The sequence below is a fragment of the Sinomicrobium weinanense genome, assembly GCF_018863395.1.
Taxonomy (GTDB): Bacteria; Bacteroidota; Bacteroidia; order Flavobacteriales; family Flavobacteriaceae; genus Sinomicrobium; species Sinomicrobium weinanense.
Genome location: NZ_JAHKRR010000004.1, coordinates 115,344 through 230,686, shown reverse-complemented (window position 1 = coordinate 230,686; position 115,343 = coordinate 115,344). Strand labels below are relative to the sequence as shown.

The window sequence follows — 115,343 nt, the reverse complement described above, 5'->3', positions numbered from 1 at the left end:
ATTTTGCTCGAACGTACAAGGATAAAAGGAATGTTTATAACCACTACCCCCTGTACCTTGTCTGTTCTTCAGCCCGGGTCCATCAGACATAGCCCGAATACGAGTAGATAATCTAATACAATTTTTGTACAAAATAGAATGCCTAACCAAAGTTAAGCATTCTATCTGTACTCATTGCATATAATATTCTTCCTTATTTTGCTTCTTCGATATATTTTATTGCCTGCTCTACCGTAGCGATATTTTCGGCCTGGTCATCAGGGATCTGGATATCGAATTCTTTTTCGAACTCCATGATCAATTCCACAGTGTCTAAGGAGTCTGCGCCGAGATCGTTAGTGAAGCTGGCCTCAGGTACAACCTCATTTTCGTCCACACCTAATTTGTCTACGATAATCGCTTTTACTCTTGATGCAATGTCTGACATAATCTTTAGTTTTTAAATTTAAATTGTTGGCAAAAATAAAAAACTTTGGTTGAAAACAACATCTAAGTTCCAAAATGTGGCTGTAATTTACTAAAAAATAAGATACGCTATTTACTTTTGATTTCTAATTCTTAATAATTATTCTTTCTTTTGCCACAGCAAACAAGCCTTTAAACACAAGGTATAAGGGCGATATCAGAACGCGAAAGGAAACCCTCCTCACCGCTGTTCTGCCGCCCGATCAAAAATTTACACTGGTGAAAAACATTGTCATATTCGCTTCCGGATCCGGCACCAATGCCGAGAACATCGTCCGTTATTTTGAGGGCAACAGTAACGTAAATGTATCCCTGATCCTCTCCAACAAGAGAAATGCCGGGGTACTCGACAGGGCAGACAGGCATAAGATCAATGCCATTTATTTCAACAAAACGGCCCTGTATGGTTCTTCCGTGGTCCTCGATCTACTGAAAACCATCGACCCGGACCTCATTGTCCTGGCCGGTTTTCTTTGGAAGTTTCCGCAAAGCATACTCGACGTCTTCCCCGGGAAGGTCATCAATATACACCCGGCACTGCTTCCCAAATACGGCGGCAAGGGTATGTATGGCATACGTGTACACCAGGCTGTGGTAGAGAACAGGGAAAAGGAAAGTGGTATCACCATACACTATGTCAATGAAAATTATGACGAAGGTGCTGTGATCTTCCAGGCTGCAAGGGCGATCTCACCATCTGACTCCCCCGAAGACGTAGCCCGGAAAGTACACGAACTGGAATACGAGCATTTCCCGAAAGTGATCGGGAAATTGCTTGAGGAGGCGGAGTGACAAGGAGACGAGGTGATGGAGAGATGAGGTGACAAGAGGGGAAGTTCCAATCGTAAAGTCCGCTCAGGAACCGACAGAAACCTCGAACAAACCCGCAACTGGCAACCGGCAACAAAAAACAAACCATAAACAATTTTTTACCCATGAACAATTTTGACGTACATATATACACCGATGGCGCTGCCCGCGGAAATCCGGGGCCCGGGGGGTTCGGCATTGTCATGGAATGGGTAGGAAAAAAGTATGTAAAGGAATTTTCCCAGGGTTTTAAACACACCACCAATAACCGTATGGAACTCCTGGCGGTTATCGTGGCATTGAAAAAGCTGAAACATCCCGGCACCCACGTAAAAGTGTTCACCGACTCTAAATACGTAGCGGATGCCGTGGAAAAGAAATGGGTATTCAATTGGGAACGCAATTATTTTAAAGGAAAGAAAAATGCCGACCTCTGGACAGAATTCCTGAAAGAATACCGCAGGCACCGTGTAAGTTTCCACTGGATAAAAGGGCACAACAACCACCCCCAGAACGAGCGTTGCGACTTTCTGGCGGTAGAGGCCTCTAAAAAAGGGAACCTCGCCACAGATTACGGTTTTGAAAATTCATGATCCGATTGAGAGACTATATACGTGAAACAACTCTTTTTAACATTACTGACCCTGCTCTTTGCAACAAAAGCCATCTCCCAGGAATGGGAGCTCAAAAAAGACAAGAACGGCATCAAGGTCTATACCCGGTCTGTAGACACTTCAAAAATAAACGAATACAGGGCGGTCACCATGATAGAAACAGACCTGCTAAATGTCCTCGATGTCCTTAAGGATGGCGACAACCTCTGGAAATGGAGTTACAGGACCTCGGCAAGCAGGATCATAAAGAAAATCTCAGACCAGGAATTTGTCTTCTGGATAAAGAACGAACTTCCCTGGCCGTTTAAAAACAGGGACCACCTCTCCAGGGTAAAGATCACCCATGCAAAAGACAGCACTGTCCGCATAGAGCTCAACCCTGAAAAAACCTATACCATTCCGGAACACAAGGAAACGATCAGGATAACCCATTTCAAAGGGCACTGGCTGTTAAAACCCAGGGGAAACAAAGTAGAGATCACACAACAGCTTTACGGGGACCTGGAAGGCAGTATTCCTGCCTGGATCGTAAATGCCTTGTTGGTAAAAGCACCTTACCACACCTTTCTGGAACTAAAACAACTTTTAAAACAACCTGTTGCGGAATAACCAAACGCGCTACCCCATTTCTTTATTTTCCGGCAGGCAAGACCCTGACGGTAAATTCCGGCAGGAGGCGATTTTATCGAACCCAATAAAAATATACCCCGTTTCCGGAAAGAAATAAATTTACGTAAGTTTGCAAAAAAATTCAGCATGGGCAAACTGTTAGCGGTGGGTAGTATGGCTTTTGATGCTATCGAAACCCCGTTTGGTAAAACAGATAAAATTCTCGGTGGCGCTGCCCCATACATCGGCCTGGCCGCTTCCCAATTTGACATAGAGATTGCCATAGTTTCTGTTGTTGGCGAAGATTTCCCGAAAAACTATCTATCTTTATTAGAAAGTAAAAACATAGACACCTCAGCCATTGAGATTGTAAAAGGAGGCAAAACCTTTTTCTGGAGTGGCAAATACCACAACGACCTTAATTCGAGAGACACTATTGAGACACAACTCAATGTCCTCGGAGACTTCAATCCCGTTGTCCCGGAAGATTACAAGGATGCCGATGTGGTGATGCTGGGCAACCTGCACCCCGGCACACAACTGAGCGTTATAGACCAGATGGCCAAAAAGCCGCAACTCATTATACTGGACACCATGAATTTCTGGATGGACAACACCTGGGACGAGCTCATACAGGTCATATCTAAAGTAGATGTCATTACCATCAACGACGAAGAAGCCCGCCAGCTTACCAAGGAATATTCGCTGGTAAAAGCAGCAAAGAAAATAAACGAGATGGGCCCGAAATTTGTGGTCATTAAAAAAGGAGAGCACGGTGCACTGCTGTTTCACGGAGACAATGTGTTCTTTGCCCCTGCATTGCCACTGGAAGAGGTTTTCGATCCCACCGGGGCGGGAGACACCTTTGCCGGGGGTTTTGCCGGTTACATCGCAACCACAAAGGACATCTCTTTTGAAAATATGAAAAACGCGGTGATCTACGGCTCCAACCTGGCTTCCTTCTGCGTGGAGAAATTCGGAACGGAACGCGTGGAAAACCTATCGAAAAGCGAAATACACCAACGGCTGTTACAGTTTAAGGAACTGACACAGTTTGAAATAGAATTAACATAACACAGCGCCCTGAAGTTTCGGGGCTTTTTTAATACAGTCCCTCGGCTTCGCTCGGGAACCGAAGGAGATCAATAAATTAATAACAGGCCAACCGGCAACCGGTAACTGGCAACAATTTATACAAACATAACACCGATGAGCGACGCTATTAAACACGAATGCGGGATAGCCGTGATAAGGCTCTTAAAACCCCTGGAATACTACAAGGAAAAATACGGAAGTGCATTCTACGGGGTCAACAAGATGTACCTGATGATGGAAAAACAGCACAACCGGGGACAGGACGGTGCCGGCTTTGCCAGCATTAAAATGGACGTAAGCCCGGGAGAACGGTACATAAGCCGGGCGCGCTCCAACCAGTCGCAACCCATACAGGATATCTTTTCCCAGATCAACAGCCGTATAAACAATACCTTAAAGGAAAATCCCGAATACGAAGACGACGTGCAGCTTCAGAAAAAGCATATCCCCTACCTGGGCGAGCTGTTCCTGGGGCACGTCCGCTACGGTACCTACGGTAAAAACAGCATAGAGAACGTACAGCCCCTGCTGAGACAGAACAACTGGAAGCACCGCAACCTCATTGTAGCAGGAAACTTTAACATGACCAACGTCAACGAGCTTTTCGACAACCTCATCCGGCTGGGACAGCACCCCAAGGAAAAAGCAGACACCATCACCGTCATGGAGAAAATAGGCCATTTTCTGGACGATGCGGTAGCCAAGCTCTACAAGGAAATAAAAAACGAAGGTTACAGCAAGATGGAGGCCTCTCCCCTCATTGCCGAAAGGCTTAACGTAGCCAAAATACTGAAAAAATCGGCCAAGAACTGGGATGGAGGTTATGCCATGGCAGGGCTCCTCGGGCACGGTGATGCCTTTGTGCTCCGCGACCCTGCAGGAATACGCCCCGCATACTATTACCACGATGAAGAAGTGGCTGTGATCGCTTCCGAGCGCCCGGTGATACAAACCGTATTTAATGTACCTATTGAGGAAGTAAAGGAAATATCGCCCGGCCATGCTGTTATCGTAAAGGCCGGCGGACAGATCTCCCACAAAAAGATACTGAATCCACTGGAGCGAAAGGCCTGTTCATTCGAGAGGATATACTTTTCCAGGGGTAGCGATGCCGAAATATACAAAGAACGCAAGGAACTCGGCAGGTTGTTAATGCCCAAGGTCCTGGACGCCATTGACCACGACACTGCCAACACCGTGTTCTCTTATATCCCGAACACCGCGGAAACTTCCTTCTACGGTTTGGTAGAGGCCGCGCAGGATGAACTCAACAGGGAAAAAAACCGTCAGATCCTGGACGAAAAGGAAACTCTTACCGACGACAGGCTGACCGAAATACTTTCCAGGAGGCTCCGCACGGAAAAAATAGCCATCAAAGATGTAAAATTAAGGACCTTTATTACCGAAGACAGCAGCAGGGACGATCTCGTAGCCCACGTATATGATGTTACCTATGGTGTTATTAAACCGGAAGACAGGCTGGTGATCATCGACGACAGTATTGTAAGGGGAACTACCCTGAAAAAAAGTATCATCAAGATGATGGACCGGCTTAACCCGAAAAGCATTGTCGTGGTTTCTTCGGCCCCTCAGATCAGGTATCCGGACTGTTACGGGATCGACATGGCCAGGCTGGAAGACCTTGTAGCCTTCCGGGCAACACTGGAACTGCACAAAGAAAGAGGCACCTATGACACGGTAGAAAAAATTTACCGCCAGTGCAAGGAGCAGGCAGGGTATGCCGATGTGGATGTAAAAAATGCGGTTCAACAGCTCTACGACCCGTTTACCGACGAGGAAATCTCGGCCAAAATATCAGAGCTCCTTTGCACCGAAGACATCAATGCCGATGTAAAGATCATCTTCCAGTCGGTAGAAGACCTGCACAGGGCCTGCCCCAAAAACCTGGGAGACTGGTACTTTACAGGGAACTACCCTACCCCCGGGGGCAACAGGGTGGTGAACCGTGCATTTATCAATTTCTACGAAGGCAATAAAGAACGGGCATATTAGACAGTATTCCGGTATTCAGTATTCGGTGCTGATATTTTTCTTCATATACCTGCAGCTGAACACCGAATACCAAATACTGGATACCAAAAGATATCTTTTTAATAACATTCTCTTAATCGGATATATGTGCATTTTGTCGAATTAATTTCCGGGGTAAAAATTCCCGGCATACTTTTGAGTCACCATAGCATAAGTAGGTTAAGTTCATGGTAAGATTTGGGGCAAAAAAGGTGGAGTTTTACTCCGCCTTTTTTATTTTCACACCATCCGTGCCGCAATGCCCTTTTCCCGAAAAACATATCCATAAAAAAAGCGGAGTAAAACACCCCGCTTCATGTTTTATGAGTTGTCAGTACTATTTATTGGCAGCATACAGTTCCGCTACCTTGTTCCAGTTGATCACATTAAAGAAAGCGGAGATATAATCCGGCCTTCTGTTCTGGTAGTTCAGGTAGTAAGCATGCTCCCATACATCCAGTCCGAGGATAGGGGTTCCTCCGCAGCCGATTCCCGGCATCAGGGGATTGTCCTGGTTGGCTGATGAACACACTTCCACTTTACCGCCTTTATGAACACACAGCCATGCCCATCCTGAACCGAAACGGGTTGCAGCCGCTTTTGAAAATGCATCCTTAAAAGCATCAAAAGAACCGAAAGCCTCGTCTATTGCAGCAGCCAGCTCTCCACCCGGTACACCGCCTCCATTCGGGGACATTACTTCCCAAAACAGACTGTGGTTATAATAGCCTCCACCATTGTTCCTCACCGCCCCGTTGTTCATATCAAGCCCGGTAATGATATCTTCTATGGATTTCCCGTCCAGGTCAGTACCTGCAATGGCATTGTTGAGGTTTGTAGTGTACCCGTTATGGTGTTTTGTATAGTGTATTTCCATTGTACGTGCATCAACATGAGGCTCCAAAGCGTCATAAGCATACGGTAATTTTGGTAATTCAAAAGCCATGATATTAAATTTTAGTTTATTAGTTAATACTTGAGAAGTAACAAATTTAAGTATAAACTTAAACAATCCATAATAATAAATAGTAAAGAACTCATAAAGATTGTTTATTTTGCCCTTCGGATTTGAGATTTACGATGAATTGAACCGTCTTAAAGGGAACACCCCCCCCCCTGCCCCCCTCAAGGGGGGTGTTCCCCACAACAAAGCACTCAGCGACCAAGTAAACCTTGAACCTGTCACCCTGAGCTCGCCTGCACTGAGCGCAGCCGAAGTGTCGAAGGGTTAAACCTTAAACTTTGAACTTTGAACCACAACACAACATTTCAGATATACAACGCATCGGCAGGTTCGGGGAAGACCTTTACGCTGGTCAGGGAATACCTGAAACTACTGCTCGCTTCCGATCATTCCGATACTTTTAAGCAGGTACTGGCTATAACCTTTACCAACAAGGCCGTAAACGAAATGAAGGAACGCGTGGTCTCCGGCCTCCGGGAAATAGCCGACGAGAACATCCTCTCCTCCCCTTCCGACATGTTCCTGCAACTCCGGGAAGAACTCGGCACCGACGACAATACCCTCCATCTCCGGGCAAAAAAGGTGCTGAAAAGAATATTGCACAATTACGCCTTTTTCGACATCTCTACCATAGACAAATTCAACCACCGCCTGCTCCGTACCTTTGCCCACGACCTGCAGCTCCCGGTAAATTTCGAAGTGGCCATAGACACCGTTTCCCTGTTGAACGAGGCCGTAGACCGGCTCATTTACCAAGCCGGCGAGGACAAATTGCTCACGAGGGTACTCGTGGATTTTGCCCTCGAAAAAGCCGACGAGGACAAAAGCTGGGACATAAGCCTGGACCTCAAGAAGATCGCAAGGCTGCTGCTCCAAGAAAATCATTACGAGCACATCCGCGAGATCGAGAACAAAACCCTGGCCGACCTGAAAGCCCTGTCGGCACTGCTCAAAAAACAAATACAGGAAGTGGACGAAAGACTGGCCGGAAATGCCGGTACCTTTTCCACCCTCATGGATATCAACAAGCTGGAAGCAGCCGATTTTACCCGGCGCACTATTCCCAATTTTTTTCTCAAAGCACAGGACAACTCATTTAAAAGCACCGATTTCCAAAATAAAAAATGGCAGGAAGATATCCGTACGGCCACCCTGTATACCAAAGCCACGGAAAAAAGCCATCCGGAAAAAGCAAGCATTATAGACGGATTGCAACCTCAGATAGCAGACCTGTTCGAAGATACTGCCACACTCTTTTTCCACGGCCAGTTCCTCCGGAATTTCCGCAGTAAACTCATCCCGCTCTCCCTGCTCAACGCCATCAACCAGGAACTGAACCACATCAAGGAAACGGAAAACCTGATGCCTATTTCAGAATTCAACCGCATCCTTGCACAGGCCATCACAGACCAGCCCGCCCCGTTCATCTACGAACGGCTGGGCGAGAAATACCGTCATTATTTTATAGACGAGTTCCAGGACACTTCAGAAATGCAGTGGAAAAACCTGCAACCTCTTATCGGCAATGCCTTGGAAGGCGAATCCCTCACCGGAAAGAAGGGCTCCCTGCTCCTGGTGGGCGATGCCAAGCAGGCTATCTACCGTTGGCGGGGCGGAAAGGCCGAACAGTTTATAGCACTCTACAACAGGGACAGCCTCCCTTTCCAGGTAGAGCCCTCGGTAGAACCCCTTCCGGTCAACTACCGCAGCTATGACGAGATCATCCGGTTCAACAACCGTTTTTTCAGGGATATTGCCGAACACCTTACACTTCCGGAATACAAAGACCTCTATCTCAACAAGAGCCACCAGGAGGCCAACTCCAAAAAGGGAGGGCTGGTAAACATCAGCTTCGTGGACAAGGAGAGTGAGGACATCCGGGAAGCGTACTGCAACGCCACCCTCCGGAAAATAGAAACACTCCGGCAACAGGGCCATGCCCTGGGCGACATATGTATCCTTACCCGAAAAAAAGACCAGGGCGCCCTACTCGCAGGTTATTTACAGGAAAACGACATTCCCGTCATATCTTCGGAATCCCTGCTGCTGAAGAACCATCCCAAGGTGAGTTTCCTCATCAACCTGATGCACTACTTCCTTCAGCCGGAAAACCGGGAGGTCCGTTTGCAGCTCCTCGCTTTCCTCGCCGAAAAGGAAAACCGGGAAGACAAACACGGATATTTCAGCGCCGGGCTCAGGGATATGTGCCCGGTATGGGAATCCCATTGTTTTTCACCGGAAATATTTCTCCGGAGGTCGCTGTACGACGGTATTCAGTATGCCATTGCCTGTTTTGGCCTTAATGCCCCGTCTGATGCCTACCTGCAATATTTCCTGGACGAGGTCCTGGAGCAGGTCAACCGCAACCATACAGGCCCGGGAGAATTCCTCGATTATTGGGAAAAGAAAAAAGACACCCTCGGCATTGTAGCCCCCGAAGGCATTGATGCCGTTCAGATCATGACCATACACAAGTCCAAGGGGCTCCAGTTCCCCGTAGTGATCTTCCCTTTTGCCGAGACCAACATCTACGAAGACCGCGACCCGTTGTTGTGGTTTCCTGTAAATGCAGATACCTTCGGTATTCCATACGCCCTGATATCCAAAAACAAAGACCTGGTACACCTCAATAAACAGGGCGAAAATATGGTAGCCGAATACGATGCCAAACTGGAACTGGACAGTTTTAACATCCTGTATGTAGCCCTGACCCGTGCCGTGGAACAACTCCATATCATCGCAAAAACCGATATGGACAAAAACGGAAAAGAAAACACCAAGACTTTTTCCGGGCTCTTTATCCGCTTTTTAAAAGACAATGGCTATTGGGAAGAAGGAAAAACCTCCTACAACTTCCCTGCCGATGCAACTATCTCCCCGGCATCCGGAAAGCAGCAATCCGGTTTGCCGGACACGCTCTACATCCCTTATGTATCTAACATCACGGAAAAACAAAAGTTCCGCATTATCACCAGGTCCGGTGCATTGTGGAGCGCAGGCCTCGATGAGGCCATCGAAACCGGGAACGTATACCACTCCCTGCTCTCCCGGATAGTACATGCCGATGATCTGGAGAACGTGATCCGTGAAGCCATTGCACACGGCACCATTCCTTCGGAAAAGAAAAAAGAATTCCGCGAACGGTTGCTTGCAGTCACCACACATCCGCAGATCGGGAAATACTATACCACGGCCTATACCATATATAACGAAAAGGACATCTTCACCGCACAGGGGGAAGCCCTTCGCCCGGACAGGGTGGCCATAGACGAAAAGGGAACCGCGACAATACTGGACTATAAAACGGGAAGCTACGACAAAAAATACGAACGCCAGTTGCAGCAATACCAGGATGTCCTTACTCAAATGGGATATATGGTCCGGGAAGCCTATCTCGTGTTCATAGACCGGGAGATCCGGATTTTTACAGTTTAACACAAGGCGATTTTGGTGGCCGGTATCCGGTAATCGGTGTGTTGGTATTCAGTATTCGGTGGTCGCAGAAACTCATAGCAATCAACAGGACAAGAACCATACACCTCCACAAGCCTCTACCCATATCCATAAATCTCTCCCGACTGCTGGTATAAGTGCAGAACATCCAAAAAAAACAAAACTTCCTTAGGACCTTTATCACGCTTTAGTGTATAAGTAATAAATCCCGGAAGAAGAAAGTCAGGGATTTTGCATTCTTTTATATTTTGGTTTTTGAAATGCAGGGAAACCTGCGGGCCATGAACAATGGCCTACCCAAACCGAAGGTGCCCGTTTGGAAGGGCGGGCAAACTGTTGTTTATTCTTTGGGGTAGCCAGACTGTAAAAGGTCAGGTGATAAACACAGTGCTCATGGAAGGCCGTTCCGGATTTTTTCCGGGCGGCCTTCTTTTTTTTGACCTTCTCCGGAAAACCGTGCTTTCCCGTTGACAGACATCTATGAACTCCATCCGAATTTATTTACCTTTGCCTTAATTCAAAAAGAAAGATATGTACGGGAAAATACAACAACACCTTCAAAAAGAATTACAGGACATCAAAGACAGTGGCCTTTACAAGAAAGAACGGATCATCACCTCTCCGCAGGATGCCGTGATCAGGATATCTACCGGAGAAGAGGTTATCAACTTCTGCGCCAACAACTACCTGGGGCTGTCTTCCCACCCGGAAGTGATACAGGCAGCCAAGGACTCCCTGGACTCCCATGGTTTCGGGATGTCTTCCGTGAGGTTTATCTGTGGCACCCAGGACATCCACAAGGAGCTGGAAAAGAAGATCGCCGATTTTTACGGTACGGAAGACACCATCCTCTATGCCGCGGCATTCGACGCCAACGGAGGTGTTTTTGAACCTCTTCTCACCGCAGAAGACGCTATTATCTCCGATTCCCTCAATCACGCTTCCATTATAGATGGGGTACGCCTGTGCAAGGCGAAACGCTACCGCTATGCAAACAATAATATGGAAGAGCTCGAAACCCAATTAAAGCAAGCCAATGCCGACGGGGCCCGGTTCAAGGTCATCGTTACGGACGGTGTCTTTTCCATGGACGGCCTGGTAGCCCCGCTGGACAAGATCGCTGCCCTGGCCGACCAATACGACGCCATGGTGATGATCGACGAATGTCACGCCGCCGGGTTTATTGGTGAAACAGGCAGGGGGACCCTCGAAGAAAAAGGGGTTATGGGTAAAATAGACATTATTACAGGAACCCTCGGCAAAGCCCTGGGTGGTGCCATGGGAGGTTACACCACCGGAAAAAAGGAGATCATAGAAATACTGAGGCAGCGATCCAGGCCATACCTGTTCTCCAACTCTCTCGCCCCTTCCATCGTAGGTGCATCCATCAAGGTATTCGACATGCTTTCGGAAAACACCGAACTGAGGGATAAGCTCGAAGAAAATACCCGTTACTTTAAAGAGGGCATGAAAAAAGCCGGTTTTGACATCATAGACGGCGACGCCGCCATTGTCCCCGTAATGCTGTATGATGCCAAGCTGTCCCAGGTCATGGCAGACAAGCTGCTCGAACGCGGAGTTTACGTCATCGGCTTCTTTTATCCGGTTGTTCCTAAGGAAAAAGCAAGAATTAGAGTACAATTGTCCGCAGCACACAAGAAGGAACATTTAGACAAAGCTATTCAGGCTTTTACGGAAGTCGGCAAGGAATTGAATGTGATCTAAACCGGCATATTTTCTTAATAAAATCAAAAAAATTACTATATTTATCTTTGTTAATATACCGTAACGGCTTACATTTGCTCTTAATTAATACTTAAAATTTAAATAATTGAACATGAAACATCTTAGCAAATTATTAGTTGCTGCGCTCTTATTTATAGGGTTTAGTAATGTACAGGCGCAAGACTCCAACAACCCATGGCAGGTGAGTTTTGGTGTAAACGCCGTTGATGTTTACCCAACCAACCAAGCGGGACTGGGAAAGTGGGGCGACGAATATTTTAACGTCAGCGACCACTGGAACATTCTTCCTTCTGTATCTACAATAGCAGTTTCCAGATATGTAGGTACCGGATTCTCTGTTGGTGTTCGGGGATCCCTGAACAAAATTGATAAATGGGGTGACGAAGATGTAGATGATTTGTCATATTATGGTGTGGACGGTACCGTAAAATACAACTTCCTGGAAGGAAAAAAGTTTGATCCTTTCATCGAAGTAGGCGGTGGTTACACCTGGATCGATGAAATTGGTGCCGGAACCCTGAACGGAGGTATTGGTTTTAACTACTGGTTCACAGACAACATTGGTGTAAACCTCCAAACCGGCTATAAACACTCTTTCGAAGATTATCTGGCGCCTCACTTCCAGCACCTTGCCGGTATCGCTATCAAATTCGGAGGAACTGACACCGACGGTGACGGTATCTTCGACAAAGATGACGAATGCCCTGAAGTAGCAGGTCTTCCCGAATTTAACGGATGCCCGGACTCTGACGGTGACGGTATCCCGGACAAAGACGATGCTTGCCCTAACGAAGCTGGTCCTGCCGAGCTTAACGGATGCCCGGACTCTGACGGTGATGGCATAGCTGACAAAGACGATGCCTGCCCGAATGAAGCCGGAACCAAAGAAATGAACGGATGCCCGGACTCCGACGGTGACGGTATTGCCGACAAAGACGACGCCTGTCCTAACGAAGCCGGTCCTGCCGAGCTCAACGGATGCCCGGACAGAGACGGTGACGGTGTTCCGGACAAAGATGACCAATGTCCTGATGTAGCAGGTACTGTGGCCAATAATGGTTGCCCTGAAGTAACTGAAGAGGTTCAGAAAAAACTCAACGAGTTTGCCAAAACTATACTGTTTGACCTTAACAAGGCCACCATTAAGTCTGAATCCGCTACGGTATTAGACCAAATAGTTGATGTTCTTGACGAATATCCCAACTCTAATTTTACCGTAGAAGGTCATACTGACAGTAGTGGTGCCGCTGCCTATAACCAGCAACTGTCTCAGAAAAGAGCAGAATCTGTACAGAAATATCTGGCTGAAAAAGGCATCAATCCTTCCAGGCTGACTGCCAAAGGATACGGTGAAGACAACCCTATCGCTGACAACAAGACTGCAGCCGGTAGAAAAGAAAACAGAAGGGTGGAAATAAACCTCGTAAAAGAGTAAGGAATCCCTTTTTAAATAATAAAAATCCCGTTCTGGTCAATTTCAGAACGGGATTTTTTATTTTTAGGTTTTTATTTAGAGTTTGTTTAAAACCATGGCACTCCATAACCTGAACGAATATTTCACTTTGTGTATCTCTGTGTGTTCTCTGTGGATCTTTGTGTAATAGCCTGCATCCATTGTGTTATTACACAGAGGCTCACAAAGGTTGCACAGAGGACCACAAAGAGTTATTTCAGAAATTAAAAGTATAATTCAACATATAAATTACAGTGAAAACCTTTCTCTCCGAAGTTGTTGAAAATATCCTTTCCGAACACGGAAATATAAGCGACATTATCTTTGTCCTTCCCGGAAAGAGAGCAGGGGTATTCCTGAAAAGGGAGATTCGCCGCCGTATGACACAAACTGCCTTTGCCCCGCAGGTTTACAGTGTGGAAGAGTTTGTACAGGAACTGTCCGGCCTTCGGCTTATTCCTAATATTCAGCTCCTGTTTGAATTTTATGGTGCCTATCAGAAGGCCACGCCACGCGAACAGCAGGAAGATTTTTACAGTTTTTCCAAATGGGCACAGATGATGCTGCAGGATTTTAACGAGATCGACCGTTACCTCATCCCTCCCGACCGTATCTTTTCGCACCTGTCCTCGATAAAGGAACTGGACCACTGGTATCTTTCAGAAAAGAAAACTCCCTTACAGGAACAATACATTCAATTCTGGAAAACCCTGGACCGCTACTATCACCTGTTAAAAGCAGAACTGTTGTCGGCCCAATGCGGGTACCAGGGGCTCATATACAGGGAAGCCATCAAAAACATAGAGCACTATCTCAGCCATAAAGAAGGCAGAAAACATGTTTTTATAGGGTTTAATGCACTAAACAATGCAGAGTCTGCAATGATACAGGAATTCCTGGCTGCCGGCGCGGAAGTGTACTGGGATACCGACAAGGTGTTCATGGACGACCCCGAACACGATGCAGGCCTCTTTATGCGGCGATACAGGAAGGCCTGGAAACATTACAGGGACAACCCATTTAAAAACATCAACACCCATTTCTCGGCCCCGAAAAACATAGAGATCATCGGGGTCCCCGGAAAGACCGGGCAAGCCATGTATGTTCACTCCATACTGTCTTCCCTGAAAAGCAACGGCAGTATAGCACAGGCCGCGGTGGTCCTGGGCAATGAAGAACTGTTGAACCCCATACTCAACGCCATCCCCGATGATATCCCTGACGTAAACATTACCGGAGGGTTTCCCCTGGCGTATACCCCCATGGCATCGTGGTTCCACGCCTTTTTTCAGCTTTTGGAAAATGAAACCTCAGGGAAATGGTATTATCAGCATGTGCTGAACCTGGTCTCCCACCCGGTCTCCAAAACACTGCTAACACATAACGGACGTGACCTGGCCTCTGCTTTTATCCGGACCATACAGGACAACAACATTGTTTTTATTACCCGGGAACACCTGGAGAAGGCCTTTGAGCATATGATTTCCGACACTAAAAACGGGAACTCTGTCACCGAACTTCTCTTCTTTTCCAAAGATACCTGCACGGTAAACGACATTATAAAAAAATGTACTGATCTGACCCTTAGGATGAAAGACATCTATTCCGGCAAGGGCAACCAGGTATTCCTGGAATACCTTTACCGGTTTTACGAGATCTTTAACCAAATCCGTTTTTTTAATGAAAAATACCACGTTATATCCATACATGCACTCACCGGGATATACCGGGAGCTGCTGCTCCAGGAGACCGTGGATTTTCAGGGTGAACCGCTGGAAGGCCTCCAGGTTATGGGAGTGCTGGAAAGCCGTAACCTCGATTACGAGACCGTGATCATCACTTCGGTAAACGAAGGCGACCTGCCATCGGGAAAATCGGGCAATTCCTTTATTCCCTTCGATATAAAAGTGGCTTACGGCCTGCCTACCTACAAGGAAAAAGACGCCATATATGCCTACCACTTCTATCGCCTGTTGCAAAGGGCCAAAAACGTCTACCTGCTGTACAATACCGATTCCGGAACATTTGACGGCGGGGAAAAGAGCCGCTTTATACAACAGTTGACCACCTTTCGGCAGGAAAACCACCATATCCGCGAACGGATCGCCGCGCCCAGGGCGGAAAATCTTCCCGGGCCTCCCTCACCCGTAAAGAAAACCCCTGCACTCATGGAAGCCATCCGGGAACTGGCCCAGGCCGGTTTTTCCCCCACTTCGCTCACCAACTACATCCGGGACCCGCTGGCCTTTTATCATCAGACCATACTCCACATCAGGGATGAATATGAGGTGGAGGAAACCATTGCTGCCAATACCCTCGGCACCATCATTCACGATACCCTGGAGGACCTCTACAAACCCCTCACGGGAAAGGTCCTTACCCTGGCACACATCGAGGATATGCAAAACAGAGCAAACGACATCGTAAACCTCAAATTCGGGCAGGTATATCGCGGAGGAGACTTTAGCCGGGGAAAGAACCTGCTCAGCTATGAAGTAGCCAAACAGTACCTGAAAAATTTCCTTAAAACCGAGGAAAAACGTATCCGGGAGGGAAATTCCATAAAAATAGTGGAAATAGAAAGCAACCTGAAAGTAAAGGTGGAAGTTCCCGGAATCCCCTATCCCGTATACCTGAAGGGAAAAGTAGACCGCGTGGAAGAGATCAACGGCACCCTCTGTTTTATCGACTACAAAACCGGAAAAGTGGAACAGGGCGATGTAGAACTGGCCCAATGGGAAGACCTCATCGCCGATTACAAATACAGCAAGGCCTTTCAGCTGCTTTGCTACTCTTATATGCTCACCAGGAACAGTCCCTACACCCTACCCGCAGAAGCTGCGATCATCTCTTTTAAGAACCTGCAGAAAGGATTCCTGAAATTCGCGAAAAAAGGGGAATCCAGGCACGATAAGGACAACGCCATCACGGAAGAGACCTTTCAATACTTTTCAGAACAGCTTCACCGGCTGATCTCGGAAATATGCAACCCTGACATGCCTTTTACTGAAAAGGAAGGCCCGTAAGGGCAACCGATCTACACCACCCCCCTCTTATCAAAAGAAAACACCCTCCCGAAAAGACCGGGAGGGTGTTTGTATCAATACAAATCTGTATATAGCAACATCTAATACCCGGGATTTTGCTGCAGATTTCCACCGCTACGGTCTATCTGATCCTGCGGAATCGGAAAAACACTATTTTTTTCCGAAAAGGAGAGCCCACCATATACATTGATTATACTTCCCTCAAATGCAGAATAACTTTCCAGTTCCTCCTTGGCGATCCCCCATCGTACCAGGTCGAAAAAGCGGTGTCCTTCAAGTGCCAGTTCCAGCCTGCGCTCGAACCGGATGGCCTTCAGGGCATTGTCCTTCGAACCAAATGCCGATGCGGGATAGGGTTGTACACTATACGCGGCTGCATCGTTACCATCAATTTTTTTACGCGGGAGGTTATCCGCCCGTTTCCGTACCGCATTGACCATGTTCATTGCATAGGGCAGATCGCCCGTTTCTGCCGCACATTCCGCTGCCATCAGGTATACATCCGCCAACCGTATAATACTAACATTCAGTGCGGTCACATAATTGACCCCTCCGGACTGCGTATTCCCGGCAAAATCCGCTTCGTCGATCATGCGTTTATGGGCCACGAAAGGCCCGTGGAAAGCAGGGTCGCGCAACCAGTCATTGCCCGGCATGATGCCCCAGTCGTGGTATGGTACGCCCCTGCGCCCTACAGTATAATCCAACCTGGGGTCTACAGCAAGGGATTGATCTACCTGGTAATTTTCCTGGGCGTCACCAGTTAAGCCGAAATCCGACAAATAAGGATCGTTACGGAAGGCACCATCCAGCATGGGCAGTCCTTCTGCCGTCACCCGGAATGCATTGACCAGGTCAAAGGAAGGGTTGAAAAAGCCGCAGCAATTTGCCGGTGCCGAGCCATACAGCCCTGACAGCATATCGCCCACATTGGCGTTGTCACCACCACCATCCGGGTTGATGGCGTGCTGGGCTGAAAAAATGTCCTCCGGGCCGTTTTCGGTATTGACATTGAAATTGTCCAGGAATGGCAAGGTCTCCAGGTCCGGCCTGTCGGCTATAACCGCTTTAAATAAATCCAGTGCCTCCGCATATTTCTGCTGATACAGGTACAACTTACCCAGGTATGCTTTTGCTGCAATACCATCTACCCGGCCTTCATCTCCCATCGGCGGGGTATTGGTGAGCTGATCTGCAGCAAACCGGAAATCCGCTTCAATAAACGGTAATACATCTACATTGTTTGGCGTTTGGGCTGCCTCGGCAGTAGAGACGGTTTCGTCGACATAAGGGATATTCTTAAATACCCGCCAGAGGAAAAAATAATAATGCCCCCTCAGCATCCTCGCTTCCGCTTCGATCTCAGTGGCCCGTTCGTCCGTAAAGGTCTCCTCCCCGGTTTCCTGTACCACCTTCAGCAGGCGCAGTGTGGTATTGCACCTGTTAATGCCTTCGTAGTAATTGTTCCACATCACAGACAGGTGTTCATTCACCGGAATGGATGTATGTTGTTCGATTTCAAACATCGTAGCCTGGTCTCCGGCTTCACTTCCCTTATGGGCATCTCCCCCGGCCACATCCCCGAAAAGCCACTGGCTCGGGGCAGCCGCATAGTTGCCCCAGGTGCCGTCACGGTTGCCGTTCATCAGGCCGTAGGCTCCTGTAAGCAGCCATTCCACGGCCTTCGTGTTGTTCAGCTGTTCGTCTATCAGTTTTCCCTGCGGTTTCTGATCCAGGAAATCCGAGCCACAACTCCCCAGCAGCAGTGCAGTTGCCACAACTATTATATATCGTATGTTCATTGTTGAAAAATTTATATTTGTTAAAACATTCTCAAATCTCATGCCTCATATCCTAAAAGGTAACACTGAATCCCAGCAGGTATTGGCGCGGTACCGGATAAACCCCCATATCCACTCCGGGAGCCGAAAACGTGGATGAATACTGGCTTACCTCCGGATCCATCCCGGTGTAATCGGTAATGGTGAACAGGTTGGTTGCACTGGCATAGACCCTGAGTTTGGACACATGCCCCTGAAAAACCTTCTCCACGGGCACAGTATACCCTATCTGCAGGTTCTTCATCCGGAAAAAACTGCCATCCTGCACATAGTAACTGGAGGACTGGCGCTCAAAAGTCGGTGCATCGGCATAAGCCGAAGGTATTGTACTGTTCGGGTTTTCCGGGCTCCACGCGTTCAGCGTACGGGTGCTCACCGCACCCGGAAATGCAAAGAGATCGGTATATTGGCGGGTCAGCTGAAAAATGTCATTGCCCTGAGACCCGTTAAAGAACATACTGATATCAAAGCGTTTGTACTCAGCATTCAGGCTAAGGGAATAAATAAAATCGGGGTGCGGGTTGCCTATAACCGTACGATCATCTCCATCGATCGCTCCATCCCCGTTAATATCGGCAAACTTAAAGCCTCCCACCCGGGCATTTTCATACGAAGGGGTGTTGGAAATATCCTCCTTGCTCTGGAAAATACCATCCACCTGATATCCATAGAAGGCCCCGAATGGTGCCCCGGCCTTCAATACCGAGGTTGTTACACCCCGTAGCGTCAGATAGGGCTGTTCGGTAACGGTCGGTGCCAGCTCAATGACATCGTTGTTATACTTGGAGAAAAACGCCCCCACATCAAACCGGAAATCGCCTTCGCCCGCATACGGGTTAAAGTGATAGTTAACCCCGACCTCAACACCTGCATTCTTGATCTTTCCGGTGTTGACAAAGGGTGAATCACCTGTACCCACGGCGGCGGCGGGCTGTGGAACGGGATATAGTACCCCGTCGGTGCGCCGGTCGAACCACTCGATCGAGCCGTCTATCCTATTGTCGAACAGGGTGAAATCGAGCCCCAGGTTTATCGACTTCAGTTCTTCCCACTTCACGTCCTGGTTGTCGTAATTACTGGTCCACAATCCGCTGACGAGGTCATTGCCCCCGCCAATGGGATAGAAGGATTGGTTAATCCGGGAAGCATACTGCCTCAGGTACTGGAAAGTGGGGATACGCTGGTTACCGGTAACCCCGTAGCCCGCCCTGAATTTCAGGTCGTCCAGCCAGGAAACCGGCTCCATAAACTTCTCGTTGGACAATCGCCAGGCAAGGCTGGCTGCGGGGAAAGTACCGTACCTGTTATCCGGGCCAAAGTTGGAAGACCCGTCGCGCCGTACGGTAGCCGAAAACAAATACCGGTCGTCGAATGAATAATCCACCCGGCCAAAAACAGAGAACAGGGCACTTTTGGCCCCCACACTGTTGGCCGAGGTGTTGGCCGCTGTGCCGAGGTAATAATAATCGAGATCGCCGGATATAAAGAAATCATTCCCGTTACCGATCAACTGCCGGAAATTATACTCCACGGCTTCGGTCCCTGCAAGTACTGTGAGATTGTGTATGTCGTTGAACGTGGTTTTGTACGTAGCGGTATTAGACCATGTCCATTCCCTGTTGTACCCCTGGTACTCTTCCAGGGTATTGTTTGTGTAACTTCCCTCTGAACGTTCCGGGTTGGGATACCCGATGGTCCTGCCGTTGAAGCTCTCATAGCGTATACCGAAGGTAGTCCGGAAGTTGAGGCCTTCGAGCAGTTCGAGATCCGCATAAGTGCTCCCGAAAAACTGGTTGCTTTTGCTGACATTGTCCTTGGCGCGGTACAATACCGCCAGCGGGTTATCGGCGTTGCCCATTTTATCGCCCTTGGTACCGGCAAAATTGCCATTGATATCATACACCGGTACGATAGTCTGTATACGATACGCCCAGCCGATGGGTGAATCTTCGGCCTGGTAGTCACCAGACCTATTCTCATTAACACCAAATCCAACTCCTTTGGTCGCGGAATACTGCATATTTTCCCCGATCGTCAGCCGGTCGTCGAGAAAGGTAAACTGGCTGTTGCTGCGAACGGTATACCGTTCAAACCCGGTATGATGGAAAGTACCATCCTGTTTGAAGGCACTTGCACTGAACGCATAGGTAGCATTCTCCCCGCCGCCGAGTATGCTCAACTGGTGGTTTCGTATGGGCGCACTACGCGTGATCTCTTCAAACCAGTTGGTCCCGGCCTGGTTGGCCTTGACAATGGTATAGTACTGTTCCGGGTCCATCACATAACGGTAGTTCGAGGGGTCGGCATCTGCTGCAGTGATATCGTGCCCTGTTTTTGTACCGGCCAGCAGGTATTCGGGCAGGGTTGGCCGGGTCGGGTCTGATCCATAATTGGTGCCGGTGGTACCAGGATTACCCGGACCTGGTTCACCTCCTGCATTTATGTATTGCCGGTACACATACTCTCCATACTGTTGCGGGTTCAGGAAATCGGGGAAACGGCCCCGGTTCGGCACCTGTGTTCCGTAATAGGTGTCAAATGTAATACGGGGTTTTCCCTTTACCCCTTTGCGGGTGGTGACAATAACCACACCGTTATTGGCACGGGCACCGTAAATGGATGCCGCAGAAGCGTCCTTCAGCACCTGCATGCTTTCAATGTCATTGGAGCTCAACCAGCTCAGCTTTCCTTCATAGGGCATCCCGTCAATGATATACAGCGGATCGTTATTATTAATGGTACTGAATCCCCGGATACGTATCTGCGGAGTGGCTCCCGGTGCCCCGTTGTTAATGATCTGTACACCGGTGGCTTTTCCCTGTAAGCCTTCGACAGGGCTGGCGGCGGGCTGTTGTTTCAACTCATTTACATCCACTACGGCCACTGCCCCTGTAAGATCCTTTTTACGCTGTGTACCGTAACCTACAACCACCACTTCCTCCAGCTGGGCCAGGTCTTCCTGGAGCGTAACGTTGATCACTTCTCTTCCGTCCACGGGCACCTCCACGGTTTTAAAACCCACATAAGACACTACCAGGACCGCATCAGGGCCGCTTACCTCTATGGCATAATTACCATCAAAATCGGCTACCACGCCATTGCTTGTGCCTTTTTCCATAACGCTTGCCCCCACCAGGGGAGCACCATTTCCATCAGTTATGGTCCCGGTCACGGATAAAAATGCTGTGGCCCTTTTTTCCTTCACTCCTTCCGGGGGTATCCCGAATGCATGCACAGATGTCACCAGCATGCAACAAAAAAGCAAAATACAGGACGTATTTTGCCTTGTCATACGAATCTTTAAAAATAGTTTTCTTCTCATAAATCAAAGTTTGTTAGTTGTTGATAGTGTGCTACTTACACGTAAAATCAGTTTCAAAAAATATGACAAGGCCCCATAAATATTAATACTTCTGTTTATGTTTATTGGTTTGACGAAAAGGTATTCCTGTCATACTCATTTTGCTGAAACGCATAAGTTATTTCCTCAAAAAAAGTAAGACATAAAAAACATCTTTCTCTTTATGAAGTAACATTAGGTCAGGCAAAAGTTTTAAAGTAGGATTATTAAATTTTCCTTAAAAAAATTTTATACGAACGACATGGTTTTTGTCACAGACGACACATATCGACATACAAATGCAATTATAAGCAATTTAAATGTAAAAACATTAATGATAAATCAATAAAATAGTTAATAATAAAACAATACAATTTATTTCTATTTATTAATATAATCCTAAAAATCAGCAAGATAAAAAGTTTTCATACAAAAAAATTGTAAAAATATTATTGCCCGGAATACCTTAGTATACAGATTAGAAACCTAAATATTCAAGCAATTTCTTACGCCATAAATAGTACGATAAATTTATCCCCGAACAAACCGCCGGATGATTTTATCTTCCCTTTTAGTTTATCCCGCGGGCGATTATTTGTATTTTTAAACTCCTGACCACAACATCGTTCCATGGAGCCAGAAAACATCAAAGACCATCCTGAACCGGTTGCCATCTTATACCAGGCGGCTGCTCCCCCCTCCAAAAACGGGGTCAGAAAGCCTGTAAAACCCGGGGGCTATGCAGACAGTGGTGCCGATATTGCATATACGCTTGCTCTGGCCGGAATACCCGTAATAACCCCGGTAAACCAGCCGGACATCTACAAAGACACCGATTGGGTTTTCCCGGATACGATCTCCGGCATTACTTCGGCACTCCACCGAGGGGCGCGGAAATTGTGGCTCAATACGGTCCTTTATGCAACCCATCCTGTAAGCCGGTTCAGAGACCAAGACATCAAGATCATAGGCCAGGTTCCGGACACTACGGATCTGTATGACGATAAGTGGGTGACCAACCGCTTGCTAAAAAATAACGCTCTCCCCATCCCCCCGGCTGTCCTGATATCGGAAAAGAACCACACGGAAGTTTCTTCCCGTATTTCTTTCCCCGTTGTCCTTAAACCCCTGCGAGGGAGGGGAAGTGAGGGTGTAACGGTTGTGCACAACAACAAGGAACTGACAGGGAGACTGGCCGATATTTTCGATTCGGGGAAGTTTGGCAACACGGTATATGCGGAAGAATACCTGCCGGGACAGGAAGTCACTATTACAGTAATGCCTCCCGGAAAATATAAATTCCCGGAAGCGGAAAAAGAGTTTTCAGATCACTGGTGCCTGCCGGCAGTTAAAAGGCTCCATCACCAAAACGGGATCGCTCCGTACAATGGTACCGTGGCCGTGATCAGGAATAGTGCTGTACTAGAAGACAGTGAACTGCTTTCGGATGCCATACGGGAGTTATACCTGCATTGTGAAAAAGCTGCGTCCCTGGTTGATGCCAGGGCTCCCATACGTATAGACTGCAGAAGTGACAGCAGGGGAAAATACCATCTGTTTGACCTCAACCTGAAACCCAATATGACCGGGGCTTCCCGCCCTCACCGGAAAGACCAGGACAGCCTTACCGCCCTGGCTGCGCGAAAAGCAGGATGGAATTATACAGACCTGCTGGCCAATATGCTCCGGCAGGGTTGGGAGTGGTGAATTGAACGCAGGGTTATCATGCTTTACCATTCCGTACAGCAACGAATAAAATACTTTTTTAGAAACAAAAAAACGGGACTGTCTCAAAAGTCTGTACCCGTCATGCTGATTGTTTCAGCATCTCATTCCACTTGTCCGATCAGTGTTATGGGACCCTGAAACAAGTTCAGGGTGACGGAAAAAGTACTTTTAAAAGACAGTCCCGTTTTTGCATTTAAAATCGTTCGGCTACTTACCCGTCCATTATTGCGTCGGGTTTTGTGTCAGTGTACCCGGATAAGAGTTAATGGCATCCTGGGGAATATAGTATATGACACGGAAGTCGGTAGCCGGAATATCCTCAAATTGTTTGTGAGGCCCCGGATAGTGACGGGTCAATGCTACTCCGTTACGGAATACGTCAAAACTGCGCTCTGCCTGGTAGGCGAGTTCCAGTTGACGTTCCTTGTCGATCCGCTCACTTGCGTTGGAAGCATCCAGGCCGCTGTATGCCCCGTCTACGATAGAACGCGTTCTGATGGTGTTGAGATCGGCCAGTGCCGCGCTGTAATTTCCGAGTTTGGCATAGGCTTCGGCACGGTTCAGGTAAATTTCACCCAACCGGCTGATCACCGGGGAATGCAGGTGGGATTCCTCTCCTTCACGCGATGCTTTTGTAATGTAGAACTGCGGATATACACGATTCAGTGCAATGTAGTTGTCTATGACACCTGTATATGTATTCCCGTCTTTATACTGGATAGAATAGATCTCCTGTTCAGCATCGACCGGAGTGAGTGTATAGCTATCGTCCCCATCCTTGCATGTTATTGTGCCCCCGCTACGGCTGGTCTGTGCCTGTACATAGTTTAGGACATTCTCGCCATCCTGCTTCACAAAACGGAACACTTCGGTATATTCTCCGGTGTCCGCATTCTGCTCATAGGTAGGTTCGATAAAAGCGGCACGTGCGTCTACCATATTATAGCTGTCCGGGCGCCAGTCGTTACGGCCGGTCTCGTTCAGCAGGTCGATATATTTGGCGCTGGCGTACATTTCTCCCCAGCCCATACCGCCGATGTTGGCATACATACCGCCAACACCATAGTAATGGTCAAAGCCCGAAAATTCCGAAGCTACGCGTTTTACGGCAAATATGGTCTCTGCATTGTTTTCCGGAACAAAAGTATTGTATTTCATAAACTGCTCTCTTGGCAGCAATGAATACTTTCCGGAATTGATCACCTTGTCTGCATATTCTACAGACAGTTGTGCAAATTCTGTGTTAGGCGCTTCATAGGTGCCGCTCATATAAAGATAAATGCGCGACAGCATAGCCTGGGCCGCTTCTTTTGAAGCAAAAATATGCCCTTTGTCCAGGGTGAGCAGTTCTTCGGCCTTCTTCAGGTCGCCGATGGCCTGCTCGTAGGTTTCCTTAACCGTTGCGCGGTCGGGAAGTTCCAGGTTGATGACATCATCCGGAGTACCATTGACGATCGGCACGCCCAGGTTTGTTTCCGGGTTCTGATAATACGGACGTCCGAATGCGCGGCACAGGTAGAAGTACATCATACCCCGAACATAATAACATTCTCCCAGTTTATTATCGAACTCCGCATCCCGTCCCTCTTCGAACATATTGATAATATTGGACGCCTGGGCAATGGCCTTATACCCGTAGTCCCAAAACTGGGTCAACCGATAGTTGTTCGGCGTACGGGAATAGGATATAAATTCGTAAAAGGCATCCGTAGACGAACCGCGGATCATCATATTATCACCTGCATATTCTCCCAGTCGGTGCATGGGGTCGGACCAGACTTTTAACTGGGCATACATCCCGTTGATCAAAGATTCGAGATTGGCATCGGGATCATTAACTACATTCTCTGCATCCAGGGCTCCATAGGGGTCCCGGTCTATATCACAGGCCGAGAACGCTGTTATGGCCAGTATGGCTATAAATATCTTTTTCATTGTTTTTCGGTTTAAAATGTCACATTAAGTCCAAGCATAAATCTACGGGTGGCAGGATACACAGAGGGGCTAGTCGATCCCAGGACGGTAAGGGTCCCATCATCTTCTTCCTTAACAGGGATCTCCGGATCAACTCCCGAGTAATCGGTGATGGTAAACAGGTTTTCCCCGGTAAAGAATACACGTAAATTATCGATCTTATACTGGCTTAGGTCAAAATTGTATCCCAGGGTAATCGAACGCATTTTAAAGAAGTCGCTCTTTTCCAGGTAACGCGTAGAGGTGGCATTACCCTTGTCCTGGTTATTATACCTTGCCACAGGGTGCGTGGCATGATCGCCCGGTTTTTCCCAACGGCTCCAGCCTGACTGAAGTTTCATCTGGTTACGGTCCGTATAGGTTCCGTCAGAATCGTATTCCTGGCGGGAATAGTTGTAGATCTTACCGCCGATCGAATATCCGAATACCGCACTCATGTCGAACCGTTTATAAGTTAATGCGGTGGAAATCCCCCCGAAAAGATCGGGCGAAACTTTCCCGGTTTTTTCAAATGTGGCTTCGGCGTAGTTTGAAGTGGTGGTGCGCGACAGTTCGTTCCCGTCTGCGTCCCTTTCAACTTTATACCACATGGGCAACCCGTTTTCCGGGTTTACACCGGCCCATTCTTTCAGGTAATAGGTGTCTGCCGGGTGGCCGGGCTCCAGCAGCCGTTGTGCAGAACCGGCAATACCCAGACCATCGTCATCGATGATCGGCTTGACCACATAATTACCACTGGCATCTTTTGTTTTATAGAGTTTGGTCAGTTCATTGACGTTATGCCCCATATTTACGTCCAGGCTCCAGGTCAGGTCTTCGTTGCGGATAATATCGCCGCCAACGGTAAGCTCGATCCCCTTGTTCTTCATCTCCCCTATATTTCGCCAGATACTGGTAATACCCGTCACCCCGCTAACCGGGACCTTGTAAAGAATATTATCCGTATTTTTCACATAATAATCAAATGTAAGCCTTGCACGGTTATTAAAGAACCTGGCATCTACCCCAATACCGGCAGTATATGTTTTTTCCCAGGTCAGGTCCTTATTTCCTTTTTGGCCAATCAGTGCTCCCGGAGTTTCGTTATAACTCTCCTGGTTACGTGCATAATAGAGGTCGTATTGCGGATACAGGGCACTCGGCCTGTTCCCTACGGAACCATAAGAAGCCCGGAGTTTCAGGGCATCTACCCAATCCGCTTTAAACCAATCTTCGCGGTTGATATTCCATCCTCCGCTGACCGAAAAGAAATTACCGTATTTGGCATTGTCTCCAAAATTGGATGCTCCGTCCCTACGGAAAGAGACCTGGGCCAGGTATTTATTGTCATATGCATAATTCGCATTGAAAAGAAACGACTGTACAGCCCATTCATCTCTGCTGCCTTTAGTTCGTTCTGGTTTAGCTACAACATCCAGCACTTCAAAACCGGGGATAAACCCGGTACCGTAAACATCGAGGATATCCCGTCGGTAATCGTTAAATTCATAAGCTAACAAGCCGTTGACATCGTGCTTGTCCCAGGTTTTGTTAAATCGCAGTATCTGGTTGGTATACCGGCGTGTATACTCCGTGCGCTTGTCTTTCAAACGCCCGATCACACTCTCCCCTTCATTGGACCGGGGATCGACATAACCCGTTTCCTTAAAGTTAATATAGCGATAGTTGTTGACCGAAGAAAAGGTCAGCCAGTCGGTCAGCCTGATATCGAAATCCATATTCCCCATAAACTCATAATTCCTGTTCTCGGAATGATTCCACTGCAGGTCGTACAGGTAATTGGTACTGGCACTGTTCACCCAGCCACTGTAACGGTGAGGTACCAGGTTCCCTTCTTCGTCGTAAGGGCTGTCCCACGGCAGGTTGGAGTACATGGCCGTTGTAGAATACTGCCGGTCTTCCACTTTGCGGAGCGAACCTACCAGCGAGGGCTTTACGGTTAACCATTCAAAAGGCTTATACTCGGTTTTAAAACGAAAGTTATAACGATTATAGTCATACCCTTTTACAGCCCCTTCCTCGTCGTAATAGCCAACGGACATAAAAGACCGGAGTGTTTCGGTCCCTCCCTGGATGGAGACATTATAATTCTGGGTAAAACCGCTTTTTGTGGCCAGATCCCACCAGTCGAAGTTGCTGTTGCGCAGTTCGGGATTCCAGCGTGGAAATGATATTTCGCCGGCATTGGCAAACGAAGCGTAATAGTCATACAGTTCAGCCCCGTTCATCATTTCCAGGTTCCCGTTATTAAGCTGACTAAAACCTACTTTAGAGGAAACATTTATCGAGGTTTTCCCTGTTTTGGCCCGCTTTGTCGTTACTACAATCACTCCATTGGCTCCCTGGGATCCGTAGATGGCTGTCGAAGCTGCGTCTTTCAGGATGGTCATGGATTCGATATCGTCCGGGTTCAGGTCGCCTGCTCCCGAACCTACGATGACACCGTCAATGACCCACAACGGGCTTGTGGTCCCGCTTAAGGTAGCCTGCCCGCGGATAACAACCCCGCCTCTCGCACCGGGTTTTCCCGATCCCGGGGCCACAAATACCCCGGGAGCTTTTCCGTTCAGCATATTTTCAACCGAAGGTGTGGTCACATTCCTCAGGTCATCGCCTTTAACGGTCTGTAAAGCCCCGGTGAGGCTCTCCCTTTTCTGGGCGCTATACCCTACTACGACCACTTCTTCCAGGTTGGCCACATCCTCTTTCAGGGTAATATTGATCTCGGAACGGCCGTTGACTTCAACTTCCGTCGATACAAATCCCATATAAGATACGACCAATACCGCATCATCACTGCTTACTTCTATGGAAAAATTACCGTCGAAATCGGCTACGACACCATTGGTCGTCCCTTTTTCCATGACACTTGCCCCGGCGAGGGGCATACCGTCTTCTGAAGTGATCGTTCCTGTTACGGACAAAAAGGCTTTCAACCCTTTTTCCTTTGTTTCCCTGTCTCCTTCCGGAGAGATCCCGAATGCGTGTACGGATGTCATTAACATACAGCACAAAAGCAACATACAGGATGTACTTCGCGGGATCGTACACACTTTCCCAAAAAGTTCTCTTTTCATAAATTGAGTTTGTTAGTTGTTAGTAGAATTATTCTTACACATATTAAACCTGCTCAAACATTTTGAACCTGTTTAAATTTCTTCCAATGACCCGCAAAAAAGCCTTAAATTCTAAGGTTTTTTATGAACCAAGGATATGTGCACGAACACATGTTACGTGGCGAAGGTAATAATTTTCACGGGATTACAAAATTATATTTTGGGGAATGCCGGGTTGTGACCTTCGGAAGGGGGGGATGTTGAGATCAACAGCAGAAATACGTCTAATGCTTATACTTTCCCGGGGTTATCCCGTATTTCTTTTTGAATGCCGTTGTAAAATACTGAGGGTTCTGATAGCCGCAGAAATCTGCTATTTCCGGGATGGTCTTTTTTCCCGATAAAAGCAGGAGTTTTGCTTCTTCGAGGCGCAGGTCTCTCAAATACCGGAAAACCGTTGTCCCGAAAACCGTCCTGAACCCTTTTTTTAGCTTGAATTCATTCAGGCCTGCCTTTCTGGACAACTGGTCGAGGGAAAACGCCTCGCTGTAATGCTCTTGCAGAAACGATTTGAGGTCATGCAGCTTTTCCACATCCTCTTTTTGCAACTCCATTATGGGGCTTTCCTGGTATTGCTCAATCTGAAGGGTGAGGAGTTCCAGCACTTTCGATTCCAGAAAAAGACGTTTAAAAACACCGGTTTTTTCACATTGTAATATCTCGTGGATCACCCGGTACATTTCGGCTGTAATAAACCTGTTCCGCTCCCCGATGAAGGTCTGCCTTTGTTTTTCCATACCGTCTAAAAGCCTGTCGAGCACGCCGGACCTGCCCTGGGCAAGCCTTTTAAAATAATCGGTTGTTAAATGAATCTCTAATATCTTACAGCTTGACTTCTGCTCAAAACCGTCTAAATAACCATCGAAATAAGGTGTGTAAAACAGGTTGTGTTCTCCCGAATTGAATTCGAAATACTGTAAACTGTTGTTAAATTTCACCTCGGTATGCCCCGAGAGCGCAAAATGCATTTCTATAACCGGGGTTTCACTTTCTGCCTTTAACCTTAAATTTCTTATGATATGGACCAAACCATATAAAATATGGATCCCGTCAAACCACTGTTCCACCCAGTGCCCCTGCATACAATCCCCGAAATTCAACTCAAAACGCGCTTCTTCGATAGATCCGGTTGTGACAAAATCCTCGGGAAACTCCCGCTGGTAAATAACCTCCTGTAAATCATCTGACCGTAATCTGAATTTCATACTTCTGTATTTATCTGATATTCATTAGGTTCAACAAATTTTATCACAACACACTACGGACCGGAAAACCCGGTGAAGGTGATATGCCTTATAAGAATCCGTTTAGTATAAAAAAAACTCCGTCTATTATAATTCCCCGACAAATATAATGCACATCTTTGTACAAAGATACTTATTTAGAATAAATCTAAATTATTTAATGCAAACGTCCACAGACCATAATGAATTGGCCGAGCAGTTGAAATGCCCGAAAGGCACAAAGGGTATCGGCATTGCCAACAACATGTTCGACACCAACAGGGATATGATCCTGAAAACGATAGAACTCCTGGAGATCCGGCCATGCGACGATATTCTTGAGATCGGTTTTGGCAATGCCCGGCACCTTCACGAACTTTTCAGGAAACATTCCCTGATATCGTATTCGGGCATAGACATCTCCGAGCTGATGGTTATGCAGGCCATGACGAACAATGCGGCCCTTATGGAAAAAAACGACATTGTTTTCCAGAAGACCGACGGGCTTTATATTCCCTTTGACCCGCGCTCCTTCGACGGCGTTTTTACGGTCAACACCCTGTATTTCTGGACAAATCCCCGGCAGCAACTCCGCGAAATACACAGGGTCCTCCTCGATCAGGGAAGGTTGTGTATGGGCATAGTTACTAAAAAATCTATGGAAAAACTACCATTTGCCGGTAAAGGATTCTGTTTGTATACGCCGCACGAGCTCCATCGGCTACTGGAAGATACGGGATTCAAAGTCCAAAAGTCCATAACGGCCAAAGAGCATGTAAAAAGTAACTCCGGGGAGCATATCACCCGGGAGTACTGTATTGTACAGGCACAGAAACTTTAAAATTTATAGTGAGTTTATTGAACTAACAAACAGCGGTAACAGATAGTACCCTGTTGAACTCAAACGGAACTGAAGACATGGAAAAGGAACAAACCCTTCAACCCACAGTGGAAATCTTTAAGACCAATGTCACCGACCTGGTTACAGCAGAGACCTGCATCCGGTTGTTGTCCCATCATTTTCCGGGCATAAGCATACATTTTGACCTGGAGGACTGTGATCATATTCTCCGGGTGGAAGGATATGAAATAAATACACACAAGATCATCGACTTGCTCCGTTCCATTCAGTTACATTGTTCTCTATTTCCGGAATAGCAGCTGGGAGTCCGAATATATTACAACTCAATCGAAAGTAACAGTATCCAGGTTTTTATCTACTAAAATACCATCTTTGGGAGTTAAGTCAAATTTGAGTTTATGTTTTGCCCTGAATTTGATCATAAACAGATCCGCACTGTCTTCAAGAGGTTTTTGCTGACCTATATGAATAAAGGTAGGATACAGGGCCTGCACTCCATTGGTGTGTAACCTGTTGTTCGTTAAATTCTCCATATGTCCCGTATCCAAGGATTCTACTCCCAGAAACTCATAATCTTTGGTGTCGTATGGCAATGCAAAGCTCAGCGCATTGACTGACCTGAGGTCCGAGCCTTTCACGGTGATCTCTACAATTTCATTTTTATTGTAATGTTGTTTAGGTGTACTGATCTTAAGTTTTCCGGCCACTTTTTCAATTTCAGTATGATCCACTCCTCCTTTTAATTGAGTAGCTACCACGGAAATATCATAGGCATCGATGAGCCCGTTCTTATTTACATCACCGTTGCTTACGTAGCCTTCGAAATCGGCATCACCTGTTCGAAGTCCTGTATAGTTGGTGTAGGAGGTCAGGTCGTTGCTGTCTATGAGCCCGTCATTATTAATATCGCCCGGCAAATAGCTTTCCGTTCCGGGGACCTTAAAAACATAGAGTTCCCGTCCGGAACCATATCCTCCAACACCTTCGGTCACTGAAATTTTGATATAGCGTGCGGTGGGATGTGCCTTAAAACTGAATTCCCCGATGTTTTTGTCATCGCGCTCCCATTCAAAATCACCGGCATGCGTCCAGTTTTGTTTGTCGTTACCGTAGTACACTTTTCCTTTCAATAAAATACCATTGCCTTTTCCTTTTCTCGGCAGGTACTGGAATTTGTCGAGCTGGTTGAACGACTTCAGGTCCATGATTATTTCAAAGGGTACGGATTTTTCTCCCCATACGGTATGCCACATATTTCCTTCGTCAAAATCGAAGAGTTTAGCGATCTCATAACCGCCCTGGTTTTTTACGCTGGTCTCTCCGACGATCCCCCGGATGGCAAATTCCAGCGGATTCGACTTCGTTCTGGACTTAAATCCGGTCCATTCGGAAACCCCGTCTTTATTCACAGCCCGAAGCTTAAAGGCATAGTCGGTCTCGGCTTCCAGGCCTTCAAAGAGATATGAGGTTTCTTTGATGGTCGTATAACGCATATCGTTAAAATCGATCTCGTAATAATCGGCATTATTCACCTTGTCCCAGGTGGGCCTCAAGGTGTAGGCTTCGATATTTTCTTCGTTGACCTGTGCATTTTGCGGCGTGGTGAGAGGCCCGGAAGTTACTTTTTGTCTGTCCTCCGGTTTAAATTTAAAGCCCTTGACCTGCAATGCAATATTACCGGTTGTCACATCTGTTTTCCCGATCTTTACAAGAAGCCGGGGATTTTTAATCACGAAAACATTTTCAAACGGGCTTCCCTTGGTTGAGAACCTGTTGAAGTCCGGTTGTTCATCATAGAAATACACATTTGTTTTATCCCGGAATTCATCCCTGGTATGGACTTCCTGCAATTTTACTTTCTTTCGGGCAATGCGGGCCGATATTTTTTTAGGTTTTTCGGTAACATTGATCCGGAATTCGGTGATCTTTTCTTTGACCAGCCCATCGTACATTCCTTCTGTGGGATGAACGGTAAGGCTAAGGTTGTTTTTCTGATCGACCCGGGATTCGATCCTGGTATAGGCCCCGCTACCTTTTTTATAGGCTTCGGTTAGTCCGTCATCGTCATATTCGGTAAACGAAGAATTTCCCGAGGGATACACATCATATATACGCAGGTTTTTATCGATCTCCGAAACATTATTATTGGCATTGGCCATAGGGATAATGGCTCCTCTTTTTACAAAAACGGGAAGTTTCCAAAGCGGGCTGGAGAAACTGTTGATGATCTGCCCTCCTTTGTATTCTTCGCCTGTAAAGTAATCGACCCACAGGCCTTCTGGCAGATAGATGCCGTTCCGGATATCATTTCCCTCGTCGTCTGCTTTTGTTTCCTGATATATGGGAGCCACCAGGAAACCGGGGCCGAACATAAACTGATACTGGGTTGATATCCCCTGTGTATAAGGATTTTTCTCTTCCAGAAACATGGCCCGTATCATCGGCAGGCCGTTTACCGCTTCTTTGGCTATACTGTAAGTGTAGGGAACAAGTTGGGATTTTAGTTTCAGATAGTTCCTGTTGATCGAAGTTGCGGGTTCTCCCAGGGCGTGGGGATATTTTTCATTGGCTCCCCAGCCATCCATGTTGAGCTGCATGGGGGTAAAGGTTTTCCATTGAAAATCCCTGGTGTTCACCACCGGGTTCTTACCTCCGAAGATCCCATCCATATCGGAGGTGATATTGGGTTGCCCGGACAGGCCCGAACCTATGTATGTAGGAATGTGGAAGCGTATGTATTCCCAAACGCCCCCGGTCTGGTCTCCCGACCATATACCGGCATAACGCTGTGTCCCGGCCCAACCGTCCAGGGAAATGATAAACGGCCTGGCATTATTACCGTATTCGGGCATGATCTGCCCTACATCGGCAACCCCGTTAAGCCCGAAAGAGTAACCTGCACCTACCCATGCCACATCGGTTTTGAGTACCCTTACACCGGCATCGCGGACTTCCTTGACGATATCTCTCTGTAAGAGGGCACTTATTCCTTCTTTGGGATGCAGGTCAGATTGCGTCCACAACCCTATTTCAACACCATTTTTACGGGCATAGTCTCCCAGTTCTTTGAGGTTCTGGATATTTCCGTCCAGCGTTTCGGTCTGTCCGTAGCCGGCGCCATAACCATCATTGGGCAGGAGCCATCCCAGGGGCATGTCGTTACTTTTATAACGGTCGATCACTGCGCGGGCCGAAAACTGGTAGTTGTCTTTTTCGCCGTTCAGGGATTCCCTGGTCCCGCTACTGTCTTTCTGGCTTTCTTTATAATGTTTGCCATCTTCAAAGAGAATGCCTTTTTCATCTTCTTTCCAGTAATCACGGTTATAGGCATTCAGGTGACCTTCGTAAAGCCCGAATTTGGGCAGTAAGACCGGGTTGCCCGTCAACTGATAGAAGTCATTAAGCAGATTTGTAACCCCGTCATTAACCATAAAGAACACATCGAGATAATCTGTTTCATGGTACAGCTCTACCCTGCCTTTTTCCCGGGCTCCGAAATCGTATTTCCCTTTTTTAAAGGTATACCACATTAAACCGTAACCGTTGGACGACCAATAGAAAGGTGTGGGAGAAGCGACTCCCCCGTCCGTCCAGCTATTCTGGTTTTCGATAGCTATGCTTTTTCCCTTGTGGGAAAACCTGCCGTTCTGCACCCCTCCCCCGTAAAAATATTCGTCCGGGTTTTCCTTTAAAGACAGGCTGACCTTTTTTTTATCGAAGGTAATTGGTTCCAGTTCTTCAACAACCACATTCCCTGTCCGCAGATCTGTGACCTTAAAAAGCGAAGTCTTCTTGTCCAGGGAGACCTGTATTTTATCCGTTATTATAGATGCCGTACGGTCATCCTCCGATATACTGAGTTTAGCGATATCCTTTCTGGGGTTGCCGACCAGAATTTCGGCTTCCGGTTTGGCTTCAGGGCTCCGCATTCCTTTTCCGGAATTGTCCTGAAAAAGCCTGAAAATATGGTCTCCGTAAAAATCAAAAAGCATTTTGTGCCGGTCGGAGAACGTAATTTCTACCGTGGTGGCATTGATCTTTTTTATACCAACGATCTCCTGGTTTTGACCGGCCGGTCTGTCTGCCTTCTGTGTTACGGAATATTCCCGGGCTATGGCATGAGTGGGGATAGTGCCTAAAAAAACAAACAGGGCCACGGCGCAATGCGCAACAACATATTTTATTTTCATTTCCCTTTTTTATCTGTTAAATCAATATCATGAAAATGTGTACGAACACATAACAATGGGCGAAGATAGTGATTTTTCCGGGATCCCGGCATTATCAACTTCCGGTTTATATCAAATTCAACAGATCGGGGGTCTCGATACCCTTCGGTTGTACTCAGGGCAACACACTGCTCCTGCGTCACAGCACTCGACCTGACGGGCTCAAGACGACGCACCGCTCTTTAGTCGCAGCCCAATCTAATGATATAAGAATTGTGATGAGCCTGTCACTTCCAGACTGAATGTTTTGGCAACCGTCCGGATTGATCATGGCATTTATAAAATCTTTGTGAAACTCTGTGTACCTCTGTGCAACTTTGTGTCATAGTCTATTTCACAGAGGCACACAGAGGTACACAGAGGTTTCACAGAGAACCACAGAATAAATCTATTATTGGTAGCAGTATTTAAAACATGGAGGTTTTATTGTTTTGTCCCTGTTAATGTTGTTATACTTTGGGGAGGAAATAAGGCCGACATTTTTCCTGTTTCATCCGTAGTCATTGGAGCTTCTTCATTCCAGTGCCCTGCGCTGTGATCTGTAGTCTGGTAACTGTTAAGCTCCCCGGCTTCAAAACCTGACAGGTCAAAAGCAGCATTTACTGCGTTATCTCCCGAATTGATCACCACCACGGTAAATTTCCCGGTGCCGGGTTCTTTGTATGCAGAGACCATCAACCCGCTACCCTGATCGACAGAGGCCTTAAACCTGTAATAGCTATCTGTGATATCCCTGGAATAATGCCCCATCACATCGTAGGTCCTGGGGAAATCCAGTGTACCATCGCTATTGGTACAGATCAGTGATTCATTGTTTCTTATGGCCAGCATCCCCAACCAGTATACATAGGCATTTACATTACATTCGGCAAGGAGTTTATGCATGTTTGTCGCCAGCTTTATTCCGCCGGTCATCGTATTGTCGTAAACACCGCTATCATCGGATGCTTCGGTGACCCAAACCGGTTTATTACCCGTAGCGTAGGTCCATATCGAAGGGTTTTGGTTCAGTCCCCGTTTTCCCAGTATGATATCGCCTATCTCTACATATCCGTGTCCTGCCAGAATATCTACATTGCTTTTATCCATGGTGGACAAAAATGTGTTGGCTGTACCCCATGCGGCATTTTCTGATGAGATGATCTTCATATCCTGAAGCCCTTCTTCATTCAGGGCCGGCCTGAGGTTATTGGAGATAAATTCCCCCAGGTGCCTGGGTGTCCAGTAAGAGGCATCCCAGGAGGAGAACACATTTTCGGGTTCGTTGCTCGGTGAAATCCCGTAAAACTCAATGCCTTCTTCCTTAAATGCTTTTGCAAACCCGGCTACATAACGTGCAAATGCTGTTGATGAAGTGCTGTAATCAAGCCCGTTAAAATTTGTTGCACTTATATTCGTCGGATCCTTTTTCATGTATAACGGCGGGGTCCAGGTACTGGCAAACACCACAGGGACATTGTACCTTTCCCTGGCTTTTTTCAATATCCATACCTGGCCCAGGTGTTCTTTTTCTTCATCTGAAAGCCCCTGGTAAACATCGCCGTTTGTATCTACATCTATACTTACATTAGCCGGTTTGATGGTTACTGTTCTACTTTCCTGGTCAAACGGGTAGGTATGCAGCACCTTTCCCCGGAGCATATTTAGCTTCAGGCCGGTCTGCCCCCACAGGTATTCCATGATGCTATCGCGTTTCGGCGATTCGAAAAAAGGGGTGATCCTCCCTCCGAAGGCCCCGAACCCGTCGATTTGCTGATAGGTCTGGCCCCAATCGAGGGAAATACTTGTGGTGAGGGTATCGGCCGCAGCGAACGTTAAATGTTCTGCACCCCCCAACTCATCCATTTCCTTGTCTGCGCAGCTTATTGCCAATAAGGAAACCGATAAAATCCATGAAGAAACTGAACTTGCTTTTTTACTGTTCATAATGTTAGTGGTTTGGTTAATAAAATCTGGGTTATTATTCGGTTTTTTGAGTTATACACCTGTCCATGTCGTGGGCCTTATTTTTACCACAGAGATCCACAAAGCAGGCACAGAGTTGCACAGAGCGGTGTTTGGAAATCAAAATATGATCCGGTTGTGCTTTTTGATACCTGTCTAAATGTTCAATGCCTTACAAGTTTATGATAAAAATTCCTTAGAATATCATACTATTTTTTCAAAAGGTGGTAATATTCAATCAATTTCACACAGCTCTTTTTTTACCTTTAGTATAATATCTCAGAAGCCTGTTGCTTACTTTAGGCCGTTCTGTTTTTTGGAAAGTTCTCTTTTGCGGAAGATCTTTAAACTGTCTTGTTGTATCCCCACGATCACGGTCTCACCTTTGTCTTTTGTATTCAAACGCACTATCGACCTGCCTTCGCCCGGGACAAAAAATCCGCTGACCGAGGGTTTTACCGGCTGAAAACCATTGTCCCTGAATACCAGGCAGCTACCATTTCCGGCATCAAATCTGCCGGTCAGCACTTCGGTGTCGTGATAATTCCCGACAGCCAGTACATCCCGATAGCCGTCGAGGTCAATATCCGTTATGGTGAAATCGAAGACCGGGGACCACTGTACTTCTTCCGGCAGGCGGGTATACCTGAATTTCCCGTTCCCCAGGTTTTCTATATAAACAGAACCCAGTTCATAGGCATGGACCCGGGTAGCGTCTTCCAGGACAGACGCTTCGAAGACTTCATCGATCTGCATTTTGCCGTATTCCCTGTAACTCTTTACAAGATGCCTGAGGGCAGGCAACCGGCCTGTTAAGGTGCCCCTTGGGTGGATGATGTGCTCTTTGCCCTGGTTATAATACGTCATAATGGGTTCCATACTGCCATTCTGGTCGTAGTCTTTGGCATAAATGGAAAGAGGTTCGTCGACACTTGCCTTAAACGGGGTGTTCAACCCCCAGTTTCCCGCTATAAAATCAATATCCCCGTCCTTGTCAAAATCTTCGCCGGCCATACAATTCCACCAGCCATTGGTGTTTTCCAGTCCGTTGGGCGATTCATCCATTTTAAGGCCCTTATCGTTATTATAGTATATCTGAACAGGCATCCACTCCCCTACGAGTATCAGATCTGTTCTGCCATTCTTGTCGAGGTCTGTTGTATAAGCAGCCGTAACCATTCCCGGTTTTAAAAGCCGGGGGGCTTTTTGGGCTGTGACATCCGTAAAAATGCCTTCATTGTTTTCCAGCAGGTAAGACCTGGGCGATCTGGGATATTCGTCAGCCTTTATCCTTCCGCCTACAAAAAGGTCCAGGTCTCCGTCTGCATCGTAATCGAATGCCACAACACATCCACCTGCCGCCCGGATCTTTGGCAATGCATCAGGTTGCAGGCTAAAATGGCCTTTCCCGTCATTGATATACAGGCGGTCCTGGTATAATTCCGGCGTTTTGTAATGTTCGGAACTTCCGCTTACGACATACAGATCCGGGTCATTATCATTATCGGCATCAAAAAGGAGTGCTGCCGTATCTTCCATGGGCAGCCCTATGGGATCTTTAAGTACCTGTTCCGTAAAAGAGCCGTCCTTTTGACGGATATAGAATGTCCCGTAATTGTTGGACGATCCTCCTGCGAACAAGTCTTCCAGGCCATCCCCGTTTACATCCCCCACCGTTAAAACAGGGCCGGCTTTACTGTAAGACCTGAAGTGCAGAGGCCACTTCCTGAAATCATCGAATGCATTTTCTTTACTTTTATAGGAGATGGTAGCAGAGCTGTTCATCACCTCAAAACAGGTCTTTGTACTCTTTTCGGGTATGGTATTGACCGGTTTTACGGAAAAGTTTCCGGGTTGTGGCGACAGGGTTTGATTGACCTTTACATTTTTCCGGGTTTCCCGTTGATTGCCGGGCCAAAGGATCTTTAAGGAATCGATCTCCTGAATACTGTCCAGGCCAAAATGCAGGACAGGAGGCAGGGAAGACATATAGCCTTTATGCGGATAAAATTCTGCAAACTGTACCTCGCCTTTCGTGTATAACCATATTTTCGCACCCAAACTCTGTGCGTTGGCCTGTAATTTTACCTGGAGGAAGTTTTTACGGATGTGCTCTGACCGGTTGCTGCGGTTTTCAAAAAGCAATACGTCATCTTCAATATTATTGGCCACGAGGTCCAGGTCGCCATCCAGGTCGAGATCGACATCAATGGCCCCGTTTGAGTATGACGGAAGGTATAAGCCCGCTTCGTTTGTGTGGTCGGCAAAAACACCCTTACCGGTATTCTCAAAAAAGAAATTACTTTTTTTAACGCCTTTCATTTTGTTGAGCTGCTCTACCAGGAGTTTCCTTTTGTCTTCGACCGTTCCGAAAGTACTTGCCTTATTGGTAAAGTCTACAAAATCCAGGTCGGTGATGTCTTTTTTGTAGCCGTTGGTAATATAAATGTCTTTATGCCCGTCATTGTCAAAGTCTGCGATCAACGGGCACCAGCTCCAATCGGTGGCCGCTACACCCGCATAAAAACCCAGGTCGCTGTATACGCCGGCATTGCTCATTTGAAGGACATTGCGTACGTATTGGGGGGCATAGCCCTGTGCCTTTGCCTGTTGTACCCTGCTGAACGGAATTTGTCCGAACATGGTCTTATGGCGGATATTATCTTCCGGGAGCATATCCAGCACCAGGACATCCTGAACGGCGTCGTTGTTGACATCCGCAATATTCACGCCCATGCTGTTGTGGCTCTGGTGTTTAAAATAGTGGTTGATCCGGTTGGAAAAAGTACCGTCTCCGTTATTGATATACAGTATATCGTTGGAATAAAAATCATTAGCGATATAGATATCCGGGTAGTTATCATTATTGATATCGGTGACCGCTACACCCAGGCTCCATCCTTCGACCTGTATCCCCGCCTGTTCTGAAACATCTGTGAATGCCGGTATCCCTTTTTCATCAGCACCATCATTCCTGTATAATTTATCGGTACTCCTGCCGCTCCCGTCCTTTCTCTGCCCTAGAGGGTTGTTTTTGGGATACTCTTCCATGGCATTGTTGATCAGGAACAGGTCCAGATCCCCGTCTTTATCGTAATCAAGCCATGCCGCCTGAACCGTATAGGAAAGGTCCGCTATACCCATTTCGGAAGCCATTTCCCTGAACGATACCGTCCCGTCATCTGATATAGTATTTAAAAAGAAATAATTCCGGCTTTGCCGAAAGTTTTGATCGTGTGCGGTACTTACATAGATATCCGATAGACCATCATTATTGATATCCACAATGGAAACCCCTGTACACCACGAAGGGGTTTTTATGCCGGCGGCATCCGTAATGTCCTTAAAAGTTAAATTCCCCTGATTGATGAACAACCGGCTATGGACCATGTTACCGCTAAAAAACAGGTCGGGCAGGCTATCCCTGTAAAATATCCTGCACCTACCCCTGCTCCATTATATAAATATTCATAATCCAGGATATTTAAGGAATCGCTTTCGGTGATGTTGTTGTTAAAGTATAAGGAAGAGCTTTGAGGACTGACCTTTTTAAATAGGGGGTCTTCTTTTTTGTGGAAAGAACAGCCCGATATAAAAATGGCCAGAAGAATGTATGTTGATATGTTACATTTTTTTATCATACAGACATCACACGGTGGAGAAAATCCTGCCCTAAACAAGAACAAAAGCGGGTATCTGACATGTTAAACACCCACTTTTGCTTCACACTAACTACTCAAACTGATGTATTGTTTAATACCCGGAATTCTGATCGTTTTCCGTAATGTTGGCATTATTGTCTATCTCCTGTTGGGGAATTGGCATAAACTGGTGCCTGGGTGAATAATATTCCAAAGGCTCTTCTTTTAATTTCCCCTGGGCCCTCCATCGCAGCAGGTCCCTGTTCCTGACCTGTTCGTCGGCAAGTTCTACCATTTTTTCGTGCATGATGGCTGCAAACACTTCATCTTTGGTCCCGGTGGGGTATTTTGATGTAGGATACGGGGGCATATTTACCGAAGTCCTTTGCCTGATCATGTTCAGGTACTCCACACTCTTATTCTGATCTCCGGCTTCCAGTTCGCATTCGGCCAGGTTTAAAAGCACCTCTGCATACCGGATGACCCTGTGGTTGATCCCGGATTCGTAATATCCGGCGGGGTTCACTTTGTACATGGCAGAATGTTTTCGCCAGCTTATTTTCATTTCCCCACCGTTATACTTCAGCGCACTTCCTTTTATATTACCGCTTTCGATGACCTCCGTTCCATTATTGAAGGTATCGCCCACGAAATAGAGGTTTTTATCCAGGCGGGGGTCTCTTTTTTCAGCTCCGTTCTCCGGCCTTTCAAACTCGTCCAGCATTTTTTGGGAAGGGATGATATTCCTCCAGCCATAAGCCGAATATTCCTGGGAATGTATACTGGCTTCATTGCCTGTACCGTCCCCGGTGTCTGCCCAGTTGTAGGCTCCTATTTTTGCAAACCCGATCTCCCAGATCGATTCGCTGTTATATTCGTTTTCCTCCTGGAAATTATCGTCATATTCGTCCACCAGGGCGTAATTCCCGGAAGTGACTATTTCATCTAAAGCCTCTTTGGCTTTGGTATAATCGCCCGTAAACATATATACCCGCCCCAATAAGGCCAGGGCCGAACCTTTGGACATCCGTCCTTTTTTACTCCCGCTGAAATCGAGTACGGCTGCTGCTGCTGTAAGGTCTTCGACAGCCTGGTCCAGGACTTCCTGTTGTGAGCTTACGGGATTGGTTTCCGAAAAATTGGTTACATAGGTAAGGTACACAGGGGCTTTTCCCCAGATAGTGCCTAGCTCATAATAAGCCCATCCCCGTGCACAGCGTGCTTCCGCAATTATTTTTTCCCGGATGCTTTCGTCCACTTCCATTGCTTCGGGAGCTTTGTTAATAACGATGTTTGCCCGGTGAATCACCTGGTACAGGCCTTTCCATATGGATGCATTTACCGGATTGGAAGCATCATGGGTCCCGTTGAGGATCTGGTTGAACTCGGCGGTCAGCTGCCCGCCGCCCGAACTTACCTCATCGCTCCTTATATCGTTAAAAAACCAGTAAGACCTCGAAAACAGGTTTGCTCCTGCCATAGTGCCGTAAATGGCATACAGCCCCGAGTTCAGTTCACTTTCATTCTGGTAGTAAGTGTCTACCACCAACTGATTCGGATTGGTCTTGTCCAGATCGTCATAGCTGCATGAACCGACCGTAAAGAACAAGGTGATTATGAGAAACGTGGCGATTATTTTTTTCATTTGTCTAAACTTTTTTGAACTGTTAACCTTTGATTTAGAACCTGGCATTCAATCCGATAAGGAAGGTCCTGGGCCTTGGGTATTGTCCGTAATCAATGCCCTGGGTCAGTAAATTGCTGTATCTCGATCCGACCTCGGGATCGTAACCTGAATACTTGGTAATTGTTAACAGGTTGCTCCCCGAAAGATAAAATTCAAGTCCGGAAATAAGCCCGTTGCCATTGCGCGACAGCCATTCTTCCGGTATTCTGTACCCGATCTTAACGGTCTGTAACCGCAGGTAGGACCCGTCTTCGACAAACCTGTCTGAAGTACGTGTGTTCCCGTTGGGGTCTGCATTGACCATACGGGGGATGTTGGTATCGGTGTTTTGTGGTGTCCAGGCATCCAGGACGGCAACATCGGCATTGAATAACCGGAGGCCGCCTTCCCGGTATACTTTGGCTGCGTTATACACGTCATTGCCCTGTACCCCATTCCAGAACATATTAAAGAAAAAGTTCTTATAGTCGGCATTAAAGTTGACCCCATAGGTAAAGTCGGGTATGAAATTACCGATGATCGCCCTGTCATCGGGGGTCACGGTGCCATCGCCATTGTTGTCCTTAAAGATCAGGTCTCCGGGGGCTGCATTTTCCTGGTAGGCCGTGTTGGGATTCCTGCTGTTATATTCGTCAATCTGGGCCTGGCTCTGGAATATGCCTTCTACCTGCCATCCGTAGAACTGCTGTATCGGGTCTCCTATCGATGTACGGGTAATATCAAAACCACCGGTATCTGAGTTCTGCCCGGCAAAGAGGGTTGAAGTTTCCGTGGCCAGGCTAACGATATTGTTTCTGTATAAGCTCAGGTTGGCTGACACATCCCATCTGAATTCATTATCGTAGTTGGAATAGTAGGTCCCCTGAAATTCAAGGCCCCAGTTTTTCATCCCCCCGATATTGGCCAGTGTACTCCCGGCATATCCGGCAGAAGAAGGAAGGGGGACGGCCAGTATTAAGTTATCGGTCTTTCTGTTGTACCATTCGGCAGAAAATTGCACCCTGTTATTGAAAAGGCCCACATCCACCCCGGCATTGACCATGGTGGTGACCTCCCATTCCAGTTCACCGCTGGCAAGTTTGTCAAAATAAGCCCCCTGGAGTATTTCATCACCAAACAGTGCCGTGGTATTTTTCTGGATACCGGCCTGGCTTTCATAATCGCCGATCCCTTCAAAGCCCACTTTACCCCAGCTTCCGCGGAGCTTTAGTTCGGAGATCCCGGAATTTGCCATAAACGATTCTTCAGCCATATTCCAACCTGCGGAGATCCCCGGGAATGACTGCCATTTTTTGCCCCCGGCAAATTTGGAAGAACCATCTCTCCGGATCGAGGCACTGAGCAGGTAACGCCCGGCAAAGTCATAATTGAGACGGCCGGCATAGGAATAAATGGTATTTGAGCCTTTGGAACTGTTTAAGACCGGGTCTGTGGCACCGGTGAGGACATCCAGTTTGTTGTCGTCGAGGCGGCCGGCACCGCTAAGACTGCTGTACTTGTTGTCCTGCCTTTCGGCTATGGCAATAAAATCGATATTGTGGTCCCCGAAAGATTTTTTATAGCTCAACTGGTTGGAAAAATAGGTTCCTGTTGACGTGTTCCTGGTATCTGTAACTTCTTTTTTCTCCCGGCCCCTGAAACCGTCGAAATAAATGGGTAGAATAATGCTGTTCCTGTTGTAGGACCAATCTACACCTGCAATAAACTTGTACTTCAGGTCATCGGTAATATCAACCCCTATCGAGGCCGTACCGAAGATCCTGACATTCTTATCGGTATTGCTGTCCATCAGGGCGGCACGGACCGGGTTCTCCGGATCGGTCCCGTCGGCTGCATCCGGCGCCCGGTATCCCCCATCTACCGTAGGATCGTGGATAGGGATATAGGGAACCCCCCGAATGGTATGCTGAATTAAGGAGCGGGCCCCCGAATCAGCTTCATTTTCCCTGTTGCCCGTAGAAATGGTAAGGGTCTGCCCGACGTGAACCCTCTCGTGGATATCGTGGTCTGAATTGATCCTTACGTTATAACGTTCGTATCCCGTTCCGATAATGCTCCCTTCCTGTTTAAAATATCCGAAAGATGAGAAAAACCTGGATTGCTCCCCGCCTCCTCTAAGGCTCAGGTAGTGATTGGTCGTAAAGCCGTCCTGGAACAGTGCGTCCTGGTAGTCGGTGTCTGTCTGGGCGTAGGTCTGACCGGCCCCCGGATAGATGGGTTCGTCCATGTTATCCCACCTGTCGGGGAAAGGTGCACCGGCATTTCCCAGGAGCATTTTTCCATATTGCAAATACTGCTCCCTGTTCAGCAGGTCCAGCCTTTTGGTAACCCGTGAAAAACCGGCATAGGAGCGGAGTTCCACATCCAGTTTTTCGGTGTATTTCCCTTTCTTGGTCGTTATTAAGACCACCCCGTTAGCCGCCCTTGACCCGTATATGGCGGCGGCACTGGCATCTTTTAAGACGGAGATGGATGCAATATCGTTATTGTCAAAATCCTTTAATGACCCTGCGGGATAACCGTCTACCACATATAGTGGATTGGCTGCAAAACTGATAGAACCGATCCCCCTGATCCGAACGATGGGATCTGTTCCCGGAGCGCCATTATTGGTGACCTGTACTCCCGGCATGCGTCCCTGCATGGCCTCGGTGAAACTGGGAGCGGGAAGCGCTGTGATCTCTTCCGGTGATATGGACGAAACCGCCCCGGTTACCGCTCCTTTTTTCTGGTTTCCGTACCCGATCACGACCACCTGTTCCAATTGGCTGGCCGATTCTTCCAGGCTTATGTTTACGGAAGACCTTCCGTTTACGGGTTCTTCGACCGTGGTGAACCCCAGGTAACTGAACACCAGCGTTGCACCTGACGGAGCTTCTATGGTATAATTCCCATCAAAATCGGTCTCTGTTCCCGTGGTTGTACCTTTGACCATGACCGATGTTCCGGGTAAAGGAGTGCCACTTTTATCGGTGACTGTACCGGTTACGGTGTTTTGAACTTCACCCGGTACAATAACGGTATTGTTGCCTGATGTTTTTGCTACGGCGTGAAAAGAAATGCACAGTAGCATCATAACCGCTAAAAGTGAACGTGAAGACTTAAGATCCCCGGCCAGCATAAAATGAGATTTGCGATGCATATTTTTTCGTGTCATATCGTAGTTTTATGTAGTCATTGTTGACTTAAAGATTGTCCAAGTTTTAAAGATCATTTGTTATCCCCTAAGTATAAAAGGGTTATGACTGGACCAAAACTACTTCAATTATCATCTTACGGATAATCAAATTTTATCATTTGCTTATATTATCGATAAGTTATCTGGCAATTATGTGTAAAGAAAGGGAAGTAATTACGAAAATAGCAATAAGAAGGCCGCTTTGGAGTATCCTTATAATACTTTCTTGATACCGGAAAAATTTTCCCTGTATTGGGTCGGCGTACAGTTTTTAGCGTTTCTGAACACCCTGTTGAAGTTTGCTATATTATTAAAGCCGCACATATAAGCGATCTCGGAAATATTGTAGTCTTTTTCTATTAACCATCTTGCCGCATAGCCGATCCTCACATCGTTCAGGTATTCTACAAAAGTTTTACCGGTGTGTTTTTTTATAAAACGGCTGAACGACACATTACTCCTGTTGATAAGCCTGGCCATTTGCGATAAGGTGATTTTTTCGGCATAGTTGCCCTGAATGTAGGTATATACTTTTTGAAGGCTGTCGTTCGTGGAAAAATTTTGTTCCTGAAAACTGTTTGTCGACAAAAGGCGCTGGTCCGGCGAATGGGCCAGGTCATTTAAAATGGATATCAATTGCAGAAAATAGTCCATCCCATCCAGTTTGGATACTTCAATGATCCTGGGTTTCAGGGTCGCGGCCGTTTGCCGGGAAAAACAAATGCCGTGTACTGCCCGATCCAGCATCACACGTATGGGCTTCAGGATACTCCGGCCCAACAGCTCTTTGTTAAACAGGGTTTCCTGGAATTGGATGGTGACCTCGTGTATGTCCTTGCTCGAACAGTTATGTGTTTCCCAACCGTGATAGAGGTTAGGCCCTACCAGTACCAGCTCTATATCTTCTATTTCTTCCATATGGTCGCCCACCACGCGCCGAACACCTTTTCCGTTACTTATAAAATTCAATTCAAATTCGGGATGATAGTGGATCGGGAAATCAAAATGATCTTTTACGCGGTCAAAAACCAGAAAGCAATCCTCATTGGACAAGGGTGTAATTTCGCGATGAAATTTTTTTAAGATCTCCATTGAGCGGGATTTTGGAAAAAATAAATCTCCGACAAGATAAACAAAACAAAGACGATGCACTGAACCTGCCTGCACTGAGCATAGTCGAAGTGTCGAAGGGGATAAAACTAAGCAATAGTTTTTTATCTTCAAAAATAGCCCGCAGATATCGCAGATTTTCGCAGAACAAAAGAAAAATCTGCGATATCTGCGGGAAAAACCCGAAAAGGACCACAAAGGGCAAAACCCCGGGTCCTTTTCTTCAACCAAAGCAAAACCAACCTTACTGTTTAAAACCTTAACTGCGCCTGTATCCGCACTACACTGCCTGTCTGGTGATTGTTTTGTTTGATGTAATCTTCATACCGCCTGTCGGAGACCGTGTAAACAGCCACCAGTTCGAAGTGTTTAAAGGGATGGTACTCAATTCCTGCTTCACTCTCCATGACCTCGTAACTCCTGGCGTCGAGTTCGTGTTTTTTTCCTCCGTTGTAGGATTGCAGCCTCACAAACGGAATGATCTGCTGGTGCCCCCTTTGTACAAAATAAGATAGAGTGGCATATCCTCCATGCAGGCTCTTTTCCTTAACGGACAAGGTAGATTTATCAAATTCGGGTCCCTTCCCTATATTGTATTCGGCCTGTATACCGAAGGGCCTGGGGTATAAGATAAAGGATGCGGCGATCCTCTGGTCCAGGTATTCCATAGCTGCATTGGTGTGCACTTCGGGGCTGACCTCCGGCAAAACATATTTACCCGAATACGCCTGTATGCCTGGCTCTATGATCTGGTTTTTCTTCAGTTTTATGGGATAGGAAAACCGGGCAGCGACGTGAAACACGCTGTTCTCATCGGGATGGTTGGCCGTCTGGCCGTTGTAGATCCCGAGCCCAAAGACCCCGAAGTCTCCCGAGTGTTTATAGGGCTTTAATTCTTTCATCAGGTGGCGTATCCGTTCCGGGGCCCAGTATAAAAACACCCCCATATCCCGTTCGTCCTTGACTCCGCTGTTTATGGCGTCATTCCTGTCCAGCGGAAGCCTGTCACTGCTGGACTGCATATTTTCGTAGCCGAAAGGGACCTTGCTCTGCCCGATCCGGACCCTGTATTCATTGCGGTCGTCCAGGCCTATGTCCATATAGGCATCCTTGATCCGCGCCACATGGATGGAGCCGTCCACGGATTTTGCAAAATCGGGCTGGAAATACATAAAAACCCTTTCGCCGATCTGCCCGGTGATCTTAAACCGCATTCTCCGAAGTGAAAAGCCTCCGCCATCGGCTCCCCAGAACTCGTCGCACTGCTCACATTCCAGGTCCGGGTTCGTTTCAAACAAATTGTTGTAGCGGACCTGGAAGTATCCTCCGAGATGAATGTTATCGTACCATTTTTTTTCTTTGCCGGGAATTTCCTGAGCCTGCGTATTGGTGTAGATCAGTAGCAGGGCAATCATTGTCAAATAACGCATAGGAAATGTCTAGTCTTCGGTTTGTTCTAATATTCTTCCTTCTGGATCCATGGTCACTTTCAAATCCGGCCTGGAATGACTGTCGAGCTCGATGCAATAAACAGTACCAGACGGCTTCGTCACCTTTTCTACATCATCTGTGGAATATTCTTTGAAGTCTTTGCGGAGTTTTTTGAGAATGGCCCCGGGCAGGTCGCTTCCGGAGATCTCCTCGATGTGTTTATCAACTTCTCCTGAGGCGGTATACCAGATATCGTGATCGTTACTTCTCCCGGTTTCGAATTCTACATGATACCGGTTTCCTTCCATTTCCCACTCTACATCCCCTGCCCTGGGGAAATCCACCTTAAAGCGGTTCAAAATAACCGAAGGGATCTGGTTTTGCGGAATATCCTGCCCGAAGGCTGAGTTTGCGATACCTGTAAAAGCGGCAAAAGCTGATAAAATATGCTTCGTCATCTGTATAAGATTTTAATTTATACAGCAAACTAAGTATGTGAATCTGGAAAGAATTAGGAAAAGTATCCCGTTTTGATCTTTTAATGGAACTCTACTGTAAAGCAGTGTTCTTCCCGGTATGAATATGTAATGGAAAACCCGTATAACCTGCATATTGCCTTGACAATGGCAAGGCCAAGGCCCGTACTTTGCTGGCTTTGATTTTTCCTGAAAAAGCGCTTAAAAAGATCCTTTTCTTCCATTTTGCCGTGTGGGGAGGAGTTGCGGACCACCAGTTTGTTTTCCCGGACCTCTATGTTTACATAACCTCCTTTAAGATTGTGAAAAACGGCGTTTTTGACCAGGTTGCTTATCAGGATATTGGCCAGGGTATCGTCCATGGAAAGAGAGGCCTGGCCCTTTTCCTCAATATTTATATCCACTTCCTTGAACCGGGCAAAGTCTCCCAGGTTCTCTACAACCTGATGGACCAAATGGTTTACGGAGATCTCTTTATTGTCGAAAAACTGTTTGTTCTCTATTTTACTGAGCAGGAGCAATGACCTGTTGAGCTGGGTAAGGGTCGAAACAATCTGCAGGGTTTCCGACACCACTTCGGCATCGGCACTTTCCATGCTGTTCTTCTCCAGCAACAGTTCGAGCTTGTTGCTGATAATGGCCAGGGGGGTCTGCAACTCATGGGCCGCATTTTCGGTAAACTGTTTTTGATTGGAATAGGCTTCCATCGTATGCTTAATAAGCATATCGCAGGTGCGTTTGAGCTCTTTAAACTCTTTGGTACCGGTTTGAATCTCCGGCAAAGGGAAAGCCTTATTGATCCTGAAGGCCTTTAAATGGTCCAGGAGCTGGTAAAACGGCCTCCACAGCTTTCGCAGCACCAGGTTGTTGATGATCAGCACACTGACAATCAGCGCTACGTATAGCCACACGATAGACCAGAAAAGGTCTTCCATAAGGTCGTCTTCTTCCACCATGGAAGACATGACCTCCAGTTTGTAGTAGTCCCCTTTATGTTCAAAGGCCGAAGTCAGCATCCTAACCGGTTCCTTATCGTCTTCATACGGCATGTAGAGCAAGGTGTCCTTGTAGGTATCGCGAATGCGGAGGGCCTCCTCTTTGTCAATAGGGATTATGGCATAGTTACTTTCATCAAAACCGGTTTTGTGCAGTATGGCGGGGTCCTTTTCCGCCTTTTTGAGAATAAGCAATTTATAATTATCCAGTCCGTCATCGATGCTGTCATAGATCTCATCGAGCATGTTGATGTAAAAAATAACCGACCAGGCACTTATTATGACTAAAATAAATACCGACAGGTACTTCAGTGACTGGTTTAGCAGTTTCATTTTGTAAATTTTATTGTGCCCTTAATTTATAGCCCACTCCATAAACAGCCTGTATTTCAATCTCTGCCCGGGCCTTCTGAAGTTTTTTTCTCAGGTTCTTGATCTGGTAATAAATAAAATCAAAGTTATCTGCCTGGTCGATGTTATCGCCCCAGACATGCTCTGCCAGGGCCGTTCGGCTTACCAGGCGGTCTTTGTTCAGCATAAAATAATTGAGGATATCGAATTCTTTGCGGTTCAATGTCACTTCCCGGCCCCCTGCAAATAACAGGCGATTGTCCAGGTCCAGAACAGTATTGGCAATTTCAATGGTGTTTTTCCCTTCCAGCCTGTTTCTTCTGAGGACAGCTTTTATCCTCGCGGTCAGTTCGGCCAGGTGAAAAGGCTTGGTAAGGTAATCGTCAGCGCCCAGTTCCAGGCCCCGGAGCTTGTCTTCCAAGGAATCCTTGGCAGATATGATGATCACATTCTCGGTTTTTCCGGCCTTTTTCAGTTCATCCAGTAACTCGAGCCCGCTGCCATACGGAAGCATAATATCTAACAGAACACAGTCGTATTCATAGACAAAGAGCTTGTCTATCGCCGCCCTGAAGTCAGAGGCGGTCTCTACAATATAATTCTCCTTTTCCAGGGATATCTGAACTGCGTTCAGCAGTTTCTGTTCGTCTTCAATTACCAGTATTTTCACGCGGACAAAATTAAACCTAAAATCTGGAAAGAATCGGGAATACCATCAGAATGTTCCCTATGGTTCAATATAACATTTGTCGATAATACAACTTTTCAGGCCGGAATTCCATGCCATTGTGTAAATTTACTTTAAAAATGTACCGCCATGGATATTTGGTTTCTGGAAGATGTCAATGTATTCAAAATGCTGTGCCCGCATAGATTTAAGGCCTACAAAAAAGCACATTCCTTTTCGATCTTTAATAAGAAGGACTATATTTATTTTGAAACTGATGCTGCAAGCAAAGTCTATTTAATAGAAAAGGGAAAGGTAAAAATTGGCTACTATAACGAAAACGGGGACGAGGTCGTAAAAGCCATCTTACAACAGGGGGAGCTCTTTGGTGAAAAGGCACTGCTGGGGGAAAATACCCGGAACGAATTTGCCCAGTCCATAGTGAACAATACAGCGATCTGCCCGATGAACGTAGACACCTTGCAGGATCTGATGCGCGAAAACAGGACCTTTAGTGTAAAGATCTACAAATTCATCGGGTTGAAATTTCAAAAGCTGGAGCGGCGTTTACAGATCCTCCTTTTTAAGGATACCCGTACCAGGCTACTGGAGTTCCTGGAAGAACTCCGCGATGATTACGGCTACGAATGTCCCGAAACAGGAAACCAGGTCATTAAACATCCCTACACGCAAAAAGATATGGCCTCCCTGATAGGCACTTCGCGTTCCACACTCAATATTCTGCTCAATGAATTAAAGGCCGAAAAAATGCTGGATTTTAACCGGAAGGAGATTGTTTTATTAAAAAAATAAACTGTTAGGCAGCTAACAATTTATTTGCCACGCCCGATATACTTTTGATCTGTAAATCATTAATCAGAATGTTATGAAAAAAGTAGTATTGGGATTTTCAGCGACCCTGCTGTTATTGGCCTCATGTAATAATGATGACGACAACACAGCGATGCCGGAAACACAGGAAAGTACACTGACCATTGAAAATGTAGTCGAAGCCAGAGATTTTGTACAAAGCGGGGCTTTTTTCGGGGAAGGCAGCGAAGAGGTCGAAGCACCTGTTGTATTACCCGGCCAGTCCATTCAATTAAAATTTAATGCGGGAAATGGACAGGCCCTGATGTTTGCCACCATGTACGGAAGCTCCAAAGATTGGTTCTTTGCACCGGAAAATCCCGGGATAGCATTGTATGATGATTCCGGAAGTGCCATTACGGGAGATGTTTCCTCAAAGATCAGGCTATGGAATAACGGGACAAAAGACGACTCTACGGGCGACCCTGAAAACAATCCGGTGGCCATGGTTTCCGGTGTCAATGCCCCTGCCCTGATGAAGCTCGACCTGGCATACGATGCGATGGCCTCCGAATTTACGCTGACCCTTACCAACACTTCCGGGGGCACCGATAATGAAACACCTTTTTCACCCGGGGTCTGGGCAGTTTCCAATGTTTTGGGAGGCGAATTACTTAACCCTATGCCCTTTTATGTTGAAGGAGAACATTCAAACCCCGAGATCACAGCCATCGCAGAAGGGGGGAACAACGAACCCCTGGCGGTTAAAACAGAAGAAAATACAGGTATTATCACAGGGCTTTCTCCCGCTATCGTTGTAGTATACCAGGGCAATGAAAACCCACTGTTCCGGACCGGGGAGAAAGACTATGGCATGGGGCTTAAGGAACTGGCCCAGAAAGGAGATATTTCCGGCCTGATGGAAGCCTTGCAGAATGCGGAAGGGATCGAGGCCGTTTACGGAGTCGGGGAAGCCCCCCTGCCCCCTGGTGAAGAAATAAGTATACAAATAGAAACAACTCCCGACACCAAAATAGCTTATGCCACCATGTTCGGTTATTCCAATGACTGGTTTTATGCGAATAGCCAAGGAATTGCCGCAGGTACAACAGGAGACATTACAGCACAAACCGGGCTGTTCGACAATGGTACCGGAGTAGATCAATACCCTGGCGCCGGGAACAACCAGGCTGCATTTGGCGGGACTCCGGAAACCGAAGACAAAGGGATCACAGAAGTGGATGCCGGGTACCTGCCTCCCGTTTCTGATGTAATAAGAGTAACGATTAATTAACTATCTCCTGAATACTATAACGGCCATTTAATCCAGTTTATCTTTTTTGCGATTTAAACGGGCCGTTAATTTTTCCGTATAGGCCTGTATAGTATTCATCTTATCCGTTTTTAAACCGGCAAGCAGGCTTTCGGGATGGGTATAAGTGTCCGGATAGTAGGTGTTTCCCCAAAGGATAAGTTCTGCGATAACAGGAATTAAAGCAATGGCCTTTGGGGTGGGGTGATAAAGATATCTCGACCTGTTGCCGGTGGTTTTCTCTTTGATCACCAACCCCTGCGCCTCGAGAATACTTAACCGGTTTGCCAAAATATTGGTGGCAATTTTTTCTTCGGATTGCATAAACTCTTTGTAGGCCGACTTGCCTTCAAAAATAATATCCCGGACAATCAGAAGGGTCCATTTGTCCCCAAATATATCCAATGCCGTGCTGATAGGGCATAAGGACCTGTTTGTGAATTTTTTCATAAAATAATATTATCACTTGCAAAATGCAAGTTTATTGTTTTGCTTTGCACTTGTTTTTTGCAAGTGTAAAAATATGAAAAAAGAACAGGAAAGCCGCAACAAATTATCTTCAACCCATGTTATACTACTGGCAGTAGCCTGCGGGCTTGCTGTTGCCAATGTCTATTATGCACAACCGTTGCTGGATACCATGGGAGCAACGTTTCGCATCGACCATGCCGAGGTAGGGATTATAGTTACCGTCTCACAGATAGGCTATGGTATCGGGCTTTTATTACTGGTCCCTCTTGGCGATCTGGTAGACGGACGAAAACTTATCCTGTTTCAATTCCTTTTATTGGGGTCATTTTTATTCATTACCGGATTGGCTACATCGGTCTATATGTTGCTTGCCGGAATGTTCCTGGTGGGGTTAATGGCCGTAGTAACCCAGGCCCTGGTAGCCTATGCCGCAAATATGGCCAATGACCGAACAAGAGGGCGTGTGGTAGGCACGGTGACCGGTGGCGTGGTTATCGGGTTGTTATTAGCCCGAACCGTGGCAGGGGGCCTTACCCAGTTAGCGGGATGGCGAAGTGTTTACCTTATATCGGCAATGATGGTAATGGCAATGAGTATTATATTGTTCCGCACACTTCCCGCTTCCTCAAAACCAAAAAATGCGGTAAGTTACCCCCGATTGCTCCGTTCGATATTTGTCCTTTTCCGTAAAAACCCTTTGTTCCTGGTGCGTTCCCTCATGGCCATGCTGATATTTGCGGCGGGGCAGGTTTTATGGACGCCTATGGTATTGCCCCTGAGCCAGCCTCCTTTTTCCTTATCACATACGGCCATTGGAATGTTAGGCCTTGCCGGGGCCACAGGAGCAGTGGGTGCAGCAAAGGCCGGTAGCCTGTCTGATCGCGGACATGCCGGGTGGGCTTCCGGTATTGCCCTGGTGTTAATGCTTATATCCTGGCTCCCCATGGCCCTGATGTTTCATTCCTTGTGGCTATTGATCCTCGGGATCATTATTTTTGATATGGGGCTCCAGGCCGTACATGTAACCAACCAAAGCCTTATTCTTAAAATTGATCCCGAAGCCCGGAGCCGGATCACCGGAGGCTATATGATATTCTATGCTATTGGAAGTGCAACCGGTTCTATTGCTTCTACAATGACTTTTGCCCACTGGGGGTGGAATGGCGTATGTATTCTGGGAGCTGTTATAGGGGCCATGGCGTTTTTGTTGTGGTGGTGGTCGGAACAATCCGGTTTTACAAAGAACAAATGAAAAAGTTTCTACAAGTCTTTCAGGCTTTTTTAATCCCGAAGGGATAGCAGACTTATAGAATCAGGTTAACTTGAATAACGTGAATAATGAAAAAAGAAAAAATGGTCAGGTATAAAAAAATAACCGGTCAATCCGTTTTTTTAAATACAGCCTGCACACCGGACGGGTTGGATAGGGTCAGCCCGTTATTTGCTATTTCATAGCTGGTACTGCTTTCGAGCGCTTTCAGGAACTCTGCTTCCTTATCAGCATTGTTGCACATCATTTTGGTAGAAACAATATCGGTAAACCGAAGCAGCCCCTGTTCGAAAAACAAAACTCCGTTTATACGATTACAGCCGGAAAAACCCGTAAACTCATTAGTCCCAGAATTAATTTCCAGGGAAGGCAACTCCCTGTCAAAGTCCTGTTCGTTTATTTTCTGGTTCCCCAGTTTTTCCAGTACCCAAAGGTCGTTTAACCGATAATCCGTTATATACTGTCCGCAACCTTCGAGTTCCCGGGCGGCATCGTCCGTACCTTTTTCAACGCCGACAGCGACCGTATAAGGGGAAGTCATTCCGGACATGGCATTAGTGCATTCCTTATGTGAGATTTCAATTTGAAGCTGACCGGATTCCGTTTCTACTTTATACAATTTCACATTGGCATCCATGGCCTTAACAGGTTCCGTGTAAGGGGTTTTCAAGGAGTCTGTAACAGTGTTGAGCCTGATCATATTTTCTGATATTTCCAGGTTCCAGAAAGGTTCTGTACCACTGGCCGTAAAATAAGCCGGGGCTGGTGTACCAGTATTATTTGATGCCTGGATAGTTTCGGCCTGCTTTTCTTTTTCCGGGGAGGGGGATGTATTATCCCTGTCCTTTTTCTGGTTGGAGTTACACGATATCTGCGTGATCAGCACAACCAGAAAACAATGTTTTAATATAGATTTCATAGGGGCCCGATTTATGTTTTATCGTAAAATTGCCGTGTTCGAAAAAGACTGGTTTTCAGATAAAGTTACATTTTTTTGTCCGAAATTAAATATAAATCCGAAAAGAAAAAGAGGGGATTTAAATATTGTTGCAGGTAAATATTTAATTGCAACTAAAGAAAAGAGACTGTCAACTCAAAAACAAAACCCTCATAAACACTGGTGCTATGAGGGTTGTGTTTTCTGGTATCATATTAGTTTAATATCCCTGGTTTTGCACTAAAAATCCTTCTTCACCGGAAGCTCCGTCGATGGCTTGTTGAGGGATAGGGAATAATCTTTTGTTCACATTGGTATCGGTCTTTCCCGTCCAGCTATCCTCGTATTTGCCAAACCGTATTTGATAGTTTCTTCTAAGGCCTTCCCAATACAGCTCAAATCCGGATTCACGGAAGAGCACATCCAAATCGATGGAAGACAATGCCTCCGGAGTCTGGTCCGGGCGGGCACTTCTCGAAGTCCTTAGGGTATTGACATCGGCCAGGGCCCCGGCATTATCACCTTTTCTCAATTTAGCTTCGGCACGCATCAGGTAAATCTCTCCCAGACGGATCAGGACCAGATCGACACTGCTGTAATAACAGCAGTTGGTAGCGGTATGACTAAACTGATATTTGGAAAACCTGTAACCTGTGTTATGTAAACTACCCTGGTCCGTAAAATCGACCTTGAGCGTATGGTCCACATAGACCTGGTTGGCATCCCCGTCTTTTGTTTTGATCACAGGATATATTCTTACCCCATCGTTGCAGGTCAGGATATTACCGTTTCCGTCTTTCCTGGGGCCCCATATCACACCGCGGAGTATCCCCCTGTCGATCTCAAACTTCTCAGCTTCCACACAATAGTAATGGTTAGAATCATTTTGCGGGTTTACACCGCTAAGGTCTTTAAGGTCATCCGGTACGATCGTATTTTCCTTAAAAAAACGGGCATCTGCTTCGGCCGGGTCTACATTGCCGTAGGCATCTACCCAGGTTTGATAAAAATCAGAGGTTGCTGCCACGGCATCCGTTCCCCGGGTATCCGGAAATTCCGGTCTTGGGATCAGGTCACCGGATATTGGCCAGTAGGCCCATCGGCTATGCTCGGTTTCAAGTACACCCCTTTGGTCAAGAGCAAAAATAAGTTCGGGATTGTTATGGTTATCATCACTGAACAAATCAAAATATTCGGCAGACAAGGAGTGAGCTCCTTCGATAATATCACTGGTATATGCTATGACCTTATCCATGTCTTCCTGCTTAAAATCCGGCGTTCCGTAAGGGTCGCGATAAACGGCGGCATTCAGGTATAAACGTGCCAGCAAAGCCTTTACGGCATCCTGGGTAAACCTGCCCGGGCCTTTATCGTTATTAATAACATCGACCACGGATAAAAGTTCGGCTTCGATATAATCAATGGCTTCCTGCCCCCTTAAAATTACGGATGTTTCGTCCCGGTTCTCTTTCATAAAAACAAGCCCCCAGTTATCCAGTGCCAGCATATTGAGGTATGCTTTCATGGCTGTCATTTCGTAGAGGGCATCCTGGGCTTTTGCATTGCCCTTTTCAGATTCGGGCCTTAATCTTTCCATAGCCAATATCGCTCTCGATATACATAAGGTTATGTTGGTCCAGGCATCCTTTACCAGACCATTACTGGGGGTCATAAGATGCTGGTGAACCGCTATGAACTTGCCTCCGTCATACCAGTCCGTCCCCCCGCGATAGGGAAGGATGGCTTCGTCAGAGGCCACTTCCTGAAGCCCGAAATTTATGGTATGCATCCACACGTTGCGAAGAAGGCCGTATACCGGTGCTATCGACCCGCTGACCACTTCGGCCTGGCCTGTTCCTGTGAGGGACTCGTCGAGAACTTCTTCCTCCAGTGAGGTACAACCGAATACCATGAATAAAATGATAACTGTCGGTAGTGCTTTGTTTAATCTTCTGTATTTCATCTTATTTTGTTTTACTGCTTGATATGAAAAGAACCGTTTGCTTTCTTTTTTAGAATGATGCATTAAGACCTATTAAAAAGGTTCTTGCCTTAGGATATGTAAAGTAATCTATCCCAAAGGTCTGAACTCCCCCCGAGGCTGATCCTGTATTGACTTCCGGGTCAAATCCCGAGTAATCCGTAATGACAAACAGGTTTTGGCCTGTTAACGAAAAACGGATGTTCTGAAAGACATTCTCCAGCCCGATCTTATCCGAACTCAGGTTGTAAGCGAGTGTGGCATTGTTCAGCCTTAAAAAGGAGCCATCCTCCAAATACCTGGTAGATACGGTATTGGCATTGGTCGTTGACTCATTGGGGTACTGCGTGGCAAAGTCCGTCGTATTGTTGGATTTGGACAATTGCGCCTTGGTAAACAGGGTCATGGCCGTATGGTTGTAAACCTTGTTTCCTGCCACACCGTTGAAGTTCAGGCCCAGGTCAAAATCCTTGTACTTAAAGTTCAGGTAATAGGCATAGATAAATTTTGGGATTGCACTGCCCACAACGCTGCGGTCATTGTCCAGGGTCTCGCCATCGCCATTGATGTCCCTGAATATGTTCAGCCCGTCGTCGCCGATGCCATCGAACTGAAACATATAGAATGCGCCTATGGGCTCATTGTTGATGTAACCGTTAATGGTAGCACCCGTTTGGCCGGAACCCTGGGCTGCGCCGGTGGTCAGCACCGAATATGGCGAATCTACTACCTTATTTTTAATATAGGTGATATTACCTCCGATGTTGTATGAGAAATCGCCCGCTGTGTCGCTGCTGTAATCCAGGGCCAGCTCCAGGCCGCTATTGTGGATTTTCATATCGTCGATATTGGTCCAGTATGTGGACGCGGGCTGAATGGGGTCGGCAGGTACAACCTCCAACAGAATATTGGAAGACACTTTATTGAAATAATCCAGGGTACCGGTCAGTCGATAATCAAAAACGGCAAAATCAATCCCTACATCTACCTGGGTAGATACTTCCCATTGCAGGTCGGGGTTGGCCAGTCGCGAATAAACGATCCCGTACGGATAGCCGTCCAATGAATTGGCATCGGTATCAATGGGGTAAGTATTGAGGCTTCCGCTCCCGGTGATCAACCGGTCTTCCGAATAACTGGCCTGTGTGATCTTGGCTGGGATCTCCTGGTTCCCCGTTTTTCCCCAGCTTGCACGCAGCTTTAAGTTGTTGAACCCCGAATCGGCCATAAAATCTTCATTGCTGATATTCCAACCCAGCGCAACAGAAGGGAAATAACCGTATTTGTTGTTTTCGCCAAACTTTGAGGACCCGTCGGCGCGAAGGGTAGCGGTAAACAGGTATTTATCGTTATGACTGTAGTTGACCCTCCCGAAGAACGATTGCAGTTCGTTTTTAACAGCAGAAGAATTTACCGAAGTAGGATACTCGTCTGTACTGGTCTGGTCCTGGTATATGGGGTCTACATTGTTATTGGCAAAACCTTTATAGGAGAAAATCCTGCTTTCGGTCGTGAATTTTTGATAGGAATGCCCCGCCAGCAGCGTAAGGTTGTGTACATCCTTGTTCCAGTTATAGGTCAATGTATTCTCGACCAGTTGGTTGGTGTTGGTGAACATTTCCGTATCCAGGGTCCCGTCTGAAATATTGGACTCATTGATCACTGACGGATAAGGTTTGTATTGCCGGTCCCTGTTTGTAACGGAATAATCCACACCGAGGTTCAGCTTATAGGTAAGACCTTCTACGATTTCAACCGATGGGGAAACGCTTGCCAGAATACGGTTGTTTTTGGCCATATCGCTATATAGTTCATATCTTTTCAACGGGTTTAACTGGTTTGTGTTCAGCAAGGTAGGCTCACCGTCTGTATAAGCGGGGATGGTGGGGTTCAGGCTGAGCATATCGCTCATGGTCGATGTAATACTCGGGCGTAAATTTTCGGTATGAGAGGCCGTAAGGTTGTAATCTACATTGAACTTACCGTTGAATGCCTTTTGGTTCATGTTCAATTTCCCCGAATAGCGCTTTAGCTCGCTATTCTTCAATATCCCTTCCTGGTCCTGATAACCTACCGATGCAAAGTAGGAAAACTTTTCACTGGCGGCTCCGCTCATGGAGAAATCGATATTTTTTGATATCCCCGTCTGACTTAATTCATCCTGCCAGTCCGTGCTTCCTCCATAATCTTCAAGGGTCCCCCCCGAAGCCGCTACCTGACTGCGAAACTCATCGGGATTGAACACGTCTATTTTATGTGCCATGGACGACAGAGCCGCGGACACGGAAAAATTCATTTGGGTTTTCCCCGATTTTCCCCTTTTAGTGGTAATTACAACAACCCCGTTGGATGCCCTGGAACCATATACCGCAGTGGCGCTGGCATCTTTTAATACATCTATACTTGCAATATCGTTGGGATTGAGGAAGTTCAAAGGATTGGTAACAATGCCCGTAGAGGAGTTGTCGAGCAAAAAACCATCTACTACATATAATGGCTGTGTTCCGGAGCGCAAACTTCCAACCCCCCTGATAATTACGTTTTGAGCAGCACCGGGTTCGCCGCTGTTCGGAGCAATATTTACTCCTGCCATTTTGCCCTGCAGCAGTTCGCCCGGGTTTGTGACCACCCCCTTGTTAAAATCCTCGCTTTTAACAGAAGCCACAGCCCCGGTAACGTCCGATTTTTTCTGGGTACCGTAGCCCACTACTACAACATCGTCCAATTGTGTTGCATCCGGTTCTAACTGAACCTCTATCCTGGATTGCCCGTTCACCGAAACCTCTTTCACGGAATATCCCAAAAAGGAAATTTCCAGAATGGCATCGGTATTGACATCCATGGTAAAATTTCCGTCAAAATCGGTGGTTACACCGTTTGTTGTTCCTTTTTCAACGACGCTTGCACCGGGTAACGGAGCTCCGGTATCGTCGAGAACAGTTCCGGAAATGCTTTGTTGCAAAAATACCGGGGTATCCTTTTTGAAGTTGGTGATTTTTTCAATATTCTTTGTCGATTTTGTACGGGTTTCGGAACTGAAACCCATCAGGGAAATCAATAATGCCGTGGCAAAGGCGATTTGAGATAAGCCTTTTTTACAATACATAAGTTTTGAGTGTTGGAATTTTTGATAAATTTTCGATGTTTTTAAAGAAGAGCCTGTTCTCACAGGCTCTTTGTCTTTTTCACACTTTTTTTATTTCAATCAAAAATAGGGTTTCGAAATTGTAACCTTAATTATGAGATTGTTATGTTTCGGTTAATAGAATAGTACATAGAGTTTTTGCCCCAAGGTGGTGCATGTAAAATCTATTTAAAAACCATTCAGAGAATACTATACTTCAGCTCCACTTGAGTCCCGTTCGAGGCATTATTATTTCCACATATGGCCTAATGTGGAAAATTTTCACCCTTTTTCCATCCTCAAAATATAATTCGGCAAGAAAAGAAATACATAATTTAGGTTATGCAGATTATAAGGTCTGGGGATGACACGGAGTATAAATATAAAAATTTTTCTTATATAATTTCCCTGTTTAGATTATCTTAATTTTTTACATAATTCACAATTTTCAGGGATTATCCGAAGTATATTGACACTAAAAACAAGACTTAAAGTAAAAATTCACAAAGCCGGGATAAGGGAAAGAAACAGTCAAAAAAATTGTCAACTAAAAAACAAAACCCTCATAAACATTGATGTTATGAGGGTTTTCTGTGGAGAAGATGGGATTCGAACCCACGACCTCTTGCATGCCATGCAAGCGCTCTAGCCAGCTGAGCTACATCCCCGTTTTTTATACCGGAAGCCGTACTTTGACTGCTTTTTGGTTTCAGGGGGCAATATTACGCATTTTTTTTGTTTCACTGCAAAAAATAATCGCTTTTTCTGTATTGTAAAAAAGGAATGTCTGAAAAATTGCATATACGTCATGCTGATTTGTTTCAGCACCCCATCATGCTGATCAGACCAATCACGATGAGACCCTGAAATCGAAGATTCGGCGAAGCCAAACAAGTTCAGGGTGACGATGTAGAAGACTTTTCAGACATTCCTTTCAGGCAAATACGGGTATCAGCCTGTTATTTATTCATATATTCCTCGATCTCTTCTACTTCTATCGGGATATTCTTCATCAGGTTTACCGGTTCTCCCTGTTCCTGTATCACTACATCGTCTTCCAGGCGTATCCCCATTTTTTCCCCGGGGATATAAATGCCGGGTTCTACCGTAAACACCATATCGGCCTGCATAGGGGTTTTCAGTGCACCATAATCGTGCGTATCCAGACCTATGTGATGGGAAGTTCCGTGCATAAAATACTTTTTATAGGCCGGCCAGTCGGGGTTTTCATTTTGTACATCGGCTTTATCCAGCAGGCCCAGGCCGAGCAGTTCGGAGGTCATCAGCTTACCAACCTCCCTGTGGTATTCGGCCCATAAAGTACCCGGAACAAGCATTTTAGTAGCTTCGTCCTTTACCCGGAGAACAGCGTTATACACCTGCTTCTGTCTCGGGGTAAAGCGGCCGTTTACAGGTATGGTACGGGTCATATCACTGGAATAATTGGCGTATTCGGCCCCTGCATCCATTAACAGCATATCCCCGTCTTTGCACTGTTGGTTGTTTTCAATGTAATGAAGCACACAGGCATTGAAACCGGAACCGACGATCGGGGTATATGCAAATCCTTTCGACCTGTTCCTCAGAAATTCGTGCATATATTCCGCCTCGATCTCATATTCCCAAACTCCGGGCTCTACAAACCCGAGCACCCGTTTAAAGCCTTTTTCCGTAATGCTGCATGCATGCCCGATCAACTCTATTTCCCGGGGCTCTTTTACGCCCCGTATTTTTTGCAGTATGGGGTTGCTCTTTTCCCACTTGTGTGCCGGGAATTTTTCCTTGCACCATTTGATAAACCGATCTTCCCGGGTCTCGGTTTCCACGGCCTGGCGATAATGCTCGTTGGTATTGAAGTATACGTTCTCGGCTTCGGTCATAATATCGAAAAACACCTTCTCAAAATCCGTAAGCCAGTACACCGTCTTTATACCACTCACTTCAAAGGCCTTTTCCTTGGTGAGCTTGGCTCCTTCCCAGATGGCAATGTGCTCGTTGGTCTCCCGTACAAAAAGGATCTCCCGGTGCTTGGGGTCTATCGCATCCGGAAAAAGCACCAGGATACTCTCTTCCTGGTCCACACCGCTCAGGTAAAAAAGGTCGCGCGATTGCTGAAAAGGCAAGGTGCTGTCCGCTCCTATGGGATAGATATCATTACTGTTAAAGACCGCAACGCTCTTCGGTTTCATTTTAGAGGTAAATTTGGCTCGGTTCTTTATAAACAGATTCCTGTCAATAGGATCGTATTTCATTTGTTACTTTTTTATTTGTTTTTAATTAGGTCATGCTTCGACAAGTGATATACTGAGTTTACCGAAGTGCTCAGCACAGGCATGGAATGCCCTAAGCTCATTAATCGGTTGATTTCCGTTTTGTACTATGGGCATTTCATAAGAAATCATTTTTTTTGAAGATTCTACGGAATTATCGCCGTGAAGCAAAAGTATAAATTTGCATGCGAATGATGTGTTTTTATCCTCTTAAAGTTTAAACTGTAACAAACGCGGAAAAGGTGGGTCTATCCACTTTTTTCGTTATCATTTCCTGCAAAAGCCATTATTCTGTTACGGAACTCCGCTTTTTCTTTAAATTCATTCTAAATTGCCTTTAAAACAAGAGACAAAGTTTGTCCAAAATCTTTCTGAGCAGTACTTTTGTCAGGTTAAAAAACTACAAAACCGATGAGCGGATTCATAAAATCTTCCATTGCAAGAAAAGTCGCCATGGCTCTTTCTGCGATCTTTTTGTTACTGTTTCTCCTGCAACATTTTATTATTAATTTCTCCTCGGTACTCAGCGCCGACCTCTTTAACGAGTTTTCCCATTTTATGGGTACCAACCCCTTAGTGCAGTTTATCCTGCAACCCATACTTATCTTCGGCGTTGTGTTTCACTTCGTCATGGGTTTTATCCTGGAGGCGAAGAACAAGAGTGCGAGAAACATCAAATACGTACAATATAAAGGTAATGCCAATTCTTCCTGGATGTCCAGGAACATGATATACAGCGGTATAGTGATCCTGGCTTTCCTGGGGCTTCACTTCTACGATTTCTGGTTTCCGGAGATCGCCCATAAATACGTTCATTTCCTTCCTGAGGACCCCAACAGGTACTTCGGGGAAATGGTAGAAAAGTTCCATGACCCGGTAAGGGTAGCTCTGTATTGCATCGCGTTCGTTTTACTGGCACTGCACCTGTTGCACGGGTTCAGTTCCTCATTCCAGTCCGTGGGCTTTAACAACAAATACACTCCCGCCGTCAAAAAAATTGGAAAAGCATATGCGATACTGATCCCGCTGGGGTTCATATTCATCGCCCTTTTTCACTATTTCAATTCACTATAATTCGCGATTATGGCTACTTTAGATTCCAAAATACCACAAGGCCCTTTAGCAGACAAGTGGACCAATCATAAAAATAATATCCGGCTGGTAAACCCTGCCAACAAGCGTAAGATCGATGTTATTGTCGTGGGAACCGGGCTTGCCGGAGGGTCGGCAGCAGCCACCCTGGCCGAATTGGGATATAATGTAAAGGCATTTTGCTACCAGGATTCCCCCCGCCGCGCCCACTCCATTGCCGCACAGGGCGGGATCAACGCTGCCAAGAACTACCAGGGCGACGGTGACTCCGTTTACCGGTTGTTTTACGACACCATCAAAGGGGGCGACTACCGTTCGCGCGAAGGCAATGTATATCGCCTGGCGGAAGTTTCCGGCAATATCATAGATCAATGTGTGGCACAAGGCGTGCCTTTTGCAAGAGATTACGGCGGGCTCCTCGACAACCGTTCTTTCGGAGGGGTGCTGGTATCCCGTACATTCTACGCCAAGGGACAGACCGGGCAGCAATTGCTCCTGGGAGCCTATTCTGCCATGAACCGCCAGATCGCCAAGGGGAAGATCAGCATGTATAACCGCCACGAAATGCTCGATGTAGTCGTTGTCGATGGCAAAGCCCGGGGAATTATTGCCCGGAACCTTATCACCGGGGAAATCGAAAGACATTCGGCCCATGCCGTGGTTATCGCTTCCGGAGGATATGGAAATGTATTCTTCCTCTCTACCAATGCGATGGGGTCTAATGCCACGGCCGCATGGAAAATACACAAGCGGGGAGCCTATTTTGCCAATCCTTGCTATACACAGATACACCCTACCTGTATCCCTGTTCACGGCGACCAGCAATCCAAGCTCACCCTGATGTCCGAATCTCTCCGTAATGACGGACGTATCTGGGTGCCAAAAAAACTGGAAGATGCCCAGGCCGTACGCGAAGGGAAACTGAAGCCCACTGATATCCCCGAAGAAGAAAGGGACTATTACCTGGAACGGCGTTACCCGTCATTCGGTAACCTCGTGCCGCGGGATGTAGCCTCCAGGGCAGCCAAGGAACGTTGCGATGCCGGTTTTGGCGTGGTGAACAACAGTACTAAAGAAGGGGTTTTCCTCGATTTTGCCTCCGCCATTGAAAGATACGGAAAAGAACAGGCTCACATCCAGGGCATCCACAACCCTTCTAAAGAAAAGATCACGGCACTCGGTGAAGAAGTCGTTGCTTCCAAGTACGGCAACCTCTTCGACATGTATCGACAGATCACCGATGACAATCCATATAAAACCCCGATGAAAATATATCCTGCGGTACACTACACCATGGGAGGTATCTGGGTAGATTACAACCTGATGACCACTGTTCCCGGCCTGTACGCCATAGGAGAGGCCAACTTCTCCGACCACGGTGCAAACCGCCTCGGGGCTTCTGCCCTGATGCAGGGGCTGGCCGACGGGTATTTCGTTCTACCCTACACTATCGGTGATTACCTGGCCGATGATATCCGCACGGGCCCCATACCGACAGATACCCCGGAATTTGATGAAGCAGAGAAAAACGTTACCGGGCAAATTCAACAGCTCATCAACAACAATGGTAAGCATTCAGTGGACTACTTCCACAAAAAGCTCGGCCTTATCATGTGGAACAAGGTAGGAATGGCCAGAAATGCCAAAGGCTTGAACGAAGCCATCCATGAAATTTCCGAATTACGCGAGCAGTTCTGGAAAGAGGTGAAGGTCCCGGGAACCGCGGAAGAATTTAACCAGGAGCTGGAAAAAGCAGGCCGTGTGGCCGATTTCCTCGAACTGGGAGAACTGTTTGCCCGTGACGCCCTCGAAAGAAATGAATCCTGCGGAGGTCATTACAGGGAAGAATACCAGACCGAAGAAGGAGAAGCAAAACGGGACGACGAAAATTACACCTATGTAGCTGCATGGGAATACACCGGAAAACCGTCTGAGGCTATCATGCACAAAGAAGATCTCGAATTTAAGAATGTGGAACTGAAAACCCGTTCATACAAATAATGTAAGGGCGCAATGCATTGTGCCCACACAGGCTGTATTACGCCTCCTTTTGGTGATGTTTTGCAAGCCTACAACAATAATAACGCATAACGACATAACAAATGAATCTCACACTAAAAATATGGCGCCAGAAAAATGCAAACACTAAAGGCGCCATGGAAACATACAAGGTAGAGAACATTTCGCCCGACAGCTCATTCCTCGAGATGCTGGACATCCTCAACGACCAGCTGGTCAACGAAGGAAAAGAGCCCGTAGCCTTTGACCATGACTGTCGTGAAGGGATCTGTGGTATGTGTTCCCTGCAGATCAACGGAGAACCTCACGGTCCCGGCAGAGGAATCACTACCTGCCAGTTGCACATGCGTAAATTCAAGGACGGGGACACCATTTATATAGAACCTTTCCGTGCCAGGGCATTTCCTGTGATCAAAGACCTCGTTGTAGACCGCAGCGCCTTCGACCGTATACAGCACGCAGGAGGGTATATTTCGGTAAACACTTCCGGAAACACCCAGGACGCCAATGGTATCCCGATTGAAAAACACAAAGCAGACAAAGCCTTTGATGCAGCTACCTGCATCGGGTGTGGCGCCTGTGTGGCAGCCTGTAAGAACGCCAGTGCCATGCTATTTACCTCGGCCAAGGTATCTCAATTTGCTCTGCTCCCCCAGGGAGAGACAGAAGCTACGGAACGCGTTATGAACATGGTCAAACAAATGGACCTGGAAGGTTTCGGGAACTGTACCAATACCGGTGCATGTGAAATAGAATGCCCGAAAGGTATTTCCCTCGAGAACATCGCAAGAATGAACCGCGAGTACCTGAAGGCCAGTGTAAAATAACTCAATCTCTCACATCGAGCGTAGTCGAGATGTCTTGAACTGACCAAACCCCTCGACTACGCTCGGGGTGACAGTGGACTAATCTCAGTTTTTAGCCCCTTCTTCGCTCTCAATCCATCGACACCAGTATACTCACAGCATTTCCGCCAAATCCCACGGCGTTGACCATCACCTTTTTGATCTTTTCGGGAGTTTTTTGTTTCAAATCAAAAGGCACCGGTATAAACTTTTGATATTGCATCATGAGCACAGCCAGCTCCAGGCTAAGTGTGCCCGAAGCACCAAAACCATGCCCTATTTTCCATTTATTGGTTGTAAGCGCGGGCATATGATCGCCAAACACTTTCCGGATGGCATTGTATTCGGACAGATCTCCTTTAATGGTCCCCGGTGCGTGCATAACAACGACATCGACCTCTTCCGGAGACATTTCTCCCAGTGCCATTTTCATGGAGCGTTGAAAACAATCGGCCTCAGTGGAAATGGAAATATTGTGTTTTAATACTTCCGTCGCATAGCCGATCCCTTTCACGCAGGCCAGGGCGTTGTCTTTTTTCCCTTTTTCCAGGCAGACTACCGCTGCTCCTTCACCGAGCACCATGGTATTGGAACTTTTTTCCATATCTAATGCCTTGCAGGGGAAGCCCTCCTCTTCTTCCCTGGCATATACCTTCAGGGCTTTCATTTGAGCTATGGTAAACGGCGTCAGCGGTGCTTCGCTTCCTCCAACGAGGAAACGGTCTGCCATTCCCGCCTGTATCCATGCCATTCCGTTCAGTAAGGCATGTAAGGCCGTAGAACAGGTAATGGAATGGGATATCTGCGGGCCATTGGTCTGCAGGTCGTGTCCTACCCAGGAAGATATGTTTCCGAGCGTGGTTGTTGGTGAAGCCAGTGTTCCCACCTTTCCCCGTTCCAGGTACTCCCGGTGATATTCCTCAAAAAGCCCCGTAGCCCCCCGGGAAGAACCTATATTGATCCCGAAAGAGGTTCCTTTTCCCCAACCTGCTTGTTTTACCGCATTTCTCGAAGTGTAAATCGCGTATAACACCGAATTGTCCAGGCTTTTGTATTTGGGATCGGATTCCCGGAGCATCTTTATTTCTTCTTCCCCTTCGGAAATCAGTCCGGATACATAAGCGCGGTCTGTCCCGAAGTCCCTTTCAGAAATGAGGTGACCGGGACGGAGGTAGTTCTCCCATACGGAACCTGCATGAATACCCAGTGATGAAACGGAAGATATCGCCGTAATGGAAATAGTTTTTTGCACAGCTTTTTGCCTCCAAAGGTAAACATTTATTTTCCCGCTGCCGGAAAGTAACAGGACAATATGGACTCCAGTTTCTCCTTTCCTTTATGAATATTTCGTATTTTCTTCAGGGTCTCTTCCGGCAGTATCTCCTCCAGCGGTTGTTCCACGTCCGGAATACGGGCAAATGCTTCAGAAATGAAATGGTCCCATTTCTTGTGATACCTGAGCAGATCGTCCGGGTATACCACCCTGCGCCTCGTCCCCTCGTAAACTGCCCGAAAAGGCCTGGACACGTTGAGATACCCATAGTCATCGGTCAATTGCTCCCGGGGGTAAATGTCCCTTATGGCAATCTCAAAATCATAAGGAGTTGTGAGACAATTACTTTTAAAACTGTGGTTTACATACTTGGCGTGGTCCCAGCAGAGCACATAGTCGCCTTTGTTGTTCCGGAAAGTGTAAATATCGAGAATGTCCTTGTAAAAATCGCTCATTTCTTCGATCTGACCGGAGGTAAGCACAATATCCAGCTTGTCCTGGACCCAGGTAATCGTTCCCTTGGGAATGAGTTGTGTAGCCACAACGCCGTAACCCATTTCATCGGAAATGAATTGCAGCTCGGTATGCGGATGGATCATCTATGTTATAAAAATCATACTACGAATGTAGCACATTTTTCGATTCGCCGATCGGGTACCCACAAAAATTTCCATACATCTGCCACCCGTATCCCGAGCGGTCCTGAATTATAGTAAGGCATTGGTATTCAGTTTACCTACACTACCTCATCCAATGCCCGTTCAATACTGTCGTATATTTTTTGCAGTTGTTCACCGGTAACCACATAAGGCGGGAGAATATAGATCGTATTACCCAACGGCCGCAGGAACACACCGTTGTCCATAAAGAAACGGAACAGCTTGTCCCGGAGGTTTCCGTAACGTTCCATCTGTATATTAAGATCGAGAGCGTAGATGACCCCGAGCTGACGGGTAGCAGCTACTTTATGATGATTCCGGACCCTTTTGTCAAATTCCCGGTGCGATTCCATGACCCGCTGTAAATTTTGCTGCATTTCTTCCGACCGCAGAAGTTCAATCCCTGCCAGGGCAACCGAACAGGCTAAGGGAGTGGCCGAATAGGTATGCCCGTGAAACAGTCCTTTCGATATATCATCGCTGTAAAAGGCATCGTATACCTTCCGGGTACAGCTCGTTATGGCCATGGGCAGCATACCGGCGGTCAATGCTTTGGACATACTGATAATATCCGGCTGGTTATCCATGTATTCCGAAGCAAAGTTCTTACCGGTCTTCCCGAAACCGGTCATCACCTCATCGGCTATGGTAATAACATCGTTTTCCTTACAAAGCCCGATCAGTGCATTAAGGCCCTCCCTGTCGTGCATTTTCATCGCAGCCGCCCCCTGTACCAGCGGTTCGTAAATAAATCCGGCTACGTTATCCTCACTTATTATTCGCCGGAGTTTTTCCAGCACTTCTTCATTATTTTCCCCGGTGGGCACGGGTATACGTTCCACAGTAAGGAAAAAATCCTCGAACGGGCCGTTGTATACCGACAACCCGGAAACAGACATCGCCCCGAAGGTATCACCGTGGAAACCTTCTTCAAAAGCAACCAGTATATTTTTTTTCTTTCCCCGGTTAAAGTGGTATTGCAGCGCCATTTTTATAGCCACATCCGAAGCGGTAGAACCGTTGTCGGAGAAAAACAGTTTTTGCTGATTTTGGGGCAGTATCTCCATAAGCGCTTCCGAAAGCTCCACGGCCACATCGTGAGTAAACCCGCTGAACACCACATGGTCCAGCCGCTGCATCTGGGCATGGGCCTTCCGGATGATATGATCATTACAGTGCCCATACATACATGTATACCACGAGGCTATCCCATCTATATATTCCTTATTTTCTTCATCGTACAATACCGCCCCTTTTGCCCGGGTAATGGCAATGGCATCGGGGTGTAACTTATGCTGGGTTAAAGGATGCCAGATATGTTTTTTATCACGGTCCGAAATATTTTTCATCACAGGTCGTTATTTATAGTATCTTGCAAAGATGAGAATTGTAGCTAAACCTGACTAACATTGAACCTATTAAAACAGGGGTTTAACATTAATTATTCCCCCCTAAAGTACTATCAGATCTTCCTGATCTTTCTGGGAGTAGCCCTGTTTATCCGCTTCCCTTTCTTTTTCCGGGACTATATAGACCGGGACGAAAGTACATTTATCCTCATGGGGCAGTCCTGGGCGGAAGGGCACCTGCCATATACCGCTCTCTGGGACCTCAAACCTCCGCTCGCTTTCTTTTTCTTTGCTGCCATCATTAAAATTTTCGGTAAGAGTTTTATCGCCATCCGGCTTGCAGGTACTATTGGCATCGCTGTTACATCGCTGTACATGTTCAGGATCGGCGACCGTTTGTCCGGAAAACGGGCCGTAGGGTTCTGGTGCGGAATGCTCTATATCTTTTTGTCCAGCTTGTTCGGCAATGTGCAGGGCGTGATGACAGAGCACCTTTCCATGCTATTCGCCGTCCCTGCATTCTGGTTCCTGATCAAGGCTTCCCGAAAATGGCATATTTTTCTGGCCGGGGCCCTTTTTGGCATTGCTGCCATGACAAAACTCAACCTGGCTTATCCCATTCTCTTTATAGGACTTGGCCTTATGTTCTTCGAATACCGGGAAAAAGGTATTTACACTTCAATACAAAAAGGATTTTTATACGGAACGGGGATTCTGGTCCCGGTGCTCCTCACCATCATCCCTTATTACATAGACGGCCTTTTATGGGTCTGGTGGGAATCGGTTATACTGGCACCACTACATTACGACACTCCGGACCCGGCCAATAATATCGATGCCTTTGTGGATCTGCTGCCCTTTATCGGCATCGCTGCTGTCCTGATCTTTCTCAACAGCAGAAAAAGGTGTTTCCCGAAACGGTGCAGGAACTACACCTATATTTTACTTGCACTTGCAGGAACCATGTTTTCTTTTATACAATCGGGTGAGATGAACAGCCATTACCTCATTCAGCTTTACCCCTACCTGATATTGCCGCTGGCCATCATTGTAAGCCATATAAAATGGCCCCTGAAAGTAGCCTATACCCCTTTTGTCGCCGTGGTGTTGTTACTCATTCAGTTCGAACCCATAAGAGAATACTGTTTTCTCGGTGACCGGGCTTTGGATGGAAAATCCCTCTACAATGGCGAAGGTATCGAGGTTCCTAAATATATCAACACACACTTTGGCAATGTGCAATCGGTCTTTTTCCTGGAAAACCACATCGGATACTGGCTTACTAACGAAGATCCGCCCACAAAGTCGGTAACCCATCCTTCCAACCTGGACCGGGAACAACTCTACCCCTTTTATGACAATCCCCGGAAAAACAGTGTGGAAGAAATACGGTATATCTGTTCCGTGATCAATCCGCAGATCATTGTTACGGAAAAGGGGAAAATACCTTTTATGAAAGACGACTCTCCGGACAATATATACTTTAAGAACATACTGGCCACGCAATATCGTTTTATCAAAAGAATAGGAGAAGCCGAGATATACAGCCGGATTTACTAGAGGCCGTCTTTACGTCATGCTGAACTTGTTTCAGCATCCCATCATATTGATCAGACGGTCGGGATGGGGCCCTGAAACAAGTTCAGGTTGATGAACAGACTATCAGGATCCCCCCCTAGAGCCTCTGCAATATCGGGGCAAATATCTCCGCATATCTTTTTACGACCTCCCGGTCGAACATTTTTTCTTCGGCTATTCTCCCTATTATGGGCACCCCGCCCATCTGCTCTATTACGCTTTCTGTCGCCGGATTTTCGTCTCCACTGACAATGATCCCGGCAATATTCAGGTTTCTGCGCTTCAATGCTTCTATGGTGAGGAGGGTATGGTTAATGCTCCCCAGATAATGCCGTGATACGATCAACACCCTGTGGTCCGGTTTTATCAGGTCTGCAATGGTCTCCCGGGCATTCAGGGGCACCAGTACCCCTCCCGCTCCTTCAATGACCAGGTGATTGGGGGTTTCGGGCTCCACCGCTTTGTCCGCTTCTATCTTCACACCGTCAATAGCCGCTGCGGCATGGGGGCTCATCGGGGTTTTCAATGCATAGCTATTGGCATGTATCTTCGTTTTTGTACTGGAAAGCAGGCGTTTTATCTTATGAGAATCCGAATTGTCCAGGTCTCCCGATTGTATCGGTTTCCAGTAATCGGCCTGCAGGGCCTCCGTAACTATGGCAGAAGCTATGGTCTTACCCACTTCGGTGGAAATGCCGGTGATAAAAAATTTCTTTTTCATGGTATTGATAAAATTCTCTTTAAAGATCATTATAGCAGGATCGGGCCTATCGGGATGGGATCCTGAAACTCCCGGGCAAGTTCAAACTTCCAAATCACTCCACAAATGTAGCCAACAGCTTCAAAACCTCCGAGATCTCTTTCTTTGTATTATAGCTGTGCAGGCAAAAACGCAACCGCTCCTGTCCGCGGGGGACTGTGGGAGACAGTATAGCCTTTACATCAAAACCGTTGTCCCGGAGTTTCCCCGCTATTCCTCTGACGTTTTCATTACCCGGAATGATGCAGCAGTGTATGGCAGAACCGCTTTCCACAAAACAGGAATCCAGGCGCTGTGTTTTCAGTTCGGATTTGAAAAAGGCGATATTTTCCTGAAGAGCGCTCCTGAAAGACATACCCGAAAGTTCCCGGTAGGCCGCCAGCATCGTGGCCAGCGAATGCGGAGGAAGAGCGGTAGTGTAGATAAGGCTTCGGGCAAAGTTCACCAGATAATCCTTAAGCCTTTGCGGCCCTAGTACGGCCGCTCCGTGACATCCCATGGCTTTGCCGAAGGTAATGACCCTCGCAAACATCCTGTCCTGCAGTCCCAGTTCCTGCACCAGGCCCTCTCCTGCCCGGCCAAAAACACCAACAGCATGAGCCTCGTCTACCACCAGGCGGGCCTTATATTTTTCAGCCAGCACAACGATCGTCTCAAGATCGGGAGAATCGCCATCCATGGAAAAAACAGATTCCGTAACGACATAGAACTCTCCCCCATATTTTCCTTTGACTTTCTCATACCCTCTTAAAAGTTTTTTCTCCAGGTCTTCCGGGTCATTGTGCCTGAATTTGTAAGCTGAGGCATTTCCCGTTTGTATCCCATCCCGGATACTGGCGTGTATCAGTTCGTCATACAGCACTATATCTCCCCGTTGCGGAACACTCGAAAAGAAACCGGTATTCGCATCATAGCCCGAGTTGAACACCAGTGCCGCTCCTGCCTTGTGAAACCGGGCCAGCATCTCTTCTGCCCCTGAATAAAGGGAATGATCTCCTGTCAGCAACCGCGAGCCTGTGGCTCCGTTCTGCACGATGCCCCCTTCCTTCAAAATACGCTCCGTTTGACGATATACTTTTGCAGACCTTGCCAGCCCCAGATAGTCATTCGAAGAAAAATCGGTATACATTACCTTGCCGGGCAGTTGCCGCAATGCATTCTTATCTTCCCTGTCGCGCAGTCTGGCTTCTAATTTTTCCGGAAAATCCATAGAGACCAAAGGTAAAAAAAACCTGTATAGCATTGCACTTTGTATTTTTCCGTGGCATGGGCTTTATTTACCACAGAGAACCGCAAAACAGGGACAAAGAGACACAGAAAATTATATAGAAATAAAAGTATAACCCGATAGACTTTTCCGCATTTATCTTATTTTTGTGGAGCAGTCCTCACCTCAAAAATGAGTACGTACACAAAAAATGAACATCCGGGAACACACTACAACGTTTTCGTAGTCTCAACTCCTGGAATACAAGCGTTCACAAGGGTTATCAACCCTTTAACGCGTATTGATTTTCATTGCGAAGTAGACAAAGTTCCTTAACAAAAAATATTGTTTTCCCCCACTTTGCGTTAAAGTTTCTTAAAAGCATTCTCAAATGCGGATTTCTGCCATATCTTTGTATCAGCAAAAGGGGTGGTGCCCTTTTGTAACTTTAAGTAAAGTTTTCATAATTTAAAGTTTTGGTTGGTTAATTAAGAGGCCCGGAAATTTCCGGGCCTCTTGTTTTTTTACTCCTTCACAATATTTTTGGCACGGTAACTGTTTAATAACTACTAACTGCCGGCAGTCTAATCACAATTTATTATTTTTACGGTATATTTTAAGCAGTGATGAGAAAAATTGTCTTAACCACCATATTTTTTTGCCTTTTCGGCATGCTTTATGCCCAGAACGGTTCGACTACCGAAAATGCTTTTGCTCCCGGCGAATGGCTTCAGTTTCGTGTACATTACGGTATATTTAACGCCAGTTACGCCACCATGGAAGTCAGGGAAACTTCCCTGAACGGGAAGCCCGTATTTCATGTGGTCGGCCTGGGCAAGACCACAGGCCTTGCCCGGTTGTTCTTCAAAGTAGACGACAATTATGAAACCTATTTTGACAAACACGATGGCAGGCCGTATAAATTTATCCGGCAGATCGACGAAGGCGGATACACCAAAGACATGGAGATCAATTTTGATTATGCCACAAACCAGGCAGTAGTCAACAACAAAAAGCACAAAAAGACCACCACCATACCCATACATAAGGACATACAGGACCTGCTGTCTGCAGTGTATCATCTCCGGAACCATTATAAAACGGAAAACCTGAATGTTGGAGACGAGACCGAGCTCGATTTGTTGTTCGACGACGACAAAACCTTTAAATTTAAACTTAAGTTCTTGGGTAAAGAGGTTTTAAAGACTAAATTTGGCAAAATTTCCTGTATCAAATTCCGCCCTTATGTACAGGCCGGCCGGGTTTTTAAGGAAAAAGGCAGTTTGACCCTCTGGGTTTCGGACGACGAAAACAAACTTCCCATCCGGATAAAGGCAGACCTCCGGGTAGGTTCCATAAAAGCTGACCTGGAAGCCTTCAAAGGGCTCAAACACGAGTTCAAAGTAGTAGTAAAATAGAACATGGACATAAAACCGGAAATTGCTGATAGGATCAATCAGCTAGAAGACAAGTACAGAAATTCCGGCCAGGATCTGGGAGATTATCTCGACGGCCTCCTGCATCAGCGATATCTCACTTATTGGGATTATATCCACCTGGACACCCTGCTGAGTCTTCAGATACCCCGCACCCACTTCCCGGATGAAGAGGTCTTTATCATGTATCACCAGATAACCGAGCTGTATTTCAAACTCATCATCCACGAACAAAAACAGCTCATCGACGACAAACTGCAGACCGCAGCCTTCTTCATACAAAAAATAGACCGCATCAACCGCTATTTTAAGGCACTCATCAACTCCTTCGAAGTGATGATCCACGGTATGGAACGCGAACAGTTCCTGCAATTCCGCATGTCGCTCCTGCCAGCCAGCGGTTTCCAGTCGGCGCAATACAGAATGATAGAGCTTTATGCCACCCCGATGGAAAACCTCGTACACCACACAGTACGGGATGAGTGCTCTTCCGAGACCCCCCTGGACGAACTCTACGAGAACATCTACTGGAAAAAAGGGGCCACCGACACCACTACGGGCGAAAAGACCCTGACCCTGAAACAGTTCGAATACAGATATACGCCAAGGTTTATGCGTATAGCCAAGCAGGTCAGAAACTCTACCATCTATCACAAATACCTGCAACTGCCAGACAGTGAAAGAAAAAACCCCATCCTTATACAGGCCATGAAAGCCCTGGACACCAATGCCAATGTCAACTGGCCATTGATGCACCTGGGTTCTGCTTACCGCTATCTGAAAAGAGAAAACAGCACCATAGATGCCTCGGGCGGAACCAATTGGAGAGATTATTTGCCTCCAAGTTTTCAAAAAGTCATCTTTTTTCCTGAAATTTGGGACGAAGAGAAAAAAAACAACTGGGGAAAAGAATGGGTAGAACATATGTTTAATCCGGAAAACACTGAAAATTAATGTTAAAGAAAGTACTCTTATGTGTATTGGCCATAGCTGCCGTGGCCTGCAAAAAAGAAAAGAAAGAAGAAACTGCAGAGACTGCAAAAAGAGAAGTACTGAAGCCTATCGAGATCAAGGAATTCGGCTTTAACCTCAATAACTACGTCGTGCGCAGGGACACCGTAAAGTCGGGCGACAGTTTCGGGGAGATCCTGGCCAAGAACAATATCGACTACGCCAAGGTCTATAAAATAACGGAGGCTGCCAAAGATACTTTCGACATTGTCAGGGGACTTAGGGTAGGAAAACCCTATACCCTGCTGTGCAGCAAGGATTCCCTGCAAACCCCCGAGTGCTTTATTTATCAGCCAAACAGTGTGGATTATGTCGTAATACGGTTTGCCGATTCCATTGAGGCCTATAAAGAGAAAAAACCGGTGACCATCGTGGAGCGCGAAGCCTCCGGGATCATTACCAGTTCCCTGTCCGAGGCTATTATGGAAAAAGAAATGGATTACCAGGTGGCCTATGATCTCTCCAATATCTATGCCTGGACCGTGGATTTCTTCCGCCTGCAACAGGGAGACCGCTTTAAGGTCATCTACGAGGAAAAATATATAGACGATACCATCTATGCCGGTATAGGCAATATAAAGGCAGCTTATTTCGAACACAATAAAAAACCTTTCTACTCTTTTAAATTCCAGACCGATTCGCTAAACCAGATAAGCGATTACTACGACGAAGAGGCCAGCACCCTTCGCCGGGCCTTCCTGAAAGCCCCCCTGGAATACAGCAGAATATCTTCGCGCTATACCAAGAGGCGTTTTCACCCCGTACAAAAACGATGGAAAGCCCATCTCGGTACAGATTACGCTGCACCACACGGTACCCCCATCAAAGCCACGGCAAACGGTACGGTGATCAAGTCGAGCTACACTTCCGGGAACGGGAATTACGTTAAAATACGCCACAACAGCACTTATGAAACCCAGTATCTCCACATGTCCAAACGCGCAGCCCGGGTAGGACAACACGTAAACCAGGGCGACGTTATAGGCTATGTGGGAAGCACCGGACTGGCCACAGGCCCGCACGTATGCTACCGCTTCTGGAAAAACGGCAAACAGGTAGACCCTTACAAACAAGACCTCCCATCGGCAGAACCGATCGAAGAAGAATTAAAAGAAGGCTACCTGGCCTACATACAGCCTCTAAAGCTACGGCTGGACAATATCCTGTTTGACGATGAACAGGAGGAGTTTATTACTGCTGTGGGGGAGTAATGACTTCCTTACTATGTCCAATAAACTTATCCCATGTCGCAGAGATCTGAAAGAAAAAGCCCGGGAGCTTCGAAAAAATCAGACCCCGGCAGAAAAAGAAATTTGGGATAAGATCAGAAAAAAGTCCCTTGGGGTAGAGTTTCACCGACAGGTTCCGTTATTGGATTATATTGTAGATTTCTATTGTCACGAAATATTCCTGGCCATAGAGATTGATGGACCTATACATGATTATCGTCCTAAAAAAGACAGGTGGAGGCAAAAAAGACTGGAAGCGCAGGGAGTGCAATTTTTACGATTTTCTAATAAAGACGTTTTTACCGATATAAGTTCTGTTATAAATTCCATAAGAAAATTTGTAGAAGAAGCGACTTCACCGGATGACACCCCTCCCTAGCCCTCCCCTGGAGGGGAGGGAAAAAAGTCCCCCTCTTTGAAGAGGGGCCAGGGGAGATGTAAACCGCACTCCAATAGAACCCTTTTGACAAAATAAATAAACACAAAATATAATGCCACTACAAAAAACAAACCCAACCCAAACCCAGGCCTGGAAAACACTGGCAGACCACTTTCAAAAAACCCGGGGCAGGGAAATGAAGGACCTTTTTGATTCCGATCCCGAAAGGGCTGCAAAATTTACCATAAGGTGGAATGATTTCTATGTAGATTATTCCAAAAACCGGATTACGGAGGAGACCCTGGACCACTTGCTGGCCCTGGCCGAAGAAATGCAACTGAAAGATGCCATTGAAAAATACTTTTCCGGCGACCTTATCAACGAAACCGAACAAAGGGCCGTGCTTCACACTGCGCTGCGTGCCGGAAAAGATACAGAAGTCACCGTAAACGGGGAGAATGTTATCCCGGAGGTCTTTGCGGTAAAGGAAAAGATAAAACAGTTTTCAGAAGCCGTGATCTCCGGTGAAAAAAAAGGGTATACCGGCAAAGCCTTTACCGATGTGGTCAATATAGGTATCGGAGGATCTGACCTGGGCCCGGCCATGGTCACCGAAGCACTGAAATTTTACCAGAACCGCCTCCATGTGCATTTTGTAAGCAATGTTGACGGCGACCACGTTCACGAAACACTCAAAAACCTGGACCCGGAAACCACCCTGTTTGTTGTGGTATCCAAAACCTTTACCACCCAGGAAACCCTGAGCAATGCCACCACCATAAAAAACTGGTTCCTGAAGCACGCCTCACAGGAAGATGTGGCCAAACATTTTGTGGCCGTATCCACCAACCTGCCCAAAATTGCAGAGTTCGGTATTGCCGATGAAAATGTTTTCCCCATGTGGGACTGGGTAGGCGGCCGTTTCTCCCTCTGGAGCGCCGTGGGCCTCTCCATAGCCCTTGCCGTAGGCCACGACAATTTCGAAAAGCTGCTGAAAGGAGCCCGCGAAATGGACCATCACTTTAAAACAGCCGGTTTCAAAAACAATATCCCGGTTGTCCTGGCCCTGCTCGGCACCTGGTACAACAACTTTTTCAATGCCGAAAGCGAAGCTATTATACCTTATACACAATACCTGAGTCGTTTTTCCGCCTACCTGCAACAGGGCATTATGGAAAGTAACGGCAAGAGCGTGAACCGCGCGGGCCACCGTGTAGATCACCAGACAGGCACCATCATCTGGGGGGAACCGGGCACCAATTCGCAGCACGCCTTCTTCCAGCTGATCCACCAGGGCACCAAACTCATCCCGGCAGATTTTATAGGCTTTACCCAATCGCTGCACGGCGATAAGGACCATCACAACAAACTCATGGCCAATTTCTTTGCCCAGACCGAAGCCCTGCTCAATGGCAAAACAGAAGAAGAAGTTATCACAGAACTCCGGACAAAAAACCTTTCCGAAGAAGAAATAAACAAATTACTCCCCTTTAAAATATTCGAAGGGAACAAGCCCACCAATACCATCCTCGTGGACAAACTGACCCCCGAAAGCCTCGGGGCCTTGATCGCCATGTACGAACACAAGATCTTTGTACAAGGGGTGATCTGGAATATCTTCAGCTATGACCAATGGGGCGTGGAACTCGGCAAGCAACTGGCCAGCACCATACTCAAAGATATGGAAAAGACCGAGGTCGCCGGGCACGACAGTTCTACAACGGCGCTGCTCGAGCATTTCAGAAAAAATTCTTAAACCGAAGGCCAGAACAACAAAAATGTCATCTCAGCAACCGTATAAACCAGCAATGACATTTATAAAATCTTTGTGAAACTCTGCGGGACCTCCGTGTATCTCTGTGAAATTGCTATTACACAAAGTTGCACGGAGGCCCCACAGAGAACCACAGCATAAGCATGTCATTGACAGCAAGAGTTTCAAGGCACCGGAAACCGGATTATTGAACTCGCCCTGAGTTCTCCTATGACCTGTAAAATCGTTGCCCTCGCGGCAGGCTGGCCAGTCGCTAAAAATGTCCAACGGACATTTTCTTAAAGCTCCTGCCTCCCGGAAATCCGGTATTTTATTTCTTAACATCCTTTAATTTCCTAAAATACTGTTAATAAATCCGTTTAAAAATTAAACAGCTGTAAACCAATACGACAGGTTTTATGGCTATTTTTGTTTTAAAACGTTAAAGCTCCCCCGTGTTAAAACATTTAACATTAGCTTAATGTTGGATAGTTTCAGAAGTGTCAATTTTGCATAGCTAAATCAAATTTAATAAACACAGATGAAGACAATTTACAATGGGTTTTTAACGGTGGTCTTTGCCCTCATGGCAACCGCCGCTTTTGCACAGGGTACTGTTACGGGAACCGTAATAGATGCTGAAATGAACCAACCGCTACCGGGAGCCAATGTAGTGGTCAAAGGTACTACCACAGGGGTATCCACAGATTTTGACGGAAAATTTCAGATTGAAGTACCGGAAAACAGCGGTACGCTTGTTATTTCTTATATCGGGTTTGTGAAGAAAGAAGTCCGGTTTTCTTCTGCCGGGGATATCGGGAACATCACCCTTCAGGCCGATGCTGAGGAGTTGGAGGGGGTTGTTGTTATAGGGACAGGGATTATTGACCTGGCCCGCGACAGACAAACACCAATAGCCGTTTCCACTATTCCTGCCAAGGAAATTCAGCAGAAAGTAGGAACCCAGGATATCACCATGACCATGGTAAACACTCCTTCTGTATACGTAAGAAGCCAGTCCAGTGGTTTCGGAGATACACAAATCTCCGTACGTGGTTTTGAACAGGACAATACTGCTTTCCTTCTGAATGGTCAGCCTATCAATGGCATGGAAGATGGTAATATGTATTGGTCCAATTGGTCCGGTATGGCTGATATCGCCAATGGTATCCAGATCCAGAGAGGTTTGGGTTCTTCCAAACTGGCTATCTCTTCGGTGGGAGGTACTGTAAACTTTATCACCAAAGCCACCGAACAGAAGCAGGGAGGTTTTGTTTCCGGCGCAATGGCAAATGACAGCTATTACAAAGGAACAGTAGCCTACAATACCGGAATAGGAGAAAAAGGATTCGGAGCTAGTGTAATGTTGAGCCACTGGCAGGGGAAAACATATATGGACGGCACCTATGGAGCAGGACAAAATTACTTTATTTCACTCGGATACAAACTCAACGAAAATCACAATTTCAATTTCCTGATTACCGGTGCTCCGCAGTGGCATGATCAAAATTTTGCAAAGCCGATCTCTTCTTACCTGGAACACGGAAAAAAATACAACAACAACTATGGTTATTTTAACGGAGAATATAAGTCCGAAGTAGGGAATTATTACCACAAACCCGTGGCTAACCTCAACTGGGACTGGAATATCGACGAGTCCAAACAGTTGTCTACAGTATTATATGCTTCCTGGGGACGTGGAGGTTCCAGAGGCTCTGTGGGAAGCAGGGAAAGAACAGAAGACGGAATGATTGACTGGGATGCAATTTATCAAAACAACATTAACAGTGCAGACGGTTCATCTACATATGCCTTGAGAAATTCTGTAAACAATCATGCCTGGTATGGGCTCGTGACCAACTTCAATTATAAGATCACAGAAAACCTGAACTGGAATGCCGGTTTTGACCTCAGGACGTATAAAGGAAATCACTTCAGGCAGATTTACAATTTACTAGGTGCCGATTACTATCTCGATACTGATAATGTAAGATATCCTGACAATAAAATATACGCTACGTACCCCAATAATCCCTGGAAAGCTCTTTTTGATTATGCTGATGAAAAAGAAAGATATGCCTGGGATTATGACGAAAGAATAAACTACGGTGGTTTCTTCACCCAATTGGAGTACGCTACGGAGCAATTTTCCGTATTCGTTCAGGGTTCTGTCTCAGATCAGTCACACGTTCGATGGGACAGGTATCAATACACCGAGGAAAATGAAAAAGCCAATAAAGTAACCAATTTTGGTTTTAACGTCAAAGGTGGTGGTAGCTTTAATATCAATGACCAAAATTCAGTTTATGTAAATGCGGGGTATTATTCCCGTCAACCTTACCATGATAATATATACCTGAATTTTAGAAATGAAGTGAATCCGTTAACCGAGAACGAAAAGATATTCGGCTTAGAAGCAGGATATTCCTTTAAGACCAACGGATTCTCAGCCAATCTTAACCTTTACAGGACTACCTGGAAAGACCGAGTTACTACATCCTCCTATACTGATGAAGAAACCGATCGGCTGATCTACACAACCAATGAAGGCGTTGAACAACGCCACCAGGGTATAGAATTGGATTTTATGGCTTATCCCACAGACCAGCTCAGACTTAAAGGATACCTTTCCATAGGTGATTGGGAATACGTAGGTGATTCCAGAACTACGGTCAGGGATGAAGACCGGAATGAATTAAGTTTTGAAGTAGAAGACGTAGACGGTGGTAAAGTTGGTAATGCAGCTCAATTAACTGCCGGCCTCGGATTTGTTTATGATATTATAGAAGGATTATCAGTAGATGCTGATTACCGATATTATGACAAACTCTATGCTAACGCCGGTGCAGTGAAAGAGAATGTGGAACTTCCGGACTTTGGTATCATGGATGCAGGTGTTTCTTATAGCCTGCCCTTGGGCACGCAAAAAAATCAATCACTGAATTTTAGGCTCAATATAAATAACGTTCTCCATAAAATGTATCTCTCCGAGTTAAGAACAGCAAACTTTGCCGAACCGGGCGAAGAGACTTATGAAGGCATTGCTGTAAGTAATCAGGCATATTTCGGATTTGGCAGAACCTGGAATTTATCAGTACGGTATAATTTCTAGATATCCCGTCTATAAACAACAATACAAAACCTCACCTTTACAAGTGGGGTTTTGTTTTTTTCATCCCACCGATAATTTTTTGAATACTTGCTGATTGAAAATACCTCATCAGCCTGGTGGAAAAGTTTGTACCGGAAAATATAAACGAGCCCAGAACAACCTTTTAGCACAGGGTAGAAAAAATTAACTACCTTGCATTTACGACACAAAAGGAAAAATATATAAAGTAAGTTAACCCCGTTTTTTAAAGACTTATACCTACTGATGGAAAAAAAATGTAATGAAAATACCGGCAGCAGCGATCGACAAAATACACAAACGCAAATGCGGACGGAAGGATTGCCAAGCGAACAACAGCACTATACCCCAACGGAAACAATCTGCGGGCTGATCGCACAGAAAGCGCAGGTGCATCCGGAGCGGGCGGCGATTATTGATGGAAAGATTACGATAAACTTCAGGCATCTGATGGACCGGGCGAATGCAGTCGCGGGAGAGCTTGTGACCCGTGGCGTCCCACAGGGATCCCTGGTCGGCGTGTGTATGAGCCGCAGCTGGGAACTGGTTGCGACTTTGCTGGGTGTATTACGGGCAGGCTGTGCCTATGTACCACTCGATCCCGCTTATCCACAGGAACGGGTACGCTACATGCTGGAGCATTCCAGGGCGATAGCTGCCATTGTGGACGATGAGAACTGTGCGGAACTTTGTAAAGGAGTACGCGAGCTGATATGGCTTAATAAGGTGAAGCAACAAACAGCAGACAAATTAGCCGGGCCGTCTGCGAACGATCTCGCTTATGTTATCTATACCTCCGGCTCCACAGGACTACCAAAAGGGGTCGCTATCGAGCATCGAAATGTGGTTGCGATGACTCAGGCTATGAGCCATTTACTGGATGATAAAGACCTGGAGGGAATGTTGGCCGCGACCTCGGTCTGTTTTGACCCCTCAGTCATGGAAATCCTGGGAACTTTATCACTGGGAGGAACAGTAATCCTGGCAAAAAACATGCTCGACTTACCAACCTTATCTTCAGCGAATCTTGTAAAGAGTTGCGTTGTAGTTCCATCTGCGATACAGGCATTACTGTCTTCGGGATGGGTACCTCATGGCATCCGCTGTATCGTTTTTGGTAGTGAAGCGCTTAAGCAACCGCTGGTAGAAAAACTTTTTGCTCTGGAAACAGGGACCCGGGTGGTCAACGCATATGGCCCTACCGAAGATACTGTCTTCTCGACGGCGGTCGAGATCTTTAACGACACGCAAAACATTACTATCGGAAAATCTGTGGCAAACTCCCGTTCCTATATACTTGACGATGATATGAACCCGGTTTCCGATGGTATTGAGGGCGAACTGTTTTTGGCGGGAAATAAGCTCGCGCGTGGGTACTTGTATGACGAAGTGCGTACCACAGAGCGATTTATAAAGATGAAACCTACCAGCGCGATCCCTGAGGTGCGGCTGTACAGAACAGGTGATCTTTGCCGAAGGAATGAAAACGGAGAAATCGAATTTTTAGGACGCGTAGACCAACAGGTCAAGGTCAGGGGCTTCCGGATCGAATTAGAAGAGATTGAAGCTGCACTGGAATCCATGCCAGGGATAACCACCGCAGCGGCAGCAGCCGTAGATGGTGGTATAGGACAGAAAATGCTTGTAGCATATGTAGTGAGTCCGCATGAATCTGTAACAGGTGAGAACGCAAAGGCATATTTAGCGCAAAGATTGCCAAAGTATATGGTTCCTCAAGTCGTAATTCCCCTTAAGGAACTGCCTCTTTTACCCAACGGAAAGCTCGACCGTAATAAGCTAAAGTACCTGAAAGGGCCCGGTCAGTCCGAACAGGAGCAACAGGCGACTGATGTAAACCCCGGGCCCGAACTCCATACGAACGGACAGGCACAAAACCTGGAAGGTCACGGCACCGGCCGGCCGGCAGCCATACTGTCGGTAATTCAGAAAGAGGTTTTCGCTCTTCTGAATCTTAATGATTCCATACAAATACTGCCGGACGATTCATTCGATAGCCTGGGGCTTGACTCACTGTCCAGCCTGGAATTAAGTGTCCGGCTTTCAAAAATATTTGGGCTAAGGCTTTCCGGAACCGTTGCCATGGAGTATTCCAGCCCTATAGCCCTTACCCATCATATTCTGGAACTGACGGACAGTGGCACAGGTAATGCACCAGGGGGGCATACATGTACAGTAGCCTCGGACACGCTTAGGACTTTTCAGGAACGTATCCGGTCCAGCCACCCCACGTTTCAGGCTGCAAAAGCATCTTCCTGGTCCGCTGATGACAAGAGTAAACTTGTTCAGGAAGTGCTGCGTATGGTGAACAGCCTCGATAGAAATCCGTACAGTAAGGTACTCCGTACAGGAAGCGCTACCAAAGGTACTGTAACCGATGCGTACCATGATGAAGAACAGGAAGCCATTATATGGACGACCAACCTGTACCTTGGTTTGAACCGGGATAAAGAAGTGATCGAAGAAGCCTCTAAAGCCCTGCAACAATTCGGGAGCGGAATGGGGACATCCGCAGCTGCTTCCGGGATGACAGATCTCCATTTACAGTTCGAAAAAGAGTTTGCCGAGCTGGTAGGAAAGCCCGGCGCCTGCCTATTCCCTACGGGCTATACTGCCAATGTTGGCGCTGTGGCGGGACTTCTGGGTAAAAATGATGTAGTCGTTATTGACCAGCTCTGCCACGCATCCATCGTTGACGGTGCCCGTCTGTGCGGGGCTAGGATCAGAACATTTCAACACAACAGCTCTTCCGACCTGGAAGCAGTTCTTGAGTCGGAAGTATCCCCTTACCGTACTGTACTGGTCGTTCTTGAAGGTGTTTACAGTATGGGGGAGGGCGCCGCACCGGTGGCGGAAATTGTGCGCACCGCAAAAGCATATGATGCGCTTGTGCTGGTAGACGAGGCCCATTCATTCGGTTTTTACGGGGAACGTGGAGCAGGTATTTGCGCTGCTCAGGGTATCACTGAAGAGGTCGATTTCTTAATGACCACACTCAGTAAAGCGCTTGGTAGTCTTGGAGGTGTGGTTGCTGCCCGGGAGGAGCATATAGATCTTTTGAAATCATCTTCAAGAGCCTATATTTTTCAGGCTTCCGTTAGTCCTGCAGATATGGCTGCAGCACTTACCGCTTTGCGCCGGTTACGTTCAGACGACAAGCTGCGGGAGCGACTTTGGGATACAACCCGATACATGCGCCGGCGATTCATCGAAGCAGGTTATGACCTGGGTACGGGGGACGGTCCTATCATTACGCCGCATTTTAGTGATAAGGATAAGTTATATGCCATAGTGCAGGGCATGTACAAACGCGGTGTTCAAACATCAGCGGTTACCTATCCTATTGTGGAAAGCGGAAGAGGTCGTCTCAGGCTTATATGCTCATCTGCTCATACGCAGGAAGATGTCGACAGGACGCTCGATGCTCTTATCGCAGCAGAACGTGAAGTCGATGGGGGTGAGCATTTAGCAGGTTCTCAAACCGATGACTCAAGAGAGCTGGCTATTATGCAGTCTAACATGGAGAAGTGGATGAATGACTTCACTGATTACCTGAAAGGACCGATAGCTGAAAAAGCCCCTCACCAGACTCCGAACCTTGTCGTCGCCATCCGTATTCCCGATCGTGAAAAGCCGATGACCATAGTAATCAATGAACGGGATGTTACACCAGGTACAGAAGAGATACCTGATCTTCCCATGTGTACCCTGTTTCTTAAAAATAACCGGGCGGCCTCTGCTTTGCTTACATCAAACGTTCAGGAGTTGCTTCATTGCATCAGCAAGGGTACTTGCGTGTTAAACGGTCAGGTAGAGCCATTTATCTGGCTCATTGCCCGAATCGTTGAAAAACAACAAGCTGTTGTGGAAAAATGCTCTTAACCGGATGAAGTAATGAGCAGCCACTTTTTTTATAACTCTCGTTAATTATATATATTCATACACCAACAATCAAAACCAGATTCATTATGAAAACAAAAATTAAATTCCTCCTGCTCATCTTATCTTTTACGGTTTTAATAGGCTGTGGAACGAATGAAGTCAAACATTCGGCCAACCCGGAAATCGGAACATATAAAGTAGCCATTCTATATCCAAACGGAGAGAACAAAACATTTGACATGAATTATTACGAAAAGAAGCATATGCCTATGATGGCCGGACTTTTAGGTGATAATTTAAAGTTTTATGAAATTGACAAGGGGATAGCAGGCAGGACAGATAGTGATAAAGTGAGTTTTGTAGCTATGGGTTATTTTTACATCAACGATGTTGATGAATACAATAGAGTGATTGCCCAAAATATTGATACCGTTCGCAACGATATACCGAAATACACAAATATTCAGCCGATAATACAAATAAGCGAAATCAAACAATGGAAGTCCAATCATATAAAATAAGAGCCCTCCTGAAAAGCATATGTTTGAAAATCCTGTCTAATGAAAAAACATTAATTTTTGATAAAAATATACACGATGCATATAAACGACACCCAATCTTTACCTCTTTATACTGCCAGTGAAAAACGTTACGATACGATGCAATACCGCCGATGCGGGCAAAGTGGTATTCGGTTGCCGTTGCTTTCCCTGGGGCTATGGCATAACTTCGGCGATGTCAACGATCTTACGAAAGCCCGGACCATTTTAAGAACAGCTTTCGACCTGGGGATTTGCCATTTCGACCTGGCCAACAATTATGGCCCGCCCTATGGCGCTGCCGAAACGAACTTCGGGCGCATTTTTAAAAAGGATTTTGCGCCTTACAGGGATGAACTTTTAATCTCCAGTAAAGCAGGCTGGGATATGTGGCCGGGGCCTTATGGCAATTTCGGTTCCAGGAAATACCTCATAGCAAGCTGTGACCAGAGTTTAAAGCGAATGGGACTGGATTATGTGGATATTTTCTACCACCACCGTCCCGATCCCGAAACGCCCCTGGAAGAAACCATGGGTGCTTTGGACCAACTGGTGCGCCAGGGGAAAGCACTGTATGTAGGGGTTTCCCAATACAATGCGGAAGATACGGCCAGGGCCGCCGCGATACTGAAGGAGCTGGGTACCCCTTTCCTGATCCATCAGCCAAGGTACAATATGCTCGACCGGTGGGTGGAAAAGGACGGGCTGTTAGATACCCTGGAAACAGCAGGTGTAGGGTCTATTGTTTTTTCTCCTTTGGGGCAGGGGATTTTAACGGATAAATATCTAAAGGGTATTCCGGAAGATTCCCGGGCAAAAAAAGACGGCAGGTATTTACAGGCCGGCCAGATTACAGATGAGGTCATAGCCAGGGTGACAAAACTGAATGCCATGGCGCAACGCCGGGACCAGTCCCTGGCACAGATGGCCATTGCCTGGTTATTGAAAGATAAGCGTGTAACCAGCGTGTTGATCGGTGTAAGCAAAGCAACACAATTGAGAGACAATGTTGCGGCACTGGACAACCTGGATTTTACAGCTGCCGAACTGGAAGAGATCGAAACGGTTTTAAAATAGACCCCTTTGTTTCTGGTAAAAACTGACCGATCCACAGACGACGGTATTATTCGGATCCAGAGCCAATAAACTACAAATGAACAGCCTAGTTTGAAAAAAGTAATACTCATCATACTACTATTTGCGGGAATCGTTTTTTTAACCGGTTACTTCATCGGGCAAACAGGTATTTTAAGAATTTATACGATCCCCACAACGGGAAACGAACCCAATCTAAGAGTAAATTCGATAATCGCAGTCTCCAACCTGGTGAATTTTAACCGTGGAGATTTTGCTTGTTTCCGTCATAAAGATAAAACATTGGGCAAACAAACCTATGTGTTCCGGCTTATGGGTATGGGTAATGATATTATTGAAATAAAAAACGGCACCCGGCTTCACAACCATTTGACCTGGCCGGAATTATAAATAAGAAACGGTCTCAGTATCTCATCCTATCGCCGGGCTTCCTCTTATTTGAGCTTATACCAATTAATATTGCCAAGCCCCTGGCGACGCCCCTTTTTCCGGGGCGGGTAGTTTTGAACCAGGTAATCTATTATGATGTCTTCATTCGCCCCGAGATCCCAAAGGTTTTGGGTTTCCTGCATCCATCGAATGGTTGTAACCCATCGTTCTTTGGTCATCCTGTTTTGAGTGATCAGTTTGGCGGAATGGCAGTTGGTACAGTTATTAACCACCGTCATAAGGCCCTCAGCCTCGACAAGGCCGGTACGCACATGAATACCGTTTTCTATCTTATCGTAATCATCTTCCTGAACAGTAGCATTCGTCTCATAAACCTTTTCCCGGGGTATGAATACCCTGAAAAAGGAAAGTTCCGGATCTATCATAACATAAACCAAAACACCGGCCACACTCATCATACTGACAAACACAATGCATACGAGCCTTCTGACCTTCTTTACCTCTTCTCTGAACTTATCCTGCTTATTCATCTGTTCTTTTTATTCATTTTTCATAGGTCAGTACCCCTGTCCGACCAATGTCGGGATGGAATATCCGAAGAGCATTTTTCGATTGGTTTGAAAATTTTGTTAATAGGCATTTCATCAGACAATTTTTACAGCGATGCGATGACAGGCATTGTTCAGGTATCCTTTTGGGTTCCACCCCGGTACGACCATAGGCTGGCTCTGCCCGAGAGCATCCGTAGCTTTTGCCCACACTTCGTAATATCCGGTTTTGGGAAAATCAATACTTGCAGAAAACTGTTGCCATGCCAAACGATTGACGGGTTTTTGGAGCTTTGCCTTTTTCCATGTGGCCCCGAAATCAATGGAATATTCCATGTCAACGACCTCAAGTTCCCCGGCCCAGGCATGTCCCCGGATCTGTAATGGCCTTCCCTGTTCCAGGATGGCTCCCGATCTCGGGTAAGTGATCAATGACTTCACCGGCATGGATTCTATGATACACATATCTTCCTCCCTTACTTTAGCTCCAGGCTCCACAGGCCTGCAGGGTACCCGGTAGGCATCCCCCGTCATTTTTGCCCCGTCGTGTACCTTGTCGCGGATACTTATCCTCCGGATCCATTTTCCCGAAACGGAAGCGGGCCACCCCCCTGCTATCAGCCGTAACGGAAAACCATGTACCAGGGGAATATCTTCTCCGTTCATTTTAAAGGCCAGCAGGGTTTCTTCCTGGTAAGCCTTTTGTATGGGCATTCCGCGGGAAATGGGTTCTTTGTCCGGATCCCCGCTTAAATGGGTGTCTGCCGAATGATAGCCGATATAAACGGCATTGTCTTTAACACCTACATCTTCAAGGATGTCTTTCATACGGACGCCTGTCCACCTTGCGCACGATACTGCGCCTACCTTCCATTGATTTCCTTTGGCCGGAGGGTCAAATTCATTACGGCCGTTTCCTCCGCATTCCAGTACTAACTGGTAGGTATAATGCCTGAACTTTGATTTTAATTCCCGGAGCGTATAGGTTTTTGCGTTCACTACGGACTCCCCGTCAAAACTAACCGACCACGTCTCTTCATCGATATTTTCCGGGATAATCCCATTGTTACGGACAAACATATACTTATTAGGCGTAACAGCATCGTCAATTAAGTGCGCTTTCGATTCTATGTTCCAGGGTTTATCGTTCAGTACTTCCATTTCCCTGTCCTTTTCAAACATCTTAAAAGGGTCAGGGTCTTGCAGCCCCAGAAGTTCATATCCTTCGGGTAAGGTAGTACCGAATACAATGTCTGTACCCAATAAGGCAGAAAGGGAAATAAGAGTCCCTTTTTTCACAAAATGGCGTCGCTTCATAATTTACAGTAGTTATTTTGGATACAGAACGCGGATTGAGTTATGCTGTCACCAACAGAATGATGATTTTTCACCCAGATACCACAACTCAATCCGGATTCTATACTCAAAAATAATGATTCCCATATGTCAGGGCAACATTTTATAAAAATTAAATAAAACATGCGATGCATTGAGCTTGTCGAAATGATGTTAAAAGCAAGGGAGTTTTTCAATTGCCCGTTATTATTACAAAAAGCAAATATATCAATTCCCTTTCTCCTCAATTTCTTAATTCCTGTTAAAAGCCCCCGCTTCACAGGTACCAAACTGCTCCATTATCCCCAAAATTCACTACTTTTTCTCTGTAAAAAACAAAAATTTGTAACAGAAAATACAAATTTTTGTTTCACTTCGGGAAAGTACATAAAATTATTTCATCGAACTTTTGTGTAATTTTCAATGAAATAATTTTATGTACTTTTGGTAAAACTTAAAAACTAAAACATGGGGATCATTCAAACCTTACACTCGTACTGGGCCTATTTAACCCTGCTCATGCTGATTATCGCTGTGATCAATGCCATTATCGGCTATTTTAGCAGCAAACCCTTTATTATAGGCAAAGACCTTCGTATCAGCCTGTTTGCCCTTATTTTTACGCACATACAGCTGCTTTTGGGTATTATTCTCTATTTCGTATCCGAGCGCTTTTCCCTCTGGGGAGAACTGGGCGTGGGAGGCGTTATGAAAAGCGACATGGTACGGTTACTGCTCGTAGAACACCCGATTACCAATATACTGGCCATTATACTCATTACCATCGGCTGGTCCAAACACAAAAAAGTGGAAAGTGCCAAGGGAAAATTCGGAAAGATCGCCTTTTTCTATACGCTGGGACTTATTTTGTTGCTCAGCCGTATTCCCTGGGGGCAGTGGATGTAAGCTGCAACTCGCATACCCGGAAACCATATGCTGAACACATTGATATCCTTTATAGAAGACAAGGGTGTAAGAGCCACCCCGGTGAGGATACTCACCCTGGAACAATTTTATAAGGATGCCAATGCCAAAAGCCTGGTCGAACTACAAATATTACTGGACACCGTAGACAAGGCCACCATATACCGCACCCTGAAAACTTTTGAAAAACACGGCATCCTCCACGCCATAGACACCGACGGGGATGCCGTGAAATACGCTTTGTGCAGCCCGCTTTGCCGCGCAGAAGAACACCGGCATACCCATCCGCATTTTGTCTGTGAAAAATGTGGTATCACCCATTGCCTGGACAAAACCAGGGTATCCCTGGACAACCTTCCGTCCGACCATTCCATAGACAACATCGCCGTGATCGTTAAGGGGCTTTGCCCTTCCTGTAAAACCGGTGGTCGGTAATCGGTGGCATAGATCAATAGCAGCTGCCGGTAACTTATTGTGATTTGCAGTAACCTGTAGCTATCAATATCCAGAAAAGCCGCAATAATCACACCTGCCGACCATACCGATCGCCGATTACTGACTTCCGATTACCGAATACCAACTTTGCAACCGGGTTACACAACTTAAGGTCTAATTTTATCCTGTAAAACAAATCGTATGAAACCACATACCCACGATACGGGATGCAACCACGACCACGGGGGCATTTTCGGAAAAAACACGGAACTTATATTTTCGCTGCTTTGCGGAGTATTTCTGCTCACGGGCTTCCTTACGGATAAGCTCTACGAAGGGAACAATTTCCCGCTCTATCTTTATATTACCGCCTATTTCTTCGGTGGGTATTTTGCCACCAAAGAAGCCTGGGAAAAGATCCGGGAAGGCGGGTTTGAGATCGATTTTCTCATGATAGTAGCTGCCATAGGGGCTGCTGTTCTGGGCAAATGGACGGAAGGCGCTTTGTTACTTTTGCTGTTCAGCCTCGGGCATGCCCTGGAACACTACGCTATGAACAAGGCCCGCAACTCCATTAAGGCCCTGGGCAACCTCAGCCCCAAAACCGCATTGATAAAACGAAACGGAACCACTGAAGATATCCCGGTGGAAAATTTACAACTCGGTGATATTATTCTCATAAAACCCGGTAGCAAGATTGCAGCGGATGGGATCATCGTCCGGGGGCAGAGCAGTATCAACCAGGCTCCCATTACCGGGGAAAGCATTCCCGTAGACAAACACGCAGCAGCAGAAGCCAATGAAATAACAGATTTTGCCTCTGTACCGGACGAACACAAGGCCTTTACGGGTACGATAAACGGCAACAGCAGCCTGGAAGTCAAAGTGCTTAAACTGTCTGAAGATTCCACCCTTTCCAGGCTTGTAGCACTGGTAAGCCAGGCAGAAGCAAAACAATCGCCCACCCAACAGTTCACCAAAAAGTTCGAAAGGATCTTTGTCCCGGCTGTAATCGTCCTGGTCATTGCCCTTTGCTTTGCCTACCTTATTATCGATGAACCTTTCTCTGTCAGTTTCTACCGTGCCATGACCGTACTGGTCGCTGCCAGCCCCTGTGCCCTGGCCATTTCCACACCAAGTGCCGTATTGAGTGGTGTAGCCCGGGCTGCACAGGCCGGGGTGCTGATCAAAGGGGGTAAGGCCCTGGAGAACCTCGGGTCTCTCTCTGCCATTGCTTTTGACAAAACCGGGACACTGACCAAAGGCGAACCCAGGCTCACCAATATTGTGCCGCTTAACGGAACCTCTAAAGAAGAATTTCTCGACTGTGTACTGGCCGTAGAACGCCTCAGTGACCACCCGCTGGCCAAAGCCATAACCAAAGATATTCTGAAAATGCCCGGGAACACTCCTCCTAACGGCACTCCGGAAGCCACGGATCTCGAGGCCCTCCAGGGAAAAGGTGTTAAAGCGAGATACTCAGAAGAAACCGTGTATATCGGAAACCCGGCACTCTTTGAAGAAGACCTCGGGGACTCTCTGCCCGACTCCATCCGCAATACAATATCAGGGTTTCAGGAAGAAGGGCATACAACCATGCTCGTCAAAAAAGGAGATATCTTCCTGGGCATACTTACCTTGATGGACACTCCCAGGGAAGCGGCAAGATCTACCCTGGAAGCGTTGCGGAACACAGGTATCCGGAAAATGGTGATGCTTACGGGAGACCATCAGAAAGTGGCCGATTCCATTGCCCGGCAAACAGGCCTCACCGATGCCTACGGCGACCTGCTGCCCGAAGACAAGGTCAATGCCATCCGCAAGCTCAGGCAACAGGAAAAACAGATCGCCATGGTCGGGGATGGGGTTAACGATGCCCCTGCCATGGCCAACAGTACCGTTGGTATTGCCATGGGCGCAGCCGGCTCGGATGTGGCCCTCGAAACCGCAGATATTGCCCTTATGGATGACAAGCTGGAAAAACTGCCCTTCGTCATCGGGCTCAGCCGGAGATCCAGGAACATCATCCGCCAGAACCTCTGGATCAGCCTCGGCATTGTTTTGTTCCTCATTCCTTCGGCTATCATCGGATTTACCGGAATAGGCCCCACCGTGGCCATTCACGAAGGGTCTACGCTTATCGTGGTCTTCAACGCCCTGAGATTGCTGGCATATAAACGTTAATGCACTTTTTTACTGTCTTCGGGGGCCTGCTGGCGCGAAGACATGCCGTAATCCCGGTTTACGTCGGCTACCCGGAGCCGATAGTCTTTAAATACATAGGCCCGCCCCTTTGTTTGCGCCTCCCTGTGTATTTGTAGCGTACGCCAGGATTTTACTGCTTCTTCGTCTTTCCAGAAAGAAAGGGAAAGCAGTTTTTCGGGCTGTGTAAGACTCTGGAACCGCTCAACAGAGATAAACCCTTCTGTTTTTTCCAGCTCCCCTTTCAGGTAGGCTGCGATATCCAGGTAGTCTTGTTTATTTTCGGGATGTAGTTCCACTTCAAAAATTACAGCTATCATAATATTTCGGTGTAAAAGGATTATTCAGATAATTTCAGGATGATATTTTCGGGTATCTTCGCATTGGTCATAGAAGCATAGGTTATCCTTTGCTTCAACAATTTTATATTCTTATATCTCGAGGCTATATATTCCAGGGTATCTTTAGCAAGGTTTATGGAGAAGTGATCCGCAGGACAACGATGCATCCCGGAGCTGAAAGACAGGTATTCCCCGTTATTTTCCCGGTTGATATCGAATGTATCCGCACGGTCAAAAACCGAAGCATCCCTGTTGGCCGAGGCCAGGACCAGCAAAAGTTCTTCTCCCTTTTTCAAACAACGTCCTCCCCGCTCCACATCTTCCGTTAGTATTCTGCGGGTATTGTGAAAAACCGGGTCGAACCGCAACGTTTCTATCACCAGTTTCCGGAAATAGTCGCCTTGTTTTTCCTGTATAGCATTCTTTCTGTACAGGTACTGCAACAGCGAATTGCCCAAAAGCCCCCGCATAGCATCGTAACTCTGGATACACAGGCCAATAAGGTTGGAAACATGGGCTTCCCCGAAAAACATAGCGGGAAAAACACGCCGAAAATGAGCTTTTACCAATGGGTATACTTTTTCGGAAAAAGCATTGAGCCGCTTAACCTCTTCTTGCCCCTGAGGGTTGCCCATATACATCTTAATAAGGGGTATGTGCAACAGGATAAAGGCAATATCATCTTCCCGGAACAGCAGGCTTTTTAACAACACGGTTACCGGCAGGACTTTAGCAACCGTCTCCGTCCAATCAAGCCTTTTTATTCCGGCTTCCTTTAGCAATTCGTCCAGGATCCCGGATACTTTTACCGGTTGCATCATTCTTACAAGCTGCATGGCAGATTCTTTTAACTCCCTTTGTTCCGGCGGGTTGCTCCTGCGGACCAGGTTTTCCCTAATGATCCGGGTGTATTTATTTAGCGGGACTTCCGGTTCTGCATGCGTTCCCGGTATCTCAGCCAGTTCGTTCTTCAGGAAAAATTCACAATCCCGGTAACCGTATACAGCCCATATGTTGTTTTCCGTATCGCGGTATATGGGGCATTCTTCCCGCATCGCGGCATATACCCGGAAAGGATCGGTTATTTCCGAGGGCGAAAAAACAGTGTTCATATTTTTCTTAGCTTTGAGATGATTACCGTGCAAGATTAACCCTTTATAATATATAATAGTTCATCCTGGAATGAAATATAAAATATACTACTGCCATAGCTTTGCATAAAAAAGAACATGACCTTCGAAAATCGTTATAAAAAAATAGCTGCCTTGCTGGGAGAGCCTGTCCGCGCCATGATGCTCTGGCACCTGCTGGATGGAAGGGCCTATACCGCAGGCGAACTGGCCATTTGTGCCGATACCACACCGCAATCGGCAAGCAATCACCTTCAGAAACTCTTGTCTGCCGAACTCCTGGTCGTGGAAAAGCAGGGAAGGCATCGTTATTATCGCCTCGCTTCGCCCGAAGTGGCCTACGTAGTGGAATCCATTGCCAACCTCATCCCTCCGGAAGAGAAAAAAAGCCGGAAAGAGCAGCTTCCGGTTACCGGACATAAATATGCCAGGACCTGTTATGACCACCTGGCGGGAAAAGCGGGGGTACTGCTAACGGAGGCCCTGGTAAAAAAAGAAATACTGATCCCTGAAAATGAGGTTTTTGCCGTTTCTGAAGTGGGGAAACAATGGTTTTCCGGGCTGGATATCGATGTAGAAGTACTTCGCAGAAAAAAACGATCGTTTGCAAGGCCCTGCCTGGACTGGAGCGAAAGAAAACACCATCTTGCCGGGGCCCTTGGCGCTGCCCTTCTCGATAGTATGGCGGCACGGCAATGGCTGAGAAAAAAACAAGGGTCGAGGGAAGTCATTATCACTTCCGAAGGACAATCGAAATTATACGGGCTGTTAAATATCAACCTCTGACATTCCGAATGTTTCGGGCTAAAACCAGAAACCGAGGTTAAAGAACCAAAGGCCTTTTCCCCTTTCGGGCGACCAGGAATACTTCAGCTCAATAGGGCCGATAAAGGTCTCCAGCCCGTAGCCCACGGCATAGCCCGTATAGGTTGGCGCCGTAACCCACTCGCCGTCTTTGAAAATACCATTCCCGGCATTGGCCACATTGGCCGTGAAATTCAGGTGGTTCTTCCGCATAAACTCATAATCTACCGTGGCGGTGGCCTTTACATAACTGTCCCCCCCGAAACTGACAAAATCATATCCGAGAAAGGGCGTAAAATTATTGATCAGGTCATTGCCATACCCTCCCAGCAAAAAGCCCAGGGTCTCCACATCACTGTTTCCCATTTTAAATCCTCCTTCTGTCGTAAGATTAAAAGCAACCTTTCTGAACAGGGGGGCCGCAAAACCCATTTTTGCCTTGGCGATGGAGAATTCACTGAAATTATTGTTATAATCGGAAGAAGCATAATAGAAGTGAAAATCCCCGTCGAAATAAAGCCCTTTACGGGGGAAATAACGGTTATCGTAAGTATCCAGCTTCATAAAACCGTATGCACTGTAAAAATCACTGTTTTCAAATACGGCCCTTCTGTTGTCGCCCTGGGATATGGTCTCGGATTCTATCTTCAGGCGTTTGTGTTCCAGTCCTGCACCAACGGAAAACTCTTCTTTAAACACGGTTTGCAGATAGGCCTGGTTGGTCAGGTCAGACACTTTGGCCCCTATGGAATTAAGGCCGTCCACCGGTGGCTGCCCTGTTTCTTCCAGAAATCCCACATCGACATCCGTGGTAAACCTGTTGTATGAGGACCGCAGACCAAAACTCCAGTAAAATCCTTTGTCCAGGAAATAATCCAGGTTATACCTCAGATTATCTCCCAGTATAAGGTCGAGGGACAATACATCATCGTCGAACAGGAACTGTTTTTTGGTAATATTTATCAGTGCGGCACTTTTGTACAGGGCATCATAATGCAACCCGAAGCGGAGCAGCATGGTCCTTTTGTTCTCCTGGAGTTTCATAAACATATCATTCCCTTCACCTTCTTTGTTCTCCACAAACCTGTACCTGATGCTTTCAAAGTTGTTTGTAGCCGATAAATTGGCCATCCCCTGGTCCAGTTTTGTAAAGGACACCTTTCCCGATGTAGTAAATCGCAGTTTTCCCTTGATATAGGCCCTGGAATATTTGTCATTCCCTTCCAGGGTAAGCCCGCGGATATCCACACTATCCTGTGGGGGAATGTGTACAGGAGGCGGTGCAGCGCTCTGTCGGGAAGCAAGTTCCCTGAGTTCTTCCACATGCTTCTTCGCGGCTTTTTCCCCATTGGTAATGATCTGTGTTCCTTTATCAAAGGACACCACCGAAAAATCCTTGATATCGGGTTTTATATAAATATCCGTCTGTCTGGATTTTTTCTTCATGTCATTCACCGTACGATAGTTACTGATCTGCAACAGAATATCGGCAGCAGAATTTAATTCATCCCTGTCGGCCAGGGCATCCTGTACATCAACACCCACCACTACCTGTGCCCCGAGAGCCTTGAGTTCATCGATGGGATAATTGTTCACCACCCCTCCGTCTATAAGCACCTCGCCCCCTATCTCAACCGGGTTGAACAAGGACGGAAATGAACCGCTGGCCAGAATGGCTTCGGGCAGATATCCCTTATCTAGCATGACCGGTTCTCCGGTTTCTACATTAGTAGCAATACAAAAAAACGGGGTGGGCAATTGGTTAAAATCATTTACATCATTAACATGATACAACAATTTTACCAGCAGGTTATAGATATTCTGCCCTTTTGACAAGGCCCGCGGAAAGGATATCTTAAACCTGTCAAACGGCAGTGTAAGTGCATAACGTTCGGAATTTTTCTTTTCGTAAAAGGTCCGGGCGGACCGAGGAACATTGTCCTGGATGAGTTCGCTAAAGTCCACTACGCGAAAAATGGAATCGAGCTGGTTTGCCGTATATCCCGAGGCATACAGCGCCCCGATGATCGCTCCCATACTGGTTCCCCCTACATAATCTATACGCACTCCGGCTTCCTCGATAACCTTAAGCGCCCCGATATGGGCCAGGCCTTTGGCACCGCCACCGCTTAATACCAGTCCAACCTTAACGTCTTCCGGACTGTTTTCCTGTGCATTTCCCCATATGGCAGTCATACACAGCAGGAAGAGGAGTACATGCTTTTTCATTTTTATAAATTTTTAAACCTAAACCTTTTTTTCGGTAATCAGTATTCGGTGATCGGTATTCAACACCGATTACTGTTTACCGGTCACCGAATACCGATCACCACCTTCCTCATTCACTTTATAATATACGCAAAAAACCCAGTCACTGACATTCATCAGTGAAAATAATCATAAACTTTCCTGGCCTTTGCATCTCCTATTACTTTCGATATATCTTCCAGGCCGGCTTCCCGGATACGTTTTACCGAACGGAATTCCTTTAAGAGCTCTTCTGCCGTCTTTTGTCCTACACCTTCGATATTGGTGAGCTCGCTGTCTATGGCAGCATTACTACGCTTGTTCCTGTGAAAAGTGATCCCGAAACGGTGGGCTTCGTTCCTCAAATGCTGAATGATCTTCAGCGTCTCGGATTTCTTGTCCAGGTATAGCGGAACAGAATCCCCGGGATAGTATATTTCTTCGAGGCGCTTGGCAATACCAACGATGGCGATCTTTCCCCTCAAACCCAATACGTCCAGGCTTTTTAGTGCCGAGGACAACTGCCCTTTCCCTCCATCTATAACGATAAGTTGCGGCAGGGATTGCCCTTCTTCCACAAGTCTCTTATATCTCCGGAACACCACTTCTTCCATCGACGCAAAATCATCCGGACCTTCGACAGTTTTTATATTGAAATGACGATAATCTTTTTTACTGGGCTTTCCGTCCTTAAAAACCACACAGGCTGCAACGGGATTGGTGCCTTGTATGTTGGAGTTGTCAAAACACTCAATATGGCGGGGTTCTTCTTTGAGCCTCAGGTCTTGTTTCATTTGTGTCATGATCCGCTTTACATGCCTGTCCGGATCGGTGATCTTCACCTGCTTAAAGCGCTCCTGGCGATAGAATCTGGCATTTCGTTCAGACAATTCCACCAATCGCCGTTTATCGCCCAGTTTGGGTATCGTAACCTTAACATCTCCCGAAACTTCCACGGGAAACGGAACATAGATCTCCCGGGATTGCGAATGAAAACGCTGGCGGAGTTCTGTAATGGCCAGCTCCAGCAGTTCTTCGTCGGTTTCCTGTAATTTCTTTTTCATTTCTATCGTATGGGCACGGATGATGGAGCCATATGATAACTGTAAAAAATTGACATAGCCGTAAGCCTCGTCAGAAACCACAGAAAAAACATCCACATTACTGATCTTCGGGTTTACTATGGTAGATTTAGCCTGATAGTTTTCCAGCACTTCGATCTTTTCCTTGATTTTCTGGGCCTCTTCGAACTTCATTTCATCGGCATACACCTTCATCTGGGCCTTAAAGTGTTGGAGGGAGTCTTTAAAATTCCCTTTAATGATCTCCCGTATAGCCCTGACCTGGGCTTCATATTCTCCTATCGGTTGCAAGCCTTCGCAGGGTCCCTTACAGTTCCCCAGGTGATACTCCAGGCACACTTTGTATTTCCCTGCATTTATCTTCTCAGCGGAAAGGTCGTAATTACATGTCCGGAGGGGATAAAGCCCTTTGATAAGCTCGAGCAGGGTGCGAATGGTCTTCATGCTTGTATACGGGCCAAAGTATTCCGAACCGTCTTTGATCACCCTTCGCGTAGAAAAGATCCGGGGAAAGCGCTCGTTCTTTATACAGATCCACGGGTAGGACTTGTCGTCTTTGAGCAACACATTATACCGGGGTTGATATTTCTTGATCAGATTGTTTTCCAGCAGCAGTGCATCCGTCTCCGTTGGCACCACAATGTGCTTTATATCAACGATTTTTTTAACCAGCACGCGTGTTTTCCCGTACTCGTGATGCTTGTGAAAATAAGAAGAGACTCTTTTTTTCAGGTTTTTTGCCTTACCTACATACAATATTTTACCTTCTTTGTCGTAAAACTGATAGACACCGGGGCTATCGGGCAGGGTTTGAAGTAGTATTTCCACAGAAGTAGTGCTCATGTAGCGAAATTACTAATTTTTCCCTCGACTTTAGTTTATCCTGAGTGCAGTTGAAGGGCTCGGGAACCGAAGAGTGATTAAACTTTAAAGTTGAATATAGATGCTTTTGCCCCGGTTCCCGAGCGAAGCCGAGGGAGTATGGCACGGTTTTTACTGTATCTTATGCAGTTAGACTGTATTTGAAAACTAAGGATGAATGTATTAACTTTGAATTATGGAAATAAATATTCAAAATGCCAAGATCGAATTAATTCAATGGTTGACAACATTGGAAGATCGTTCTTTGATCCAAAAGATTATGGATTTGCGGAACAGGGAGCCCAACGATTGGTGGGATGAAGTTTCGGATGCAGAGAAAAAATCAATTGAATCGGGAATTGCCGATGCTGATAAAGGAAATCTAAAACCACAGGCTGAGGCAAAAAAGATCTATGGGAAGTGGTTATAGGATTCTATGGACAGACCATGCCTTAGACGAGTTATCGGCCACTTATGAATATTTAGAAAAAAACTTTACCGAAAAAGAACTACGGCTGTTATCCACTGAAATTGAACGCACCCTAAACTTAATAGCCAATAATCCAAAGTTATTCTCTCTCTCCAAACAAGCAAGGATAAGAAAAGTTGTAGTCAAAAAATTCAACACTCTTTATTATCGTGAAAATTAAAGTGGAGTTGAAATTTTGTCTTTTTTCTCAAACCGACAAGACCCCAAAAAACTAAAAATATAAAAAACATCGATAAAACAGCTTGAGAGCGATTTTACTGAGACTATACACATTTAAAAATTTGATTATGAGAAATTTAAAGTTTATTTTCGTTATGTTCCTGATGGCTGCCTTTGTTACATCGTGCGGTGTGGTGCACAGGGGACACAGGGTACATACCAATGGCAAAGGAGAGATCCCTCCGGGGCAGATGAAAAAGATAACCGGTGAAAAAAGTGCCAAACATCACGCTCCGGGACAACGAAAAAAACGCGGATATTAACAAACTTCCTGAGCTTTATCCTTCGTCTTTTTCGTACTGACAAAGACAAAGGTTAAAAGATTGACAGGAGATTGAAATATTTAAAATCAATCTTTTTCAATCTTACAGGTCGGCCGAAACGGGTATCACTACCCCTTTCGGCCAGGCCTTTTTTTTGTAGAATAACCTCATTACCAGACCATGGACAAAAAGGAACTCCGAAAAAAATACAAAGCCCTTCGAAATGAGCTATCGCAGGAAGATATAGAAGAAAAAAGCCTTGCCATAGCCAACAAGGCGCTCACCCTGCCTGTCTGGAACGGGCAATATTATCACCTTTTCCTGTCCATTGCAGAGCAGAGAGAAATCGACACTACTTTTCTATTGAGCATTCTCCAGGGGAAAGACAAAGAGGTAGTACTGTCTAAAAGTAATTTTAAAGACGGTTCCCTCGCCCACTATCTCCTTACCGACAATACGGTGATCCGGAAAAATATCTACAACATTCCCGAACCCGTCGGCGGACTGGAAGTTCCCGAGGAGAAAATCGATGTTGTTTTTGTCCCTCTCCTGGCTTTTGACCGGCAGGGTAACCGCGTGGGCTACGGCAAGGGTTTTTACGATCGTTTTCTGGCACTATGCCGAAAAGATGTGATAAAGATAGGCTTATCCTTCTTTGAAGCCGAAGAACATATAGAAAGGCTGCTGGAAAGCGATATAAAACTGGATTATTGCATTACCCCGGCTGAGGTCTATTCTTTCTCCTGAGTCTCTTTCTCCTGCTTGGGGAATGCTTTTTTGTGAAACAGCAACAGGATAGCCACCCCGATGCTTATGGCCGAGTCTGCCAGGTTAAACACAGGCTCGAAGAAACGAAAACTCCTGCCGCCCAGTCCCGGTACCCATTCGGGCCAGGTAGTGTCTATAAGTGGAAAATACAGCATGTCTACCACTTTACCGTGAAAAAGGCTTCCGTAGGCCTCTTCCGGGAACATCATGGCTACCTGGTTATAGCTGTCGGTAAAGATAAGCCCGTAAAAAACGGAATCCACGATATTCCCGAATGCACCGGCAAAGATAAGGGCAATAGATACAATAAGCACGCGGGGACTGTTCTTCTTCACCGCATCATAGAGCCAGTACCCGATACCGCAAATGGCAAAAAGCCGGAAGATCGTCAGGGTTATCTTCCCTGTCTCATCGGAAATAAAAGGAATAATATCGCTCAGCTTGGTGCCCCAGGCCGCCCCTTCATTCTCAATGAACAATATTTTAAACCAGTTAAACACAGTCACCGACTCGCCCAGGACAAAATGGGTCTTTATATAAATTTTGCTTATCTGGTCTATCAGGACTACCAGGAAGATGATTAATGATGCTTTTTTTAAAGACATGATCCTTTTTACGAATATATCCGCACACAGCGGATTTTAATAGTCAAAGAAAAACCCGCCGGGCATACGGAAATACCGGCAGGTCTCTGTATTTTATCTTGCCATACAGTGCCCCGGAAAAGGTCCGGGCTCAAGTACATATTCCGCATCAGCCGAATGATATATCAGCTTTTTTGCATGTTCTTGGCTTCAATGCTCAGGGTGGCATGGGGAACGAGTTTTAACCGCTCCTTACTGATGAGCTTACCGGTAACCCGGCAAACACCATAGGTTTTGTTTTCTATGCGTACCAGGGCATTTTTCAGGTCCCTGATAAACTTTTCCTGCCTGATGGCGAGCTGCGTATTAGCCTCTTTGCTCATGGTCTCGGAACCTTCTTCAAAGGCCTTGAATGTCGGCGAGGTATCGTCCGTACCATTATTGCCGTCATTCATATACGCACTTTTTATCAGGTCGAGGTCTTTTTGTGCTTTATCTATCTTTGCTTCGATAAGCACCCTGAACTCTTCGAGTTCTTTATCGGAATATCTTACTTTTACATCTGTATTCATAGCATTAATGTTTTTGAATAAACAATTTGGTATTCACATCATCAAAAGCAACTTCCGTACCGTTTTCCACGTGTTCTTCAAAATCGAGCTTTGCCGTGAGGGTTTCTGTCTTGATGTAATCCAGGTTACTCGTTACAGCTTGTTCTACAAAACCGTCCTTCTGAAGTTTCACATCTATCTTGTCTGTTACATCAAAACCGGAGTCCTTTCGAAGGTTCTGGATCCTGTTCACCAGCTCTCTTGCCACACCTTCCCTTCGGAGGTCTTCGGTAATGGTAACATCCAGGGCTACGGTCAATCCTTCCGAAACAGCTACCAACCATCCTTCAATGTCTTGTGAAGAGATCTCCACTTCGTCGCTAACTAAAGTAATGTTTTTTCCGTTAATTTCCACTTCAATAGCGCCATTTTGCTCTATTTTTTTGATATCCTCCTGTGTAAAATCATTTATCTTACTGGAAACCAACCTCATATCCTTACCAAAACGGGGCCCTAATTTCTTGAAATTCGGCTTTATCTGCTTCACCAGCACTCCGGAGGCATCATCCAGGAGTTCCACTTCCTTCACGTTCACTTCCGACTTGATAAGGCCGGCCACAGCCTCTATTTCTTCTTTGGCCTGGTCGTCCAGCACCGGAATCATTATCTTTTGCAATGGCTGGCGCACCCGTATTCCTTCTTTTTTCCGCAGTGACAACACCAGGGAAGATATGGTCTGTGCATTTTCCATCTTGTGTTCCAGCATCTTATCCACATAGTTCCCGTCATACACCGGGAAATCTGCCAGGTGTACGCTCTCTGCATCGCTTTTGCCGGTTACCGCGGTCAGGTCCCTGTATAGCCTGTCCATATAGAAAGGCGCTATGGGCGCCCCGAGACAGGAAACGACTTCCAGGCAAGTGTATAACGTCTGATACGCGGAAATCTTGTCCTTGCCGTAATCTCCTTTCCAGAAACGCCTTCTGCTCAGGCGTACGAACCAGTTGCTCAGGTATTCCTGTACAAAGTTGGAAATAGCCCTGGCAGCCCTGGTTGGCTCGTAATCGGCATAAAAATTATCCACCTTGCGGATCAGGGTATGCAGTTCCGAAAGGATCCAACGGTCTATTTCCGGCCGTTCTTCCAGTGGTATATCGGCCTCGGCATAGGTAAAATTATCGATATTGGCATAGAGGCTAAAAAACGAATAGGTATTGTAGAGCGTACCGAAAAACTTACGGCGCACCTCAGCTATGCCTTCTATATCGAATTTCAGGTTGTCCCACGGGTTGGCATTGCTGATCATATACCACCGGGTGGCATCAGGCCCGTATTCCTTCAGCGTGGTGAACGGGTCTACCGCGTTCCCCAGTCGTTTGGACATCTTCTGGCCGTTCTTGTCCAGTACCAGTCCGTTAGACACGACGTTCTTATAGGCCACGGAATCGAAAACCGTAGTTCCGATAGCGTGCAGGGTATAGAACCACCCCCTGGTCTGGTCTACTCCTTCTGCGATATAGTCTGCGGGGAAGGCTTCTCCCCCGTCTATTTTTTCTTTGTTCTCAAACGGGTAGTGCCATTGGGCGTACGGCATGGAACCACTGTCGAACCAAACGTCTATGAGATCGGCCTCGCGCTTCATGGGCTTACCTGAAGGTGATACGAGGACAATACCATCTACCACATTCTTATGCAGGTCGATCTTATCGTAATTTTCCTCGCTCATATCGTCAACCACAAAATCGGCAAAGATATCTTTCTCCATCACCCCGGTGGCTACGGCCTTTGCCATTTCAATTTTCAACTCTTCGACAGAACCGATGATGATCTCTTCTTTGCCATCTTCGGTACGCCATATGGGCAGGGGTATTCCCCAGAAACGGGAACGCGACAGGTTCCAGTCGTTGGCGTTCTGCAGCCAGTTGCCGAAACGCCCTTCGCCAGTGGCTTTCGGTTTCCAGTTAATGGTGGTGTTCAGGTCGAACATCCTTTCCTTTACTTCGGTGATCTTTATGAACCACGAATCGAGCGGGTAGTACAATACGGGCTTATCTGTCCTCCAACAGTGCGGATAACTGTGCACGTATTTTTCTACCTTAAAAGCCTTGTTCTCTTCCTTCAGCTTTATAGCGATCTCTACATCTACCGATTTTTCCGGGGCTTCGCCGTCGTCATAGTATTCGTTCTTTACATATTTACCGCCTATTTCGGACAATTCTTTGCGAAAACGTCCCTGCAGGTCCACGAGGGGCACGGGATTGTTGTTTTCGTCCAGTATCAGCATAGGTGGTACTTCCGGGGTAGCTTCTTTGGCCACCCTGGCATCGTCCGCACCAAAGGTAGGGGCGGTGTGTACTATTCCCGTACCGTCTTCGGTAGTCACAAAATCTCCTGAGATCACCCTGAAGGCGTTTTCGGGATGTTGATACGGAAGCGCATAGGGCAACAGCTGTTCGTACACTATGCCTACCAGGTCTGTTCCCCTGCATTCTGTCAGCACCTGGTAAGGTATTTTTTTCTTGTCGGGTGTGTACTGTTCAAAATCCTCTTCTCCTTCCGCCTGATAATACTTGCCGGCAAAGAGATTGCCCACCAGGTTTTTGGCCAGCATCACATGGATGGGCTCAAAGGTATATTGATTGAATGTCTTTACCAGTACATATTCGATCTTCGGGCCTACGGTCAGGGCGGTGTTGGACGGTAATGTCCACGGTGTGGTGGTCCAGGCCAGCAGGTGAATATCTCCATGTCCGCGAAGCATTTCCGGAAGGGTTTCCGTTTTAGCCCTGAACTGGGCGATAATCGTCGTATCCGTAACGTCACGGTAGCACCCCGGCTGGTTGAGCTCGTGCGAACTCAAGCCTGTCCCGGCCTTGGGAGAATAGGGTTGTATAGTATAACCTTTGTATATCAGCCCCTTGTTGTATATTTGTTTTAGCAACCACCATACACTTTCCATATATTTGGACTTATAGGTGATGTAGGGGTTATCCATATCTACCCAATAGCCCATTTTACGGGTAAGGTCGTTCCAGATGTCGGTATAGCGCATAACGGCTTCTTTACAGGCGCGGTTGTACTCTTCTACCGATATTTTCTTTCCGATGTCTTCTTTGGTGATACCGAGTTCTTTCTCTACACCGAGTTCTACGGGGAGCCCATGGGTGTCCCATCCGGCCTTACGTTTCACCTGGTATCCTTTCTGCGTTTTATACCGGCAAAAAATATCCTTAATGGCACGGGCCATCACGTGGTGTATTCCCGGCAATCCGTTCGCAGAGGGCGGGCCTTCGTAGAACACGTAAGGTTCACGGCCTTCGCGCGTGGATACACTTTTTTCGAATATGGTATTCTCTTCCCAATAGTTGAGGGTTTCTTCCGCCACTTTGGGCAGCTCAAGTCCTTTATACTCGGTAAATTTCATGTGTATATTCTCCTTATGCTTTTAAGACTGCGAAATTAATCATTTTCAATGAATTGTAAAGGGGGAAAGAACGGAAAAGATGTTAAGAGCGCAACAGGAAAAACCGTATACAACATCCGGCCGGAATTACAACTGATATTTTATGCTGATCCGGGGGATTATTTTGAGTTACCTCCTTCAAATCCTCTGTTTTCAAGGAGTCACGGATACACCAATTATTTTTAGTTGAGAACCATGCTGCCCCCTCGCTCTTTTTTATCAGTCGTCAAAACCGGGGCGATGAAATTTCTCTACATCCGGAAATTCTTCGAGAATCCCTTTTTTGATGTTCTCCAGCAATACCAGTATTTCGAGTATTTCGTCCTCGTGTGTCCCAAACCGGGAGAGCAGGACACTCCAGGCCGCCATGGAACGGCGGGTACCGATCAGGGCTACTTTTGCCGATCCGTTGACGTCGTTCTGAACGGGATCTTCCCATTCCGGGTTCAGCTTTCCGTGTTGCAGGGCCCTCATAATCTTTACGTGGATCTGAAAGCTGTACCAATGGATCACTTCTACGGCATCACGGACTTCCATCACCGACTCCCTTGCTTTATCTTCCGAGAGTCCCATCAGGGTATTTTCCCGGAATTCTTCTCCTGTTTTATGGAGCAGTTTTTCATTTTTCCGGAGCCAATGCTCATTTTTACCGGCATATTTCTTACTGATCACCGACAAATAGTGTTTTGAAGCTCTTTTTTCCAGTTTGGCTTCTTCTTCCGGGGCGTACTCTTCCATTTCCTGAAGGTCTATGCCTTTTTTTTCAGCCATATGCGCAAGCATTTCCATGGCCAGCTTCAGGTTTTCACCTACTTTTTTCCAGAATTTTTCATTACCGGCATCCTTTTCTTCATCTGTCCTGCCTTCTTCCATGCTAAACACCCGGCATTTCGACCTAAAGCTGCAACGCTCGCACCAACGGTCACAGTAATTGTAAATCCCGGGGACAAAATGCCCTTCGTTGTCCCGGAATAATTTTAACAATTCGTCCTTATCCATTTCTTTTGAGTTAGTTGTAATGCATCTAAGAGTTCGGTAAATGACTAAAAATAACATCTGTTTTACCCGGGGGTTTCCCGCAAATGACGAAGATCCTCGCAGAAGGCCATAAAAATCTGTGCCTATCTGTGTCATCTGCAGGCTGTTTTTCTAGTTAGATCACAGGTTCGTTCCTTTTTACCCGGACCACCCGGAAGGCTCATGGATGATTGAATGCGACTGAACGGGTCGCTTATCATTCTATCAGGTTAAATTTTATCATATACCAACGTCCTAAAGTTAAACAAATATTTCAACCCGTTATTTTGAATGATTTGCGCCCGGTGAGAGCTCCGGGAAACATGGGGATGAGTTTACGGTTTTAATCAAAGACTTCGTGCAGGACGGCCAGCGACCTGGGTTTTTTAAAGCCGATCAGGTGCAGTTCGAAATAGGTGATCAGGGCGTTTAAAATGTTCTTCCTGATTTCTTTTGTGAGTTTTATCTGTCCCGATCCATCAAAATCCGTCTCCAGAAATTTTCTGAAATGTTCCAGCGCTTCCCCATAAATGACCGGACCATAACCGGCATGGTCTGCAAAACTGCCTTCGAGAAGGTCGAAATAAGACAGGTGGCTCCGGGAGGCATCCGGATAAAAGCCCAGGTACCGGGTGAGCCTGAGGAGGAACAATATATGGAAATTAACGGGGGTTTCCCTGGTATCGAGCCAGGTCAGGGCATCTTCTATGTAACGATAGAGAACAGTGTTCTCTTCTTCTTCCTGGATGCAACTGTTCAACACTTCGGCCAGGAACAGGACCACGGCGTTCTTGGCCATATCGGAATACACGGTTCGATACGGATAATAAACCCGGGCTTCCCGGATGTGTTCCAGGCCTCCCCTATTCTTATGCCCGGCTGTGATCTCCAGTTGTGTAAGCGGAAAGAAATGGGCTTTTTTGAGCTTTCCTTTCCGGGATGACAGTACGCCCCTCAAAAGGTAGGACTTTACCCCGCAGCATTCGGTAAAGCATTTTACGATGAGGCTGGCATCACTGTACTTTATGGAAGACAGCACTATGGCCTTGGTGGTTATTACCATATACAGAGATAAAATTATTTCCTTCGGATTATTGCAAACCTAAGGAAATTTTCGGGTATGCGGGCACTCGTTTACACTGAGAACTGCGGCATTTGCTGCTGCCACAATTTGTAGTAATGGCCCTGGCTGTGATAGAGCTGGGAGTGGCTTCCTTCTTCGATAACCTCTCCTTTGTCCAGCACTACGATCTTATCGGCATTGACCACGGTGCTCAGCCGGTGGGCGATGACAATAATGGTCTTGTCCTTTTCCCTCAGGTTGGCAATGGTTTTCTGCACAAAACTTTCGGAAGTGCTATCCAGTGAAGATGTGGCCTCGTCCAGCACCAGGATCTCGGGCTGTTTGTACAGGGCCCGGGCAATGGCTATACGTTGCTTTTGCCCCCCGGAGAGTGTGGCCCCGTTTTCCCCGAGATAGGTGGCAAAACCGTTGGGTAGGTTTTCTACAAAAGTCAGAATACCAATACTCTTGCAAATATCGATGATCCTCTCCATATCGGGCTGAAATTCTCCCACGGCAATGTTTTCTACCACATTTCCGCCAAAGAGGTCTATTTTTTGCGGCACAACACCTACCAGGTCCCGGAGGCTGGTGTTTTCTATATATTTCAGATCGTATTCACCTATACTGATCTTTCCCTTTTGAATGGGATAGATATTCTGAAGCAGGGAGATCAGCGTGGATTTTCCGGAGCCGCTTTCTCCGATCACCGCAGTGATCTTGCCTTTGGAAATATCAAGTGAAAAATCCTTAAAAACTTCGACGCGGGTACCATAACGAAAATACACATTTTTTAAGGCGATATCGCCAATATTTTCGCGGGTAAGTTTTATTTTGTCGTCCTGTTCCTCACGTTCCAGATCCATGATCTCAAACAAACGGTCGGCAGCTATCCAGGCATTCTGGATCTGTTTGTTGGCATCGACGAGTTTGGCCACCGGACCGGTAAAATATCCGATAATAGCATAAAAGGACAGCAATTCACCGGGGGTGATCTCCCGGTCTATAACAAAATAAGAACCGCTCCACAGCAGGATAATGGTAAAAAGCTGAGAGATAAAGGAAGAGGAGGTCCCAGAAAAAATAGTGTTCAGGGCAGACTTATAACCGATGTTCAACAGGTTGATAAACCGGGCCTCGGTTTTGATGTTAGCAAAATATTCCAGCCCGAAACGCTTTATGGTGCCCACGGCATTGAGTGATTCGACCAGCTGGCTTTCCAGATCGGCCGAACGTTCCATGACCTTTCGTTCTGCCTTTTTATTGAGCCTGTTGGTAACGATATAGATCCCAACATACAACGGGATAATGGCCAGCATGATCAGGGCCAGTTTCCAGTAGTAAAAAAACATCAGGGCAAAAGAGAAAATAAGGATAAGTACATTTACAGTGATGCTTAGCGCTACCCCGTTTATAAAGGTTCGTATTTTAACAGCGTCGTTTATCCGGGAGATGATCTCTCCTACCCGCATGGTATCGAAAAATTGCTGCGGGAGTTTCAGCAGGTGTTTGTAATATCCCAGAATGAGGCGTGCATCGATCTGTTGCCCGGTCTTGATGAGGAATGTATCCTTGAATATCCCGACGACAACCTGCAGGGCTAAAAGAATGAGCATTGCTATACTCAGCAGGTTCAACAACCTGGTATTACCTCCGGTAAGCACATAATCGGTGATCTTACCGAGATAAATGGAGGTGGAAAACCCGAGAAGGGTAACGATAAGCGCCCCGAAAAATGCCTGCAAAAGGACAAATTTATGTGGCTTTAACAAAAACCAGAACCGTTTCATGGAAGACACCTTTTCATTGCCTTCGGAAAAACTCTCATCGGGGAGAAGAAGGGCCAGGACACCCGTCCATTCCTGCTGAAATTCTTCGTGAGTCTTTTTATGCATCTTCCCGTCGCCGGGATCCATGACAAGTACATGTTTTTTAGTTACTTCATAGATCACCACGTAGTGATGAAGTACCTTCCTCACAACCACGTGAGCTATGGCCGGCTTGGGAATTTTAAAGAGGCTATTGATATCACCGCGGACCCCCTTGGCTTCAAATCCCAGTTTCTGGGCAGCCTCGATAAGCCCCAGTACATTGGTCCCCTTTTTATCGGTACTGGCATACTGGCGTATACGGGCAATGGGTATCTGGAGGTTATAATGAGCTGACACGGAGGCCAGACAGGCAGCTCCGCAGTCGGTAATATCGTGTTGTTTTACGATGGTTTTTTTCTTTGCCATAGTAGAATTAGGGTTTTGGGGCGGCAAAGTAACATTGTAGACTGCAAAAAACATGCAGGGAATGTTTTAATTCCAGCAGTAGCATCATCATCCACAAAAAAAGCTATCCTCCAAAAGAGAATAGCTTTCTTATTGTATTTAGTGAATATTTCTTATGCACTAACAGTAAGTTCGGCATCGGCATCGACCTCGACACTCGCCTCTGCTTCATAATCGCATATGGATACAGATGCATCTCCACTAAGAGATAGATCAGCCTCTACTGTTAAGGTTGATCCTCCGTTAATTTCATTCAGTTCTGCTGCGTTCAGTTCCTGAATATCAAAATTTACTAAATTCTTCATAATTTTAGGTTTTAAGTTTATGAATATAATTACAAACGCAATTTCACAAACACCTTTTAGGGGGGTATTACGATATTGCGGGCAAAACAAAGATTGTGGTGCACCCATTATTGTTTTACAGGCACTAATTTAACATTTGTCAATGCACAATCCTTGCAGTTTTAACACTTTTACAGAATTATCATCAACAAAAAAAGCTGCCCTCTACTGAGAACAGCTTTTATTTAAACCTTTAGCAGGTTTATGCATCTATATCTACCGACCCTGAGATCGAAATACCTCCGAGAAGCTGGGCAACCAAAGACACAACACCACCTACTATACCGGCAACACTGCTCACTACACCACCAACCAGATTGCCTATTCCTCCGGTACCAATGGTAATGGTTAATCCTCCGTTTGTTTTATTCATTTCTGTAGCATTCAGTTCCTGAACACCGTAGTTTTCCAGATTTTTCATAATTGAATCAAGTTTAGTTAATAAATATTACAAAAGCACAATATCAGTAATAGTTTTGGTTAGTTTTAAGATGAGCAAAACCATAAGAATATTGCAGCAAAACAATAGTAAGGTGCACAAAATCTTGTTTTGCGTTGGCTAAGATAATCGCATTCACTGCACAATCCTTGCAGTTTTAAAAGCTGCCTGTATTTTATTTTGGAATATTTTATAGCGTAAATCTATAAGATTGACGAAAGATTAAATCCCGACCGCTATCGGGAGATTGATCTTAGAAATTGTCTAAGATCCGGAGGTATTTTTTTTAATACAAAAAAGGCTAAACCCCCGGAAGAGCATAGCCTTTTTAAATGTTTTGAGAAGGGGTTTTACACCTCTACTTCTACACCACCGTTTATAAAACCTGATACAAAGTCTGCTACGGCAACAGCAGCAGCCTGTACGGCATCTACAACGATGTTTACAATACCCAGGGTGAAGTTAATAGCCTGGCCCAGGCTTAAACTTACACTTACACCTCCGTTAATTTCGTTCAGTTCGGTAGCATTCAGCTCCTGAACCCCGTAATTTTCCAAGTTTTTCATGGTTTGATAAAGTTAAGTTTTACAATTCGGATTTTTTCAATGCGAACATCATTGCATGACATTTAAATGAGTTAGAGTACAAAACAGGATGTGCCAGAAGATGTCTTGCCCTGCTAAATTAAGCGTATTCTCTGTATAAACCTTGCAGTTTCGGACATTTTTGGCATAAGAAAATTATAAAAAAGAGGGCCACTCAGTTGAGTAGCCCTCTTTTGTTTTAACTCATAAATACAGATAACTATATCCCTCCGAGAAGGCCTCCCAAAAGACCGCTCACCAGGTTTACAACTGTTCCTACAACACCGGTAACGGTTCCTATAACTCCTGTTACCAGGTCAACAAGCCCACCCAGGTCTCCTAACAGGCCTCCGTTAACTTCGTGCATTTCTTTTGTGTTCAATTCCTGAACGCCGTAGTTGTCTAAATTTTTCATAATGTAATATAGATTAAGTTATACAAAGATTTTAGATGTATTGTATTGTACATTTTGCATTGCGGGGAAATACTCGTTCTGTTTGGTTCACTTCCTTACAGGAAACGTAATGCTACAACAGATTGACGCTTATGCCAGCCCCCCTTCCAGGATGCTGTTCACATAGTCTTCCACGGCCTGAACCGCAGCTTCCATAAAACCCATAACGATATTGAGTATGCCGTTGAGGAGTGTTATAGCGTCACCGAGGTTGATACCTCCGTTGACATCAACCAATTCGTCCTGATATAATTCCCGAACGCCGTAGTTTTCCAGATTTTCCATAACAGTAAGATTAAGTTTTTATGTATAAATAATTTTATACCTGTCCGGTATACGGGGTGGGGCTAAAAAAGACCGGATATATTCTTTCGCGATACAGCTAAGTTAATCGTATTCACTGCACAATCCTTGCAGTTTGGCACATTTTTCCTAAAAAGGCCAATAAAAACCGGACATCTTTCCAGGATATCCGGCTTTCTTATCTTTTGGGTTGGTTTATTTACAGTCCTCCAAGCAGACCTCCTAAAAGTCCGGTTACGGTATTCAGCACGGTTCCAACAACACCCACTACAGTATTGACAACACCACCTATTAAGTTAGTGATACCATCCAGGCCTCCGAGCAGCCCACCATTGGTTTCGTTTAATTCTTTTGCGTTTAATTCCTGAACTCCGTAGTTGTCTAAATTTTTCATAATTTTTGATTTAATTAAATTAGGTTACTAAATCGCACTATCCTTCCGGAAATATTTCCGAAGCGGATAACGCCTTCAAAACATTCAGTTGTGCACCTATTGTTTTGTTCTGCTAAGGTAGCTTCGTTCACTGCACAATCCTTGCAGTTTAATCCTTTTCTTTCCTTCCAAATGAAAAGCCGTATTAAAAAGGAACTCGTGGGTCTTTCCGGGTTTTTATCCCCCGACAATGACCGAACTTCTTTTTAATACGGCTATCCGATATGTTTCGCAGCCTGTGCTTACAGGTCAACTACTCCGGTAACAAGTCCCAGGGCAAGTTCTACAATGCTTCCGACTACGGAAACAATTCCACCTACCACACCTGTAACAGTACCGAGAACTCCGGTTACCAGTTCAATAACTCCTCCGAGGTCTACTCCTCCGTTGATTTCCTGTAATTCTGTGGCGTTCAGTTCCTGAACCCCGAAATTTTCTAATTTTTTCATAACGTCAAATAAGTTAAGTTATACATGATTTTGAGGCGCAATATTGAAGAATATCACTTCAAAACAAAGTTTTTGGCACATCTGTTTTGCACTACTAAGATAGTATTGCCCCCTGCATAAACCTTGCAGTTTGTATTTTATTTGTTAAAAAGTAACTTCCTCCAAAAATTTCGGTGAGTTCATTGTCTTTCAGCACTGTAACGGAAACCGTCACTTTAAGGTCAAAATCATCCTCATAGAAATAGGTTTTGTGTACCCTGCTATAGGAAACAGGGGCTTCTATATCTTTAAGCTGTTCAATGAGCTGATACACCTTTCGCTCACTGACCTGCATCAACCTGGCCAGTTGTGGCGGTGAACCCGTAGCTTCTTTTACGATAAGCTGATGTAGTTGCTGTAGTCTTTCCAGATTTTTTAAATTATTCATTATCTAAAAGGGATTTAGATGGATTAATTTCACGGAACTTATAAAAAGTGAGTGATTTTTCAGTTTTGCTGTATTCTCGACGGGTTCAGCCAATCATCTACCTTGTCATATAGCAGGTCGAACAGCGATCTTTCGGTAAGTTTGAAATTCGCAGTAAGGGTCATTCCTTTTTTCAGGTTTCCTTTAAAGCCGTTTTTCAATTTCAGGTAATTTTCGTTGATACTGCACTTCACCCTAAAGGCCGCAGATTCTTCGTCTATGGTTTCTATATCGTTGCCAATGCTCATTATTTCTCCGGAAGCAAACCCCCACTGGTTGTAGTTAAAAGCGTCTATCTGGTAGGTGATGGACTGTGCTTCCCGGACCAGTCCGATATCCGAAGGGGTTACATAGCACTCTATGAGCAATTCCGTATCAGGAGAGATCTCGGCAATGCTCGCCCCGGAATTAACATACCCGCCAACATCGATCCCGGCCACATTCATGAGGGTCCCGGAAACGGGGGCCACCAGCACCTGGTTCTCATTATTTGTATTGTATTGGTTATAATCCGACCCCAACTCCTTGAGGGTATTGCTCAGGGATGTTTGTTCGGACTCCCATTGATAGTGTTGCTGTGTTCTGTAGTTCTGAAGGTCGCTCACCGCCATGTCGTATTCCAGTTTTTTGGCTTCGTATTCGGAATTGGAGATCACCTTACGGGCGTGGAGTTTCTCGTGCCTTTCATAATCCTTCCGGGTGGTTTCCAGGCGGGTTTTCAGTTCTTTGATCTTTTGATTGTATTCCGTATAACTCGCTCTGTATTTCGGGGAAGAAAGCTGGGACGCCGCTACGGACCGGCCACTTGTTAACAGGGAGAGGTCGCGTACAAAACTCCTGTTCTCCCCTATTTGCTGACGGTACAGGGAGAGTTTGTCGCTTATCTGTTCGTTGTTAAGAATAAGCAGGGTATCCCCGGCCTTGACCTTCTGGTTATCGACCATATTCTTATAGGCCACTTTTCCGGAATTGATGAGGGTAAGCATTGTACGTTCACTTTCCGGCTTTATAATACCCCGGGATGTAGTATACACATCCACATAGATAAAAGGAAGGGAAAGCAAGGCCCCAAAAACACTCAACAACACCAGTGTGTAGATAATTTTGCTGCGATTCCGGAGCTTGAAATGATGGGCCTCCACCGTACTGTCAATTATTTCCTTGGGGAAGATTTCCATAAGCACATTGAGATTTTGTCGTATAAAAATAGACAAATTATCGATAAAACGCCCTATTTTAATGATAAATTACCGTAAATATATCGCGAAACGTGAATTTACAGATAAGAAAAAACCTGTAAAACAGAAATATAGATCGCGCTTAAAGGAGAATCATATCATAACCAAATGTAGTATTCCCTGTTTGCAGG

General features: G+C 46.3%; 84 protein-coding genes and 1 tRNA gene. 36 read left to right on the top strand and 49 right to left on the bottom strand.

The genetic code is table 11. The features are described from left to right. Positions 1 to 193 precede the first annotated feature (193 nt). On the bottom strand, positions 194 to 427 hold the full coding sequence (locus KN811_RS13300; RefSeq protein ID WP_072316774.1) for an acyl carrier protein: 234 nt from the start codon (positions 425 to 427) through the stop codon (positions 194 to 196). Positions 428 to 684: 257 nt separating this feature from the next. On the opposite strand from KN811_RS13300, the gene purN reads away from it, so the two are divergent. The 5 genes from purN to KN811_RS13275 all read left to right on the top strand — a co-directional run bounded on the left by purN (position 685) and on the right by KN811_RS13275 (position 5,606). After that, positions 685 to 1,257 (top strand): formyltransferase family protein, encoded by a 573-nt coding sequence (gene purN / locus KN811_RS13295; RefSeq protein WP_187963630.1) that lies wholly within the window; start codon positions 685 to 687, stop codon positions 1,255 to 1,257. A gap of 143 nt (positions 1,258 to 1,400) precedes the next feature. Continuing rightward, entirely contained in the window at positions 1,401 to 1,868 is a 468-nt protein-coding gene (gene rnhA / locus KN811_RS13290) for a ribonuclease HI (RefSeq protein ID WP_187963629.1), read from the top strand. A 21-nt stretch (positions 1,869 to 1,889) separates the two neighbouring features. After that, positions 1,890 to 2,498, top strand: a complete 609-nt coding sequence (locus KN811_RS13285) for an START domain-containing protein (protein WP_187963628.1) — start codon at positions 1,890 to 1,892, stop codon at positions 2,496 to 2,498. A gap of 147 nt (positions 2,499 to 2,645) precedes the next feature. Further along, on the top strand, positions 2,646 to 3,572 hold the full coding sequence (locus KN811_RS13280) for a PfkB family carbohydrate kinase (RefSeq protein WP_187963627.1): 927 nt from the start codon (positions 2,646 to 2,648) through the stop codon (positions 3,570 to 3,572). A gap of 135 nt (positions 3,573 to 3,707) precedes the next feature. After that, complete coding sequence (locus KN811_RS13275; protein WP_187963626.1) at positions 3,708 to 5,606, top strand: amidophosphoribosyltransferase; 1,899 nt, start codon at positions 3,708 to 3,710, stop codon at positions 5,604 to 5,606. Positions 5,607 to 5,961: 355 nt separating this feature from the next. On the opposite strand, the gene KN811_RS13270 is transcribed toward KN811_RS13275, so the two are convergent. Beyond that, positions 5,962 to 6,570: a superoxide dismutase gene (locus KN811_RS13270; RefSeq protein ID WP_187963625.1), complete on the bottom strand. Its 609-nt coding sequence runs from the start codon at positions 6,568 to 6,570 to the stop codon at positions 5,962 to 5,964. A gap of 303 nt (positions 6,571 to 6,873) precedes the next feature. Between KN811_RS13270 and KN811_RS13265 the strand changes: the two genes are divergently transcribed. The 4 genes from KN811_RS13265 to KN811_RS22025 all read left to right on the top strand — a co-directional run bounded on the left by KN811_RS13265 (position 6,874) and on the right by KN811_RS22025 (position 16,266). Beyond that, on the top strand, positions 6,874 to 10,023 hold the full coding sequence (locus KN811_RS13265) for a UvrD-helicase domain-containing protein (RefSeq protein ID WP_187963624.1): 3,150 nt from the start codon (positions 6,874 to 6,876) through the stop codon (positions 10,021 to 10,023). Between the two features lie 549 nt (positions 10,024 to 10,572). Next, a complete protein-coding gene (kbl, locus tag KN811_RS13260; protein ID WP_187963623.1) occupies positions 10,573 to 11,766 on the top strand; it encodes a glycine C-acetyltransferase in 1,194 nt (397 codons plus the stop codon). Positions 11,767 to 11,878: 112 nt separating this feature from the next. Then, positions 11,879 to 13,222, top strand: a complete 1,344-nt coding sequence (locus tag KN811_RS13255) for an OmpA family protein (protein WP_187963622.1) — start codon at positions 11,879 to 11,881, stop codon at positions 13,220 to 13,222. 272 nt (positions 13,223 to 13,494) lie between these two features. Beyond that, positions 13,495 to 16,266, top strand: a complete 2,772-nt coding sequence (locus KN811_RS22025; protein WP_187963621.1) for a PD-(D/E)XK nuclease family protein — start codon at positions 13,495 to 13,497, stop codon at positions 16,264 to 16,266. 101 nt (positions 16,267 to 16,367) lie between these two features. Here KN811_RS22025 and KN811_RS13245 read toward each other — a convergent pair whose 3' ends face one another. Together KN811_RS13245 and KN811_RS13240 are read right to left on the bottom strand one after the other, a co-directional pair. Then, the gene (locus KN811_RS13245) at positions 16,368 to 18,089 is read right to left on the bottom strand and encodes a RagB/SusD family nutrient uptake outer membrane protein (RefSeq protein WP_187963620.1); all 1,722 of its coding nucleotides are present in this window, start codon (positions 18,087 to 18,089) and stop codon (positions 16,368 to 16,370) included. 52 nt (positions 18,090 to 18,141) lie between these two features. Beyond that, the gene (locus tag KN811_RS13240; protein WP_216334852.1) at positions 18,142 to 21,450 is read right to left on the bottom strand and encodes a SusC/RagA family TonB-linked outer membrane protein; all 3,309 of its coding nucleotides are present in this window, start codon (positions 21,448 to 21,450) and stop codon (positions 18,142 to 18,144) included. Positions 21,451 to 22,098: 648 nt separating this feature from the next. Here KN811_RS13240 and KN811_RS13235 point away from each other — a divergent pair. Next, positions 22,099 to 23,175, top strand: coding sequence for an ATP-grasp domain-containing protein (locus KN811_RS13235; protein ID WP_187963619.1), 1,077 nt, complete (start codon positions 22,099 to 22,101; stop codon positions 23,173 to 23,175). Between the two features lie 243 nt (positions 23,176 to 23,418). Here KN811_RS13235 and KN811_RS13230 read toward each other — a convergent pair whose 3' ends face one another. The 3 genes from KN811_RS13230 to KN811_RS13220 all read right to left on the bottom strand — a co-directional run bounded on the left by KN811_RS13230 (position 23,419) and on the right by KN811_RS13220 (position 29,491). Next, complete coding sequence (locus tag KN811_RS13230) at positions 23,419 to 25,131, bottom strand: RagB/SusD family nutrient uptake outer membrane protein (protein WP_187963618.1); 1,713 nt, start codon at positions 25,129 to 25,131, stop codon at positions 23,419 to 23,421. Positions 25,132 to 25,142: 11 nt separating this feature from the next. After that, positions 25,143 to 28,247: a SusC/RagA family TonB-linked outer membrane protein gene (locus KN811_RS13225; RefSeq protein ID WP_187963617.1), complete on the bottom strand. Its 3,105-nt coding sequence runs from the start codon at positions 28,245 to 28,247 to the stop codon at positions 25,143 to 25,145. Positions 28,248 to 28,510: 263 nt separating this feature from the next. Beyond that, complete coding sequence (locus KN811_RS13220; protein ID WP_187963616.1) at positions 28,511 to 29,491, bottom strand: helix-turn-helix transcriptional regulator; 981 nt, start codon at positions 29,489 to 29,491, stop codon at positions 28,511 to 28,513. Between the two features lie 199 nt (positions 29,492 to 29,690). On the opposite strand from KN811_RS13220, the gene KN811_RS13215 reads away from it, so the two are divergent. Both KN811_RS13215 and KN811_RS13210 read left to right on the top strand, forming a co-directional pair. Continuing rightward, complete coding sequence (locus KN811_RS13215) at positions 29,691 to 30,350, top strand: class I SAM-dependent methyltransferase (protein WP_187963615.1); 660 nt, start codon at positions 29,691 to 29,693, stop codon at positions 30,348 to 30,350. Positions 30,351 to 30,427: 77 nt separating this feature from the next. After that, positions 30,428 to 30,667, top strand: coding sequence for a hypothetical protein (locus tag KN811_RS13210; RefSeq protein WP_187963614.1), 240 nt, complete (start codon positions 30,428 to 30,430; stop codon positions 30,665 to 30,667). 27 nt (positions 30,668 to 30,694) lie between these two features. On the opposite strand, the gene KN811_RS13205 is transcribed toward KN811_RS13210, so the two are convergent. The 10 genes from KN811_RS13205 to KN811_RS13160 all read right to left on the bottom strand — a co-directional run bounded on the left by KN811_RS13205 (position 30,695) and on the right by KN811_RS13160 (position 50,083). Continuing rightward, positions 30,695 to 34,561, bottom strand: a complete 3,867-nt coding sequence (locus KN811_RS13205) for a TIM-barrel domain-containing protein (RefSeq protein WP_187963613.1) — start codon at positions 34,559 to 34,561, stop codon at positions 30,695 to 30,697. A 462-nt stretch (positions 34,562 to 35,023) separates the two neighbouring features. Further along, positions 35,024 to 36,526, bottom strand: coding sequence for a glycoside hydrolase (locus KN811_RS13200; RefSeq protein ID WP_187963612.1), 1,503 nt, complete (start codon positions 36,524 to 36,526; stop codon positions 35,024 to 35,026). A gap of 312 nt (positions 36,527 to 36,838) precedes the next feature. Beyond that, positions 36,839 to 39,961: a VCBS repeat-containing protein gene (locus KN811_RS22020; protein ID WP_345725256.1), complete on the bottom strand. Its 3,123-nt coding sequence runs from the start codon at positions 39,959 to 39,961 to the stop codon at positions 36,839 to 36,841. 336 nt (positions 39,962 to 40,297) lie between these two features. Continuing rightward, positions 40,298 to 41,830, bottom strand: a complete 1,533-nt coding sequence (locus KN811_RS13190; protein WP_187963610.1) for a RagB/SusD family nutrient uptake outer membrane protein — start codon at positions 41,828 to 41,830, stop codon at positions 40,298 to 40,300. 34 nt (positions 41,831 to 41,864) lie between these two features. After that, positions 41,865 to 45,029 carry a SusC/RagA family TonB-linked outer membrane protein gene (locus KN811_RS13185; protein WP_187963609.1) on the bottom strand — a complete coding sequence of 1,055 codons (3,165 nt, stop codon included), beginning with the start codon at positions 45,027 to 45,029 and terminating at the stop codon, positions 41,865 to 41,867. Between the two features lie 234 nt (positions 45,030 to 45,263). Next, positions 45,264 to 46,142, bottom strand: a complete 879-nt coding sequence (locus KN811_RS13180) for a helix-turn-helix domain-containing protein (RefSeq protein WP_187963608.1) — start codon at positions 46,140 to 46,142, stop codon at positions 45,264 to 45,266. Between the two features lie 269 nt (positions 46,143 to 46,411). Further along, on the bottom strand, positions 46,412 to 47,590 hold the full coding sequence (locus tag KN811_RS13175; RefSeq protein WP_187963607.1) for a porin: 1,179 nt from the start codon (positions 47,588 to 47,590) through the stop codon (positions 46,412 to 46,414). 9 nt (positions 47,591 to 47,599) lie between these two features. Next, entirely contained in the window at positions 47,600 to 48,049 is a 450-nt protein-coding gene (locus KN811_RS13170) for a PepSY-like domain-containing protein (protein WP_187963606.1), read from the bottom strand. Positions 48,050 to 48,129: 80 nt separating this feature from the next. After that, positions 48,130 to 49,395, bottom strand: a complete 1,266-nt coding sequence (locus tag KN811_RS13165) for a sensor histidine kinase (RefSeq protein WP_187963605.1) — start codon at positions 49,393 to 49,395, stop codon at positions 48,130 to 48,132. A gap of 10 nt (positions 49,396 to 49,405) precedes the next feature. Continuing rightward, positions 49,406 to 50,083 (bottom strand): response regulator, encoded by a 678-nt coding sequence (locus tag KN811_RS13160; RefSeq protein ID WP_187963604.1) that lies wholly within the window; start codon positions 50,081 to 50,083, stop codon positions 49,406 to 49,408. Between the two features lie 147 nt (positions 50,084 to 50,230). On the opposite strand from KN811_RS13160, the gene KN811_RS13155 reads away from it, so the two are divergent. Both KN811_RS13155 and KN811_RS13150 read left to right on the top strand, forming a co-directional pair. Further along, positions 50,231 to 50,893, top strand: a complete 663-nt coding sequence (locus tag KN811_RS13155) for a Crp/Fnr family transcriptional regulator (RefSeq protein WP_187963603.1) — start codon at positions 50,231 to 50,233, stop codon at positions 50,891 to 50,893. Between the two features lie 73 nt (positions 50,894 to 50,966). Then, on the top strand, positions 50,967 to 52,184 hold the full coding sequence (locus tag KN811_RS13150) for a spondin domain-containing protein (protein WP_187963602.1): 1,218 nt from the start codon (positions 50,967 to 50,969) through the stop codon (positions 52,182 to 52,184). Between the two features lie 27 nt (positions 52,185 to 52,211). Here KN811_RS13150 and KN811_RS13145 read toward each other — a convergent pair whose 3' ends face one another. Further along, a complete protein-coding gene (locus tag KN811_RS13145; protein WP_187963601.1) occupies positions 52,212 to 52,652 on the bottom strand; it encodes a winged helix-turn-helix transcriptional regulator in 441 nt (146 codons plus the stop codon). Between the two features lie 73 nt (positions 52,653 to 52,725). Here KN811_RS13145 and KN811_RS13140 point away from each other — a divergent pair, with 73 nt between their 5' ends. Further along, positions 52,726 to 53,925 (top strand): MFS transporter, encoded by a 1,200-nt coding sequence (locus KN811_RS13140; RefSeq protein WP_187963600.1) that lies wholly within the window; start codon positions 52,726 to 52,728, stop codon positions 53,923 to 53,925. A gap of 127 nt (positions 53,926 to 54,052) precedes the next feature. Here KN811_RS13140 and KN811_RS13135 read toward each other — a convergent pair whose 3' ends face one another. The 5 genes from KN811_RS13135 to KN811_RS13115 form a co-directional block, all read right to left on the bottom strand. After that, on the bottom strand, positions 54,053 to 54,862 hold the full coding sequence (locus KN811_RS13135) for an META domain-containing protein (protein ID WP_187963599.1): 810 nt from the start codon (positions 54,860 to 54,862) through the stop codon (positions 54,053 to 54,055). A gap of 238 nt (positions 54,863 to 55,100) precedes the next feature. Further along, entirely contained in the window at positions 55,101 to 56,843 is a 1,743-nt protein-coding gene (locus tag KN811_RS13130; RefSeq protein WP_187963598.1) for a RagB/SusD family nutrient uptake outer membrane protein, read from the bottom strand. A gap of 49 nt (positions 56,844 to 56,892) precedes the next feature. After that, positions 56,893 to 59,967 (bottom strand): SusC/RagA family TonB-linked outer membrane protein, encoded by a 3,075-nt coding sequence (locus tag KN811_RS13125; protein ID WP_247716497.1) that lies wholly within the window; start codon positions 59,965 to 59,967, stop codon positions 56,893 to 56,895. Positions 59,968 to 60,579: 612 nt separating this feature from the next. After that, positions 60,580 to 60,653 (bottom strand) — tRNA-Ala (locus tag KN811_RS13120). Between the two features lie 291 nt (positions 60,654 to 60,944). Next, on the bottom strand, positions 60,945 to 62,237 hold the full coding sequence (locus KN811_RS13115) for an aminopeptidase P family protein (protein WP_187963597.1): 1,293 nt from the start codon (positions 62,235 to 62,237) through the stop codon (positions 60,945 to 60,947). A gap of 429 nt (positions 62,238 to 62,666) precedes the next feature. Between KN811_RS13115 and KN811_RS13110 the strand changes: the two genes are divergently transcribed. The 3 genes from KN811_RS13110 (at position 62,667) to KN811_RS13100 (ending at position 66,193) form a co-directional block, all read left to right on the top strand. Further along, entirely contained in the window at positions 62,667 to 63,329 is a 663-nt protein-coding gene (locus tag KN811_RS13110) for a succinate dehydrogenase cytochrome b subunit (protein WP_187963596.1), read from the top strand. Positions 63,330 to 63,338: 9 nt separating this feature from the next. Next, the gene (locus KN811_RS13105) at positions 63,339 to 65,348 is read left to right on the top strand and encodes a fumarate reductase/succinate dehydrogenase flavoprotein subunit (RefSeq protein ID WP_187963595.1); all 2,010 of its coding nucleotides are present in this window, start codon (positions 63,339 to 63,341) and stop codon (positions 65,346 to 65,348) included. Positions 65,349 to 65,449: 101 nt separating this feature from the next. Beyond that, the gene (locus KN811_RS13100; RefSeq protein ID WP_187963594.1) at positions 65,450 to 66,193 is read left to right on the top strand and encodes a succinate dehydrogenase/fumarate reductase iron-sulfur subunit; all 744 of its coding nucleotides are present in this window, start codon (positions 65,450 to 65,452) and stop codon (positions 66,191 to 66,193) included. A 109-nt stretch (positions 66,194 to 66,302) separates the two neighbouring features. Here KN811_RS13100 and KN811_RS13095 read toward each other — a convergent pair whose 3' ends face one another. The 3 genes from KN811_RS13095 to bioA all read right to left on the bottom strand — a co-directional run bounded on the left by KN811_RS13095 (position 66,303) and on the right by bioA (position 69,492). Further along, positions 66,303 to 67,463, bottom strand: a complete 1,161-nt coding sequence (locus KN811_RS13095; RefSeq protein WP_187963593.1) for a beta-ketoacyl synthase N-terminal-like domain-containing protein — start codon at positions 67,461 to 67,463, stop codon at positions 66,303 to 66,305. Between the two features lie 26 nt (positions 67,464 to 67,489). Then, positions 67,490 to 68,083, bottom strand: coding sequence for an SET domain-containing protein (locus tag KN811_RS13090; RefSeq protein ID WP_187963592.1), 594 nt, complete (start codon positions 68,081 to 68,083; stop codon positions 67,490 to 67,492). Between the two features lie 137 nt (positions 68,084 to 68,220). Continuing rightward, positions 68,221 to 69,492, bottom strand: a complete 1,272-nt coding sequence (gene bioA, locus KN811_RS13085) for an adenosylmethionine--8-amino-7-oxononanoate transaminase (protein ID WP_187963591.1) — start codon at positions 69,490 to 69,492, stop codon at positions 68,221 to 68,223. A gap of 60 nt (positions 69,493 to 69,552) precedes the next feature. On the opposite strand from bioA, the gene KN811_RS13080 reads away from it, so the two are divergent. Continuing rightward, the gene (locus KN811_RS13080) at positions 69,553 to 71,052 is read left to right on the top strand and encodes an ArnT family glycosyltransferase (protein WP_187963590.1); all 1,500 of its coding nucleotides are present in this window, start codon (positions 69,553 to 69,555) and stop codon (positions 71,050 to 71,052) included. A 115-nt stretch (positions 71,053 to 71,167) separates the two neighbouring features. Here the strand turns inward: KN811_RS13080 and bioD are convergent, their stop codons facing one another. After that, complete coding sequence (gene bioD, locus KN811_RS13075; protein WP_187963589.1) at positions 71,168 to 71,791, bottom strand: dethiobiotin synthase; 624 nt, start codon at positions 71,789 to 71,791, stop codon at positions 71,168 to 71,170. A 94-nt stretch (positions 71,792 to 71,885) separates the two neighbouring features. After that, a complete protein-coding gene (locus KN811_RS13070; protein WP_247716496.1) occupies positions 71,886 to 73,073 on the bottom strand; it encodes an aminotransferase class I/II-fold pyridoxal phosphate-dependent enzyme in 1,188 nt (395 codons plus the stop codon). A 590-nt stretch (positions 73,074 to 73,663) separates the two neighbouring features. On the opposite strand from KN811_RS13070, the gene KN811_RS13065 reads away from it, so the two are divergent. The 10 genes from KN811_RS13065 to KN811_RS13020 all read left to right on the top strand — a co-directional run bounded on the left by KN811_RS13065 (position 73,664) and on the right by KN811_RS13020 (position 87,899). Further along, on the top strand, positions 73,664 to 74,455 hold the full coding sequence (locus KN811_RS13065) for a DUF3108 domain-containing protein (protein ID WP_187963588.1): 792 nt from the start codon (positions 73,664 to 73,666) through the stop codon (positions 74,453 to 74,455). A 3-nt stretch (positions 74,456 to 74,458) separates the two neighbouring features. Next, entirely contained in the window at positions 74,459 to 75,427 is a 969-nt protein-coding gene (locus KN811_RS13060; RefSeq protein ID WP_187963587.1) for a tryptophan 2,3-dioxygenase family protein, read from the top strand. Beyond that, entirely contained in the window at positions 75,427 to 76,695 is a 1,269-nt protein-coding gene (locus KN811_RS13055) for a M23 family metallopeptidase (RefSeq protein WP_187963586.1), read from the top strand. Before KN811_RS13060 ends, KN811_RS13055 begins: the two co-directional genes overlap by 1 nt. A gap of 13 nt (positions 76,696 to 76,708) precedes the next feature. Next, positions 76,709 to 77,092, top strand: coding sequence for an endonuclease domain-containing protein (locus KN811_RS13050; RefSeq protein ID WP_187963585.1), 384 nt, complete (start codon positions 76,709 to 76,711; stop codon positions 77,090 to 77,092). 112 nt (positions 77,093 to 77,204) lie between these two features. Next, positions 77,205 to 78,848 (top strand): glucose-6-phosphate isomerase, encoded by a 1,644-nt coding sequence (gene pgi, locus KN811_RS13045; protein ID WP_187963584.1) that lies wholly within the window; start codon positions 77,205 to 77,207, stop codon positions 78,846 to 78,848. A gap of 538 nt (positions 78,849 to 79,386) precedes the next feature. Then, the gene (locus tag KN811_RS13040; RefSeq protein WP_187963583.1) at positions 79,387 to 81,957 is read left to right on the top strand and encodes a TonB-dependent receptor; all 2,571 of its coding nucleotides are present in this window, start codon (positions 79,387 to 79,389) and stop codon (positions 81,955 to 81,957) included. Between the two features lie 264 nt (positions 81,958 to 82,221). Further along, positions 82,222 to 85,875 carry an amino acid adenylation domain-containing protein gene (locus tag KN811_RS13035; RefSeq protein WP_187963582.1) on the top strand — a complete coding sequence of 1,218 codons (3,654 nt, stop codon included), beginning with the start codon at positions 82,222 to 82,224 and terminating at the stop codon, positions 85,873 to 85,875. Positions 85,876 to 85,961: 86 nt separating this feature from the next. Then, positions 85,962 to 86,396 (top strand): EthD family reductase, encoded by a 435-nt coding sequence (locus KN811_RS13030; protein ID WP_187963581.1) that lies wholly within the window; start codon positions 85,962 to 85,964, stop codon positions 86,394 to 86,396. 75 nt (positions 86,397 to 86,471) lie between these two features. Continuing rightward, positions 86,472 to 87,491, top strand: a complete 1,020-nt coding sequence (gene mgrA / locus KN811_RS13025) for an L-glyceraldehyde 3-phosphate reductase (RefSeq protein ID WP_187963580.1) — start codon at positions 86,472 to 86,474, stop codon at positions 87,489 to 87,491. Between the two features lie 90 nt (positions 87,492 to 87,581). Then, positions 87,582 to 87,899, top strand: a complete 318-nt coding sequence (locus KN811_RS13020; RefSeq protein ID WP_187963579.1) for a S26 family signal peptidase — start codon at positions 87,582 to 87,584, stop codon at positions 87,897 to 87,899. Between the two features lie 44 nt (positions 87,900 to 87,943). Here KN811_RS13020 and KN811_RS13015 read toward each other — a convergent pair whose 3' ends face one another. Together KN811_RS13015 and KN811_RS13010 are read right to left on the bottom strand one after the other, a co-directional pair. Further along, positions 87,944 to 88,429, bottom strand: coding sequence for a monoheme cytochrome C (locus KN811_RS13015; protein WP_187963578.1), 486 nt, complete (start codon positions 88,427 to 88,429; stop codon positions 87,944 to 87,946). A gap of 114 nt (positions 88,430 to 88,543) precedes the next feature. After that, positions 88,544 to 89,764: a sulfite oxidase gene (locus tag KN811_RS13010; RefSeq protein ID WP_187963577.1), complete on the bottom strand. Its 1,221-nt coding sequence runs from the start codon at positions 89,762 to 89,764 to the stop codon at positions 88,544 to 88,546. Positions 89,765 to 90,250: 486 nt separating this feature from the next. On the opposite strand from KN811_RS13010, the gene KN811_RS13005 reads away from it, so the two are divergent. The 3 genes from KN811_RS13005 to KN811_RS12995 all read left to right on the top strand — a co-directional run bounded on the left by KN811_RS13005 (position 90,251) and on the right by KN811_RS12995 (position 93,325). Further along, positions 90,251 to 90,688: a hypothetical protein gene (locus KN811_RS13005; protein ID WP_187963576.1), complete on the top strand. Its 438-nt coding sequence runs from the start codon at positions 90,251 to 90,253 to the stop codon at positions 90,686 to 90,688. A gap of 27 nt (positions 90,689 to 90,715) precedes the next feature. After that, on the top strand, positions 90,716 to 91,141 hold the full coding sequence (locus KN811_RS13000) for a Fur family transcriptional regulator (RefSeq protein WP_187963575.1): 426 nt from the start codon (positions 90,716 to 90,718) through the stop codon (positions 91,139 to 91,141). Between the two features lie 201 nt (positions 91,142 to 91,342). Next, on the top strand, positions 91,343 to 93,325 hold the full coding sequence (locus KN811_RS12995) for a heavy metal translocating P-type ATPase (RefSeq protein ID WP_187963574.1): 1,983 nt from the start codon (positions 91,343 to 91,345) through the stop codon (positions 93,323 to 93,325). Here the strand turns inward: KN811_RS12995 and KN811_RS12990 are convergent. Beyond that, positions 93,322 to 93,663, bottom strand: coding sequence for an antibiotic biosynthesis monooxygenase family protein (locus KN811_RS12990; RefSeq protein WP_187963573.1), 342 nt, complete (start codon positions 93,661 to 93,663; stop codon positions 93,322 to 93,324). The genes KN811_RS12995 and KN811_RS12990 overlap by 4 nt on opposite strands. Before the next feature lie 20 nt (positions 93,664 to 93,683). Further along, a complete protein-coding gene (locus tag KN811_RS12985) occupies positions 93,684 to 94,796 on the bottom strand; it encodes a cytochrome P450 (protein WP_187963572.1) in 1,113 nt (370 codons plus the stop codon). Between the two features lie 117 nt (positions 94,797 to 94,913). Here KN811_RS12985 and KN811_RS12980 point away from each other — a divergent pair, with 117 nt between their 5' ends. Further along, positions 94,914 to 95,600 carry an ArsR/SmtB family transcription factor gene (locus KN811_RS12980; RefSeq protein ID WP_187963571.1) on the top strand — a complete coding sequence of 229 codons (687 nt, stop codon included), beginning with the start codon at positions 94,914 to 94,916 and terminating at the stop codon, positions 95,598 to 95,600. 18 nt (positions 95,601 to 95,618) lie between these two features. Here KN811_RS12980 and KN811_RS12975 read toward each other — a convergent pair whose 3' ends face one another. Further along, positions 95,619 to 97,847, bottom strand: coding sequence for a patatin-like phospholipase family protein (locus KN811_RS12975; protein ID WP_187963570.1), 2,229 nt, complete (start codon positions 97,845 to 97,847; stop codon positions 95,619 to 95,621). A 155-nt stretch (positions 97,848 to 98,002) separates the two neighbouring features. Continuing rightward, the gene (gene uvrC / locus KN811_RS12970; protein WP_187963569.1) at positions 98,003 to 99,790 is read right to left on the bottom strand and encodes an excinuclease ABC subunit UvrC; all 1,788 of its coding nucleotides are present in this window, start codon (positions 99,788 to 99,790) and stop codon (positions 98,003 to 98,005) included. A gap of 214 nt (positions 99,791 to 100,004) precedes the next feature. Between uvrC and KN811_RS12965 the strand changes: the two genes are divergently transcribed. The 3 genes from KN811_RS12965 to KN811_RS12955 all read left to right on the top strand — a co-directional run bounded on the left by KN811_RS12965 (position 100,005) and on the right by KN811_RS12955 (position 101,527). Next, positions 100,005 to 100,238 carry a hypothetical protein gene (locus KN811_RS12965; RefSeq protein ID WP_187963568.1) on the top strand — a complete coding sequence of 78 codons (234 nt, stop codon included), beginning with the start codon at positions 100,005 to 100,007 and terminating at the stop codon, positions 100,236 to 100,238. A gap of 347 nt (positions 100,239 to 100,585) precedes the next feature. Further along, positions 100,586 to 100,780 (top strand): hypothetical protein, encoded by a 195-nt coding sequence (locus KN811_RS12960; RefSeq protein ID WP_187963567.1) that lies wholly within the window; start codon positions 100,586 to 100,588, stop codon positions 100,778 to 100,780. Between the two features lie 180 nt (positions 100,781 to 100,960). Beyond that, entirely contained in the window at positions 100,961 to 101,527 is a 567-nt protein-coding gene (locus KN811_RS12955) for a 5-formyltetrahydrofolate cyclo-ligase (protein ID WP_187963566.1), read from the top strand. Here the strand turns inward: KN811_RS12955 and KN811_RS12950 are convergent. The 15 genes from KN811_RS12950 to KN811_RS12880 form a co-directional block, all read right to left on the bottom strand. Next, positions 101,512 to 102,153 carry a lipoprotein signal peptidase gene (locus tag KN811_RS12950; RefSeq protein ID WP_187963565.1) on the bottom strand — a complete coding sequence of 214 codons (642 nt, stop codon included), beginning with the start codon at positions 102,151 to 102,153 and terminating at the stop codon, positions 101,512 to 101,514. The two genes, KN811_RS12955 and KN811_RS12950, sit on opposite strands and share 16 nt — an antisense overlap. 164 nt (positions 102,154 to 102,317) lie before the next feature. Further along, the gene (locus tag KN811_RS12945; RefSeq protein WP_187963564.1) at positions 102,318 to 102,704 is read right to left on the bottom strand and encodes a TraR/DksA family transcriptional regulator; all 387 of its coding nucleotides are present in this window, start codon (positions 102,702 to 102,704) and stop codon (positions 102,318 to 102,320) included. A 4-nt stretch (positions 102,705 to 102,708) separates the two neighbouring features. Continuing rightward, positions 102,709 to 106,107: an isoleucine--tRNA ligase gene (ileS, locus tag KN811_RS12940; protein WP_187963563.1), complete on the bottom strand. Its 3,399-nt coding sequence runs from the start codon at positions 106,105 to 106,107 to the stop codon at positions 102,709 to 102,711. Positions 106,108 to 106,365: 258 nt separating this feature from the next. Beyond that, entirely contained in the window at positions 106,366 to 107,145 is a 780-nt protein-coding gene (locus KN811_RS12935; RefSeq protein WP_187963562.1) for a hypothetical protein, read from the bottom strand. A gap of 361 nt (positions 107,146 to 107,506) precedes the next feature. Continuing rightward, positions 107,507 to 108,226 (bottom strand): DNA repair protein RecO, encoded by a 720-nt coding sequence (recO, locus tag KN811_RS12930; protein WP_187963561.1) that lies wholly within the window; start codon positions 108,224 to 108,226, stop codon positions 107,507 to 107,509. 71 nt (positions 108,227 to 108,297) lie between these two features. Next, positions 108,298 to 110,463 carry a peptidase domain-containing ABC transporter gene (locus KN811_RS12925; protein WP_187963560.1) on the bottom strand — a complete coding sequence of 722 codons (2,166 nt, stop codon included), beginning with the start codon at positions 110,461 to 110,463 and terminating at the stop codon, positions 108,298 to 108,300. 152 nt (positions 110,464 to 110,615) lie between these two features. Next, positions 110,616 to 110,807 (bottom strand): hypothetical protein, encoded by a 192-nt coding sequence (locus KN811_RS12920; protein WP_187963559.1) that lies wholly within the window; start codon positions 110,805 to 110,807, stop codon positions 110,616 to 110,618. A 241-nt stretch (positions 110,808 to 111,048) separates the two neighbouring features. Further along, positions 111,049 to 111,267: a hypothetical protein gene (locus tag KN811_RS12915; protein ID WP_187963558.1), complete on the bottom strand. Its 219-nt coding sequence runs from the start codon at positions 111,265 to 111,267 to the stop codon at positions 111,049 to 111,051. A 368-nt stretch (positions 111,268 to 111,635) separates the two neighbouring features. Then, positions 111,636 to 111,851: a hypothetical protein gene (locus KN811_RS12910; protein ID WP_187963557.1), complete on the bottom strand. Its 216-nt coding sequence runs from the start codon at positions 111,849 to 111,851 to the stop codon at positions 111,636 to 111,638. Between the two features lie 238 nt (positions 111,852 to 112,089). After that, the gene (locus KN811_RS12905) at positions 112,090 to 112,284 is read right to left on the bottom strand and encodes a hypothetical protein (RefSeq protein ID WP_187963556.1); all 195 of its coding nucleotides are present in this window, start codon (positions 112,282 to 112,284) and stop codon (positions 112,090 to 112,092) included. 129 nt (positions 112,285 to 112,413) lie between these two features. Next, the gene (locus KN811_RS12900; RefSeq protein WP_187963555.1) at positions 112,414 to 112,608 is read right to left on the bottom strand and encodes a hypothetical protein; all 195 of its coding nucleotides are present in this window, start codon (positions 112,606 to 112,608) and stop codon (positions 112,414 to 112,416) included. Positions 112,609 to 112,825: 217 nt separating this feature from the next. After that, the gene (locus KN811_RS12895) at positions 112,826 to 113,020 is read right to left on the bottom strand and encodes a hypothetical protein (protein ID WP_216334851.1); all 195 of its coding nucleotides are present in this window, start codon (positions 113,018 to 113,020) and stop codon (positions 112,826 to 112,828) included. Positions 113,021 to 113,301: 281 nt separating this feature from the next. Continuing rightward, positions 113,302 to 113,508: a hypothetical protein gene (locus tag KN811_RS12890; RefSeq protein ID WP_187963554.1), complete on the bottom strand. Its 207-nt coding sequence runs from the start codon at positions 113,506 to 113,508 to the stop codon at positions 113,302 to 113,304. 94 nt (positions 113,509 to 113,602) lie between these two features. Beyond that, positions 113,603 to 113,935 (bottom strand): DNA-binding protein, encoded by a 333-nt coding sequence (locus KN811_RS12885; RefSeq protein ID WP_187963553.1) that lies wholly within the window; start codon positions 113,933 to 113,935, stop codon positions 113,603 to 113,605. A 59-nt stretch (positions 113,936 to 113,994) separates the two neighbouring features. Beyond that, positions 113,995 to 115,152 (bottom strand): HlyD family secretion protein, encoded by a 1,158-nt coding sequence (locus KN811_RS12880; protein WP_187963552.1) that lies wholly within the window; start codon positions 115,150 to 115,152, stop codon positions 113,995 to 113,997. Between the last annotated feature and the right edge of the window lie 191 nt (positions 115,153 to 115,343).

Excerpts from the sequence above, each read along its gene's own strand:
- KN811_RS12990 (WP_187963573.1), bottom strand. The coding sequence starts at position 93,663 with ATGATAGCTGTAATTTTTGAAGTGGAACTACATCCCGAAAATAAACAA.
- KN811_RS12950 (WP_187963565.1), bottom strand. The coding sequence starts at position 102,153 with ATGTCTTTAAAAAAAGCATCATTAATCATCTTCCTGGTAGTCCTGATA.
- KN811_RS12935 (WP_187963562.1), bottom strand. The coding sequence starts at position 107,145 with ATGGATAAGGACGAATTGTTAAAATTATTCCGGGACAACGAAGGGCAT.
- KN811_RS12910 (WP_187963557.1), bottom strand. The coding sequence starts at position 111,851 with ATGAAAAACTTGGAAAATTACGGGGTTCAGGAGCTGAATGCTACCGAA.
- KN811_RS12895 (WP_216334851.1), bottom strand. The coding sequence starts at position 113,020 with ATGAAAAATTTAGACAACTACGGAGTTCAGGAATTAAACGCAAAAGAA.
- KN811_RS13235 (WP_187963619.1), top strand. The coding sequence starts at position 22,099 with ATGGAGCCAGAAAACATCAAAGACCATCCTGAACCGGTTGCCATCTTA.
- KN811_RS13280 (WP_187963627.1), top strand. The coding sequence starts at position 2,646 with ATGGGCAAACTGTTAGCGGTGGGTAGTATGGCTTTTGATGCTATCGAA.
- KN811_RS13010 (WP_187963577.1), bottom strand. The coding sequence starts at position 89,764 with ATGAAGCGACGCCATTTTGTGAAAAAAGGGACTCTTATTTCCCTTTCT.
- KN811_RS13050 (WP_187963585.1), top strand. The coding sequence starts at position 76,709 with ATGTCCAATAAACTTATCCCATGTCGCAGAGATCTGAAAGAAAAAGCC.
- KN811_RS13060 (WP_187963587.1), top strand. The coding sequence starts at position 74,459 with ATGGACATAAAACCGGAAATTGCTGATAGGATCAATCAGCTAGAAGAC.
- KN811_RS12955 (WP_187963566.1), top strand. The coding sequence starts at position 100,961 with ATGGACAAAAAGGAACTCCGAAAAAAATACAAAGCCCTTCGAAATGAG.
- KN811_RS13030 (WP_187963581.1), top strand. The coding sequence starts at position 85,962 with ATGAAAACAAAAATTAAATTCCTCCTGCTCATCTTATCTTTTACGGTT.
- KN811_RS13055 (WP_187963586.1), top strand. The coding sequence starts at position 75,427 with ATGTTAAAGAAAGTACTCTTATGTGTATTGGCCATAGCTGCCGTGGCC.
- KN811_RS12905 (WP_187963556.1), bottom strand. The coding sequence starts at position 112,284 with ATGAAAAATTTAGACAACTACGGCGTTCAGGAATTGAACACAAAAGAA.
- KN811_RS12890 (WP_187963554.1), bottom strand. The coding sequence starts at position 113,508 with ATGAAAAAATTAGAAAATTTCGGGGTTCAGGAACTGAACGCCACAGAA.
- KN811_RS13005 (WP_187963576.1), top strand. The coding sequence starts at position 90,251 with ATGGGGATCATTCAAACCTTACACTCGTACTGGGCCTATTTAACCCTG.
- KN811_RS13270 (WP_187963625.1), bottom strand. The coding sequence starts at position 6,570 with ATGGCTTTTGAATTACCAAAATTACCGTATGCTTATGACGCTTTGGAG.
- KN811_RS13070 (WP_247716496.1), bottom strand. The coding sequence starts at position 73,073 with ATGCTATACAGGTTTTTTTTACCTTTGGTCTCTATGGATTTTCCGGAA.
- bioA (WP_187963591.1), bottom strand. The coding sequence starts at position 69,492 with ATGAAAAATATTTCGGACCGTGATAAAAAACATATCTGGCATCCTTTA.
- KN811_RS12980 (WP_187963571.1), top strand. The coding sequence starts at position 94,914 with ATGACCTTCGAAAATCGTTATAAAAAAATAGCTGCCTTGCTGGGAGAG.
- KN811_RS13065 (WP_187963588.1), top strand. The coding sequence starts at position 73,664 with ATGAGAAAAATTGTCTTAACCACCATATTTTTTTGCCTTTTCGGCATG.
- bioD (WP_187963589.1), bottom strand. The coding sequence starts at position 71,791 with ATGAAAAAGAAATTTTTTATCACCGGCATTTCCACCGAAGTGGGTAAG.
- KN811_RS13125 (WP_247716497.1), bottom strand. The coding sequence starts at position 59,967 with ATGTATTGTAAAAAAGGCTTATCTCAAATCGCCTTTGCCACGGCATTA.
- KN811_RS13215 (WP_187963615.1), top strand. The coding sequence starts at position 29,691 with ATGCAAACGTCCACAGACCATAATGAATTGGCCGAGCAGTTGAAATGC.
- KN811_RS13255 (WP_187963622.1), top strand. The coding sequence starts at position 11,879 with ATGAAACATCTTAGCAAATTATTAGTTGCTGCGCTCTTATTTATAGGG.
- KN811_RS12975 (WP_187963570.1), bottom strand. The coding sequence starts at position 97,847 with ATGAAAAAGCATGTACTCCTCTTCCTGCTGTGTATGACTGCCATATGG.
- KN811_RS12960 (WP_187963567.1), top strand. The coding sequence starts at position 100,586 with ATGAGAAATTTAAAGTTTATTTTCGTTATGTTCCTGATGGCTGCCTTT.
- KN811_RS12925 (WP_187963560.1), bottom strand. The coding sequence starts at position 110,463 with ATGGCAAAGAAAAAAACCATCGTAAAACAACACGATATTACCGACTGC.
- KN811_RS13110 (WP_187963596.1), top strand. The coding sequence starts at position 62,667 with ATGAGCGGATTCATAAAATCTTCCATTGCAAGAAAAGTCGCCATGGCT.
- KN811_RS12885 (WP_187963553.1), bottom strand. The coding sequence starts at position 113,935 with ATGAATAATTTAAAAAATCTGGAAAGACTACAGCAACTACATCAGCTT.
- kbl (WP_187963623.1), top strand. The coding sequence starts at position 10,573 with ATGTACGGGAAAATACAACAACACCTTCAAAAAGAATTACAGGACATC.
- KN811_RS13205 (WP_187963613.1), bottom strand. The coding sequence starts at position 34,561 with ATGAAAATAAAATATGTTGTTGCGCATTGCGCCGTGGCCCTGTTTGTT.
- KN811_RS13035 (WP_187963582.1), top strand. The coding sequence starts at position 82,222 with ATGGAAAAAAAATGTAATGAAAATACCGGCAGCAGCGATCGACAAAAT.
- KN811_RS13040 (WP_187963583.1), top strand. The coding sequence starts at position 79,387 with ATGAAGACAATTTACAATGGGTTTTTAACGGTGGTCTTTGCCCTCATG.
- KN811_RS13155 (WP_187963603.1), top strand. The coding sequence starts at position 50,231 with ATGGATATTTGGTTTCTGGAAGATGTCAATGTATTCAAAATGCTGTGC.
- KN811_RS12920 (WP_187963559.1), bottom strand. The coding sequence starts at position 110,807 with ATGAAGAATTTAGTAAATTTTGATATTCAGGAACTGAACGCAGCAGAA.
- KN811_RS12880 (WP_187963552.1), bottom strand. The coding sequence starts at position 115,152 with ATGGAAATCTTCCCCAAGGAAATAATTGACAGTACGGTGGAGGCCCAT.
- KN811_RS13225 (WP_187963617.1), bottom strand. The coding sequence starts at position 28,247 with ATGAAAAGAGAACTTTTTGGGAAAGTGTGTACGATCCCGCGAAGTACA.
- KN811_RS12915 (WP_187963558.1), bottom strand. The coding sequence starts at position 111,267 with ATGAAAAATCTGGAAAACTACGGTGTTCAGGAACTGAATGCTACAGAA.
- KN811_RS13210 (WP_187963614.1), top strand. The coding sequence starts at position 30,428 with ATGGAAAAGGAACAAACCCTTCAACCCACAGTGGAAATCTTTAAGACC.
- mgrA (WP_187963580.1), top strand. The coding sequence starts at position 86,472 with ATGCATATAAACGACACCCAATCTTTACCTCTTTATACTGCCAGTGAA.
- KN811_RS13140 (WP_187963600.1), top strand. The coding sequence starts at position 52,726 with ATGAAAAAAGAACAGGAAAGCCGCAACAAATTATCTTCAACCCATGTT.
- KN811_RS12985 (WP_187963572.1), bottom strand. The coding sequence starts at position 94,796 with ATGAACACTGTTTTTTCGCCCTCGGAAATAACCGATCCTTTCCGGGTA.
- recO (WP_187963561.1), bottom strand. The coding sequence starts at position 108,226 with ATGGTAATAACCACCAAGGCCATAGTGCTGTCTTCCATAAAGTACAGT.
- KN811_RS13170 (WP_187963606.1), bottom strand. The coding sequence starts at position 48,049 with ATGACGAAGCATATTTTATCAGCTTTTGCCGCTTTTACAGGTATCGCA.
- KN811_RS13000 (WP_187963575.1), top strand. The coding sequence starts at position 90,716 with ATGCTGAACACATTGATATCCTTTATAGAAGACAAGGGTGTAAGAGCC.
- KN811_RS13165 (WP_187963605.1), bottom strand. The coding sequence starts at position 49,395 with ATGAAACTGCTAAACCAGTCACTGAAGTACCTGTCGGTATTTATTTTA.
- KN811_RS13175 (WP_187963607.1), bottom strand. The coding sequence starts at position 47,590 with ATGCGTTATTTGACAATGATTGCCCTGCTACTGATCTACACCAATACG.
- KN811_RS13300 (WP_072316774.1), bottom strand. The coding sequence starts at position 427 with ATGTCAGACATTGCATCAAGAGTAAAAGCGATTATCGTAGACAAATTA.
- KN811_RS13200 (WP_187963612.1), bottom strand. The coding sequence starts at position 36,526 with ATGAACAGTAAAAAAGCAAGTTCAGTTTCTTCATGGATTTTATCGGTT.
- pgi (WP_187963584.1), top strand. The coding sequence starts at position 77,205 with ATGCCACTACAAAAAACAAACCCAACCCAAACCCAGGCCTGGAAAACA.
- KN811_RS13240 (WP_216334852.1), bottom strand. The coding sequence starts at position 21,450 with ATGAGAAGAAAACTATTTTTAAAGATTCGTATGACAAGGCAAAATACG.
- KN811_RS13090 (WP_187963592.1), bottom strand. The coding sequence starts at position 68,083 with ATGATCCATCCGCATACCGAGCTGCAATTCATTTCCGATGAAATGGGT.
- KN811_RS12900 (WP_187963555.1), bottom strand. The coding sequence starts at position 112,608 with ATGGAAAATCTGGAAAACTACGGCGTTCGGGAATTATATCAGGACGAA.
- KN811_RS13180 (WP_187963608.1), bottom strand. The coding sequence starts at position 46,142 with ATGGAGATCTTAAAAAAATTTCATCGCGAAATTACACCCTTGTCCAAT.
- KN811_RS13015 (WP_187963578.1), bottom strand. The coding sequence starts at position 88,429 with ATGAATAAGCAGGATAAGTTCAGAGAAGAGGTAAAGAAGGTCAGAAGG.
- uvrC (WP_187963569.1), bottom strand. The coding sequence starts at position 99,790 with ATGAGCACTACTTCTGTGGAAATACTACTTCAAACCCTGCCCGATAGC.
- rnhA (WP_187963629.1), top strand. The coding sequence starts at position 1,401 with ATGAACAATTTTGACGTACATATATACACCGATGGCGCTGCCCGCGGA.
- KN811_RS13185 (WP_187963609.1), bottom strand. The coding sequence starts at position 45,029 with ATGACACGAAAAAATATGCATCGCAAATCTCATTTTATGCTGGCCGGG.
- KN811_RS13150 (WP_187963602.1), top strand. The coding sequence starts at position 50,967 with ATGAAAAAAGTAGTATTGGGATTTTCAGCGACCCTGCTGTTATTGGCC.
- KN811_RS13245 (WP_187963620.1), bottom strand. The coding sequence starts at position 18,089 with ATGAACATACGATATATAATAGTTGTGGCAACTGCACTGCTGCTGGGG.
- KN811_RS13220 (WP_187963616.1), bottom strand. The coding sequence starts at position 29,491 with ATGAAATTCAGATTACGGTCAGATGATTTACAGGAGGTTATTTACCAG.
- KN811_RS13230 (WP_187963618.1), bottom strand. The coding sequence starts at position 25,131 with ATGAAAAAGATATTTATAGCCATACTGGCCATAACAGCGTTCTCGGCC.
- KN811_RS13100 (WP_187963594.1), top strand. The coding sequence starts at position 65,450 with ATGAATCTCACACTAAAAATATGGCGCCAGAAAAATGCAAACACTAAA.
- KN811_RS13105 (WP_187963595.1), top strand. The coding sequence starts at position 63,339 with ATGGCTACTTTAGATTCCAAAATACCACAAGGCCCTTTAGCAGACAAG.
- KN811_RS12965 (WP_187963568.1), top strand. The coding sequence starts at position 100,005 with ATGGAAATAAATATTCAAAATGCCAAGATCGAATTAATTCAATGGTTG.
- ileS (WP_187963563.1), bottom strand. The coding sequence starts at position 106,107 with ATGAAATTTACCGAGTATAAAGGACTTGAGCTGCCCAAAGTGGCGGAA.
- KN811_RS12945 (WP_187963564.1), bottom strand. The coding sequence starts at position 102,704 with ATGAATACAGATGTAAAAGTAAGATATTCCGATAAAGAACTCGAAGAG.
- KN811_RS12995 (WP_187963574.1), top strand. The coding sequence starts at position 91,343 with ATGAAACCACATACCCACGATACGGGATGCAACCACGACCACGGGGGC.
- KN811_RS13115 (WP_187963597.1), bottom strand. The coding sequence starts at position 62,237 with ATGAAATACGATCCTATTGACAGGAATCTGTTTATAAAGAACCGAGCC.
- KN811_RS13130 (WP_187963598.1), bottom strand. The coding sequence starts at position 56,843 with ATGAAATACAGAAGATTAAACAAAGCACTACCGACAGTTATCATTTTA.
- KN811_RS13135 (WP_187963599.1), bottom strand. The coding sequence starts at position 54,862 with ATGAAATCTATATTAAAACATTGTTTTCTGGTTGTGCTGATCACGCAG.
- KN811_RS13275 (WP_187963626.1), top strand. The coding sequence starts at position 3,708 with ATGAGCGACGCTATTAAACACGAATGCGGGATAGCCGTGATAAGGCTC.
- KN811_RS13145 (WP_187963601.1), bottom strand. The coding sequence starts at position 52,652 with ATGAAAAAATTCACAAACAGGTCCTTATGCCCTATCAGCACGGCATTG.
- KN811_RS13190 (WP_187963610.1), bottom strand. The coding sequence starts at position 41,830 with ATGAAAAAAATAATCGCCACGTTTCTCATAATCACCTTGTTCTTTACG.